Source organism: Billgrantia antri, assembly GCF_019430905.1.
Classification (GTDB): domain Bacteria; phylum Pseudomonadota; class Gammaproteobacteria; order Pseudomonadales; family Halomonadaceae; genus Halomonas; species Halomonas antri.
Genome location: NZ_JAHYCA010000005.1, coordinates 114,356 through 229,698 on the forward strand (window position 1 = coordinate 114,356; position 115,343 = coordinate 229,698).

96 protein-coding genes and 7 tRNA genes (2 of these 103 running past the window's edge) are annotated in these 115,343 nt (G+C 65.3%); 48 read left to right on the plus strand and 55 right to left on the minus strand.

From position 1 onward, the window contains the following. Positions 1–1,155, plus strand: the final stretch of a protein-coding gene (locus KPL81_RS14150) for an efflux RND transporter permease subunit (RefSeq protein WP_219792748.1). 1,956 nt of this gene lie to the left of the window's left edge; 1,155 of the gene's 3,111 nt are visible here — the last part of the coding sequence; its start codon lies beyond the left edge, outside the window; the stop codon is at positions 1,153–1,155. 48 nt (positions 1,156–1,203) lie between these two features. Here KPL81_RS14150 and KPL81_RS14155 read toward each other — a convergent pair whose 3' ends face one another. From KPL81_RS14155 to KPL81_RS14165, 3 genes are all read right to left on the minus strand, one after another. Beyond that, positions 1,204–3,000 carry a thiamine pyrophosphate-requiring protein gene (locus KPL81_RS14155; protein ID WP_219792749.1) on the minus strand — a complete coding sequence of 599 codons (1,797 nt, stop codon included), beginning with the start codon at positions 2,998–3,000 and terminating at the stop codon, positions 1,204–1,206. 249 nt (positions 3,001–3,249) lie between these two features. Then, positions 3,250–3,675 (minus strand): DUF3617 domain-containing protein, encoded by a 426-nt coding sequence (locus tag KPL81_RS14160; RefSeq protein WP_209477550.1) that lies wholly within the window; start codon positions 3,673–3,675, stop codon positions 3,250–3,252. A 117-nt stretch (positions 3,676–3,792) separates the two neighbouring features. After that, positions 3,793–5,700, minus strand: a complete 1,908-nt coding sequence (locus KPL81_RS14165; protein WP_240549292.1) for a putative bifunctional diguanylate cyclase/phosphodiesterase — start codon at positions 5,698–5,700, stop codon at positions 3,793–3,795. An 804-nt stretch (positions 5,701–6,504) separates the two neighbouring features. Here KPL81_RS14165 and KPL81_RS14170 point away from each other — a divergent pair. From KPL81_RS14170 to KPL81_RS14205, 8 genes are read left to right on the plus strand one after another with little or no spacing between them, the layout of a single operon-like run. Then, positions 6,505–7,218, plus strand: coding sequence for a GntR family transcriptional regulator (locus KPL81_RS14170; RefSeq protein ID WP_209477549.1), 714 nt, complete (start codon positions 6,505–6,507; stop codon positions 7,216–7,218). Between the two features lie 32 nt (positions 7,219–7,250). Further along, positions 7,251–8,474, plus strand: a complete 1,224-nt coding sequence (locus KPL81_RS14175) for a CaiB/BaiF CoA transferase family protein (protein ID WP_209477548.1) — start codon at positions 7,251–7,253, stop codon at positions 8,472–8,474. A 10-nt stretch (positions 8,475–8,484) separates the two neighbouring features. Beyond that, positions 8,485–9,774, plus strand: a complete 1,290-nt coding sequence (locus KPL81_RS14180) for a TRAP transporter large permease (protein ID WP_219792750.1) — start codon at positions 8,485–8,487, stop codon at positions 9,772–9,774. A 58-nt stretch (positions 9,775–9,832) separates the two neighbouring features. Continuing rightward, positions 9,833–10,879 carry a TRAP transporter substrate-binding protein gene (locus KPL81_RS14185; RefSeq protein WP_219792751.1) on the plus strand — a complete coding sequence of 349 codons (1,047 nt, stop codon included), beginning with the start codon at positions 9,833–9,835 and terminating at the stop codon, positions 10,877–10,879. Between the two features lie 11 nt (positions 10,880–10,890). Continuing rightward, positions 10,891–11,409: a TRAP transporter small permease subunit gene (locus KPL81_RS14190; protein ID WP_209477542.1), complete on the plus strand. Its 519-nt coding sequence runs from the start codon at positions 10,891–10,893 to the stop codon at positions 11,407–11,409. Beyond that, positions 11,402–13,363, plus strand: a complete 1,962-nt coding sequence (locus KPL81_RS14195) for an aconitate hydratase (RefSeq protein ID WP_219792752.1) — start codon at positions 11,402–11,404, stop codon at positions 13,361–13,363. Before KPL81_RS14190 ends, KPL81_RS14195 begins: the two co-directional genes overlap by 8 nt. Beyond that, positions 13,360–14,292: a hydroxymethylglutaryl-CoA lyase gene (locus tag KPL81_RS14200; protein WP_209477538.1), complete on the plus strand. Its 933-nt coding sequence runs from the start codon at positions 13,360–13,362 to the stop codon at positions 14,290–14,292. The genes KPL81_RS14195 and KPL81_RS14200 overlap by 4 nt, the downstream gene beginning before the upstream one ends. 4 nt (positions 14,293–14,296) lie before the next feature. Beyond that, a complete protein-coding gene (locus tag KPL81_RS14205; RefSeq protein WP_209477536.1) occupies positions 14,297–15,493 on the plus strand; it encodes an MFS transporter in 1,197 nt (398 codons plus the stop codon). Positions 15,494–15,520: 27 nt separating this feature from the next. Here the strand turns inward: KPL81_RS14205 and KPL81_RS14210 are convergent, their stop codons facing one another. Next, positions 15,521–16,606 carry a hypothetical protein gene (locus KPL81_RS14210; RefSeq protein WP_219792753.1) on the minus strand — a complete coding sequence of 362 codons (1,086 nt, stop codon included), beginning with the start codon at positions 16,604–16,606 and terminating at the stop codon, positions 15,521–15,523. Positions 16,607–16,716: 110 nt separating this feature from the next. Between KPL81_RS14210 and KPL81_RS14215 the strand changes: the two genes are divergently transcribed. Beyond that, positions 16,717–18,189 (plus strand): ferredoxin reductase family protein, encoded by a 1,473-nt coding sequence (locus tag KPL81_RS14215; RefSeq protein WP_219792754.1) that lies wholly within the window; start codon positions 16,717–16,719, stop codon positions 18,187–18,189. Between the two features lie 96 nt (positions 18,190–18,285). On the opposite strand, the gene KPL81_RS14220 is transcribed toward KPL81_RS14215, so the two are convergent. The 12 genes from KPL81_RS14220 to KPL81_RS14275 all read right to left on the minus strand — a co-directional run bounded on the left by KPL81_RS14220 (position 18,286) and on the right by KPL81_RS14275 (position 23,065). Continuing rightward, positions 18,286–18,373, minus strand: a tRNA-Ser gene (locus KPL81_RS14220). Between the two features lie 105 nt (positions 18,374–18,478). Beyond that, a complete protein-coding gene (locus tag KPL81_RS14225; protein WP_219792755.1) occupies positions 18,479–18,982 on the minus strand; it encodes a YiiD C-terminal domain-containing protein in 504 nt (167 codons plus the stop codon). A gap of 3 nt (positions 18,983–18,985) precedes the next feature. Further along, the gene (locus KPL81_RS14230; protein ID WP_219792756.1) at positions 18,986–19,546 is read right to left on the minus strand and encodes a nitroreductase family protein; all 561 of its coding nucleotides are present in this window, start codon (positions 19,544–19,546) and stop codon (positions 18,986–18,988) included. A gap of 71 nt (positions 19,547–19,617) precedes the next feature. Beyond that, entirely contained in the window at positions 19,618–20,451 is an 834-nt protein-coding gene (gene queF, locus KPL81_RS14235; protein WP_219792757.1) for an NADPH-dependent 7-cyano-7-deazaguanine reductase QueF, read from the minus strand. Beyond that, positions 20,448–21,221, minus strand: coding sequence for an ABC transporter permease (locus tag KPL81_RS14240; RefSeq protein ID WP_219792758.1), 774 nt, complete (start codon positions 21,219–21,221; stop codon positions 20,448–20,450). The genes queF and KPL81_RS14240 overlap by 4 nt, the downstream gene beginning before the upstream one ends. Beyond that, positions 21,218–22,180 (minus strand): ABC transporter ATP-binding protein, encoded by a 963-nt coding sequence (locus tag KPL81_RS14245; protein ID WP_219792759.1) that lies wholly within the window; start codon positions 22,178–22,180, stop codon positions 21,218–21,220. The genes KPL81_RS14240 and KPL81_RS14245 overlap by 4 nt, the downstream gene beginning before the upstream one ends. A 245-nt stretch (positions 22,181–22,425) precedes the next feature. Continuing rightward, positions 22,426–22,500, minus strand: a tRNA-Gly gene (locus tag KPL81_RS14250). A gap of 45 nt (positions 22,501–22,545) precedes the next feature. Further along, positions 22,546–22,621: transfer RNA gene (locus KPL81_RS14255), tRNA-Glu, on the minus strand. 20 nt (positions 22,622–22,641) lie between these two features. Continuing rightward, positions 22,642–22,716, minus strand: a tRNA-Gly gene (locus KPL81_RS14260). Between the two features lie 58 nt (positions 22,717–22,774). Beyond that, positions 22,775–22,850: transfer RNA gene (locus KPL81_RS14265), tRNA-Glu, on the minus strand. A 17-nt stretch (positions 22,851–22,867) separates the two neighbouring features. Continuing rightward, a tRNA-Gly gene (locus tag KPL81_RS14270) sits at positions 22,868–22,942 on the minus strand. 47 nt (positions 22,943–22,989) lie between these two features. Beyond that, positions 22,990–23,065: transfer RNA gene (locus KPL81_RS14275), tRNA-Glu, on the minus strand. Between the two features lie 151 nt (positions 23,066–23,216). On the opposite strand from KPL81_RS14275, the gene msrB reads away from it, so the two are divergent. From msrB to htpX, 4 genes are all read left to right on the plus strand, one after another. Next, complete coding sequence (gene msrB / locus KPL81_RS14280; protein ID WP_219792760.1) at positions 23,217–23,618, plus strand: peptide-methionine (R)-S-oxide reductase MsrB; 402 nt, start codon at positions 23,217–23,219, stop codon at positions 23,616–23,618. Positions 23,619–23,687: 69 nt separating this feature from the next. Next, positions 23,688–24,668, plus strand: coding sequence for a ribosome biogenesis GTPase YlqF (gene ylqF, locus KPL81_RS14285; protein WP_219792761.1), 981 nt, complete (start codon positions 23,688–23,690; stop codon positions 24,666–24,668). 65 nt (positions 24,669–24,733) lie between these two features. Further along, a complete protein-coding gene (locus tag KPL81_RS14290) occupies positions 24,734–25,966 on the plus strand; it encodes a pyridoxal phosphate-dependent aminotransferase (protein WP_209477523.1) in 1,233 nt (410 codons plus the stop codon). A gap of 118 nt (positions 25,967–26,084) precedes the next feature. Then, positions 26,085–26,987, plus strand: a complete 903-nt coding sequence (gene htpX / locus KPL81_RS14295; RefSeq protein ID WP_219792762.1) for a protease HtpX — start codon at positions 26,085–26,087, stop codon at positions 26,985–26,987. Between the two features lie 73 nt (positions 26,988–27,060). Here the strand turns inward: htpX and pdxB are convergent, their stop codons facing one another. After that, on the minus strand, positions 27,061–28,215 hold the full coding sequence (pdxB, locus tag KPL81_RS14300) for a 4-phosphoerythronate dehydrogenase PdxB (protein WP_219792763.1): 1,155 nt from the start codon (positions 28,213–28,215) through the stop codon (positions 27,061–27,063). A 129-nt stretch (positions 28,216–28,344) separates the two neighbouring features. Here pdxB and KPL81_RS14305 point away from each other — a divergent pair, with 129 nt between their 5' ends. Then, positions 28,345–28,626 carry a hypothetical protein gene (locus KPL81_RS14305; RefSeq protein WP_219792764.1) on the plus strand — a complete coding sequence of 94 codons (282 nt, stop codon included), beginning with the start codon at positions 28,345–28,347 and terminating at the stop codon, positions 28,624–28,626. 20 nt (positions 28,627–28,646) lie between these two features. On the opposite strand, the gene KPL81_RS14310 is transcribed toward KPL81_RS14305, so the two are convergent. The 3 genes from KPL81_RS14310 to rlmKL all read right to left on the minus strand — a co-directional run bounded on the left by KPL81_RS14310 (position 28,647) and on the right by rlmKL (position 34,297). Next, a complete protein-coding gene (locus KPL81_RS14310; protein ID WP_219792765.1) occupies positions 28,647–31,640 on the minus strand; it encodes an EAL domain-containing protein in 2,994 nt (997 codons plus the stop codon). A gap of 108 nt (positions 31,641–31,748) precedes the next feature. Next, on the minus strand, positions 31,749–32,105 hold the full coding sequence (locus KPL81_RS14315) for a glutaredoxin family protein (RefSeq protein WP_219792766.1): 357 nt from the start codon (positions 32,103–32,105) through the stop codon (positions 31,749–31,751). Then, complete coding sequence (rlmKL, locus tag KPL81_RS14320; RefSeq protein ID WP_219792767.1) at positions 32,102–34,297, minus strand: bifunctional 23S rRNA (guanine(2069)-N(7))-methyltransferase RlmK/23S rRNA (guanine(2445)-N(2))-methyltransferase RlmL; 2,196 nt, start codon at positions 34,295–34,297, stop codon at positions 32,102–32,104. Before rlmKL ends, KPL81_RS14315 begins: the two co-directional genes overlap by 4 nt. A 279-nt stretch (positions 34,298–34,576) precedes the next feature. On the opposite strand from rlmKL, the gene rmf reads away from it, so the two are divergent. Further along, positions 34,577–34,783 carry a ribosome modulation factor gene (rmf, locus tag KPL81_RS14325; protein WP_111412507.1) on the plus strand — a complete coding sequence of 69 codons (207 nt, stop codon included), beginning with the start codon at positions 34,577–34,579 and terminating at the stop codon, positions 34,781–34,783. Between the two features lie 118 nt (positions 34,784–34,901). Here the strand turns inward: rmf and KPL81_RS14330 are convergent, their stop codons facing one another. The 5 genes from KPL81_RS14330 to KPL81_RS14350 all read right to left on the minus strand — a co-directional run bounded on the left by KPL81_RS14330 (position 34,902) and on the right by KPL81_RS14350 (position 43,715). After that, entirely contained in the window at positions 34,902–35,942 is a 1,041-nt protein-coding gene (locus KPL81_RS14330; protein WP_219792768.1) for a quinone-dependent dihydroorotate dehydrogenase, read from the minus strand. A 127-nt stretch (positions 35,943–36,069) separates the two neighbouring features. Next, positions 36,070–40,908 (minus strand): NAD-glutamate dehydrogenase, encoded by a 4,839-nt coding sequence (locus KPL81_RS14335; RefSeq protein WP_219792769.1) that lies wholly within the window; start codon positions 40,906–40,908, stop codon positions 36,070–36,072. A 206-nt stretch (positions 40,909–41,114) separates the two neighbouring features. After that, positions 41,115–42,224: a tRNA (uridine(54)-C5)-methyltransferase TrmA gene (gene trmA, locus KPL81_RS14340; protein ID WP_219792770.1), complete on the minus strand. Its 1,110-nt coding sequence runs from the start codon at positions 42,222–42,224 to the stop codon at positions 41,115–41,117. Between the two features lie 38 nt (positions 42,225–42,262). Further along, on the minus strand, positions 42,263–43,039 hold the full coding sequence (murI, locus tag KPL81_RS14345; RefSeq protein ID WP_219792771.1) for a glutamate racemase: 777 nt from the start codon (positions 43,037–43,039) through the stop codon (positions 42,263–42,265). Positions 43,040–43,169: 130 nt separating this feature from the next. After that, positions 43,170–43,715 carry a hemerythrin domain-containing protein gene (locus KPL81_RS14350; protein WP_209478565.1) on the minus strand — a complete coding sequence of 182 codons (546 nt, stop codon included), beginning with the start codon at positions 43,713–43,715 and terminating at the stop codon, positions 43,170–43,172. Positions 43,716–43,969: 254 nt separating this feature from the next. Here KPL81_RS14350 and KPL81_RS14355 point away from each other — a divergent pair, with 254 nt between their 5' ends. Beyond that, on the plus strand, positions 43,970–45,313 hold the full coding sequence (locus tag KPL81_RS14355; protein ID WP_219792772.1) for a replication-associated recombination protein A: 1,344 nt from the start codon (positions 43,970–43,972) through the stop codon (positions 45,311–45,313). Between the two features lie 51 nt (positions 45,314–45,364). Here KPL81_RS14355 and lolA read toward each other — a convergent pair whose 3' ends face one another. Both lolA and KPL81_RS14365 read right to left on the minus strand, forming a co-directional pair. Then, entirely contained in the window at positions 45,365–45,991 is a 627-nt protein-coding gene (gene lolA / locus KPL81_RS14360) for an outer membrane lipoprotein periplasmic chaperone LolA (RefSeq protein WP_422674134.1), read from the minus strand. Between the two features lie 124 nt (positions 45,992–46,115). Then, positions 46,116–49,196 (minus strand): DNA translocase FtsK, encoded by a 3,081-nt coding sequence (locus KPL81_RS14365; protein ID WP_338035629.1) that lies wholly within the window; start codon positions 49,194–49,196, stop codon positions 46,116–46,118. Positions 49,197–49,397: 201 nt separating this feature from the next. On the opposite strand from KPL81_RS14365, the gene aat reads away from it, so the two are divergent. The 3 genes from aat to infA all read left to right on the plus strand — a co-directional run bounded on the left by aat (position 49,398) and on the right by infA (position 51,272). After that, positions 49,398–50,141 carry a leucyl/phenylalanyl-tRNA--protein transferase gene (gene aat / locus KPL81_RS14370; RefSeq protein ID WP_219792773.1) on the plus strand — a complete coding sequence of 248 codons (744 nt, stop codon included), beginning with the start codon at positions 49,398–49,400 and terminating at the stop codon, positions 50,139–50,141. Between the two features lie 12 nt (positions 50,142–50,153). Then, positions 50,154–50,903: an arginyltransferase gene (locus KPL81_RS14375; RefSeq protein ID WP_219792774.1), complete on the plus strand. Its 750-nt coding sequence runs from the start codon at positions 50,154–50,156 to the stop codon at positions 50,901–50,903. A 150-nt stretch (positions 50,904–51,053) separates the two neighbouring features. Continuing rightward, entirely contained in the window at positions 51,054–51,272 is a 219-nt protein-coding gene (infA, locus tag KPL81_RS14380) for a translation initiation factor IF-1 (RefSeq protein WP_010627817.1), read from the plus strand. 100 nt (positions 51,273–51,372) lie between these two features. Here the strand turns inward: infA and clpA are convergent, their stop codons facing one another. The 3 genes from clpA to icd all read right to left on the minus strand — a co-directional run bounded on the left by clpA (position 51,373) and on the right by icd (position 55,570). Then, a complete protein-coding gene (gene clpA, locus KPL81_RS14385) occupies positions 51,373–53,649 on the minus strand; it encodes an ATP-dependent Clp protease ATP-binding subunit ClpA (RefSeq protein ID WP_219792775.1) in 2,277 nt (758 codons plus the stop codon). 140 nt (positions 53,650–53,789) lie between these two features. Further along, the gene (gene clpS / locus KPL81_RS14390; protein ID WP_209477491.1) at positions 53,790–54,173 is read right to left on the minus strand and encodes an ATP-dependent Clp protease adapter ClpS; all 384 of its coding nucleotides are present in this window, start codon (positions 54,171–54,173) and stop codon (positions 53,790–53,792) included. 140 nt (positions 54,174–54,313) lie between these two features. Then, complete coding sequence (gene icd / locus KPL81_RS14395) at positions 54,314–55,570, minus strand: NADP-dependent isocitrate dehydrogenase (protein WP_219792776.1); 1,257 nt, start codon at positions 55,568–55,570, stop codon at positions 54,314–54,316. A 119-nt stretch (positions 55,571–55,689) separates the two neighbouring features. Here icd and KPL81_RS14400 point away from each other — a divergent pair, with 119 nt between their 5' ends. Both KPL81_RS14400 and KPL81_RS14405 read left to right on the plus strand, forming a co-directional pair. Then, entirely contained in the window at positions 55,690–56,298 is a 609-nt protein-coding gene (locus KPL81_RS14400; RefSeq protein WP_219792777.1) for a pseudouridine synthase, read from the plus strand. Next, on the plus strand, positions 56,295–56,747 hold the full coding sequence (locus tag KPL81_RS14405) for an NUDIX domain-containing protein (protein ID WP_209477486.1): 453 nt from the start codon (positions 56,295–56,297) through the stop codon (positions 56,745–56,747). Before KPL81_RS14400 ends, KPL81_RS14405 begins: the two co-directional genes overlap by 4 nt. On the opposite strand, the gene KPL81_RS14410 is transcribed toward KPL81_RS14405, so the two are convergent. The 3 genes from KPL81_RS14410 to KPL81_RS14420 form a co-directional block, all read right to left on the minus strand. Beyond that, on the minus strand, positions 56,744–59,746 hold the full coding sequence (locus KPL81_RS14410; protein WP_219792778.1) for an efflux RND transporter permease subunit: 3,003 nt from the start codon (positions 59,744–59,746) through the stop codon (positions 56,744–56,746). The two genes, KPL81_RS14405 and KPL81_RS14410, sit on opposite strands and share 4 nt — an antisense overlap. Then, on the minus strand, positions 59,743–60,822 hold the full coding sequence (locus KPL81_RS14415) for an efflux RND transporter periplasmic adaptor subunit (protein WP_219792779.1): 1,080 nt from the start codon (positions 60,820–60,822) through the stop codon (positions 59,743–59,745). The genes KPL81_RS14410 and KPL81_RS14415 overlap by 4 nt, the downstream gene beginning before the upstream one ends. 67 nt (positions 60,823–60,889) lie before the next feature. After that, positions 60,890–61,495: a TetR/AcrR family transcriptional regulator gene (locus KPL81_RS14420; RefSeq protein WP_219792780.1), complete on the minus strand. Its 606-nt coding sequence runs from the start codon at positions 61,493–61,495 to the stop codon at positions 60,890–60,892. A 150-nt stretch (positions 61,496–61,645) separates the two neighbouring features. Between KPL81_RS14420 and mnmA the strand changes: the two genes are divergently transcribed. The 8 genes from mnmA to KPL81_RS14460 all read left to right on the plus strand — a co-directional run bounded on the left by mnmA (position 61,646) and on the right by KPL81_RS14460 (position 69,782). Next, positions 61,646–62,758 carry a tRNA 2-thiouridine(34) synthase MnmA gene (gene mnmA / locus KPL81_RS14425; protein ID WP_219792781.1) on the plus strand — a complete coding sequence of 371 codons (1,113 nt, stop codon included), beginning with the start codon at positions 61,646–61,648 and terminating at the stop codon, positions 62,756–62,758. Next, positions 62,755–63,393 (plus strand): high frequency lysogenization protein HflD, encoded by a 639-nt coding sequence (hflD, locus tag KPL81_RS14430; protein ID WP_219792782.1) that lies wholly within the window; start codon positions 62,755–62,757, stop codon positions 63,391–63,393. The genes mnmA and hflD overlap by 4 nt, the downstream gene beginning before the upstream one ends. Positions 63,394–63,454: 61 nt before the next feature. Continuing rightward, on the plus strand, positions 63,455–64,819 hold the full coding sequence (purB, locus tag KPL81_RS14435) for an adenylosuccinate lyase (protein ID WP_219792928.1): 1,365 nt from the start codon (positions 63,455–63,457) through the stop codon (positions 64,817–64,819). 28 nt (positions 64,820–64,847) lie between these two features. Beyond that, positions 64,848–65,411 carry a cob(I)yrinic acid a,c-diamide adenosyltransferase gene (locus KPL81_RS14440; protein ID WP_219792783.1) on the plus strand — a complete coding sequence of 188 codons (564 nt, stop codon included), beginning with the start codon at positions 64,848–64,850 and terminating at the stop codon, positions 65,409–65,411. A gap of 100 nt (positions 65,412–65,511) precedes the next feature. After that, complete coding sequence (locus KPL81_RS14445; RefSeq protein ID WP_219792784.1) at positions 65,512–66,687, plus strand: cupin domain-containing protein; 1,176 nt, start codon at positions 65,512–65,514, stop codon at positions 66,685–66,687. Positions 66,688–66,689: 2 nt separating this feature from the next. Continuing rightward, positions 66,690–67,124: a GNAT family N-acetyltransferase gene (locus KPL81_RS14450; RefSeq protein WP_219792785.1), complete on the plus strand. Its 435-nt coding sequence runs from the start codon at positions 66,690–66,692 to the stop codon at positions 67,122–67,124. 324 nt (positions 67,125–67,448) lie between these two features. Next, positions 67,449–69,044 (plus strand): isocitrate lyase, encoded by a 1,596-nt coding sequence (locus KPL81_RS14455; RefSeq protein ID WP_219792786.1) that lies wholly within the window; start codon positions 67,449–67,451, stop codon positions 69,042–69,044. Positions 69,045–69,314: 270 nt separating this feature from the next. Then, entirely contained in the window at positions 69,315–69,782 is a 468-nt protein-coding gene (locus KPL81_RS14460; protein ID WP_219792787.1) for an outer membrane lipoprotein, read from the plus strand. 113 nt (positions 69,783–69,895) lie between these two features. Here the strand turns inward: KPL81_RS14460 and KPL81_RS14465 are convergent, their stop codons facing one another. Continuing rightward, on the minus strand, positions 69,896–70,180 hold the full coding sequence (locus KPL81_RS14465) for a hypothetical protein (RefSeq protein WP_219792788.1): 285 nt from the start codon (positions 70,178–70,180) through the stop codon (positions 69,896–69,898). Positions 70,181–70,393: 213 nt separating this feature from the next. Between KPL81_RS14465 and KPL81_RS14470 the strand changes: the two genes are divergently transcribed. Continuing rightward, positions 70,394–70,876 (plus strand): FKBP-type peptidyl-prolyl cis-trans isomerase, encoded by a 483-nt coding sequence (locus KPL81_RS14470; protein ID WP_209477464.1) that lies wholly within the window; start codon positions 70,394–70,396, stop codon positions 70,874–70,876. A gap of 67 nt (positions 70,877–70,943) precedes the next feature. Here the strand turns inward: KPL81_RS14470 and KPL81_RS14475 are convergent, their stop codons facing one another. Continuing rightward, positions 70,944–71,594 carry a CDP-alcohol phosphatidyltransferase family protein gene (locus tag KPL81_RS14475; RefSeq protein WP_219792789.1) on the minus strand — a complete coding sequence of 217 codons (651 nt, stop codon included), beginning with the start codon at positions 71,592–71,594 and terminating at the stop codon, positions 70,944–70,946. Next, a complete protein-coding gene (locus KPL81_RS14480) occupies positions 71,587–73,806 on the minus strand; it encodes an FAD-dependent oxidoreductase (protein WP_219792790.1) in 2,220 nt (739 codons plus the stop codon). The genes KPL81_RS14475 and KPL81_RS14480 overlap by 8 nt, the downstream gene beginning before the upstream one ends. A 108-nt stretch (positions 73,807–73,914) precedes the next feature. Between KPL81_RS14480 and msrA the strand changes: the two genes are divergently transcribed. Next, on the plus strand, positions 73,915–74,529 hold the full coding sequence (gene msrA / locus KPL81_RS14485) for a peptide-methionine (S)-S-oxide reductase MsrA (protein WP_219792791.1): 615 nt from the start codon (positions 73,915–73,917) through the stop codon (positions 74,527–74,529). Here the strand turns inward: msrA and KPL81_RS14490 are convergent. After that, positions 74,515–75,717, minus strand: coding sequence for an MFS transporter (locus tag KPL81_RS14490; protein WP_219792929.1), 1,203 nt, complete (start codon positions 75,715–75,717; stop codon positions 74,515–74,517). The genes msrA and KPL81_RS14490 overlap by 15 nt on opposite strands. Before the next feature lie 109 nt (positions 75,718–75,826). Between KPL81_RS14490 and KPL81_RS14495 the strand changes: the two genes are divergently transcribed. Continuing rightward, complete coding sequence (locus KPL81_RS14495) at positions 75,827–76,714, plus strand: LysR family transcriptional regulator (protein ID WP_219792792.1); 888 nt, start codon at positions 75,827–75,829, stop codon at positions 76,712–76,714. Between the two features lie 32 nt (positions 76,715–76,746). Here KPL81_RS14495 and KPL81_RS14500 read toward each other — a convergent pair whose 3' ends face one another. Both KPL81_RS14500 and KPL81_RS14505 read right to left on the minus strand, forming a co-directional pair. Beyond that, complete coding sequence (locus tag KPL81_RS14500; RefSeq protein ID WP_219792793.1) at positions 76,747–77,370, minus strand: C40 family peptidase; 624 nt, start codon at positions 77,368–77,370, stop codon at positions 76,747–76,749. Between the two features lie 232 nt (positions 77,371–77,602). Then, positions 77,603–80,068, minus strand: coding sequence for a DUF1266 domain-containing protein (locus KPL81_RS14505; RefSeq protein WP_219792794.1), 2,466 nt, complete (start codon positions 80,066–80,068; stop codon positions 77,603–77,605). 202 nt (positions 80,069–80,270) lie between these two features. Here KPL81_RS14505 and KPL81_RS14510 point away from each other — a divergent pair, with 202 nt between their 5' ends. Then, entirely contained in the window at positions 80,271–81,716 is a 1,446-nt protein-coding gene (locus KPL81_RS14510) for an NAD-dependent succinate-semialdehyde dehydrogenase (RefSeq protein WP_209477450.1), read from the plus strand. 34 nt (positions 81,717–81,750) lie between these two features. Then, on the plus strand, positions 81,751–83,043 hold the full coding sequence (gene gabT / locus KPL81_RS14515) for a 4-aminobutyrate--2-oxoglutarate transaminase (protein ID WP_209477448.1): 1,293 nt from the start codon (positions 81,751–81,753) through the stop codon (positions 83,041–83,043). 169 nt (positions 83,044–83,212) lie between these two features. Here gabT and katE read toward each other — a convergent pair whose 3' ends face one another. Then, the gene (katE, locus tag KPL81_RS14520; RefSeq protein WP_338035630.1) at positions 83,213–85,693 is read right to left on the minus strand and encodes a catalase HPII; all 2,481 of its coding nucleotides are present in this window, start codon (positions 85,691–85,693) and stop codon (positions 83,213–83,215) included. Between katE and KPL81_RS14525 the strand changes: the two genes are divergently transcribed. After that, positions 85,614–86,294: a hypothetical protein gene (locus tag KPL81_RS14525; protein WP_240549293.1), complete on the plus strand. Its 681-nt coding sequence runs from the start codon at positions 85,614–85,616 to the stop codon at positions 86,292–86,294. The two genes, katE and KPL81_RS14525, sit on opposite strands and share 80 nt — an antisense overlap. A gap of 90 nt (positions 86,295–86,384) precedes the next feature. Here the strand turns inward: KPL81_RS14525 and KPL81_RS14530 are convergent, their stop codons facing one another. Together KPL81_RS14530 and KPL81_RS14535 are read right to left on the minus strand one after the other, a co-directional pair. Beyond that, complete coding sequence (locus KPL81_RS14530) at positions 86,385–86,627, minus strand: GlsB/YeaQ/YmgE family stress response membrane protein (RefSeq protein WP_209477444.1); 243 nt, start codon at positions 86,625–86,627, stop codon at positions 86,385–86,387. Between the two features lie 87 nt (positions 86,628–86,714). Beyond that, positions 86,715–87,269 (minus strand): DUF924 family protein, encoded by a 555-nt coding sequence (locus KPL81_RS14535; protein WP_209477442.1) that lies wholly within the window; start codon positions 87,267–87,269, stop codon positions 86,715–86,717. An 81-nt stretch (positions 87,270–87,350) separates the two neighbouring features. Here KPL81_RS14535 and KPL81_RS14540 point away from each other — a divergent pair, with 81 nt between their 5' ends. The 7 genes from KPL81_RS14540 to KPL81_RS14570 all read left to right on the plus strand — a co-directional run bounded on the left by KPL81_RS14540 (position 87,351) and on the right by KPL81_RS14570 (position 93,561). Then, positions 87,351–87,542 carry a hypothetical protein gene (locus KPL81_RS14540; RefSeq protein WP_209477440.1) on the plus strand — a complete coding sequence of 64 codons (192 nt, stop codon included), beginning with the start codon at positions 87,351–87,353 and terminating at the stop codon, positions 87,540–87,542. A gap of 95 nt (positions 87,543–87,637) precedes the next feature. Then, positions 87,638–88,636: a GlxA family transcriptional regulator gene (locus KPL81_RS14545; RefSeq protein ID WP_209477438.1), complete on the plus strand. Its 999-nt coding sequence runs from the start codon at positions 87,638–87,640 to the stop codon at positions 88,634–88,636. A 28-nt stretch (positions 88,637–88,664) separates the two neighbouring features. After that, entirely contained in the window at positions 88,665–89,843 is a 1,179-nt protein-coding gene (locus KPL81_RS14550; protein ID WP_219792796.1) for an MFS transporter, read from the plus strand. 26 nt (positions 89,844–89,869) lie between these two features. Then, a complete protein-coding gene (locus KPL81_RS14555; RefSeq protein ID WP_209477435.1) occupies positions 89,870–91,261 on the plus strand; it encodes a YcjX family GTP-binding protein in 1,392 nt (463 codons plus the stop codon). After that, entirely contained in the window at positions 91,258–92,304 is a 1,047-nt protein-coding gene (locus KPL81_RS14560) for a YcjF family protein (RefSeq protein ID WP_219792797.1), read from the plus strand. The genes KPL81_RS14555 and KPL81_RS14560 overlap by 4 nt, the downstream gene beginning before the upstream one ends. 103 nt (positions 92,305–92,407) lie before the next feature. Then, positions 92,408–92,848, plus strand: coding sequence for a universal stress protein (locus KPL81_RS14565; RefSeq protein ID WP_209477430.1), 441 nt, complete (start codon positions 92,408–92,410; stop codon positions 92,846–92,848). 254 nt (positions 92,849–93,102) lie between these two features. Then, a complete protein-coding gene (locus KPL81_RS14570; RefSeq protein WP_209477428.1) occupies positions 93,103–93,561 on the plus strand; it encodes a universal stress protein in 459 nt (152 codons plus the stop codon). A gap of 56 nt (positions 93,562–93,617) precedes the next feature. Here the strand turns inward: KPL81_RS14570 and KPL81_RS14575 are convergent, their stop codons facing one another. From KPL81_RS14575 to KPL81_RS14630, 12 genes are all read right to left on the minus strand, one after another. Next, a complete protein-coding gene (locus KPL81_RS14575; RefSeq protein WP_209477426.1) occupies positions 93,618–94,739 on the minus strand; it encodes an ABC transporter ATP-binding protein in 1,122 nt (373 codons plus the stop codon). Positions 94,740–94,777: 38 nt separating this feature from the next. After that, positions 94,778–95,656, minus strand: a complete 879-nt coding sequence (locus KPL81_RS14580; RefSeq protein WP_219792798.1) for a carbohydrate ABC transporter permease — start codon at positions 95,654–95,656, stop codon at positions 94,778–94,780. Further along, entirely contained in the window at positions 95,649–96,581 is a 933-nt protein-coding gene (locus KPL81_RS14585) for a carbohydrate ABC transporter permease (RefSeq protein ID WP_219792799.1), read from the minus strand. The genes KPL81_RS14580 and KPL81_RS14585 overlap by 8 nt, the downstream gene beginning before the upstream one ends. An 80-nt stretch (positions 96,582–96,661) precedes the next feature. After that, positions 96,662–97,933: an ABC transporter substrate-binding protein gene (locus KPL81_RS14590; protein ID WP_209477421.1), complete on the minus strand. Its 1,272-nt coding sequence runs from the start codon at positions 97,931–97,933 to the stop codon at positions 96,662–96,664. Between the two features lie 111 nt (positions 97,934–98,044). Then, positions 98,045–99,532 (minus strand): ATP-binding protein, encoded by a 1,488-nt coding sequence (locus KPL81_RS14595; RefSeq protein ID WP_219792800.1) that lies wholly within the window; start codon positions 99,530–99,532, stop codon positions 98,045–98,047. Next, positions 99,529–100,251, minus strand: a complete 723-nt coding sequence (locus KPL81_RS14600) for a response regulator (RefSeq protein ID WP_219792801.1) — start codon at positions 100,249–100,251, stop codon at positions 99,529–99,531. The genes KPL81_RS14595 and KPL81_RS14600 overlap by 4 nt, the downstream gene beginning before the upstream one ends. Before the next feature lie 139 nt (positions 100,252–100,390). After that, positions 100,391–101,188 carry a Cof-type HAD-IIB family hydrolase gene (locus tag KPL81_RS14605; RefSeq protein WP_219792802.1) on the minus strand — a complete coding sequence of 266 codons (798 nt, stop codon included), beginning with the start codon at positions 101,186–101,188 and terminating at the stop codon, positions 100,391–100,393. A 183-nt stretch (positions 101,189–101,371) separates the two neighbouring features. Then, complete coding sequence (gene nagE, locus KPL81_RS14610) at positions 101,372–103,099, minus strand: N-acetylglucosamine-specific PTS transporter subunit IIBC (protein WP_219792803.1); 1,728 nt, start codon at positions 103,097–103,099, stop codon at positions 101,372–101,374. Beyond that, positions 103,096–105,651, minus strand: coding sequence for a phosphoenolpyruvate--protein phosphotransferase (gene ptsP / locus KPL81_RS14615; protein ID WP_219792804.1), 2,556 nt, complete (start codon positions 105,649–105,651; stop codon positions 103,096–103,098). Before ptsP ends, nagE begins: the two co-directional genes overlap by 4 nt. A 57-nt stretch (positions 105,652–105,708) precedes the next feature. Next, positions 105,709–106,728 carry an SIS domain-containing protein gene (locus KPL81_RS14620; protein WP_219792805.1) on the minus strand — a complete coding sequence of 340 codons (1,020 nt, stop codon included), beginning with the start codon at positions 106,726–106,728 and terminating at the stop codon, positions 105,709–105,711. Beyond that, positions 106,728–107,831 (minus strand): N-acetylglucosamine-6-phosphate deacetylase, encoded by a 1,104-nt coding sequence (gene nagA / locus KPL81_RS14625; RefSeq protein ID WP_209477409.1) that lies wholly within the window; start codon positions 107,829–107,831, stop codon positions 106,728–106,730. Before nagA ends, KPL81_RS14620 begins: the two co-directional genes overlap by 1 nt. A gap of 11 nt (positions 107,832–107,842) precedes the next feature. Next, on the minus strand, positions 107,843–108,577 hold the full coding sequence (locus KPL81_RS14630; RefSeq protein ID WP_209477407.1) for a GntR family transcriptional regulator: 735 nt from the start codon (positions 108,575–108,577) through the stop codon (positions 107,843–107,845). Between the two features lie 228 nt (positions 108,578–108,805). Here KPL81_RS14630 and KPL81_RS14635 point away from each other — a divergent pair, with 228 nt between their 5' ends. From KPL81_RS14635 to siaD, 5 genes are all read left to right on the plus strand, one after another. Next, complete coding sequence (locus KPL81_RS14635) at positions 108,806–110,746, plus strand: exoribonuclease II (RefSeq protein ID WP_219792930.1); 1,941 nt, start codon at positions 108,806–108,808, stop codon at positions 110,744–110,746. Positions 110,747–110,911: 165 nt separating this feature from the next. Beyond that, complete coding sequence (gene siaA / locus KPL81_RS14640; protein WP_219792806.1) at positions 110,912–112,963, plus strand: biofilm regulation protein phosphatase SiaA; 2,052 nt, start codon at positions 110,912–110,914, stop codon at positions 112,961–112,963. Positions 112,964–112,981: 18 nt separating this feature from the next. Beyond that, positions 112,982–113,515 (plus strand): biofilm regulation protein kinase SiaB, encoded by a 534-nt coding sequence (gene siaB, locus KPL81_RS14645; protein WP_219792807.1) that lies wholly within the window; start codon positions 112,982–112,984, stop codon positions 113,513–113,515. 8 nt (positions 113,516–113,523) lie between these two features. Further along, a complete protein-coding gene (siaC, locus tag KPL81_RS14650) occupies positions 113,524–113,922 on the plus strand; it encodes a biofilm regulation phosphoprotein SiaC (RefSeq protein WP_276314090.1) in 399 nt (132 codons plus the stop codon). After that, positions 113,919–114,701: a biofilm regulation diguanylate cyclase SiaD gene (gene siaD, locus KPL81_RS14655; RefSeq protein ID WP_219792808.1), complete on the plus strand. Its 783-nt coding sequence runs from the start codon at positions 113,919–113,921 to the stop codon at positions 114,699–114,701. The genes siaC and siaD overlap by 4 nt, the downstream gene beginning before the upstream one ends. Here the strand turns inward: siaD and KPL81_RS14660 are convergent. Continuing rightward, positions 114,685–115,343 carry the 3' portion of an urea carboxylase-associated family protein gene (locus tag KPL81_RS14660; RefSeq protein ID WP_219792809.1) on the minus strand. It continues 265 nt past the right edge of the window, so the window shows 659 of its 924 coding nt (coding positions 266–924); the start codon falls outside the window, past its right edge — the gene reads right to left on this strand; its stop codon occupies positions 114,685–114,687. The genes siaD and KPL81_RS14660 overlap by 17 nt on opposite strands.

Below are 115,343 nucleotides of genomic sequence, written 5' to 3' on the forward strand. Positions count from 1 at the left end.
ATGCGCCAAGGCTTCGGCCAGCGCGTCGAGAAGCCGGTACAGTTCGTGCTCGGCGGGGGCACTTATGAGCAACTCGCCGAGTGGCGCGACCTGATGCTCGAGCACATTCGCGAGCACAACCCGCTTCTTTCCGGCCTGGATAGCGACTATCGCGAAACCCAGCCGCAGCTGCGCGTGGATATCGATTACGAACGCGCGGCGGCTCTCGGGGTCACGGTGAGCGAGATCGGGCGTACCCTGGAGGTTATGCTGGGCGGGCGCAACGTGACCCGTTACGTTGACAACGGCGAAGAGTACGACGTCATCGTCGAGGGCGACCGGACCAGGCAGAACAGCCCGCGGGCGCTGGACAACATTCAGGTGCGATCGGCACGTTCGGGCGAGCTGATTCCGCTGGCGAGCCTGGTGACGCTGACCGACTTCGCCGGCGCCAGCACACTCAACCGTTTCAACCGAATCCGTGCCATCACCATCGAGGCCAACCTGGTGGAAGGCTATCCGCTGGGTGAAGCCCTCGATTACCTCGAGCGGACGGCCGCCGAGATCCTGTCCCCCGAGGCGCAGACCAACGTCGCCGGCCCCTCGCGGGACTACCGCGAAGCCAGTGGTGCCACCACCTTCCTGCTGGTACTCGGCGCGCTGGTGGTATTCCTGGTGCTGGCTGCCCAGTTCGAGAGCTTCGTCCACCCCTTCGTGATCATGCTCACCGTGCCGCTGGCGATGAGTGGCGCCCTGCTCGGCCTGTGGCTCACCGGTCAGTCGCTCAACATCTACAGCCAAGTGGGCCTGGTGATGCTGATCGGGCTGGCGGCCAAGAATGGCATCCTGATCGTGGAATTTGCCAATCAGTTGCGCGACCAGGGCCTGGCATTCCGCGATGCGCTGATCGAGGCCTCGATTACTCGCCTGCGTCCGATTCTGATGACCGCGGTGACCACCATGGCCGGCGCCATTCCGCTGATCGTTTCCTCGGGTGCCGGATCCGAGGCGCGCATGGTGATCGGCACGGTCATCATCGCTGGCGTGGCGGCCGCCACCTTTTTCACTCTGTTCGTGGTGCCGGTGGCCTACGACTTGCTGGCCCGCCATACCGGGTCGCCCGGAGAGGTTCGCCGGCGCCTGGAGGAGGAGATGGCACGCGCCCCAAACACCTGACCCGAGGTCGCTGACGCGGGGTCCACGAGTTGCGCCGGCAACGCTCACTCAATGCCGGCGCACCTTGGGCACGAACTGCCGCGCAAACTGCTTGAAGGAGGCCTTGACGGTCCCCAATGCATCCGGATCGCCGTGCAGCAGCGCCGACATGTAGGCCTGCGCCTGCTCGCGCTTGATGTGGGGAGGAATTGGGGGAATGTCGGGATCGGTGACGACCTCCAGCACCACCGGACGATCAGCCGTCAAGGCGCGATCCCAGGCACCGGCCAGCGCGTCGGGCTCGGTAACCTTGATTCCCTTGAGACCGATCAGCTCGGCATAATCCGCATAAGGAAAGTCGGGTAGGTTCTGGGAGGCCTCGTACTTCGGATCGCCTTCCATCACGCGCATTTCCCAGGTCACCTGGTTGAGATCCTGGTTGTTCAACACCATCACGATCAGGCGCGGATCGCTCCAGCGCTGCCAGTACCTGGCAATGGTCACCAGTTCGGCGTTGCCGTTCATCTGCATGGCGCCGTCGCCGACCATGGCGATGGCAACCCGCTCGGGATAGGCGAACTTGGCGGCGATGGCGTAGGGCACGCCGTTGCCCATGGTAGCCAAACCACCGGAGAGTGAGGCCATCATGCCGCGGCGTAGCTTGAGATCACGCGCATACCAGTTGGCGGCAGAGCCGGAATCGCTGGTCAGGATGCAGTTGTCGGGGAGCTTCGGTGAAAGCTCCCAGAATACGCGCTGCGGGTTGACCGGATCGGCGTCGGCCATGGCGCGCTCCTCGAGCACATCCCACCACTGCGCAACGCTGCTCTCGATGTGCTCGCGCCAGGCGCGATCGTGCTTCTCCTCCAGTAGCGGCAGCAGCGCCTGCAGCGTGCCCACGCTGTCGCCGACCAGATTCACCTCCATGGGATAGCGAATGCTGAGCATGCGCGGGTCGATGTCGATCTGTACGCCCCGTGCCTGGCCCTCTTCAGGCAGGAATTCGGAGTAGGGAAAACCCGAGCCGATCATCAGCAGCGCGTCGCAGTTGGCCATCAACTCCCAGCTCGCATTGGTACCCAGCAGCCCGATCGAACCGGTGACGAAGGGCAAGTCGTCCGGCAGCGCGGCGCGTCCAAGCAGCGCCTTGGCGACACCTGCACCCAGCTTTTCCGCGACCTGGATCACCTCGTCGGTGGCACCCAGCGCTCCGGCACCGACCAGGATGGCGACTCGCTCACCTTCATTGAGCACGGCTGCCGCCCGGCGCAGCTCCGCTTCATGGGGAACGACGCGCGGGCGAACATAGCCAACGCCGGAGTGAATCGTGCCATGGGCATGCGGCGGTGTTTCCACTGCCGGCTGCGACTGCAGGTCGTTGGGTACGACGATGGCGGTCACGGTGCGTTCCGAGAGAGCGATACGCATCGCCCGATCAATGAGATGGCGTACCTGGGCGGGGCTGGTCGCCATGTAGACGAATTCGTGGGCCACGTCCTTGAACAGCGAGACGAGATCTACCTCCTGATGATACTCGCCGCCCAGGGCGGCCCTCGCCTGCTGGCCGACAATCGCAACGACGGGCTGATGATCCTTCTTGGCGTCGTAGAGCCCGTTGAGTAGATGGATGGCCCCCGGCCCGGAGGTCGCGGTACAGACCCCGACCTCGCCGGTGAACTTGGCATGGGCGCAGGCCATGAACGCTGCCATCTCCTCATGACGCGCCTGGATGAACTCGAAGCGATCTTGCGCCCGATTGAGAGCCCCCATTATGCCGTTGCTGCCATCTCCCGGATAACCGTAGATACGCTTGACGCCCCATTCGCCCAGACGCCTGATGATGAAGTCGCCGACCTGTTCACTCATGCCTGTCCTCCAATAACCGCGACAGCGCTTGGATTCGACATTCCGAGCACATGCCTTCCATGGAAATCACTAGAGCTATAGACAGGTGAATCGGGATGGTCAACGTGACTTGAGTGAACGGCGTCTTGCATTCATGCGCCTCGGCTGGGGCGGAAGCAGTGCAGTAAGGCAGGGGATATCTTTCACGACGGCCTTAACGACAAGGGCCACCCCATGGGTGGCCCTGCTGCCATCGGCTTGGCAACGCCTTCAGCAATCGCCGAGACGCTCGCCCTCGATGGTAGTCTGTAGTTGCATCTGACCCACCGGCGATTCGGTATCGATGTTCACGCTCCCTTCGACACGCTCGCCCAGGAAATCCATGCGTCCATCGATATTGGCCTCGCCCCCCTCGGCACGGCAGATCATCTTGTAGTCGACTCCATCCGCCGAAACGTTGTGTTCGAGCAGCTCACAGCCCTCTTCCACCTCGAGGAACTGGAAGTCGGCGTCGTCAATATCGCCCTGGGCAATGCACTCCTGGTGGCTGTCGGTCTGGTCGGGAATCGGCACGTCGCCCTTGACGGAGGTCGTACTGGTGAACTGCCATTGGCCAGGCACGATATTGGGTGACTCGGCCATCGCCGTAAGCGGCAAGACCAGCGCGGCGGCGGCAAGCAAGGGTCGAAAGAACATGAACATCTCCGTTGTGTAGGTAGGCGTGGCAGCGAAGCTAGCTTCTCCTGCGACTCGGCACGCCCAGCTTACCCCAGCCGAGGTCCGAAGAGGAAAGAACCGTAAGCGCCGCCCACCTCAGGAGGAAAGGCAAGCCTGGTCGGACAGCGTCAGTTCATCCAGAGCCAGCGGACGACCAAACAGATACCCCTGGAAGGCCTCGCAGCCATGTTCCAGCAGCCAGCGGTGCTGTGCCTCCGTCTCGACTCCTTCGGCCGTGACCTCGAGACCAAGACTGTTCGCCAGCGTAATGGTGGTCGTCACAATGGCGGCATCGACCGGATCGTCGAGTACGCCATCGATGAACGACTTGTCGATCTTTAGCTCGTCCAGGGGAAGCCGCTTCAGGTAGTTCAGCGATGAGTAGCCGGTGCCAAAATCATCGAGAGAAAAGCGTATGCCGAGCTTGCTGAGGCGCAGCATGATGTTGCGCACCCGCTCCGGCTCCTCCATCAGCAGGCTCTCGGTGACTTCCAGTACCAGCCGCGCGGGATCGGCTCCCGTTCTCTCGAGGGTATGCTGAACGCGGGCAACGAAGTCGGGCTGGTGGAACTGCACCGAGCTGACGTTGACCGAAATCGTTAACGTCTCCTTGCCGCTCTCCTGCGCCCACACGGCCAGCTGGCAGCAGGCGGTTTCCAACACCCAGTAGCCGATCGGCAGAATCAGCCGGTTTTTCTCGGCCAGCGGAATGAACATCCCGGGTGGTACCAGGCCACGTTGTGGATGCTCCCAGCGAAGCAACGCCTCGACGCCGGTCACCTTGGCGGCGTCATCCACCTGAACCTGGTAGTGCAGGCGCAGCTCGTCGCGAGCCAGTGCCTGGTGCAGGTCGGCCTCCAGATGGACCCGCTCCATTACATCAGCCTGCATGTCGGCATTGAAGAAGCGCAGAGTGTTGCCACCCGCCATCTTGGCCTGCTGCAATGCCATGTCGGCCTGACGCATGGCGCTGTCGACGTTGGCCTGGCCGTTGGCGAACAGGGTGATGCCGATGCTCGCCGAGATCGGCAGCGTCAGCACCTGTTCGTCCTCGGCCTGGGCGCTCGAGATCTGGCCCAGCAACTTCTCGGCCACGCGTTCGGCAGCGTGAGCCGCCTGTTCCACGTCGAGGCCCAGGTCGTGTATCAACAGCACGAACTCATCGGCCCCAAGTCGTGCCAAGGTATCGCTCTCTCGCACGACCTCTTCCAGCTTCTGCGCCACCAGGCGCAGAAAACGATCGCCTCGCTGCAGCCCCTGGGTCTCGTTGATGACCTTGAAGTCATCCAAGTCGATGAAGAGCAGGGCCGCATAACGCTCGCTGCGACGGGTACCCTTGACCACCATCTCCAGGCGGTCGAGCAGCAGGCGCCGGTTGGGCAGCCCGGTCAGCGAGTCGTAGAACGTCAGCCGGTGCTTGCTCTCCTGTATGTCGCGGTATTCGGTCACATCGGTGGAGATGCCGCACAGTGCACGAATAGAGCCGTCGGCCCGACGCAGCGGCAGCTTGATCGAGAGGAAGGTGAAGACGGATTCGTCCCGGCCCTGGACGTACCCCTCTTCCACCACGACTTTCTCGCCCTGCTCCAGAACTCGTTGGTCGTTGAAACGCAGTTCCGCTGCGGTGACAGAATCGAAGAGGTCGCTGTCGGTCTTGCCCAGGACCGACTCCGCCGGCAGGCCCACGATCTCGCTGCCCTTGCGATTGACGTACTGATAGCGAAAATCGCTCGACTTGACGTAGATACAGGCATCGACACTATCGAGAATGGTCGTCAGTTCTTCGTGGCTGGCCTGCAGCCGTTCGATTTCGTTGCGCAACCGGCGACGATATAGCAAGCCCGTCAGCGCCATGAGCGGCACCATGCCCAGCGCAACCATGCCCCAATCGACAGCCGGCATGGCCCCTGTGTCAGCGGAGGCGAACGCCATCGGCGGCAGGCCGGCCCATACCCCGGCGAGCACGAGTCGACGAGCCTTGACCAGCCAGTCTGAATTGGACATCCCGTCACCTGTTGGAAGGATACGCTTATTTATAGCAGAGATTACTAAAGTAGCCCGATGCCCGTTGCCGATACGACTACCTCTACGGCTCATTGCTCTGCTCAAGCGGCGGCGCCCCCTTCGTTCCCATGGCAGCCGACTCTCCATCTTCTCCTGTATGACGATTAAGGAAAAGAAAAGATTTAGCCATAAAATGAAGGCTTTTCTTGTCTTAGAGAATCGCCAAGCCGACCTTTCAGGCCAAAAGGCCAACGACTCGATAGGCAGTGCGCACCACTCAGAAAGGAGAAGCTTCTGGGGAAGAAAAGAAGGCGGCCAAACGAGGAGCCCGGCCTTGCGGCCGGGCCGTACCCTCGCTTCCTTGCTTTCGTACTCGGTCGTCCTGACCGAACCTCCTTGTAGAGTGCGTCGTCCTGACCCGGCATCCCTGCGGAGCATCCTTGCCCTTGATAACAAGCATGGCAGCCGGCCGGCAAAGTACCGTTAACCTGAGATATGGCGGCGTGTAGGAAATTGCCGACAAATCATGTAAGCGAAACGCTTACGCCGAGAGCATGAGCTTGCCTCATACGCAGGTTACCGCTTCCACTGATCCACTCCGTATCGAATCAGAAAACAGACCGAGCCAGCGTCATTTCAGCGGTGCGCCGCGGCGCCTCGTGCTGGCCTTGACCAGCGCGAATCGCCACGTCTCTGCGATAGCACCTCACGGGTAAATTGCATGCAATCTTAGACCAATGTCGAGATGCCACCGCTCAAATACACAACCTATAGTCAATATTGCATGCAATTCACGAGGCAACGATGTCGCTACCCGCTATTGTCAAAGCACCCGCTACGGTACGAACCGCCACGTCCGAAGTGCATAACGTGATCAAGCAGCGGATTCTTGACGGTCACTACCAGGCCAGGGAATACGTGCGCGAGGCGAGTATTGCCCGCGAGCTCGGCGTGAGCCGCACCCCCGTGCGCGAGGCACTGCGCGAACTGGTGTCCGAGGGCTGGCTGGAAGCCATCCCGCACCACGGTGCACGAGTCGTGGCCTGGACGGAGAAGGACGCTCAGGAAGTCTTCGAGCTTCGCCTGGTGCTCGAACCAATGGCAGTGAGACTGGCCAGCGAGCGGATGGACCGAACCCATCTGGCTCATCTCGAAACCCTGGCCAGCCGTATGGAAGCCCTCGTCGAGCGGATCGAACTCGAACCGGAAGTGCGCAACGAAATCGCACTGCTCAATCATGAGTTTCACCGCGAGCTGATCGCGGCAAGCGATAACCAGCGACTGGCAGCCGTGCTGGACAGCGTGGTGCGGACCTCGGTGATCCGGCGCAACTTCGGCAACTACGACCTGGCCAACCTGCGCCGCAGCATGCGCCACCATCGCGAGATCCTCGAAGCCATCACCGCCAACAGCCCCACATGGGCCGAGAATGTGATGCGCTCTCATCTACTGGCCGCTCAGGCCCTGCATGTCCGCTTTCCCGACTTGCCTGACGAGCCGCCGGTAGCTTCCGGCTGACCAGAATCCCAAAAAGAGGCAGTACAACAATAATGACGACATACGACAGCTCAACCCCTTCCCCGCTCCCCCTCAATGACATCAAGGTGCTCGAGCTCGGCCAGTTGATTGCCGGTCCCTACTGTGGCCAGGTGCTCGCCGACTTCGGCGCTCAGGTGATCAAGGTCGAGCCACCCGGCAAGGGCGATGCCATGCGCCAGTGGGGCGAGGAAGACCCTCACAGCGGCGAGCCGCTGTGGTGGAACGTGATCGGCCGCAACAAGCAGTCCGTGACCCTCGACCTGCGCCAACCACGCGGCCAGGCGTTGCTACGCGAGCTGGCCGCACAGGCCGACGTGGTGGTAGAGAACTTTCGTCCTGGCACCATGGAGCGCTGGGGGTTGGGCTACGCCGAGCTTTCCCGCCACCACCCAGGCCTGGTGATGGTGCGCGTTACCGGCTTCGGCCAGGACGGCCCCTATGCCTCGCGCGCCGGCTTCGCCTCGGTGTGCGAGGCCATGGGTGGGCTGCGCTACTTGAGCGGCTACCCGGATCGCCCTCCGGTGCGCGTGGGCATCTCGCTGGGCGATACACTGGCCGGGCTGCATGCCGCCCTGGGCGCCATGATGGCGCTGCATCAGCGCGACCGTACCGGTCGCGGCCAGGTGGTTGACAGCTCGATCTTCGAATCGGTGCTGGCGATGATGGAGAGCCTGATCCCAGAATATGCCCGCGCCGGCAAGGTGCGCGAACGCAGCGGCAGTTTCCTGCCCAAGATCGCCCCGTCCAATGCCTACCCGGCGCGAGACGGACGCGATGTGATTATCGGCGCCAACCAGGACACCGTGTTCCGGCGCCTGTGCGAGGCGATGGGGCAACCGCGCCTGGCCGATCATCCCGATTACGCCACCCATCGCGCGCGCGGCGACAACCAACAGGCCATCGACGACCTGGTCGCCGCCTGGACGCGACAGCACGATGCTCAGCAAGTGGTCGACATCCTGGCCGATGCCGGAGTGCCGGCAGGGCTCGTCTACCGCGCACCCGACATGCTCGACGACCCCCACTTCCAGGCCCGTGAGGCGATCGTTCAGGTCGCCGATCGCAGTGGCCGCCCCCTTCCCATGCAGAACGTCTTCCCTCGCCTATCCGAAACGCCGGGGCGAGTCAGGCATGTGGGGCCGGTGCTGGGCGAGCATACCGAGGCCGTGCTCTCCGACTGGATCGGCCTCACTGCCGAAGCCATCGAGGCCCTGCGCGCCGATGGCGTGATCTGAGGAGGTCGCCATGGATCCCGTCATCGTTCTGATTGTTCTTGTCGCGCTGATCGCCATCGGTTTTCCGATCTTCCTCGCCCTCGGGCTATCCGGCCTGATCGGACTCTACATGGCCCGCGGCTCGCTGGCGTTCTTCTTCGCCCCGTCGTCGCTGTTCGGCCAGCTCAACGCCTTCGAACTGATCGCCCTGCCGCTGTTCATCCTGATGGGCAACTTTCTGGGAGCGACACCGGTCGGTTCGAGCCTGTTCACCGCCGCTGTACGCTGGCTCAACTGGCTGCGTGGCAGCCTGGCGATCTCCTCGGTGGGCGCCTCGGCGATGTTCGGCGCCGTCTCCGGGGTAAGCCTCGCCGGTGTCGCCGCGGTGGGATCCATCGCCGTGCCACAGATGCTCCAGCGCGGCTATAGCCGCTCGCTGGCGGCCGGTGCCGTAGTCAGCGCCGGGGCGCTGGCCATGCTGATACCCCCGAGCGTGCCCTTCATCATCTATGGTGCGGTATCCAGTGTCTCGGTGGCCGACCTTTTCATCGGCGGCATCGTGCCCGGCATCGTGCTGGCGCTGGCCCTGTCGCTATTCATCTATATTCGCGTGCGCCTGAACCCGGCCGAAGCGCCGGCCAGCGACGAGCGCTTCACCTGGAAGCAGCGCTGGGAGAGCCTTGCCAATATCTGGCATGCCGCCCTGCTGGTGATCGCCGTGCTGGGTTCCATCTACTCGGGCCTGGCCACCCCCAGCGAGGCCGCCGGCATCGGTGCGGCCGGCGCCTTCCTGATCGCCACCCTGGTATTTCGCAGCCTCAGTTGGGCCAAGTTCCTCGAGATCCTCGGCACCACCGCCCGCATCAGCGGCGCCATTCTGCTGATCATCGGCTGTGCCAAGATTTTCGGCGACTACCTCAACATGGTGCGAGTACCGCAGCTACTCACCGAGGCGCTCACCGCCACCGGCCTGCCCGCCTGGGCGATTCTGCTGGCGGTCATGCTGCTGCTGATCCTGCTGGGCATGATCGTCGATGCCGTCTCATTGATCGTGGTGACCACGCCCGTGCTGTTGCCGCTGGTCATCGCGCTGGGCTACGACCCGCTGTGGTTCGGCATCGTCATGGTGCTCAACCTGGAGATCGCCGTTGTCACCCCGCCGGTAGGACTCAATCTCTACGCCCTGCGCGGGGTCTGTCCCGAACTCTCGGTGGAAGAGATCATCAAGAGCGCCCTGCCATTCGTCGCCGTGCAGTTCCTCGTGCTGATGCTGTTCGTATTCATGCCCAGCATCAGCCTGTGGTTGCCGGGGCTGATGTAGCCCCGGCGTAGCAACGTCAGTGAAATGAACCGCTACAACAACAAGCAGGAGATTCACCATGACCTTGTCCCGTCGCCAAGTCCTGAAGTACGGCACCTTCGCCACCGCCGGCGCAACCCTGTTCGGCACCCAGAGCCTGTTCGCTCCCCACAGCCGAGCCGCCACCACTCTCACCGGGGTCACCTATCTGCCAGATTCCTACAAGGCATTGACCTACGGCTCCAATCGCTTCGTGGAGATGCTCCAGGAAAACGGCGGCGACGTGCTGTCGGTGGAGTTCTACGATTCCGGCCAGTTGCTCAAGGTGGACGAACAGCTTCCCGCGCTGCGCGCGCGCAGCATCGACTTCATGTTCCACACCTTCTCCTACATCACCCGCTCGATCCCCATTCTCGGCGTGACCGGCCTTCCCGGCGTGGTGGGCGAGCTCTACCGTCACCCGGAACGCCTGCGTCAGGGCAGCCCGCTCATGGAGCTGATCAACGAGGTGTTGGCCGAAGAGAACCTCTACATGCTCACCTCCGGTGGCGGCATTCTCGAGCCCGAGTACCTGTGGAGTACAGAGGCAAGCCCGATCCGCAGGCTCGATGAGGTACGCGGCAAGAAGGTTCGCATCGTCGGCTTCGAGGCCACGCAGGCCTTCGAACCCTACAACGTGGGTGCGACCCGCATCCCCTCCTCGGAAACCTACATGGCACTGCAGCGCGGCACCGTGGATGCGGGCATCTTCAACATCTCGACCGTCATCGGACGCAGCCTCCAGGAGCAGCTCAAGTACTGCTACAAGCTACCGATCACCGGCTTCTCGGTGGCGCCGTTCATGCTGCGTGACACCTGGGACAATCTCGATGACGACGTCCGCGGTGTGCTGCAGCAGGCCGCCGACTGGTACGACGAGAACTTCATCGAACACTGCAACAACGACATCTATCCCAACGAGTACTGGCCGCAGGTGGAAGAGGCAGGCGTCGAGATCATCGAGCCCACGGAGGAAGATATCGAGACCTTCAATGCCGGCGTCCAGGATGTCTGGGACCACTGGAAGGGTGAGGTCGGCGAAGAAGTCGGCAGCCGTGCCATTGCACTGGCCCTGGGCGAGGCATGAGGAGAGCGCCCATGACCGCTTCTGCCACGCGCAGCTGGGACGGCCTGATGGCCGTCCTGCGCTGGACCTCGATGGCGGTGCTGGTGTTCATGATGGTGTCGATCTGCTACGACGCCATCATGCGCTACGCCTTCGCGGCCCCGACCAGCTGGAGCCTGGAGATCAACTCCTTCCTGCTGGTCTACCTGGCCGTGATCGGTGCTGCCGAAGCCCAGCGCCACGACGCGCATATACGCATTACTTTCTTCAAGGACAAGCTGCCGCCACGCAGCCGCGCCGCGATCGACATCGCCACGGGTCTGCTCGGCATGGTGTTCTGCGCCATCATGGTGTGGCGCGGGGGCATCATGGCCCACCAGGCCTTCGAATATGGCGAGCGCGTCTCGAGTTCGCTGGGCACGCCAATGGTCTTTCCCTACGCTCTGCTACCCATCGGCTTTGCCATGCTCGGCCTGCAGTTCCTGATGGATGCCGTGCGCGCCCTGCCCCGACTGCGCCACGATCTCGACCAGGAGGTGCCGCATGGCTGACACCCTGAGTCACAAGCTGATCCGGAGCCACCTGGTGGGTGGCGAGATGGAACCAGGTCAGGAGATTGCCCTGCGCATGGATCAGGCGCTGCTGCAGGACATTCTCGGCACCCTGGTCATGCTCGAGCTCGACGCCATGGGCCTGGAACGAGTTCACACCACGCCCAGCGTGCAATACATCGACCATACCCTGCTGCAGCCGGACAACATCAACGCCGATGCCCACCTGTTCCTGAAGAGCGCCTGCGAACGCCTCGGCGTGTGGTACAGCGGGCCGGGCAACGGCATCAGTCACCCCGTACACATGGAGCGTTTCGGCGTGCCCGGCCAGAGCCTGGTGGGCTGCGACAGCCACACCACTGCCGCCGGCGCCCTGGGCATGCTAGCCATCGGTGCCGGTGGCATCGAGGTGGCCATGGCCATGGCCGGCGAGCCGCTTTACCTGCCGATGCCCGAGGTCATCGGCGTCCGCCTGGAGGGCGAGCTGCCCGAGTGGGTCAGTGCCAAAGATGTGATTCTCGAGCTGCTGCGCCGCCACGGCGTCGCCGGAGCCAGGAACTGCATTCTCGAGTACCACGGCCCCGGCCTGGCCGCCCTGGACGCCATGGATCGCCATGTGCTGGCCAACATGGGGACCGAAATGGGCGCCACTGCCAGCGTCTTTCCCAGCGATGCGGTGACTCGCGATTTCCTGCGTTCGCGCAGCCGCGAGGCCGACTGGCAGCCGCTGGCTGCCGACTCGGGCTGTCGCTATGAGCGCGACGAGCTTATCGACCTCGCGACGCTGGAGCCGCTGATCGCGCTGCCCTCCAGCCCCGACAAGGTGGTCCCTGTCGCCCAGGTCGCGGGAGAGCCGCTGCATCAGGCCTATATCGGCTCCTCCGGCAATCCCGGCTATCGCGATTTCGCGGTGGTGGCCGAGATCGTCAAGGGGCACCGCGTGTCCAGCGAGGTTTCGCTGGACATCAACCCCTCGACTCGACAGGTGCTGTCTGCGCTGATCTCCGAAGGCCACCTCACCGCCCTGGTCGAAGCCGGCGCGCGCCTGCACCAGCCGGGCTGCAACGGCTGTATCGGCATGGGTCAGGCCCCCGCGGCCGGGCGCAACAGCCTGCGCACCGTACCGCGTAACTTCCCCGGTCGCTCCGGCACCCGGGAGGACAGCGTCTTCCTGTGCAGCCCGGAAACCGCAGCGGCCTCTGCCCTGACGGGCACGATCACCGACCCGCGCACCCTTGCCATGCCCTACCCGCGCGTGCGCGAGCCGGCGCGCATGACGCTAAGCGACAACTGGTTCGTGCCGCCGCTGCCTCCCGAGCGCGCACGGCACGTGTCGCTGCTCGCCACCGACAACACGCCGCCGCTACCGGTGCTGAACCCGCCGCCCGAGCGCATCGAGGTTCCCATCCTGCTCAAGACCGGCGACAACGTCTCGACCGACGACATCATGCCCGCCGGCGCACGCGTGCTGCCGCTGTGGAGCAACGTCCATGCTTCGGCCGAGCACACCTTCGAGGCGCTGGCCCCGGATTACGTGGCCCGCGCCAGGGAGCGCGGCGATGCGGGGCACGCCATCATCGGCGGCAGCAACTACGGGCAGGGCTCGAGTCGCGAGAACGCCGCGCTGGTGCCACGACTGCTCGGCCTGCAGGTGGTGATTGCCAAAAGCATTGCGCGGATCCACTGGCAGAACTTGCCCTGCTTCGGGGTGTTGCCGCTGACCTTCGCCGACCCGACGGATTACGACCGGATCGAGCAGGGGCAGACTCTGGTCATCGACGACCTGCCTCGCCAATTGGCCGCCGGAGGGCGCCTCCAGGCCACGCTCGACGGCGCTTCGCTCGAGCTCGTGCATGAGCTGAGCCCGCGCCAGGTGGCCATTCTAACCGCCGGCGGTGTGATCAACTGGCTACGGCAACGCGGTACCTCGTCTACCAAGGAGAGCGTGTCATGACGGCACTCAAGCCACCGCCACACGTGGAAATCGTCGAGGTCGCCCCCCGTGACGGCTTCCAGTCGATTCGCGACCCGCTGCCCACCGTCGACAAGCGGCGCTGCATCGAGGCGCTGCTCGACGCCGGGGTGACGCGCCTGGAGATCGGCTCTTTCGTCAGCCCCAAGGCCATCCCGCAGATGGCGGACACTGGCACACTGGTGGCGGCCTTCGCCGACCGACCTGACGTGCGCCTCTCGGCGCTGGTGCCCAATCTCAAGGGCGCCGAACTGGCGCTAGCCTGCGGCATCCGCGAGGTGGTCTACGTGGTCTCGGTATCGGAGTCGCACAACCACAGCAATGTGCGGCGCAGCCCCGACGAGTCGCTGGAAGACCTGGGCCGGGTCATCGAGTGCCTGCGCCAGAGCGAAGGCACCCGCTTGCGCCTTGACCTGGGCACAAGCTTCGACTGCCCTTTCGAGGGCACCGTTACCTGGCAGCAGGTCGGTCGCGTGCTCGGCAGGGCGCTCGAATTGGTCGGCGATCTGCCGCTGGAGGTGGCCCTGTGCGACACCACCGGCCGCGCCAGCCCCTACCAGGTGGCCGACCACTTCTCCCGCCTGCGTGAGGGTCACGCTCATCCGGGGCTGGCTTGGGCCTTCCATGGCCACGATACCTACGGCATGGGCGTGGCCAATGCGTTGTTCGCCATCCACCATGGTGCCACGGCGGTGGACACCGCCTGTGCAGGCCTGGGCGGCTGCCCCTTCGCCCCCGGCGCCACCGGCAACACCGCCACCGAGGACCTGCTCTACGCCCTGAACGGTGGCGAGGTAGAGACCGGAATTTCACTGCCGAAGCTGCTCGAAGCCGCCGACCGGATCGCCGCGCTACCCGGCGGCCAGACCGCCAGCCACCTGCGTCAGGTTCCCCGCGAGAAGGTTTGCTGACGCCGTGCCGCTGATCGTCCTGCTGGCCACCACCCTGGTGCTGGCCTTCTCCTCGCTGGTGGCGCTTTTTCCTGCCGCCATCGCCCCGGAACTGGCAGCAGCGCTGGGAGTCTCCTCGGCCACGGTGGGCCTGCAGGTCAGCCTGATCTTCGCCGGCGCCATGCTGTCATCGATGATCGGCGGGCCGTTGACCCGACGCCTGGGCCCGTGCCGTACCAGTCAGCTCTCGCTGGGCCTGTTGGGCAGCGCGGCCGCTCTGCTGGCCATTCCGTCGCTGCCGCTCTTCGCGCTGGCCTCCCTGATTGCCGGACTGGGCTACGGCATGACCAACCCTTCCGCCTCGGTGCTGCTGGTGCGCTTCACCCCAGCCGAGCATCGCGGGCTGATCTTCTCGCTCAAGCAGGCCGGCGTGCCACTCGGCGGGGTGTTGGCCGGCGCCAGCGCCCCGGCACTTGCCCTGACGGCGGGCTGGCAGGCCGGCCTGCTCACGCTCACGGGGTTGGCAGCGGGGGGGATTCTCGCCCTCCAGCGCACACGGCAAGAGTGGGACGACCAGCGAGAACCGCGGACCCAACTGCTCGTCACCCCCTTTGCCGGTCTGCTGCTGGTATGGCGGCAGCGCGCGCTGCGCCATGTCGCCCTGCTCAGCCTGTGCTTCTCGGCCATCCAGCTGTCGGTCTCGGCCTTTACCGTGGCCCTGTTGGTCGAGGATCTCGCCTTCGGCCTGGTGCAAGCCGGCCTGGTGATGTCTGCGGTGCAGATCAGCGGTGTGGCGGGGCGCATCGGCTGGGGCTGGGTCGGCGATCGCCTGGGCGACCGCCTGAACACACTCGCCATCATTGCCTGCACGACCGCCGCAGGCGCCTTGCTCGTGGCGGTGATGACGCCGGCCTGGCCACAGTGGCTGGTGGCCGCGCTACTGTGTCTGCTGAGTCTCTCTTCATTGGGCTGGAACGGTGTCTTCATGGCCGAGATCACCCACCTGGCCCCACCCGAGCGCATCGCCGACGCGGCCGGTGGCTGCCTGGTGTTCACCTACAGCGGTGTCCTGCTGGGGCTGCCACTGGTCACCCTGCTGCACGGCCTGGTTGGACGCTACACCCCGCTGTTCGCCCTGCTGGGAGGAATCTCGCTGCTCGGACTGTGGCTGATTCGCCAGGCTCGCCGGGCGCTGATCTTGCGTACCGCGGATGCTGCCTAGCGCCATGTCGAGAGGCAACCAGGTCAGTCACTGCCGCCGTTGCGCCGGCACTTCCACCTCGATGCGCTCCGCCAGGCTGGCGAGACTGTCGTGAAGCAGTTGCAGTACATAGCCGGAATTGTGCACGTAGGCACCGGGATCCTTCTTTGAGAACTGGAAGTTGTAGGCCGCCTTCAGCAGCCGCGGCGTCCAGCTCTGGTAGCGGTTGGGGAAAACGGCTTCGTCGGCGCTGATGTCACCGTCGCCGTCGGTGTCGAGGAAGAAGTAGGGGAAGGTTGCCGCAGCGTAGCCGATCGGTTCTCCCGAAACCTCCGCGGCGTAGCGAAAGATCGCCTCGCCGAGGCGGGTGCGGAGGGTCTCGATCTCACCGTGAATGCCTTCGGCGGTGTCGCCATCGCCGTCGAAGTCGCCGTGGCGGGTGCGGATCGCGGTGATCTCATCGACACCGCGGTGACAGGTCAGGCACGGCTCGGTCGCGACCTCGGTCGTGTGTGGATCGTGGCACGAGGTGCAGGTGCTCGCGCTGGGCACATGATGGAAGCGGCCGACATAATCGCGCCCGGCATACTGGAATCCACCGCGGACGTGCGCGCCGTGCATCGTCGCCGCCGCGACGGCGTAATGAACGTTGATGAAACCGAGCTCGGAAACGACCGCGTCCTCGTCGAGACCCTCGATCCGTTCGGCAACCGTGTCAGTGGACGCACGGCCCTGATGGCAGACCGAGCAGACCGCCGACTCGCCCAACGCCGCGACGCTGACGCCCGACGGAAACGCCACCTCATCGAGCTCATGCGCGGCGGAGGTATGACAGGAGGCACAGCCGATCGGCACATTGATCGCTGCGGGGGCATCGACGACGCCTGCCGTACTGCCGTCGGCACCCAGGTAGTCGATGAAACCCGCTTCGGAGTGACAGGTCGCACAAGTCGTCGGCACTTCACCCTCGGCGTTCCAGTGCGTAAATGCAGGCGAACGATAGTCGCCGTGCGGCGCCGCGAGCCACGCCTCAACGATTGAGGAGATGGCTGCATCCTCCTTCTGTGCCAAGGCAGTAGATGCCAGGGCAAGCGTCGCAACGACCGCGATGCGATGGATAGCTGGTCTGAACACAGGCCACCTCCTGCTGCCCCGCGACCTGTTGCCACGGGCGCCCGATGCCCGTGTAGTGCGGGTTTGGTCTATCTTCGATCATAGACGAGGGGCTTACATTCGGAAACACGATGACAAACCCCATAAACAGCGCCTTCCATGAAGCCGGCCGTCATGCGATTCGCCTGCCTGGGCCCGCGTTTGCCGCCTTCTACCTCGGCATCGTCTTGCTGCCGCTCGCGGTGGCGCTGTTCAGCCGCGCCGCGCCGGCCGATCCATGGGAGCGCACGGCTGCGGCTCTCGGCATGATTGCCGTCGTCGCTATGGCGGTGCAGTTCGTGACCTCGGGTCGCTTCAATCGCGTCTCGTGCCATCTCGGCATCGACAGGATCATGGCGTTCCATAAGATCGCAGCGTGGTGGGTACTGGTCGCCGTGGTACTGCATCCGCTGTTCTATGTACTGCCCACCTGGCTCGAGGCGCCTGCGCTAGGGTACGAGCGGCTCGAGGCCTACCTGACCTCGCCGCACTACCGCAGTGGCGTCGTGGCCTGGGCCGCCTTCGCCCTGCTGCTCGTCACCTCGCTGCTGCGCGAGCGGCTGCCATGGCGCTACGAGCTCTGGCGGGCCACTCATCTGCCGCTCGGCGTCCTGGCGGTGGCAGGCAGCCTGCACCACGCACTCACGGCGGGTCGGTTCACGGTTGCATCGCCGCTGCCGCCCCTCTGGTTCGCAACGGGCGCCGCTGTCGCGGTGGTCGTCGGTGTGCTCTATGGCTGGCGTTGGCTCAAGCTGCACCGGCGGCCATGGCGACTCACCGGCGTCTCGCGCGTCGCCGACCGGATGTGGGAGTTGCATGTCGAGCCCGCCCCTGGGACGCCACCCCTGGACTATCGTGCCGGCCAGTTCGTCTGGCTGACCGTCGGGCGGCAACGGTTTCCTCTCTTCGACCACCCCTTCTCGCTTTCCGACAGCCCACACGATCCCGGCGCCAGGCTGATCATCAAGGAGGTGGGCGACTTCACCAGCAGAGTGGGCGAACTCGAGCCCGGCACGCCGCTCGGACTCGACGGGCCCTACGGCGAGTTCGTGCTGGAGGGCAGCGATGCCGAGGCCGTGATACTGATCGCGGGCGGCGTCGGCATCGCACCGATCATGGGCCTGCTACGCGACATGCTAGCGCGGGGCGAGCGGCGTCCCGTGCGGCTCGCCTACGCCGTGGGTGCCCCGGCTAACTTCGCCTGCCTCGACGAGATCAAGGCGGTCCGCATGCACCTCGACCTTTGCGTGCTCCTGCTTTCTGAAGCCCCCGCCCCGGGCTACCGCGGCGAGGTCGGCCGGCTCGATCGGCAACGGCTGTCCACGCTTCTCGAAGGGTTCGACCCGACACGCTCTGTCGTGCTCATGTGCGGACCCGGCGGAATGGTCACGGCGGTCTCGGACGCGCTTCTCGACGTGGGCATGCCGATGGACCGCATTATCTACGAGCGCTTCGACTATGCCGCCGGTTCGTCGCGCCAGGATCGGCGACGCGCCCGCCGCCTTGCCGCTATCGGCGTCGGTCTGGCGCTGGGGGTGGCAATGTTCGCGCTGGCCAGCATTTGAGCGGTGCAAATGCTGGCCAGGCGATTATGCTCTGACAGCTTCCGCACAGCAGGCACAAAAAAACCGGCTCATTGAGCCGGTTTTTTGGGAATCTCGTGGCGGAGGGGGAGGGATTCGAACCCTCGAAGCCTTTCGACTTACACACTTTCCAGGCGTGCTCCTTCGACCACTCGGACACCCCTCCACATTATGGTCCTCACGCCTTTTGGCTGCGCCTTGTGCGTCAGAACGGCGCAAAGTCTAACGGCTTAAGTACGCGTTTGCAAGCCGGTTTTCGGCTTTCGGGCCGTCAGCTAGCAGGCAGCACGGCGTAGTCGCCGTGGGCTTCGAGGCACAGAGTGTCGCCGCACCAAAGCTGCTGAACGAGAGCGATACGACCGCGCCCACGGCTCGCCAGGCGTTCCGCCAGCGTCTCGGGCCCCTGCCCGCTTTCAGGCTCGCAGGTCAGGCGGTAGTCACCGGTCACCGGCGCCAGGAAACGCTGGTGGGCCTCGGCCACCACGACGTCGCGGGCGTGGCCGCGCTGGCGCAACCACAACGTGGTCCAGCACCAGCCCAGCAGGGTGGTCTGGGCGGTGAGCGCGCCGCCGAAGCCGGTGCCCTTGTCGTTGAGGTTGGGCACGAGCGCTAGCTCCCACACCAGGCGCTCCCCTTCCCGGCGCATCTCGCGGATGCCGAGGTGTTCGACCATGGGAATGGCGTCACCGAGCCAGGCGAGGAATAGCTGCGGATCGTCTCGCTCACCGAATTCGGGCAGCGGCAAACGCGGATGGGGAACGCCGATTTTTCGCATGGGTCAGGTCCAGCGTTCGACGAAGTCGCTGATACGGTGCTCGGCGATGGGCTTGTGGCGACCGCCCAGCTGACCCAGGTAGACGAAGGCGATCAGCTCGTCTTCCTCTTCCAGGCCGAGCCCCTTGCGCACGGTGGGATCGAACGCATACTTGCCACTGCGCCACATGGCACCGAGACCTTGAGCGTGAGCGGCCAGCAGAATGCCGTGCGCGGCGCAGCCAGCGGAGATCACCTGCTCGATCTTCGGTACTTTTTCAACGTCGGGCGTGACCTTGGCTATCACAGCGATGATCATCGGCGCGCGCAGCGGCTTCTTGCGTGCGGCGTCAAGGGCGGCGTCCTCGATGCTGGGATCCTCGCGGTATTCCGCTTCGGCGAAGAGTTCACCCAGCCGCTCGAGGCCCTCACCGGAAAACTCGATGAAGCGCCAGGGCCGCAGCTCCTTGTGGTCCGGCGCGCGCAGCGCGGCGCGATAAATCGCCTCCATCTGCTCGGGGCTCGGCGCCGGGCCGGTCAACTTGCCCATTGAGCTGCGCTGGTGCAACAGGGTGAGTGCGTCCATACGATTCCCTTGTCAGCCGAAGTAGTATTGACCGAACTTTACCAGTTGGGATTTTGACTGTCGTGCCGAGCTTATTGCCGCGCCAGTCGCAGGGGCTCCGGCGGGCGCTCTCCCGGCGTGGCGCGCCAGGGGCTGATATCGAGCCCGCCGCGGCGCACGTAGCGCGCCAGCACCAGCAGCCGCTCAGGCTTCGCGCGGGCCATCAGGTCCGTGAAGATGTGCTCGACGCAGTGTTCATGGAAATCCTGATGCTGGCGATAGCCGATCAGGTAGCGCAGCAGGCCCTCGCGGTAGAGCTTGGGACCACGGTAGCGAATCAGCACGCTGCCCCAGTCAGGCTGGCCGGTGACCGGGCAGTTCGACTTGAGCAGGTGCGAGTAGAGCGTCTCCTCGACGATCTCCTCGCCTACCCGCAGGTGCTCGGCGCTGGGCGTGTAGTCCTCGACCTCGATATCGAGCTGGTCCAAACATTCGCCTGGCAGCCGACATGCCGCCAGCACCGCGTCATCGACGTCGTACAGCTCGACGGCCACCGAGGCGCCGGCCGCTTTCGCCAGATCGCGCTCGAGGGTCTCGATCACCTGCTCGCGGCTGTCGAAGCGGGTCTGGTTGAAGCCGTTGAGATAGAGCTTCCAAGACTTCGACTCGATCAGGTTGGGCGACTCGGCCGGCAGACGGAAGCGCGCCACGGCGACCAGAGGCTTGCCGCGACCATTGAGCCAGCTCACCTCGAAAGCATGCCACTCGTCCTCCCCAACGAAGGGCAAGCTGCCCTCCTCGATGCCCAGCGGCACGCGATTGGCGGCGCGGGGAATGGGATAGAGCAGCCCGGCATCGTAGTGCTCGGGGTAGGCGGACTCGCGCCCCAGCGGGGCGTGCTCGAGCGTATCGGGGCGATGTGTCATGAACGTATTCCCTTGCCGCGCTCGAGCATCCACAGGGCGACGGTGAAGAGCACGATGATGAAGGCAACGATGGCGGCCAACGCCCAGCCCACCGGGATATCGGAGACACCGAGGAAACCGTGGCGAAAGACGTTGACCATGTACAGGATCGGGTTGAGCAGCGAGGCATTCTGCCAGAAGGTCGGCAGCAACGAAATCGAGTAGAACACCCCGCCCAGGTAGGTCAGCGGCGTGAGCACGAAGGTCGGCACGATGGAGACGTCGTCGAACTTGTTGGCCAGCAGCGCGTTGATGAAGCCACCGATGGAGAACAGCGCCGCGGTGAGCACTACCACGCCGATGGTCAGTAGCGGGTGCGCCACGCTGATGCGGGTGAAGAACAGCGATACCAGCGTCACGATCAGGCCCACACCGAGACCGCGCGCCATGCCGCCCAGCACGAAGCCGGAGAGGATCACCCAATTGGGCATCGGCGACACCATCATCTCCTCCACGCTGCGCTGAAACTTGTTGGAGAAGAAGCTCGACGCCACGTTGGAGTAGCTGTTGGTGATAACCGCCATCATGATCAGCCCGGGGACGATGAAGTCCATGTAGCTGAAACCGTCCATCTGGCCGATGCGCGAACCGATCAGGCTGCCGAAGATGATGAAGTACATCGCCATGGTGATCGATGGCGGCAGCAGGGTCTGCGGCCAGATCCGCGTAAAGCGCTTGATCTCCTTGACGACCAGCGTCCAGAGGGCGATGGCGACCTGAGTGGCGCTCATTTGCCTACCTCCGCCTGCTCGACCTTGGGACGTTCGTTGTTGCCCTGCTCCACCATGGACACGAACATCTCCTCCAGGCGGTTGGCGCGGTTGCGCATGGAGACGACCTCGATGCCCTGCTCACCCAACGCAGTGAACACGTCGTTGAGGCGCTGCCCGCGGTGCACCACCACGGCAAGCTGAGCTTCTTCGACCTTGTGCACCTCGAAGCCCTCGACGTGCGGGGCCTGATCCACGGGGTGCGCCAGGTCGAGCAGGAAGGTCTCGGTATCCAGCTCGGCGAGCAGGCCACGTACGCTGGTGTTCCGCACGATCTCGCCGTGGTTGATGATCGCCACGTTGCGACAGAGGCTCTCGGCCTCCTCGAGATAGTGGGTGGTGAGGATGATGGTGGTGCCCTCCTCGCGGTTGATACGGCGCATGTACTCCCACATGCTGCGGCGCAGTTCGATGTCGACGCCGGCGGTGGGTTCGTCGAGGATCAGCAGCCTGGGCCGGTGCATCAGTGCCCGGGCGATCATCAGTCGCCGCTTCATGCCGCCGGAAAGCATGCGCGCACTGCCGTTGCGCTTGTCCCACAGGCCGAGATCCTTGAGCAACTGCTCGGCACGCGGCAGCGCCTCACGGCGCGGCATGCCGTAGTAGCCCGCCTGGGCCAGCACGATGTCCAGCACCTTCTCGAACTGATTGAAGTTAAACTCCTGGGGCACTACGCCCAGGTGGTATTTGGCGCGGGCGAAGTCGCGGTCGATATCGATGCCGAAGATCGAGACCTGGCCGGCGGTCTTCTGCACCAACGAGCAGACTACCCCCAGGGTGGTGGACTTGCCGGCCCCGTTGGGGCCCAGCAAAGCGAAGAAATCGCCCTGCTCGACGTCGAGATCGATGCCCTTCAGGGCGTGAAAGCCGTTGCCGTAGACCTTGGTCAGGCCACGGATCGACAGCGCCGGTTCGGCCATGAGCCTTCCTTGCGTTGGGATGAGAAGACGAGCTCAAGAAATTAGGGCGCGAAGGGATTTTTCAAGTCGCGGCCGGTAAAAACGCAGCGTACCCCGCCCATGGGCAAGGTCATCGAAGTTTAATAGAGGGGGCCGAGCCTTGGCATTAATTGGCTGGGCAAGATTGGAGCGGGAAAGGAGATTCGACGGTCCGGCGCTCCGGCTCCCGGCCCGAGCCTTGGCATTCTGATGGGTGTAGAAAAAATTGGAGCGGGAAAGGAGATTCGAACTCCCGACCCTCGCCTTGGCAAGGCGATGCTCTACCACTGAGCTATTCCCGCTTGATCGATCTCGGCCATGCCTGCTCGACAAGTATAACCGAAAGGTGGCGTCCCATAGGGGGTTCGAACCCCTGTTCCCGCCGTGAAAGGGCGGTGTCCTAGGCCACTAGACGAATGGGACGCAGCAGCCAGACAGTGCGCTGGAGCGGGAAAGGAGATTCGAACTCCCGACCCTCGCCTTGGCAAGGCGATGCTCTACCACTGAGCTATTCCCGCATGCACGCCAGTCTAAGCTAACAACAGCGCAACCGCTATCGCGGATGCAACCGGAAGATGGCGTCCCATAGGGGGTTCGAACCCCTGTTCCCGCCGTGAAAGGGCGGTGTCCTGGACCACTAGACGAATGGGACGCACTTGGTGCTGAATCTGGAGCGGGAAAGGAGATTCGAACTCCCGACCCTCGCCTTGGCAAGGCGATGCTCTACCACTGAGCTATTCCCGCACATCAGTCACTCACTCCGGCACCTGCTGAACCAGTGAGGAAACGAGTGGCGTCCCATAGGGGGTTCGAACCCCTGTTCCCGCCGTGAAAGGGCGGTGTCCTGGACCACTAGACGAATGGGACGCAGCCGTCTCGCTCTCTGCCTCAACGAGGTGGCGCGAATCTTACTCAAGCCCCCCGAAGCTGTCAACTGTCGGCCTGGGTTGGCCGAAGCCAGGGAAAACAGCCAAGCTATGGGTGTCTGATGAGAGGACGCCCCAGCAGGAGAGAGGCCATGCGCAAGAAGATCGAGAAGAGCGATGCCGAGTGGCAAGCCCAACTGACGCCGGAGCAGTACCGGGTAACGCGTCAGCAGGGTACCGAACCGCCCTTCAGCGGCGACTATCAGGTCAGCGACGAGCACGGCATCTATCACTGCGTGTGCTGCAATGCCCCGCTATTCGAGAACGAGCACAAGTTCGAGGCTCACTGTGGCTGGCCGAGCTTCGATCGTCCGCTCGGCCAGGCGTGCGTCGAGGAACGCTTCGACGATTCGCACGGCATGCGCCGCACCGAGGTCGTATGCGCCCACTGCGATGCCCACCTGGGCCACGTCTTTCCCGATGGCCCAGCGGAAACTACCGGGCTGCGCTACTGCATCAACTCGGTAGCCATCTCGTTCCACCCCGGCGAATAGCGCAGCCTACCCTGCCGAGGCCGCCCTTCTGCTATGATGGGCGGCCTCGTCAGTTTGCAGGAGTGGCACATGCTCGGCTGGTATCCGGGACACATGAACAAGGCGCGCCGCCAGATCCAGGAGGCGCTGCCCGAGATCGACGTAGCGATCGAGGTGCTCGACGCCCGTCTGCCCTACTCCAGCGCCAATCCCATGCTCGCCGGCCTGACCCGCCACAAGCCGGTGCTCAAGATCCTGTCGCGGGCCGACCTGGCCGACCCGGAACGCACTCGTGAATGGGTGGCATACTTCGACTCGCTGCCCGATACGCGAGCTCTGGCCGTCACCACCACCAACTCCCGCGAACTCAAGCGCATCCCCAAGCTGTGCCACGAGCTGGCCGGTCAGGTGCGCGCCGACCGCGACGTACGGGTGATGGTCATGGGCATTCCCAACGTCGGCAAGTCGACCCTGATCAACGGTCTGGCCGGCAAGGCCATCGCCAAGACCGGCAACGAACCGGCGGTGACCAAGCGCCAGCAAAAGGTGCGCATCGCCGGACGGGTCGCACTGATCGACACCCCGGGGGTGCTGTGGCCGAAGATCGAGGATCAGGCCAGCGCCTACCGCCTGGCAGCCACCGGCGCCATCCGCGACACCGCCATCGACTACGCCGACGTCGCCGTCGTCACTGCTGGCGAACTCGCACGGCGTTATCCCGAGGCGCTCAAGGCCCGCTACAAGCTGAGCGAACTGCCGCCCTACGCCCCCAATCCACAGGCAGAGCAGGTCGAGGCCGACGGCCCCCGGCGCATCGACCTGCTGGCCGTGGCCGGCTTCGACGGGCATGCGATCCTCACCGAGATCGCCAGCCGCCGCGGCGGCCTGCGCCCGGGCGGCGAGGTCGACCTGCACCGCGGCGCCGAGGTGCTGCTGCACGAGCTGCGCGACGGCAAGCTGGGCCGCCTGACGCTGGAAACCCCGGCCGACATCCCCGCGCCCACGGAGGAGGAAGAGCCCGCCGCCGAAGCGACGAACAACGATGGCAGCGGCGCGCATAACTCCGCATAATCACTGAGTTCCGGCAGTCTGGCTGACCGGAACCACCGGACACCACTGGAATCTCGGACACCTCAATGGACACCCCCACCCTGTTCAGGAAATCGCACAAACTCGATAATGTCTGCTACGACATCCGCGGTCCCGTGCTCGAGCACGCCAAGCGGCTGGAAGACGAAGGCCAGCGCATCCTCAAGCTGAACATCGGCAATCCTGCCCCGTTCGGCTTCGAGGCCCCTGAGGAGATCCTTCAGGACGTGATGCGCAACCTGCCCACCGCCCAGGGCTACTGCGATTCCAAGGGTCTCTACTCCGCGCGCAAGGCGATCATGCAGGAGTGCCAGCGCAAGGAGATTCCCGGTGTCGGCATCGAGGACATCTTCATCGGCAACGGCGTTTCCGAGCTGATCGTGATGGCCCTGCAGGCGCTGCTCAACGATGGCGACGAGGTGTTGATTCCGGCGCCCGACTACCCGCTGTGGACCGCCGCCGCCAACCTCGCCGGCGGCCACGCCGTGCACTACCGCTGCGACGAGCAGGCCGACTGGGCGCCGGACATCGCCGACGTGCGCGCCAAGGTGACCGGTCACACACGGGCCATCGTGATCATCAATCCCAACAACCCCACCGGCGCGGTCTATCCACCCGAGGTGGTGCGCGAGCTCCTCGCCATCGCCCGCGAGCACGACCTGGTGGTGTTCTCCGACGAGATCTACGACAAGATACTCTACGACGATGCCAAACACGTCTCTACCGGCGCGCTGGCCGACGAAGACCAGCTAGTGGTGACCATGAACGGTCTTTCCAAGAGCTACCGCTGCGCCGGCTTCCGCTCCGGCTGGATGACCCTTTCGGGCAGCGTGGCCATGCAGCGCGCCAGGGACTATATCCAGGGCCTCAACATGCTCGCCTCGATGCGCCTGTGCGCCAACGTGCCGGCCCAGCACGCCATCCAGACGGCGCTGGGCGGCTACCAGTCGATCAACGACCTGATCCTGCCCGGCGGCCGCCTGCTCGCCCAGCGCGACATCACCTACGACAAACTCAACGCCATTCCCGGGGTGAGCTGCACCAAGGCCAAGGGGGCGCTCTACGCCTTCCCACGGCTCGATCCCAAGGTCTACCCCATTCACGACGACCAGAAGCTGGTGCTCGATCTGCTGCTGCAGGAGAAGATCCTGCTGGTGCAAGGTACCGCCTTCAACTGGCCGGAACCCGACCACGTGCGTATCGTCACCCTGCCCTGGGCCGACCAGCTCGGCGATGCGCTGGATCGCTTCGCCCGGTTCCTGTCGCGCTATCGCCAGTAGCGTCGGCAGGCGTCGATTTTCGGCCCAGCCTTGAAACCTGCGTCAACGGGCCGTATCTAATTCAGCAGATTTCGTCTGGGCCGCAGTGGCGGCCCCTTGCCACCGGAGATTCCTGACGATGATGAGAATACTGCTCTTCCTGGGCACCAACCTGGCGGTGATTGTCGTTGCCAGCATCACGCTGCGCCTGCTCGGGGTGGAGGGCTACCTGACCGAGCAGGGCATGAACTTCAATGCCCTGCTGATCTTCTGCTTCATCTTCGGCATGGCCGGTTCGCTGGTATCGCTGTTCATTTCAAAGTGGATGGCGAAGCGCACTACCGGCACGGTGGTCATCACGCAGCCGAGCAACGCCACCGAGCAGTGGCTGCTCGACACCGTCGCCGAGCTCTCCCAGCAGGCCGGCATCAAGACGCCGGAGGTCGGCATCTTCCCGGCCCAGCAATCCAATGCCTTCGCCACCGGCTGGAACAAGGACGACGCCCTGGTGGCGGTTTCCGCCGGCCTGCTCAACCGCATGCGCCCCGAGGAAGTGCGCGCGGTACTGGCGCACGAGATCGGTCACGTGGCCAACGGCGACATGGTCACCCTTGCACTTATCCAGGGCGTGTTGAATACCTTCGTGATGTTCTTTGCACGGGTCGTGGCCCACTTGGTGGACAATTTCCTGCGCTCGCGCAGCGACGGTGAGGGCGGGCTCGGCTTCATGGGCTACTTCGCCGTAGTAATGGTCGCCGAGATCGTGTTCGGCCTGATCGCCTCGGCCATCGTCGCCTGGTTCTCGCGCTTCCGCGAATACCGTGCCGATGCGGCGGGCGCGCAACTTGCCGGCAGCGGCGCCATGATCAACGCCCTGGCCCGGCTCAAGGCCGAGAGCCAGATGCCCAACCAAATGCCCGACACCCTGACCGCCTTCGGGATCAACGCCGGCCAGACGCGCAAGTTGATGGAGCGCGTGTTTGCCAGCCACCCGCCGCTGGACGATCGGATTCGGGCGCTGAAGGAATCCGCTTACCGTTGAGGCAGCGTGCCACGGGAAGCCGTAGGGCCCGTCGCTTGACGGGCCCTTTTCGTTGCGTTCGCTGTCGTAGCCCTCAGCAAACCTTCAGGCCCGCAGCTTGCAACCATGGGGCCAGACTGGCCACCTCTGCCCCCAGCTCAACCGTGAGCGTCGAGAGCTCGCGGCGCAGCGGGTAGCGGGCACGACAGGCGTCAAAGCCCCGAGCCATGCCGAGCCGACGGCTCTCTCGCCATAGGCTGTCATGGTCGCGACGTACGTCGTACACCGCCCTCAGGCACAGCCTCAGCGCCTCATCGACGTCTAGCCCGCCCTGAAGCCTGAGCCGGGATAGCGGCGGCTGAGGCAGCAGGTCATCGAGACCGATTCGCCTCGGCAAGCCCAGATGCTGGCACAGCGCTGCATGGATCTGATGGGTCCCGCGCAGCTTGCCATCGAGGCTGTGGCCGGCGATATGCGGCGTCGCGATCTGGGCCAGATCGCGCAGCGCCGGGTCGATAGCCGGCTCCCCTTCCCACACGTCCAGCACCGCATCGATGTCGGCCGGTCCCGCCAGGCGCTGACGCAGCGCCAAGCCATCGATACAGTCGCCGCGTCCGGCATTGAGCAGCAGCGTGCCGGGAGACAGCTCGGCGATGCGTCGTGCATCGAGCAGATGATGAGTGGCATGTGGGCCCTCGCGCACCAGCGGGGTGTGCAGGCAGAGCACATCGCACACGTCGATAAGCGTCTCCAGTGCCTCGAACCCTTCGCACCCTTCCGCTTCCGCCCTGGGCGGATCGCAGGCCAGGCACTCGATGCCCATGGCGGTGAGCCGCGCCAGCAGTCTCCCGCCCACGTTGCCCACCCCGACGATCCCCACGCGACGCTCGTTGAGCCGCCAGCCCTGGCGCTCGGCCAGGGTCAGCAGGCTGCCCAGCACGTAGTCGACCACTGCCTCGGCATTGCAGCCCGGAGCACTGGCGAAGGCGATGCCGTGGCGTGCCAGCGCGGACTGGTCGACATGGTCGGTGCCGATGGTGCAGGTCCCGACAAAGCGCAGCCTTGCTCCCTGCGCCTTGGCGGCGTCGAGAGTTGCCTCATCGAGGCGTGTGATCGAGCGGATCACCAGCGCGTCGACATCGCGCAAGGCGGCCGCGTCGATCTCGCGCCCCGGCATTCTCACCAGCTCGCCCAGCCGCCCGAAGCAGACCTCGGCACCTGGTACGTTGGCATCGACGAGAATCCTCACCCTCTCCCTCCTTGAATCATCGTGACAAAGGCGTCCGACGTGACTTGTGCCATCGGCGTGAAGGCTTACAATACCGCACGAACCCTTCGCGCTGCCTCCCGGCAGCGCCCCGATGCGTGTGGAGCCTTCGTGATCGTCCGCTGGGAAAGTGAACACGACTACGTGCTGGTGCACATTCACCAGGACATGTTCGGCGACTGGATCTTCAGTCGCGCCTGGGGCCAGATCGGCACTCAGTTCGGCGGGCTGAAACACCGACTGGCCGATGATCATGACCAGGCCCTGATGTGGCTCGGCGACGAGGCCACCATTCAGTCGTCCCGCGGGCTGCGCAAGGTGCTCGAGGTCGACGCCGAGAGCGCCGAGGGACAGGCCGCGGTGCACCAGCTCTCGCTGCTGGACGCGCTGTAGACACGTCTTGGGGCCGGAGGCTAGAGGTCGTCGCGCACGGTCTCGCTGGCGTCGATCCAATACTGCAGTAGCCCCAGCAGCTCCTCGCTCACTCCTTCCATTTGCCGTGCGTGCTGCTTTGCCTCCTCGTCGTCCTCATGCTCCTTCAACGCAAGCGCCTCCTCGGCCAGCCGGTCGTAGAGCGCACAAAGCGCGGCGATGCGCGCCTTGTGCTCCCTTCCTTCCAGTGGCGAGTCATCGAGGGCGCCCAGCCACTGTTCGAGCCGGCTTCTGCGTGAGCTTGGTGTCGGCGGCTCGTCACGCTCCCCCTTGAGGTAGCGCAGCAGGCCGGCCGCGCAGGCACGATGATCGGCCATGGCATAGATCGCTCGCAGCTCTTCCGGCCGGGCGCGCTGGCGATGACGCCAGGCAGGATCGGGGCGCCACGACTCGAGCCAGCCCGGTATCGCCTGCGCCGGCATGGGGCGGGCGATGGCATAACCCTGCCCCAGCTGATAGCCCATCGCCAGCAGCATGCGTCCGTGCAGCAGGGTCTCCACGCCCTCGGCAATGATGTTCCGGCGAAAGGCGACGGCGAGTCCAAGCACGCCCTCGAGAATCGTCAGGTCTTCGGGATCATCGAGCATGTCGCGTACGAAACTGCGGTCGATCTTGAGGGTGCTGGCGGGAAAATGTCGCAGATACGTCAGCGAGGAGTAACCAGTGCCGAAGTCATCTAGCGCGAACTCGACGCCAAAGTCACGGCACGCCTTCATCACGCTCGTCACATGGGCGACGTCTTCCAGCGCATTCGTCTCGAGCACCTCCAGCTCGAGATCGCCCGGCGCTACGCTTGGGTGACGTTCGACTTCGGCACGCAGGCGCTCGAGGAAGTCGGCCTGCTGGAGATGAATGGCATCGATATTGACGCTGACCGGCAAGCGCACGCCGGCGCTGGCCCAGATCTCGAACTGATCCAGCGCCTGGGCCAGCACCCATTCCCCCAGTTCGACGGCCAGCGGATGCTGCTGGACGGCGGGCAGGAAAGCAGCGGGAGCCAGGAGGCCACGGTCGGGGTGCTGCCAACGAATCAGCGCCTCGACGCCGATGACCTCACCGGTCGACATGTTGACCTTGGGCTGGTAGTACAGCACGAACTCGTCGTTGATCAGGGCCTCGCGGATGCGCTCGAGGCTCTCATGGTGCCCACGCACAGCACGATCGTGCTCGGCGTCGAAGATGTGGAAGCGGTTCTTCCCCGCCTGCTTGGCCTGATACATGGCCTGGTCCGCCTGACGGATGAGCTGCTCGGGCTCGATCTCGTCATCGGGGGAGTAGTGAACCACCCCGATGCTGCCCGAGACATGGAGCGAGGTGCCCTCGATGTCGATTGGTTCGGCAATGCGGCGCAGCAATCGTGCAATGAGGCTGGTCACTTTCGCCACGTCGTTCTGCTCCGGCAAGACGATGATGAACTCATCGCCCCCCAGGCGGGCCACCGTATCGGCTTCACGAAGGGCCGCAGTCAGACGCTCGGCGATCGTGATCAGCACCCGGTCGCCAACCTCGTGGCCCAGGCGATCGTTGATCTCCTTGAAGCCATCCAGGTCGAGGTAAGCCAATGATACTTTGAAGCCGCTGCGCCGGGCCGCGAGCATCGCCTGGCGTAGCCTGTCGGCCAGCAGGATGCGGTTCGGCAGTTCGGTCAGGCCATCGAAGAAAGCCATGCTCTGTAGCTGATGCTCGTACTCCTTCTGCCGACTGATGTCAGTGAATACCGCGACGAAATGCGACACCTGGCCGTGGCGGTCGCAGACTTTCGAAATGGTGAGCAGCTCCGGGTAGGTCTCGCCGCTCTTGCGCCGGTTCCACAGTTCGCCCTCCCAGGCCCCTTGCTCCAGCAACTCATTCCACAGTGCCTGATAGAACCCCTCCTCCTGCAGGCCCGACTGCAGGAGACGCGGGTTCTTGCCGAGAACTTCGTCGCGAGAATAACCGGTAATGCGCGTAAAGGCTTCGTTGACCTCGAGAATGTCGCCCTTGGCATCGGTAATGATGATGCCTTCCCGCGCATGGCTGAACACACTGGCAACGAGCCTGAGCTCCGCGGTCTTGCGCCGGACCACCTGACGCAGCCTGACGTTCCAGGCCACGATCAGGGCGACTACCAGCGCCAGCCCCGCCCCGTAGGGCAAAAAGGCACGCCAATCAACGCGGGAGTCGGGCAGCTCGGCGCCAACCCACTTCTCGCTCAAGCGGTCGAGCGTTCCACTGGTACGGGCATGCTCGATGCCCTTGTCGAGAATCGACCGCAGCAGCGCGTTGCCTTCGCTCACCGCCATGGCATTGCGCCCCACGTACAGCGGCTCTCCGACCCGCTTCATCTCAGCGTTCTGGCCGCTACTGTAGAGGTAATAGAGAACGATCTGCTCGTCACCCACCATGGCGTCGGCCTCGCCCTCCATCACCGCCCGCGCGGCACCGGCAAAGTCGTTGGTCTGAACCAGCTCGACATCGATGTCCAGCGACGCCAGATACCCTTCGGCATAATCGCCGCGCTGGGTGGCGACACGCTTGCCGTCGAGATCCTCGATTCGGGCAATGTCCGGGCGCTCGACCGCGACGAAGATGGCCGCAGGCACCTCGAATACCGTCTGGGTGAAATCGAACCGCTGGTCGCGAGCCTCGCTATAGAAGAAGCTGCTCAGAACATCGGCTTCGCCACTCAGCACTCGCTCCTGGGCCTGCTGGAAAGCGGTGTCGGTCAGCTGTGCATGGAAGCCCGCCTCAGTGGCAATCCATTGGGCCAGCTCGACCATGATGCCGTGCCGCTCGCCGCTGGCATCGAGGAATTCGAACGGAGGATAGCGACTCTGGCTGACGAAGACGATCGGCTCATTGCGTTCCAGATAACGACGCTCTTCCTCGGTCAGCGCTATCCCACCCGTCTCGGCCGGCACCGTGCCCGCAAGCGCCGGCAGCAACGCACAGCCCAGGGCGGCATAAAGCCACCGCCTTCGTTGCGGCACACTCATCTCCACCCCCTGTGCGATCGAATCCATGCCCCATGAGTGTTGTCAAAGCGGCAACACTTCACCACTGTGACGGCACACCTTGGTATACGTTGGGTCAACGTCTTCGGCTCAGCCGAGGTAGCGTCGCCCCCTGGGGCGCTGCTTCGTCGGCACCTGTTCTTCTTGTACCCTCGCCTCAGGCCCGAGTTCGCTCGCCTGCAGCCGCCGCCAGGCGGAACCGTCGAGCCTGCGACGTTCGGCCAGCCAGGCTGCCAGCCGTGACGGCTCGAAGCCTCTGTCGAGTTCATCGCCTGCGGCATCCACCAGCACCGGGATACGCACACCATAGCGCGCCATCAGCGCCTCGTCCTCGCTGATCTCGACCCTCACCAGGCGATATTCACCTCGATGCAGGTTCTCCAGCAAGGCCTCGAGCTGCTCGCATAGGTGGCAGCCCAAGGTGGTATAAAGCGTAAGCTGGTTCATGCCCCCTCCCGGTGACGAATCAGGAAGACATGATGAATGTCTGGACGCCGCGTGAAGTCGGGGTCGAAGGTGCGGGCCGAGATGTCCTCCACCGCGAAGCGTTCGGGCAGTCTGTCGTCGAGCTGGAAGCGACGCTGGTTATTGGAGAACACCAGCGTGCCGCCCGACGCCAGCCGCGCCATGGCCAGCTCGATCAGCCGCACGTGGTCGCGCTGAACGTCCAGGGTGCCTTCCATCTTCTTGGAGTTGGAGAACGTCGGCGGGTCGAGGAAGATCAGATCGAACTCGGCCCGGGCGGTCTCGAGCCAGCGTAGGCAGTCGTCGCGCACCACGCGGTGATGCGCGGGATCGAGGCCATTGAGGGCAAAGTTGTCGCGCGCCCATTCCAGGTAGGTATTGGAAAGATCGACGCTGACGCTGTCGGCGGCACCGCCTGACTCCTCGGTACCGAGCGCAGCCTGCACGGTGGCCGCAGCGGTATAGCAGAACAGGTTGAGAAAGCGCTTCCCCGCGGCCATCTCGCCCAGCATGCGGCGTACCGGACGGTGGTCGAGGAACAGGCCGGTGTCGATGTAGTCGCGCAGGTTGACCCACAGCCGAGCGCGCCCTTCGCAAACCTGGAAACGCTCACCGCTGGCGGCGTGCTTGCGGTACTGCGCCTTGCCGCTCTGCCGCTCCCGGCGCTTGATCACGACCTGGCCGGGATCAACGTCGAGCACCTCGGGGATCACCTGCAGCGCGTCGAAAAGGCGTCTCTGCGCCTGGGCGGCGTTCACCGAACGTGGCGGCGCGTACTCCTGCACGTGAACACGGCCATGGTAGACGTCCACCGCCAGGGCATATTCGGGCATATCGGCATCGTAGAGTCGATAGCAGGTCTCGCCGCTCTGCTTGAGCCACTTCCTCAGCCGCTTGCGGTTCTTTTCCAGCCGGTTGGCGAACATCTGGCCACCCTGGCTGCGCGCTGCCGCGCCGGCGGGTGCTGCCGCCTCCTCGGCCCCCTCGGCGGGAATGTCCATCAACAGCAGCTTGGCCTCGAGCGGGCCGTTCTTCAGCGAGTACTGCTTGTCGGCACGCAGCCCGATCCGGTGACCCAGGTCCGGGTTGGCGGTGAATACGGCCAGACGCCAGCCGGGGAAGGCGCGCTGAACGCCCTGCCCCAGCTCGCGATACAGCGTGACCAGCTCGGGCAGCTCGCCCAGGCGCTCACCGTAGGGCGGGTTGGTGATGACCAGACCACGCACGTCCACGTCCATCTCCGCAGGACGCTGCAACTGGCCGAGCGAGGCGCCCGAGAATGCGATCAGCGCGGGGATTCCGGCCCGCATGGCGTTGGCTTTTGCCGCCGCCAATGCCGGCGGACTCTCGTCGAAACCGTAGAACCGGTTGCGGCAGCGCTTGCGCCCGATACTGGCACGCGCCTCGGCCTCGCGCCTGAGTTCCGCCCACAGCGCCTCGTCGTGCTGCGCCCAGCCATGGAAGCCGAAGCGTACCCGGCCGAGGTTGGGGGCCATGTCGGCGGCCATCAGCGCCGCCTCGATCAGCAGCGTTCCCGCGCCACACAGGGGATCGACGAGCACCTCGCCATCGCGCAGGCGCTGCGGCCAGCCGGCACGGATCAGCAGTGCCGCGGCCAGGTTCTCCTTGAGCGGGGCGTGCCCCACGTCGCGGCGATAGCCACGCCGATGCAGGCTGTCGCCGGAGAGATCCACGCCCAGCGTCAGCCGCCCCCGATGCAAATGAGCATAGAGACGCAGATCGGGGCGCTGCAGGTCGACGCCAGGGCGCGGCTTTCCCTGTGCCTGCAGCGCATCCACCACGCCGTCCTTGACGGTCTGGGCGCCGAAGCGGGTGTGGCGAATGTGCTCGCTGCGACCGTGAAAATCCACTGCCAGGGTGGCACCGGAGCGCAGGTGCCGGGACCAGTCGACGCCGGCTACCGCGCGATGCATCGCCTCGGGCCGTTCGATACCCTCCTCCCGCAGCAGGCTGAGTACGATGCGGTTGGCCAGTCGCGACCACAGGCAGGCACGATAGGCACCCTCGAGATCGGCACGAAAATGGACCCCGGCCACCGTGGTCTTGTTCGGCTCGGCTCCCAGCGTGCGCAGCTCATCGGCGAGCAGCTCCTCCAGCCCCTTGGGACAGGTGGCCAGGAAGGACCATATTTGACGTTGCGATGACTCACTCATGAAGCATTCCCGCCCCCCTCGGCCGGGCATATTCCTTTCGTTACAAAATTATCTCGATCTTATGACGAAACATAGGTCGACAATGCCCCCCATGATGGGCTAAGAGTAGTCATGGTAGCTACTGGAAAGACGCATGCGTTCACTTGGCGAGTCTGGTTTGGGCTCGCATGGCCTCGCTCTGCCGTCGTTAAAGGACTGGCTTACGGCTAAGCGAACGGTAGGACGCCGGGGCGTGCATGTCGCACGTCCCAAATTGGTACCTTGACAAGAGGTCATCCGATGAAAAGACAGAAACGTGATCGCTTCCAACGCGCCTATCTCCATGGCTACAAGGCCGGCATCTCCGGGCGCTCCCGCGACGACTGTCCCAGTCAGGATGTCAATATACGCGAATATTGGATGAGTGGTTGGCGTGAAGGCCGAGGAGACCAGTGGGCCGGCATGACCGGCGTCTCCGGGATTCACAAGAACCCGATGGTAATGTAACGACCTTCCCAACCAACCGATCATCCCCTTGTCACCGCCAGAGTGACGAGGAAGAAGCTAAGCCCGCGCCGTGCGCGGGCTTTCTTGTATACCGAGTCTGCGGCTTTCGCATGTCGCCCTACCGAATTTCCCCCTCTCCATGCGCCCCGGCTGCCTTGAGCGCCCGTGCGCATTCCGCGACCAGGGCCGGCCCACGATAGATGAAGCCCGAATAGAGCTGGACCAGATCGGCGCCGGCCTCGAGCTTCGCCACTGCCGCCTCGCCGCTGTCGATGCCGCCCACGCCGACGATCGGCAGCTCGGGCAGGTGGCGGCGCAGCTCGCGGATCACACGGTTGGAGGGTTCGAACACCGGCCGCCCCGAAAGTCCCCCTTGTTCGTCGGCATGGGCAAGCCCGGTCACCGCTTCCCGCGACACCGTGGTGTTGGTCGCAATCACCGCATCGATGCCGCTCGCGGCGATGCTCTCCGCGACCAGCCCCACCTCCTCCGTGCTCATGTCCGGGGCGATCTTGACCGCCAGCGGCACCCGCCGGCCAGCGGCCTGATCCAGACGGCTGCCCGCTTCGCGCAGGGTGCCCAGCAAGGTATCGAGGTGCTCGCCGAACTGCAGGTTGCGCAAGCCCGGCGTGTTGGGCGAGGAGATGTTCACGGTCACATAGTCGGCATGCGCGTGGACCTTCTCCAGGCAGGTCAGGTAATCGTCCACGGCCCGCTCCACCGGTGTGGTGAGGTTCTTGCCGATGTTGATGCCAACCACCCCGTCGAAGCGCGACGCCTTCACTCGCTCGACGAGATGATCCACTCCGGCATTGTTGAAACCCATGCGGTTGATGATCGCGCCTCGCTCCGGCAGGCGAAACAGACGCGGCCTGGGATTGCCCTCCTGCGCCTTGGGTGTGACGGTACCGACTTCGACGAAACCGAAGCCGAGTGCCCCCAGCGCATCGAGATGATCGGCATTCTTGTCCAACCCCGCCGCCAGTCCCACCCGATTGGGGAAGCGCAGCCCCATCAGTTCCACCGGATCGTCGACACGCGCCTCACCCAGCAGCCCCGCGAGCTTGAAGCGATGGGCCAGGTCCAGAGCCGAGAGCGCATGGCCGTGGGCGGTTTCGGCATCGAGGCGAAACAGAATCGATCGGGCAAGCGCGTACATGGGGGCTCCTGAGGCTGGCAATGGGCGAAGCGGGCGGATTATAGCAGTGCCGCAAGCCCAAGACGACGCACCCCGCCCTATCGGCGGGGTGCGTCGGGCATCACCGGTTGAGGTGATTTCGGCCCATTCAGCCTTCGCCGTTGCTTTCGGCCAGGTCCACCAGTTCGCGCACGGCCACGGCGAACAGCGGGAAGCTCGCCTGGCTGCCGCTGCGGACTTCGGCGATCAGACGGCACCAGCGATCATGCAGCGAAGCATGCATGGCCAGCCAGTTGTCGACGCGCTCGTCGGGCTCGCGGCCGTCCTCGGTCTTGAGCACGCTGGTGGTAAGCGCCAGTTGCTGGCGATCGATGTCGTCGCGGAATGTCTCGCGGGCCTGGGCCTGCCAGCTGTCGCGGACGTCGAGGTTGCTGACCTGCTGGATCATCCAGGGCAGCTCGAGGCGGTCACCGATCTCGAAGAAGACCTCGGCAACACGTTGCGGCTTCTCGTCGGTCTGACGCGCCGCCTGAATGATGCCCAGTGCGCCGTAGAGGCTGCCCGACGCCGCCACCGTAGCCGCCAGATCCTCGGGCACGCCGGCCTCGAGGAGTTCGCCACGCTTCCGTTCCCAGCGGCTGCGCTCCTCGCCGCGCAGCAGCTCGCCGATGCTCTCCTGCAGCTGGGCGACCCGCGGCGCAAAATACTCGATGGCATCGCGAGTGGAAAGCCCCAGCCGCTGGCGCAGGAACCAGCGAGTGGTACGCCGGATAAGCCGCATCAGGTCGAGCATCATGGCGTACTGCACCTGACTCGACACCCGGTTGTCTAGCGCTTCGATGCGCTCCCACAGGTCGGAGAGCTGGAAGCTGTCGCGGGCGATGATGTAGGCGCGCGCGATGTCGGCGGCGCTGGCCCCGGTGGAGTCGATCAGGCGACGCACGAAGACGATGCCCATGTGATCGACCAGATCGTTGGCCACCTGGGTGGTGACGATCTCGCGCTTGAGGCGGTGAGCGTACATTTCGTCATGGAAGCGCTCGACCAGCACGCGAGGGAAGATCCGTTCCACGTACTGCTGGATATAGGGATCGTCGGGCACGTCGGAGGCCAGTACATCACCCTTGAGTACGCTCTTGGCATAGGAGATCAGCACCGAGAGTTCCGGGTGGGTCATGCCCTGGTCGGCATTGACCCGCTCCTGCATCTCGTCGTCGGAGGGCAGGAATTCGAGCTCGCGGTCGAGCTGGCCGGCAGCCTCCAGCTCGCCGATGAAACGCCGGTAGGGGCCGATGCCATAGCGTGACAGGATTTGCGACAGGTCCAGTGCTTGGGTCTGGCGGTAATTGTCGAGAATGACCAGTTCGGCGACCTCTTCGGTCATGTCGGCCAGCAGTTGGTTGCGCTGCTTCTCCGTCATGTCACCGCGCTTGACCACTTCATCGATCAGGATCTTGATGTTGACCTCATGGTCGGAGCAATTGACCCCGCCGGCATTGTCGATGAAATCGGTATTGACGAGCACACCCCTGGCGGCCGCCTCCATGCGACCTCGCTGGGTCAGGCCCAGGTTGCCGCCTTCGCCGACCACCCGGCAGTTGAGTTCATTGCCGTTGATGCGCAGCGCATCGTTGGCCTTGTCGCCGACCATGGCATCGGTTTCCTGACTGCCCTTGACGTAGGTACCGATACCGCCGTTCCACAGCAGGTCGAAGTGCGACTTGAGCATGGCGCGGATCAGGTCGTTGGGCGACAGGCGCTCCTCCTCGATACCGAACACTTCCTTCATCTGCGGCGAGATTGGGATCGACTTGGCACTGCGCTTGAATACTCCTCCGCCCTCGGAGATCAGCGACGCATCGAAGTCCTCCCAACTGGAGCGCGGCAGCTGGAACAGCCGCTGCCGCTCGACGAAGGTAGCGGCGGCGTCGGGGTGCGGGTCGACGAAGATGTGCAGGTGGTTGAAGGCGCCCAACAGGCGAATCTTGTCGGAGAGCAGCATGCCGTTGCCGAACACGTCGCCAGCCATGTCGCCAATGCCCAGGACGCTGAACTCTTCCTGCTGGGTGTTCAGGCCGAGGTTGCGGAAGTGGCGCTTCACCGACTCCCAGGCCCCGCGCGCGGTGATACCCATCTTCTTGTGATCGTAGCCGTTGGCACCGCCGGAGGCGAAGGCGTCACCCAGCCAGTGACCGTACTCGGTGGAGATCTCGTTGGCGATGTCGGAGAAGGTCGCTGTGCCCTTGTCGGCCGCCACCACCAGGTAGGCATCGTCGTCGTCATGACGCACCACGTCCCTGGGTGGAACCACTTCGCCGCCGACGAGGTTGTCGGTCACATCGAGCAGCGCCCGGATGAAGGTCTTGTAGCAGGCGATGCCCTCCTGCTGGATGGCATCGCGATCGCCACCTTCGGGCAGGCGCTTGCAGACGAAGCCACCCTTGGCGCCCACCGGCACGATGACCGCGTTCTTGACCTGTTGCGCCTTAACCAGCCCCAGCACCTCGGTGCGGAAGTCTTCCTGGCGGTCCGACCAGCGCAGCCCCCCACGGGCGACCTTGCCGCCACGCAAATGAACCCCCTCGACTCGCGGCGAGCAGACGAAGATCTCGAAGGCCGGACGCGGCTTGGGCATGCCGGTGACCCGCTTGGGGTCGAGCTTGTAGGCGATATAGTCCTTGAACTTGCCGTCGGCGGTGCGCTGATAGTAATTGGTACGCAGCGTGGCGCGGATCAGCTCCATGAAGCGGCGCAGCAGCTGGTCGTCGCTGAGGCTGGCGACACCGTCGAGGTGTCGATTGATGCGTTCGATACAGGCCTGCACCTCGCCTTCGCCAGGACGCTGCTCGGGATCGAAACGCAGCTTGAACAGGGTCACCAGTTCGTGGGTGATCTCCGGATAGCTGGTCAGCGTGGCGGCGATGTAATCCTGCGACATGCCGAAGCGGATCTGCTTCAGGTAGCGGGCGTAGCCGCGCAGCATGGCCACTTCGCGCCAATCCAGGTTGGCGGCAATCACCAGCCGGTTGAAGGCGTCGTTCTCCGCCTCACCGGCCCAGATGCGCTTGAACGCCTCGATGAAAGGCTCGCGCATCTTCTGCAGGCTGACCTCGGTGGCGGTATGGTGCTCGAGGTCGAAGTCGTGCAGCCAGTAGCGCATCTCGGGGGTAACGAATTCATAGGGACGTTCGCCGATCACGCGCAGCCCCAGGTTCTCCATCACCGGCAACACGTCGGAGAGCGGGATCGGGCGGTCACGCTGGAACAGCTTGAGGTTGACACCGCTGCCCTCCTCCTCCACCAGGCGGTAAAGGGTGAGCGCCAGCGGCTCGCCGGCATCGAGGTCGGCCAGGTGCTGCAGATCGAATACCGCGGTGCGCGAACCGAAGTCGTCGCGATAACTGGCCGGGAAGGCATCGCGGAAACGGTCCATCAGGCGGTTTGCCTGCTCCTCGCCGAACCCCTCCACCAGCGCTTCGTGCAGCTCGTCGCGCCAGCTGCGGGCCAGTTGGGCGACCTTGGCTTCCAGGCGCTTGAGGTTGACCTCGCGGGGCGTATCGCCGCGGAAGCGCAGAATGAACTGGATACGGGCGAGGATCGACTCGGAGAGGTAGGTATTGAAGTCACCGAAGGTCGCGTCGAGTTCCTCGCACAGCAGGTTCTGGATCCGCACGCGCAAGTCGGTGGAGAAGACATCGCGCGGCACGAACACCAGGCACGAGTGGAAGCGCCCGGAGCGGTCAGTGCGAATGAACAGCCTCACCCGCCGACGCTCGCGGATGTCGAGAATTCCCAGCGCCGTGCGCGCCAGCTCCTGGGTATCGATCTGGAACAGGTCATCGCGCGGATAGACCTCGAGGATCTGCAGCAGCTGCTTGCCGTTGTGCCCCTTGGGGTTGAAGCCGGCGATCTCCATCACCGCCTTTAGCTTGTGTCGCAGCAGCGGGATGTTGCGCGGCGACTCGTTGTAGAGGCTGGAGGTAAACAGGCCGAGGAAGCGGTGCTCGCCGATGACCCGCCCTTGCTCGTCATAGCGGTCGACCGAGATGTAGTCCGGGTAGGTGGGGCGATGGACCCGGGCATGGTGCGAACTCTTGGCGAAGGAGAGCAGTTGGGGCACCAGCACGAAGCGGTTGCCCTCGATGCCGAGCTCGGTACGAATGCGCTCCTGGTAGCGCGGCAGGTCGAGGCGGAACACGCCGAGTTCACTGCCCTCGGCCTTGACCAGCCTGTCGCCGTCGGCATCGGACTCGATGGTATAGGCGTCATAGCCCAGGAAGGTGAAGTTGTCGCGCACCAGCCACTCGAGGAAGGCGATCGCCTCTTCATGGTCAATCGGCTCGATCTGCTCGGGACGACCGGCCTTGAGTTCGGCGACGGCCTGACTGGCGCGCTCGCTCATCGCCTCGTAGTCACCCACGGCGATGCGCACGTCGCGCAATACCTCTTGCAGCGACTGCTCGATGTCGGCCAGTACCTCGGGATTGGAGTGCCGGTCGATCTCGATGGCGATCAACGACTCACGTTTGGCAGGGGCGTTGGCGTCACGCGGTGAGCCGACCTGCAGCAGATCGTGCCCGCGATTGCGCTCCACCGCCAGCACCGCGTTGTGAATGGCATGCACGGTCAGGCCGCGCCGGTTCAGCTCGATACGCACCGAGTCGACCAGAAACGGCATGTCCTCGTGCAGCACTGCAACGAAGGTGTGCGAGGATTGCCAGCCGTGCTCCTCGAAGTCGGGATTGAAGACGCGTACCTTGGGCGAGGCGTGATCGAAATGCTGTATGAAGTGCCAGACCGACAAGGTGGCGCCATAAAGGTCGTCCAGGCGGCGGTCAGCCAGATCCTCCAGCGGCACCGTGGCATAGAAGTGGCGGGCGAACGCCTCCACCTCTTCGGCCCGCCCCTTCTCGAGTCGGCTATCCAGGCGTTCGCGCAGCTGCTTGAGAATTTCCTGCCGGCCAACTTCGATCGTCTCGTATTGCATCCCTCACCTCGGCTGCCTGGGGCCGTGTCGCGGCCCTGGGAAAGAATCGGCGTGACTCGCGGCCACGTGACGGGAAGCTTACTGCAGCCCTGCGCCACACCCTATCGACTTGCCAGCCTTCTCATGGAGCATGTCGCTTGTGCATCGAGACGGTACGTTTCGCTACTTGACAACGCCTGTTGCTTTCTATCCGAACGAGTCGGCCTTCAGGCGGAAATTTTCTCCAGCAACACCCCGCATTCACAGTGATGAGTCCAGGGGAACTGATCGAACAGCGCGAAACGGGACATTCGATGAGTGCGGCTCAGCGCTTCCAGGTTGCGCTCCAATGTCTCGGGGTTGCATGAAATATAGACGATTCGCGAATATTCGCTCAGTTGGCGGCAGCTCGCCTCATCGAGGCCTGCGCGGGGCGGATCCACCAGCACGGTGGAGAAGTCGTAGCCTTCCAGCGCCATCTCGCTGACTCGCCGCCCGCCCTTTTCTCCCTTGAGCGCCGCACTGAACTCTTCTGCCGACATGCGCCCCACCATCACGTTGTCGATGCCATTGGCGCCCAGATTCTGCTGAGCACTCGCCACCGAGGTGCGCGAGATCTCGGTGGCCAGCACACGGCGGAAGTTCTCGGCCAGCGCCACGGTGAAATTGCCATTGCCGCAGTAGAGCTCAACCAGGTCGCTCGCCTGGCTGCCGCGGGTCACGTCTCGCGCCCAGGCCAGCATGGCGCGACAGATCTCGGCATTGGGCTGGGTGAAGCTGTTTTCCACCTGCTGGTAATGGAAGGTACGCCCTTCCACCTCAAGGCGCTCCCAGACGTGATCGCGCTCGAGCACCAGCCGCTGCTTGCGTGAGCGTCCGATGATCTTGATGTCGAGCCGCCGCTGGAGACGCCGCGCCTCCTCTTCCCAGGTCGAATCCAAGGGCCGGTGATAGACCAGGGTCACCAGGGCCTCTCCGGAGAGGGTGGTGAGGAACTCGACCTGGAACAGGCGTCGGCGCAGCACGTCGCTCTCCAGCAGCGCCTCGCGCAGGCGTGGCATCAGCTCGTTGATGCGCCGACTGGCGACGGGGTAATCGTCGAGGCGGATCACCCGCTTCTGCTTGGGATCGTCAGGCTGGACTTCGAACATCGCATAGAAAAGATCATCGCCTTCATGCCACAGGCGAAACTCGCAGCGCTGCCGATAGTGGCTCGGCGGCGAGGGAAAGACCTCCAGCTCGGGCGGGTCGAAGCGTTCGAACTGCTGAACGATGCGCTCGCGCTTGGCCGCGAGCTGCTGGTCGTAGCGGGCAGGGTCGACAACGGGAATGGACACGGCATCTCCAGTCGTGTGCAGGGCGTAGGGAAGAGGAATCAGCCGACGATCAACAGCTGCGGTTCGTCGAAACCGAAGCCGGCCAGCGCTCGGGACAGGCCGGCATCGGGCGACGTGGCCAGGCTCCGGTCACGCCCCGCCCTGGTTGCCGGATCGCGCGCTACCTGTACCGTGCGGCGAGCAATGGCATCGCTGGAATCGACCAGACGAACCGGCCGCGGAAACGCAGCGGCAAGCCGTTCGCCAAGCAGCGGGAAGTGCGTACAACCCAGCACGACGGTATCGAGATCGGACTCCTGCCACAGCGGCGCCGTAACAGCCTCGATGATGCTTGGGTCCGGCTCGTCGCCGGCCAGCAGACGCTCGGTCTCGTGCACCAGGGGATCGGCGGCCACGCGAGTGACCCGACAGTCGGCAGCGAAGGTCTCGATCAGTCGGTCGGTATAAGGACGCGCCACGGTGGCGCTGGTCGCCAGCAGGCCGATGTGCCGGCTGACGCTCATGGCCGCGGCAGGCTTGATCGCCGGCACCGTACCCACGACCGGCACCGTCAGGTGCGCGCGCAGGGCATCCAGCGCCAGGGTACTGGCAGTGTTGCAAGCCACCACCAGCGCACAACAGCCGCTGGCCGCGACTGCGGCCTCGCAGACCGCAAGAATGCGCGTCACCAGCCAGTCATCGGGGCGCGTGCCGTAAGGCAGCATGGCATTGTCGCAGGCATACACCAACGCGGCATTGGGCAGGCGATGCCTCAGCGGGGGGACGACCGACAGACCGCCGACGCCGGAGTCGAAGATCAGTATCGGGCCGGACATGGCGAAACGGAACTCATGGATGTCGCTCGGCTGCTACCAGAATGGGTCGATTAACAGAGTGGACCTATTCTAGCAGCATGCCGAGCGAGCAGAAGCCTCCGTTGACCGATTCGCCGCGTGTCGACCGTCGTCAGGCAGCCGGCTCCTCGGCTTCGCACAGCTCGGCATAGAGTTCCGGGTAGGCTTCCTGAAGCCGCTCCAGCTTGGCCGCCGCATCCTCGGGCAGCGCCTGGGCCAACAGCTCCAGATCATGATCGCCGAAGTGATCGCGGATCAGGGGGAAGAGAAGCTCACGCTCATCGCGTAGATAGGCGCGATGCGCATCCAGGTAAGCCTTGAGGTCCTCGGCGAAGCGGTCCATCGGGATCACGGCATCCATCAGGATCATGTCGATGTCGTTGGATAGACGCATCAGGCGCGGCTTGAGTGCCTGGTAATCGCTCGATAGTCGATCAATGAGCTCGCTGCACTCGGGCACGACCACCCGCAACCTCTCCGAACAGATACGCTCCAAGGGAATGGTGAACCCTTCCATGTAGTCGAGGATGTAGTCGACAACCTCGCGGACCAGTTGGAAATTGGGGCGTTCACCAGCCACCAAGGCCTTCTGCTTGAGCTGAAGAACGTGCAACATGCGCGCCATATTGGCATGATCCTGACGCAACTGGGTCAGCATGGGCATGTCGAGGCCTCCTCTAACAGCGATGAGCGGATATAGATCTTGGATTCCTGGGACGGAAGCAGGTTCAGTCTTGTCGCTTCCGGGCTACGGCCTCGTCGCAATCAAGACACGGCACGGAATGGCAGGATGCAGTCTCAACCCTAGACCCTTTGGCTGGATCCCGCACATCGCCCAAGGTCGTATTGCAACCCACAGAGATAGTGCTAGCCGGCTGACCGGCATCACACGGCAGCAGGAGGAAAAACATCATGGACCTTTTCGGCCAGGCGCCCGACGATTCCGCCCCGCTGGCCTATCGCATGCGCCCGCGGCGCTTCGACGACTACGTTGGCCAGCAAGCCCTCGTCGGGCCGGGCAGGCCGCTGCGGCGCATGGCCGAGACCGGCAGCATACGCTCGATGATCCTGTGGGGACCGCCCGGCACCGGCAAGACCACGCTGGCCGAGATCCTCGCCGAACATTCCGGAGCGCACCTGGAGCGGCTTTCAGCCGTAATGGCCGGGGTCAAGGAGATCCGCGCCGCTGTGGAGCGAGCCGGTGTCATGCAGGGCCAGGGCCGCCCCACTCTGCTGTTCCTCGACGAAATCCACCGGCTCAACAAGAGCCAGCAGGACGCCCTGCTGCCCCATGTCGAATCGGGCCTTTTGACGCTGATCGGCGCCACGACCGAAAATCCTTCCTTCGAAGTCAATTCCGCGCTGCTCTCGCGCGCCCGGGTGCACGTGCTCACCTCACTCGACGAGAGCGAACTCATCGAGGTGATGCGACGCGCCCTGCGTGACGAGGAGCGCGGGCTGGGCAGGCGACGCATCGCGGTCGACGACGAGGTGCTGGGCATCCTGGCCCGCGCCGCCGCCGGCGACGCCCGGCGCGCCCTGGGCATGCTGGAAACCGCCTGCGACTTCTGCGTTTACGAAGGAGACGGTGAACGGCTGCCGCGCGAGGCGTTGGATACCGCACTCGGCCATCAGACCAGCGCCTTCGACAAGCAGGGCGACCATTTCTATGACCTGCTCTCGGCGATCCACAAGTCGGTACGCTCGTCGCGCCAGGACGCAGCGCTGCTCTACATCGCCCGTTTCATCCAGGGCGGCGGCGATCCGCTCGACGTCATCCGCCGACTGGCGGCGATCGCTTCCGAGGATGTGGGCAACGCCGACCCGCGTGCCCTGCCGCTGGTCATGGCAGCCTGGGACGCCTACCTGCGCCTGGGCGACTACGAAGGCCAGCGCGCCATCGCCCACGCCGCCATCCATCTCGCCATCGCGCCCAAGAGCAATGCCATCGACCAGGCGTGGAAGCGTGCCAAGGCGTACGTTGCCGCCCAGCCACGCCTGGAGGTGCCTACCTACCTGCGCAACGCTCCCACCAAGCTGATGGAGTCTCTCGGCCATGGCCATGGCTATCGCTATGCTCATAACGAGGCGGAGGGCTACCCCGCGGGCAGCGCGCACGACTGCTGGCCTGACGACCTGCCGCGCGAGGCCTTCTACCAACCCAGCGAACACGGTCAGGAGAAGCGCTACGCCCAGTTGATGGCCTGGCGCGCCGAACTGGATGCCCGTGCCGACGAGAGCGGGGAAGAGGGGTAGAAACGCCAGCGCCGCCTGCTGGGCGGCGCTGTCGATGGGCTCGGTACTGCTTCAGTGGCTGTCGCGGATCACGTCGGCTCCGTCGGGAATCTCGAACGCGAACCGGCTGTCGTCGATGCCCTGGTTGGTACGCACCTCGCTGAACTCGATGACGGTTTCCTGGCCGGTGCTGTCGATCATCTGCAGTGCGGCGAGACGTTCCTCGTTGAAGGTCATGTGCAGCTCCTCGAATAGCGTATCGGCCGCCTTCGGCACCAGGCGGAAAGTCTCGCTACCGCCCTGCTGCTGACGCGACACCTCGTAGCTCTCGGTCAGCTCGCCGGCGCTGCCGGAAAGCAGCAACGCCGGAGTATGGGTGACCCGCTCGTCGAGCGCCTGCACGGTAACCTGCTCCAGGTCGGGGTCGTAGAGATAGACCTCGCTGCCATCCGAGACCACTTCCTGCTGGTAGGGTGCGTCGACTTCCCAGCGAAACTTACCGGGGCGCGACAGCCACATGTGGCCGTTGGCCTGCTGCAGGCGCTCGCCGCTGCCGTCCAATATCAGCTGCTCGAAACGCGCCTCGACGGTCTCCAGCGGCTCGAGCATGCGGGTAAGGCGCTCGGCGCCTTCGCTGGCCATCGCGGCGGCCGGCATGAGAACGGTCAGGGCCAGTGCAGCTACGGTCTTCTTCATCATCGATTGTCTCTCCCTGGGCGGTCCAAGTGGATCCTGTCTCTCGGACCCGCGGCGCGCCGGCGGGTTGCATGCCCGCCGGCGCTTTCATGATTGATGCATGGTTGTCGCCTGTCGACGACGCGGGTCAGTTGCCCACCGGCGGCGGCGCCAGCACTTCGCGACCGCCGTTGGAGCCCATCGAGGAGACCACGCCGGCCGCCTCCATGGCCTCGACCAGACGCGCCGCACGGTTGTAGCCGATCTTGAAGCGGCGCTGTACCGCCGAAATGGAGGCCCGGCGACTCTCGGTCACGAACTGGACCGCCTCGTCGTAGAGCGCATCCTGCTCGGCATCGCCACTGCCCTCGCTGCCATCGGCCTCGAGCCCGGTCAAGGCCTCGGCCGACACACCTCCGGCGAGGATCTCGTCGATGTATTCCGGTTCACCGCGGCGCTTCCAGTCCTCGACGACCCGGTGCACCTCGTCGTCATCGACGAAGGCGCCATGCACGCGAGTCGGCAATCCGGAGCCGGCCGGCAGGTAGAGCATGTCACCATGGCCCAGCAGGTTCTCGGCGCCACCCTGATCGAGGATGGTGCGCGAATCGACCTTGGACGACACCTGGAAGGCCATGCGGGTGGGGATGTTGGCCTTGATCAGGCCGGTCACCACGTCCACCGAGGGCCGCTGGGTGGCAAGAATCAGGTGGATGCCGGCCGCTCGCGCCTTTTGCGCCAGACGCGCGATCAGTTCCTCGACCTTCTTGCCGACGATCATGAACATGTCGGCGAACTCGTCGATCACCACCACGATATAGGGCAGCTTCTCGAGCACCGGCGGCGACTCGTGCATCTCCCACGGCTGAGGCTCCCACAGCGGGTCGGCCACCTGGGCACCGGCGCGCTCCGCCTCGTCGAGCTTGCCGTTGAAGCCGGCGATGTTGCGCACGCCCATGGCAGCCATCAGCTTGTAGCGCCGCTCCATCTCGGCCACGCACCAGCGCAGCGCGTTGGCGGCCTCCTTCATGTCGGTGACCACCGGCGCCAGCAGGTGTGGAATGCCGTCGTAGACCGAGAGTTCCAGCATCTTGGGGTCGACCATGATCAGTCGCAGCTCTTCGGGAGTGGCCTTGAGCAGCATCGAGATCAGCATGGCGTTGACCCCCACCGACTTGCCCGAGCCGGTGGTACCGGCCACCAGCAGGTGGGGCATCTTGCCCAGGTTGGCCACTACCGGGCCGCCGCCGATGTCCTGTCCCAGTGCCAGAGTCAGCGCCGAGGCCTCCTGCTGGTAGCGGTCGGAGTCGATCACCTCGCGCAGGCGAATCATCGCCCGGTGCGGATTGGGGATCTCGATGCCCACCGTCGGCCGGCCGGGAATCACCTCCACCACGCGCACGCTCTTGACCATCAGCGAGCGCGCCAGATCCTTGGCCAGATTGCTGATCTTCGACACCTTCACGCCGGCCGCGGGCTTGATCTCGAAGCGCGTGATCACCGGCCCCGGCCAGGTGTGCACCACCTCGGCCCTGACCCCGTATTCGCGCAGGCGGGTCTCGAGCAGCTCGGCCATGTCGGCCAGCTGTTGCTCAGTGTAGTTCTGCTGATGCGGCTCGGCCGGCGTCAGCAGGCGCAGGCTGGGCAACTCACCGTCCGGCTCCGGCATGTCGTCGAGGACGGGGCGCTGGCTCTGCAGGTGCTCCACCGTCCACAGCGTCGGCCCGTCCGGCTCTTCGGCAGCCTCGCGCGCCTGTTCTGCCGTCGCCACGCGGCCTTCATGTGCATCGCCCTGTGGCTGAGGTGCCGCATCACGCCAAGCTCGCAGCCCTTCGGCCTGATCGGCGTAGCGGCTCGTCGCCTCGTCCTGCGCTTCCTCCTCGTCCGCATGCCACTCCGTCGTCGAGGCGGACTCGACGTCCGTATCGTCGTCCCGTGCCTCGTCCTCTAGGCCGATGTCGTTCCAGCTCAGGCGCGGCTCGTGCACATCGGCCGGTTCTTCCGGCTGCAGTTCACCCAACTCCGGCTCGCGCCGGGCCGGCTCTTGACGCTCGCCCAGTCGGGTCTTGCCGGCCTCCCGGGTCGGCACGGACGTATCGGCTTCCGTTGGTCGAACGCGGTCGGCACTGTCGCCAGAGGAAGCGACTTCATCCCCCTCCGTTGCGCGCAGCGGCATGGCAGCGGTTGGGGCAGGCTCATCGTCGCGGCTCGCCTTGAGCACCGTGGTAGCCAGCGACGCCTCGGCGGCGCGTGTACCACCGAGGCTCGGTTCCGGAGGCGCCATCGAGGCTGCGGCCGGTCGCGCTGCCGGTGTCGCCTCGCCCTGCCTTGCGCTGTAGGCGGCCTCCGGGCGCTTGGCCGAAGGTGTACGCTCGGGCACGTCCCAGGGAATGTCGGTATCGCCGTCGTCACCGAACGAGGGCGCCAGGCCCGGCTCGCGCTGTCCTGTCTGCTCCGCGGCCGTCATCGGATCGCGGCGGCGCCAGAAGCGCCAGCGGCGGCGGGGTGAATCGGATGGTGCGTCCTGCTCGGCCACTTCCTCCGCCAGGCTGTCATCCTCGTCCCAGTGCGGTTCATGCCGGTCTCGGGACAGGCAGAAAGGCGTGGCCGCCCAGCGCCAAAGGCGCAGGGAGCGGTGGCCGAGCTCATCCATTACCGTCAGCCAGGAGACCCCGCTGAAGAGCGGAAAACCGCAAAGCATCGCCACCACGGCCAGCAGGCCGGTACCGCCCGAATCGACCAGCGGCACCAGGGCCCCCACCAATCCTTCGCCGAGAATGCCCCCCGAGGCATAGGGCAACAAGCTCTCGGGACTATAGAAGTGCAGCGCACCCAGGGTGGTCGTTCCCAGCAGCAGCAGCACCAGGCCACCCAGACGCACCGCCACGGCGGTCGCATCCCATTCGAGCCTGACCTTGCGAGTACGAATCAGCCACCAGCCGGCGAAACCCAGCATACCGGGCCACCACAGCGCACTGGCACCGAACAGGGAATAGAGCACGTCTGCCAGCCAGGCGCCGAAAGGGCCCATCCAGTTGGCGACGGCGGTCTCCGGTCCTCGGCGGGACCAGCCTGGATCCGTCGGCTGGTAGCTGAACAGCGCCAGCAGCAGGAACACGCAGGCTGCCAGCAACAGGATGGTTGCCCCTTCCCGGGCCACGCCATGCAGATGAAGCGCCAGGCGCGTGGTCGGCTGCTGGGAGTCCTCCTCCGCTGCGCGCCGAGGCACGCCCTTTTCCTTTACACTCAACTCGCCAACCCCCTCGCACCGTAGCGGAACGGTGCCTTTCCAACTGACACGAAGCAAAATGAATCAGCCGCCATCATACCGGGACTACAGCCCCCGGCACAGTGGCCGCGACGGTTGCTTGAGCCAAATCGGCTCAAGCGGCAGACTAGTGAAACCAACGCTTACGAGGAGCGCCACTGCATGCTGTCCTGGCTTCCCCAGCGCCCTGTGCACTTTCCTCCCGTCTCGCGTGCTCTGCGCGACCCGGAGGGCCTGTTGGCAGCGGGTGGGGAACTGACTCCCGAATGGCTGCTGGCCGCCTACCGACGCGGCATCTTTCCCTGGTACAGCGACGATCAGCCCATTCTGTGGTGGTGCCCCAACCCTCGCATGGTGCTGTTTCTCGACGAGTTGCGCGTGTCTCGCAGCCTGGCCAAGCGACTGCGCAACGCCGACTTCATGGTGACCTACAACCGGGAGTTCAGCCGCGTCGTCGAGGCCTGTGCGGCTCCGCGCCGGGGGCAGCCCGGCACCTGGATCACCGCAGAAATGCATGCCGCCTACGTCGCGCTGTACAGGCTCGGCCATGCACGTTCGGTGGAAGTTTGGCATCAGGATGAGCTGGTCGGCGGGCTCTATGGCGTGGCCATGGGGCCGGTATTTTTTGGCGAATCGATGTTTTCACGCGCAAACGATGCCTCAAAGGTCGCCCTGGTGCATCTGGTGCGTACCATGCGTGCCGGCGGCGGTCGACTGATCGACTGCCAGATGCATACTCAGCACCTCGCCAGACTGGGTGCGCGGGACATCGCCCGCACCGAGTTCATCAACTATCTTGAATCATGCCTGGCGACGCCTGAGGCCACGGAAAGCCAGCATCCGCTGCCCTGCTGGGCGCTGCCCGATGACCCGGCCTGCGTCGAGACCTTGACCGCTCTCACTTAGGAGGCGAATCACGTGAGCAGCAATACGCCTCGCCACCCGATTAGGGACCTTCGCTTCTTCCTGACGGTGCCCCACGCTTGCAGCTACCTCGAGGGCCGCGAAGCCACGACCCTGTTTCTCGACCCTCAGGAATCCCACGGCCTGGGTATCTACGATTCACTCGCCCTGCTGGGCTTTCGACGCAGCGGGCACCACCTGTACCGACCGCACTGCGAAGGCTGCAACGCCTGCGTTTCGGTGCGCATCCCGGTCGAGGACTTCCAGCCCAGCCGCAGCCAACGCAAAGTGGCGAGGCGCAATGCGGACCTACACCTGATCGAGCGGCCGGCACTGTTCGACCCCGAACACTATGCTCTCTACGAGCGTTACATCGAGACGCGCCACTGGGACGGCGACATGTATCCGCCGACCCGCGAACAGTATCGAACTTTCCTGACCCTGGACGAGCCCTACGCGCGGCTGCTCGAGTTTCGCCTGGGCGATCGCCTGCTTGCCATCTCCGCCTTCGACCGCCTGGAGCACGGCCTCTCCGCCATCTATACCTTCTTCGATCCAAGCGTCGAATGGGAACGCCGCTCGCTGGGGACCTTCGCCGTCCTTAGCCTGGTCAACGCGGCCTATCGCGAGGGGCTACCCCACGTCTACCTGGGCTACTGGATCCGCGATTGCCGCAAGATGGCTTACAAGGAGGCCTACCGCCCCTTGGAAGTGTTGGAGGGCCGACACTGGCGGCGCTTGTTGACCACGACGGCATCAACGTGATTCGGCCCGCTTTGCCTTGACGCCCGGCTTGCGGCACAATATCGCGCTATCCTTGGCACGGGGGCGATACCCAGAGCCTCCGATGCCGTGCTGCACACAAGCCGATGCACAGACACGGCACACCAACGTCATTAGCGAGGAACTGCCTATATGGCACGTGAAGACCATATCGAAATGGAAGGCGTCGTCGTCGACACCCTTCCGAACACTACCTTTCGCGTCGAGCTGGAGAACGGCCACGTCGTGACTGCCCATATCTCGGGCAAGATGCGCAAGAACTACATCCGCATTCTCACCGGCGACAAGGTCAAGGTCGAACTGACCCCCTACGACCTTACCAAGGGCCGCATCGTCTATCGCTCGCGCTGATTGTACGGCAGGGTACGCGACGACGACGCCCGCTCCGATACGACAACGCCCCGTCTGAAGACAGGGCGCTGTACGAGGATCGAAGCAGGATCCGGGAACGTCAGGGAGCGTCGGCCATTTCCGACTCCGTGGATAGATGCAACTCGCCATCCTCCACCGTGACGTGCACCACCCCGCCGTGTTCGGATAACTCGCCGAACAGGATCAGCTCCGCCAGGGGCTTCTTGAGCTTGTCCTGGATCAACCTCGCCATGGGCCTTGCGCCCATGCTGGGGTCGTAGCCCTTCTCGGCCAGCAGATCCCGTGCGGCCATGTCCACATCCAGCTGGACCCGCTTCTCGTCGAGCTGCGCCTGCAGCTCCACCAGGAACTTGTCGACCACGCTGCGCACCACCGAGGTGGGCAGGGAGTGGAACTGGATGATGCCGTCCAGGCGGTTGCGGAATTCCGGCGAGAAGGTCTTGCGGATCACTTCCATGGCATCGGTCGAATGGTCCTGGTTCTGGAAGCCGATGGAGCGGCGTGCCTGCTGCTCGGCCCCGGCGTTGGAGGTCATTACCAGGATGACGTGGCGGAAATCCGCCTCGCGGCCGTTGTTGTCGGTCAAGCGGCCGTGATCCATCACCTGCAGCAGCAGGTTGAAGACCTCCGGATGCGCCTTCTCGATCTCGTCGAGCAACAGCACGCAGTGCGGCTGCTTGGTGATCGCCTCGGTCAGCAACCCGCCCTGATCGTAGCCGACGTAGCCCGGAGGCGCGCCGATCAGCCGCGACACGGTGTGGCGCTCCATGTACTCCGACATGTCGAAGCGCACCAGCTCGATCCCCATGATTCGTGCCAGCTGGCGCGCCACCTCGGTCTTGCCCACCCCGGTGGGGCCGGCGAAGAGGAAGCTGCCCACCGGCTTGTCGGGGGATTTGAGGCCGGCCCGCGACAGCTTGATGGCGGCGGAGAGGCTGTCGATGGCCTCGTCCTGGCCGAACACCAGCATCTTGAGGTCGCGGTCGAGGTTTTCGAGCAGCTTGCGGTCGGAGCTGGAGACGCTCTTCGGCGGAATCCGCGCGATGGACGCCACTACCGCTTCGACCTGATCGACGTCGATGGTGTCGACCCGCACTTCGGGCGGCAGCAGCCGCTGGTGAGCGCCGGCCTCGTCGATCACGTCGATGGCCTTGTCGGGCAGGTGGCGGTCGTTGATGTAGCGATCCGCCAGCCGCGCCGCACTCTCCAGGGCCGCGTCGGTGTACTTGAGGCGATGATGCTCCTCGAAGCGCGAGCGCAGCCCCTTGAGGATACGAATGGTGTCATCCACCGAGGGCGCCATGACGTCGACCTTCTGGAAGCGGCGCGCCAGCGCCCGGTCCTTCTCGAAGATGCCGCGAAACTCCTGGAAGGTGGTGGAGCCGATGCAGCGCAGCTCGCCCGAGGAGAGCAGCGGCTTGAGCAGGTTGGAGGCATCCATCACGCCGCCCGAGGCCGCCCCGGCACCGATCACCGTATGAATCTCGTCGATGAAGAGAATGGCGTTGGGCTGCTTCTTGAGCTCCGCCAGCAGGCTCTTCAGACGCTTCTCGAAGTCACCGCGGTACTTGGTGCCGGCCAGCAGCGCACCCATGTCGAGGGAGTAGACCACGGCGTCACCGATCACCTCGGGGACATCCTCCTCGACGATACGCTTGGCCAGCCCCTCGGCAATGGCGGTCTTGCCCACGCCGGCCTCTCCCACCAGCAGCGGGTTGTTCTTGCGCCGCCGGGCGAGGATCTGAATCACGCGCTCGAGCTCGTGCTCACGGCCGATCAGCGGATCGATCTTGCCCATCCGCGCCTGTTCGTTGAGGTTGGTGGCATAGCCCGTCAGCGGATTGGCACTGGTCTCGCCGCCGCCCTCCTCGGCCTCCTCGGCGTCGCTGGGCGACGACGAGGGATTCTGGCCGTGACCGGCCACCTTGGAAATGCCATGGGCGATGTAGTTCACCGCATCGACCCGGGCCACGTTCTGCTGCTTCAGGAAGTAGACCGCCTGGCTCTCCTGCTCGGAGAAGATCGCGACCAGCACGTTGGCTCCGGTTACCTCGCTCTTGCCGGAGGACTGCACGTGAAATACGGCACGCTGCAGCACGCGCTGGAAGCCCAGCGTCGGCTGAGTCTCGCGATCGCTCTGGTCCTCGGGGATCAGAGGTGTGGTGGAATTGATGAAATCCTGCAGGTCGGACCGCAACTTGTCGAGGTTGGCCCCACAGGCTCTCAGCACGTCTGCCGCTGATGCGTTGTCGAGCAGTGCCAGCAGCAGGTGCTCCACGGTCATGAACTCGTGCCGCTTGGAGCGGGCCACGGTAAACGCCGTGTTCAGGGTCAGTTCAAGTTCTTTGCTCAGCATGGCAGTCCCCTTCTCGCCGCTTAGGGCTTGCATCGGATCTTTCGTGGTCCGGCACCTTCAACATCGGGCACAAACGCTGCCGTTGCAAGTCTCTTCACTCAACGACTGCCATTCCTACCCCGTCTCGAGCAGACCGGGAGTCAGTCCGCCGCCTCGATATCGCTGAGCAGCGGGTGCTGACATTCTCTTGCATATTGATTGACCTGATGGCTTTTGGTTTCCGCGATGTCGCGGGTAAAGATGCCACAGGTGGCCTTGCCCTGGGTGTGCACGGTGAGCATCACCTGTACGGCGGTCTCGCTATCCATGTGGAAGAAGCTCTGCAGGACTTCCACCACGAACTCCATGGGGGTGTAGTCGTCGTTGTGCAGAATCACCTTGTACAGCGGCGGGCGGGCCACCTCGGGATCGGCCGGCTGAACCGCCAGGTCGCCGTCGTCCTCCTGCTCGGGACGCACAGGCCGCGTCATGCCAGCCACGACACCGATCGGTTCCCACACGTCCGGGTCTTCTGTCTTGAACATAAAAGCCACACACCATCTCGGCAAGCCGGCCAACTCGAGTCTCAGGTTAGACGACGACGGGCCGACAGGGTTCAGGTTGATACGCAAAAGGCCCCCGCTCGCCAAGCGAGCGGGGGCCCCGATGGGATCCGGCAGGCCGATTACATGTTGTCGGCGACGGCCTGTCCGAACTCGGAGCACTTGAGTAGCTTGGCATCGTCCATCAGGCGATGGAAGTCGTAGGTGACCTCGCCCTTGGAAATGGCCTTCTCCATACCCTTGAGCACCAGATCGGCGGCCTCGACCCAGCCCATGTGACGCAGCATCATCTCGGCGGAGAGGATCAGCGAGCCGGGGTTGACCTTGTCCTGGCCGGCATACTTCGGCGCGGTGCCGTGAGTCGCCTCGAACATGGCCACGGCGTCGGCCAGGTTGGCGCCCGGCGCGATGCCGATGCCGCCCACTTCGGCCGCCAGGGCATCGGAGAGGTAGTCACCGTTGAGGTTCAGGGTGGCGATGACGTCGTACTCGGCCGGACGCAGCAGGATCTGCTGCAGCATGGCATCGGCGATGACGTCCTTGACCACGATGGTCTTGCCACTCTTGGGGTTCTTGAACTGCATCCACGGGCCGCCGTCGAGCAGCTCGGCACCGAACTCCTCCTTGGCCAGCTCGTAGCCCCAATCCTTGAAGGAGCCTTCGGTGAACTTCATGATGTTGCCCTTGTGCACCAGGGTCACCGACTCGCGGTCGTTGTCCACGGCATACTGCAGGGCCTGGCGCACCAGACGCTTGGTGCCTTCCACGGAGACCGGCTTGACGCCAATACCGCAGTTCTCGGGGAAACGGATGTTGGTCACACCCATCTCCTCGCGCAGGAACTTGATCACCTTGTCGGCCTCGGCGGTACCCGCCTTCCACTCGATGCCGGCATAAATGTCTTCGGAGTTCTCGCGGAAGATGACCATGTCGACGTCGGCGGGCTTCTTCACCGGGCTCGGCACACCCTCGAACCAGCGCACCGGGCGCAGGCAGGTGTACAGGTCGAGCTTCTGGCGCAGCGCGACGTTCAGGGAACGAATGCCGCCGCCCACGGGCGTGGTCAGCGGGCCCTTGATGGAGACCACGTAGTCCTTGACGGCTTCGAGGGTTTCTTCCGGCAGCCAGGTGTCGGGGTCGTAGACCTGAGTGGCCTTCTCGCCTGCATAGACCTCCATCCAGTGGATCTTGCGCTCGCCGTTGTAGGCCTTCTGCACGGCGGCATCGATGGCGATCTTCATGGCCGGCGTCACGTCGACGCCGATACCGTCACCCTCGATGAACGGGATGATCGGATTGCTCGGCACGTTCAGGGTGTTGTCGGCGTTGACGGTAATCTTCTCGCCGCCTTCAGGGACGACAATTTTCTGGAACCCCATTGAGAACTCCCCTGTCTGGTCTGTTCAGTGGAGCGCGGAGTATAGCATTCCCCCTGACTCTCGGAGTAGGCTTGCCTCCATAATTTGTCGACAATCTATGGTAGCAAGACCTTCGTCGAATGAGCTCCATCTATCTCCTGCACAAGCCCTACCGCATGCTGTCACAGTTCACCGACCGGCGTGACGCGGGTGGGAAGCCGCGCGCCACGCTGGCAGACGTCCTCGACGTGCCGGGCATCTACGCCGCCGGACGGCTGGACTATGATTCAGAAGGACTGCTGCTGCTGACCGACGATGGCGCGCTGATCCAACGCATTAGCGATCCACGGCACAAGCAGCCCAAGACCTATCGTGTGCAGGTGGAGGGCACGCCAGACGAAGCGGCACTGGCCGCTCTGCGTCATGGCATCGAGCTCAAGGACGGTCCAACCCGACCGGCCAAGGTCCGGCGCCTGGCGGCAAGCGGCCTGCCGGAACGCACGCCACCGGTGGACCCTAAGCGCCATCCGGCGACGACCTGGCTGGAACTCACCATCAGTGAGGGGCGCAATCGCCAGGTGCGGCGCATGACGGCCCATGTCGGTCATCCGACCCTGCGCCTGGTCCGCGTGGCCATCGGCCCCTGGCGACTGGATGGGCTGGCCCCGGGTGAATGGCGCAAGGAAACCCTGCATGCCCCGCGCAATACGCCAAGGCGCTCACCGCGCCGCCAAGGAGGTCATCGATGAGCCGCTGGCACCCGCACGTTACCGTGGCCACCGTCGTTGAGCGCGCCGGCCGCTTCCTGATGGTGGAGGAAGCCCCGAGAGGCAGCCAGACCACCTTGTTCAACCAGCCCGCCGGGCATCTCGAGCCCGGCGAGCGAATCCAGGAGGCGGCGCTGCGCGAGCTGCGCGAGGAGACCGCCTGGCAAGTCGGCATCACCGACTATCTGGGGCTTTACGTCTACCGGACGCCGAATGGCGAGACCTTCCATAGCCACGCCTTCTTCGGCATGGCCCTGGCGCATCTGGGCAACCCGCTCGACCCCGCCATTCTCGCCGTTCACTGGCTGACCCTGGAAGAGGTCGAGGCGCTGGAGCGCGAAGGACGTTTACGCAGCCCGCTGGTGCTGCGGCGAATCCGCGATGCGCTGGCCGGATATTCGTATCCCATGGAGGTCATCCACGAGCGTTAACTTCTTATTAGTAGGCGGTACAGCGCCGGAATCACCAGCAGCGTCAACAGAGTCGACGCGACCAGCCCGGAGATGATCGCCCAGGCCATCGGCGGCCACAGCGTCGACTGCGTCAACGTCAGCGGCACCAGACCAGCCACGGTGGTGGCCGTGGTCAACAGTACCGGACGCGTACGCCGCGCCACCGCTGCCACCACAGCCTCCTTCACGTCGTAACCCTGCTTGCGATTGGCGTTCATCAAGTCGATTAGCACGATGGCGTTGTTGACCACGATACCGACCAGCGCCACCACTCCGAGCATGGCGGTGAAGCCGAATGGCTGGCCGGTCAGCCAGAGTCCCGGCACCACGCCGATGACCGACAGCGGGACGGTGGTCAGGACGATCGCTAACTGACGGAAGGAGTTGAACTGGGCCAGCAGAAAGATCACCAGCAGCAGGCCGCCGACCGGCAGCGTCTGGAACAGTGCGGTGTTGGCATCGCCGGCCGACTCGGCCGCACCGCCCACGGCATAGCTGACGCCGGCGGGCAGGTCGAGCTCCTCCAGGCGCGGCAGGACCTCGCCAAGCACCCCTTCGTAGGTCCAGCCGTCGGCCACCTCGGCCAGCACCACCGTCATGCGGCGCAGATCCCGGTGCTGAATTATCGCCGGGCGCCAGTCCAGCGCCAGGGTGGCTACCTCACCGAGCGGCACCGGGCGGCCATCGTCGGCGGCCAACCGTAACCCCTCCAGCCCATCGGTGGAGAAGCGCTCGCCCTCGGGCGAGCGCACCAACAGCGGCGCGGGATCGCGCCCGGCACGCCAGACACTGACCTCGATCCCCCGGCTGGCACCGGCCAGAGCCGCGGCCACGTCGCGCCTCGTCAGGCCGTACTCGGCAGCGCGAGCGTCGTCGGTCTCGACTCGCAGCGTGGCCAGCCCCTCGCCCAGGCGATGACGTGCATCGCGCGCTCCCGCGGCCTCGCGCACCACGCTCAAGATACGGCCGGCGGCGTCGGCGAGCGCGGCGCGATTCTCGCCATAGACGCGGATCTCCACCGGGGCTTCAAGCGGCGGCCCCTGGCCCAGGCGCCGAGCCACCACCTCGGCTTCCGGCATCCACTCCGGCGCCACACTTCTCACCCAGTCCATCAGTCCGGCCAGATCGTCGGCACCCTCGGTCTCCACCACCAGCCGTGCCAGATGCGGCTGGCGCGGCTGCTCGACAAGGTTGTAATAGAAACGCGGGCCGCTGAAGCCGACGAAGCGATGCACCGCCCTCACCGTCGGTCGCTCGGCCAGCGCGATGGCCAACACCTCGGCCTGATGCGCGGTGGTGTCGAGATGAGTCCCCTCGGGGAAATTGAGGTCGACGACCAGTTGGTTGCGATCGGTATCGGGAAAGAAGTCCTGATCGAGCAGCGGCATCATCGCCAGCGCCCCCACCAGCAGCATGCCGGCACCCACCAGTATCCAAACTGGCCAACGTACGGCAGCCCCGCCGACTCTCTCGCCCCACGCCTGCAACCGCTCGCGCCGCGCGACTTGCCGCGGCTTGAGGATACCCGCGGCGAAGACCGGGGTGACGAACACGGCATACGCATAGCTCACCGCCAGGGTCAGCATCACCAAGATCGGGATGGCACGGGTGAAGTCGGCGGTATTGCCGCTGGAAAGCAGCAGCGGGACGAAGGCCGCCAGGGTGGTCCCCGTGGCCGCCAGCAGCGGTGTGGCCAACTCGCGTACCGAGCGGGTCACGGCCTGGGCTGCCGAGCGGCCCTGGTCGCGGTGCCACTGGATGTTTTCCACCATGACGATGGCATTATCCACCAGCATGCCCAGTGCGATCACCATGCCGGCGACGGCGATCTGGTGCAGCACGCCGCCGCCCATGGCATAGAGAGCCAGCGAGGAGAAGGTCACTAGCGGCACGACCACCATCACGGCCAACCCCAGCCGCAGCCCCATGGCCAGGAACAGCAGCACGCCGAGAATCCCGATACCCATCAACAGCGAGACGCCGAGTTCCGCCAATCGCCGTTCGACCCAGCGCGGCTGGTAGAACGTCTCCTCGATCGCAAGCGGCGCATAGGCCGGGCGCAGCTCCTCCACCAGCGCGCGCAGTCGCGCGCCGAAGCGCGCTGCGTTGACCCGATCGCTGGAAAGCACCAACCCCAGCGCCACCGCCGGCCGGCCATCGTGCCATAACCGCTCGGTAGCGGGCTCCCGGGGAGCGAGGTGAATATCGGCCAGCTGACCCAGCGGCACCTGATCGCCCCAAAGGGTGCGTATCGGCGTGGCGGCAAGCTCTTCCAGCGAGCCAAACTCGGTGCGCGGGTCGAGCACCAACGAGCGCCCACCGATCGACAGGCTACCGCCGGGGGTGGTCAGGTTACGCGCCGCGAGCTGAGTGCCCAGGGCACGGGCGTCGAGCCCGGTCAACTCGGCCAGCGTGTCATCCCAACCGATCGTCACCTGCTGGCCCGGATCAGCCAGCACGTCGATGCGAGCAATCTCCTTAAGCCGGAACAGGTCGCGGCGCAGCCGCCTGGCCGCCTCGCGCAGCTCGAGAAGGTCGTCGGAACCGGTCACAGACAGGACGATACCATGGGCATCCGAGTCCCGATCACTGATCTCTGCCTCGCCCACTCCATCGGGGAACTCTCGGCTCGCCCGGTCGACGGCGATGCGAACCCGCTCCCAGGCGGCATCGGTATCGTAGACGTGCTCGTGCATCTCGAGCGTAACGTGAGCAACGCCAAGTCGCGCAGTGCCGATGATGTCGTTGACCTCCTCGATCTGGGCCAGCTCCTCCTCCAGCGGGTTGAGCACAAGACGCTCGACCTGCTCCGGCTCGGCGCCGGGATAGGGCACCAGCACCTGGCCGAAGCGATAAGGAAAGAACGGATCCTCCTGGCGGTCCATCGCCACCCAGGCCGCCAGCCCCAGCAGCGCCAGCAGGAGCGTCACGGTCAGGATCAACCGCTTGTAGCGCAGCGAGGCGAGCAGCCAACTCATGGCAACACCCTCACTCGATCCCCCTGCTCCAGACGACCCTGCCCTGCCGTCACCACTCGCTCACCCGAGGCGAGTGACGACGCCGTGACCGAAACCCAACCATCGACCAGACGGCCCGTCGTCACGGCCACCTGTCGAACCGTGTCGTCATCGCTCAGCATCAGAACATGCGGCGCATGCCCTCCGGGATCGACCACCGCCGCCAACGGCACCTGGAGGACTGGCGGAGCGGCGAGCGCAAGCTGCACGCGCAAGGGCGCCCCCAGCGCCGGGGCAGACTCGGAGTCGATAGCGACGATCACCGGTGCCATGGCCTCACCCGCACGCCCCACGTGCGCCACCCGGCCCGCCAAGCGCTGTGCCGTCGACAGCGACGTCAGTGTTGCCTCCTGCCCCACCTCGAGCCGGGCGGCAAGATGTCCCGGCATGCGAATCTCGACTTCACGTCCGCCGAGCCCGGCCAGCTTCAGCACGGGCTGCCCCGCCGCCACGAAATCACCGGGCTCGACCTCGAGGTCGGTCACCTCGGCCGCGAAAGGAGCCCGCAGAGTCAGTTCATCGAGCTGCGCCCGTGCCTCGTCCCGCTGCGCCACGGCCTGCTCGCGTGCCTGGGCGGTAGCCTCACGCTCCGCGCGCAGGCGGTCCAGTTCCTCCTCGGCGCTGAGATTGCGTTCACGCAGGGCCCGCGCACGCTCCACGTCACGCCCCAGCCGACTCAGGCGGGCATCGAGCTCACGCACCCTGGCTTCGGCGGCCGCCAGCGCTGGCGCCAGGGCCGGGTTGTGCAGGGTGGCCAGGGGTTCGCCCCGCTCGACCCGTTGCCCCCGCACCACGAGCCGCTCCTGCAACACACCACCATGCAAAAAGGCGGGTTCGGCGCGCTCGCTGGCCCGCACCGTACCGGGAAAGCGGTAGCTCACCGCGTCCTGGGACAAGCGCACCGCTTCCACGCGTACGCCAAGTAGCGGCACCTCATCCCGGACGACCTGAGCGGGAGTCGCATCACAGCCCGTCTGCAGCGCCGCGATCAACGCCATCAAGGCCACCAGGCGCCCTCCTCCCCTCTGCACTGTCATTGTCATTCTCCTCTACGGGACGACCGCATGAACTGGCCGGCCGGTCAGTTCATGCCGAAAAAAATACTCACTCCCGGGGCGTTACCCCTTCCATGAAGATCTTGAGGAAATCCTCCAGAAATGCCGCATCGCTGCCCATGCCCGGCCAGTGCTGGTGATGGCACTTGGCCTCGAACCACTGGGTGCAGGTCATCACGAACATGGCGATCACATGGGTGGGATTGATGTCCTTGCGCAGCAGCCCGCGACTTTGGGCCTGGCGCACCCACTCGGCCCCCGCGCCGACGAGCTGGTTGTCTAGCTCGCCGCAGTGGCTATCCCCTTCCAGGTGGGTCCAGGCAAACAGCCGCACCACGCCGGGGTTGTCACGCAGGAAATGGAAGTAGGCTTCCACCGAACGGCGCAGCAGTGCGGCGTCCGGCTCGCCGGCCTCCTCCAGCATCGCCATCTGGGCCGTGAAGTAGCGCTCGAAGGCGCGGTTCTTGACCGCCTCCCAAAGCTGCTCCTTGCTGCCGAAATGGTGATGGATCAGGCTTTTGGTGACCTCGGCCGAGCGCGCCAGCTCGCTGAGCTTGACGGCGGAAAAACCCTGCGCGACGAACAGGGTTTCGGCCGCATCGAGAATGCGCGTACGGGTCAGCTCGGGGTCGCGGGTCTGGGCTCTTGGTGTCATGCGCCGACGATAGCGCTAACTGGCCGGCCGGTCAATTAGCTAAGGATGCGCCAACACGCAAAAGCGTCATCCGCACGCCAAGATGAAGACACTTCAATATGTAGTGTATAATTCCCGCCCATTTGCGACCCACTCAACCCGAGAGCGCCCATGACCGCCACCTCAGGCAAGGTGATCGTCGGCATGTCCGGCGGCGTCGATTCCTCCGTTTCCGCCCTGCTGCTGCTCGAACAGGGCTATCAGGTCGAAGGCCTGTTCATGAAGAATTGGGACGAGGACGACGGCACCGAGTACTGCACCGCCAAGGCCGACCTGGCGGACGCCCAGGCCGTGTGCGAGAAGCTCGGCATCAAGTTGCACAGTGCCAATTTCGCCGCCGAGTACTGGGACAACGTGTTCGAGCACTTCCTGGCGGAGTATCAGGCCGGGCGCACGCCGAACCCGGACATCCTGTGCAACCGCGAGATCAAGTTCAAGGTGTTCCTCGAGTACGCCGAGATGCTCGGCGCCGAGAAGATCGCCACCGGCCACTATGTTCGTGGCGGCGTGCGCCACGGTCGGCCGCGGCTGCTCAAGGGCATCGACGCCAACAAGGACCAGAGCTACTTCCTGCATGCCGTGCCGGAGGACGCCATCGCCCGTACGCTGTTTCCGGTGGGCGAGCTGGAGAAGCCCGAGGTGCGCGCCATCGCCGAGCGTCATGACCTGGCCACCGCGCGCAAGAAGGACTCCACCGGCATCTGCTTCATCGGCGAGCGACGCTTCCGCGATTTCCTGCAGCAGTACCTGCCGGCCCAGCCGGGCATCATCGAGACCCCTGAAGGCGAGATCATCGGTGAACATATGGGGCTGATGTACTACACCCTGGGGCAGCGCCAGGGGCTCGGCATCGGCGGGCTGGCCAACCACCCCGAGGCGCCCTGGTACGTGGCGGGCAAGGACCTCGAGCGCAACGCGCTGATCGCGGTGCAGGGCAAGCACCATCCGCTGCTCTATACCGATTCGCTGGCTACCGAGGCGATGGACTGGGTCGCCGGCGAGCCGCCCGCCGCCGAGGGTCGGTTTACCGCCAAGGCACGCTACCGCCAGAGCGACGTCCCCTGCACCGTCCGCACGCGAGAGGATGGCGGCGTCGAGGTGCGCTTCGACGATTCCCAACGTGCCGTCACGCCCGGTCAGTCGCTGGTGCTCTATGACGGCGAGATCTGCCTCGGCGGCGGGGTGATCCGCGACACCTGGAACGCCACGGAGGCCGCCGCATGACGACCACCCCGATCCATCGCGCCCCCGATTCCGCCACGGCACGCCAGACGTTGGCGTTGGCCGGCGTGTTCCAGGCCGCCAGTCTGGTCGATGAGCTGGCCCGTACCGGACAGGTCGACACCCGTCCCTGGGAGACCCTGGTCCGCGCCACCCTGGATACCAATCCCGAGAGCTTCGAGGCGATCTACGGCGGCCACCCCAATAACCTGCGCCGTGGCCTCGAGGTGCTCGAGGCCGTGGTGGGTCGCCAGCAGGCCAACCCGGTGGTGCTGCGCTACGGCTTCTCGCTGCTGCTGTTGATGAACAAGCTGCGCAACGACGACGGCATGATGACCGCCCTCGGCCAGCACCTGAACCGCATCCAGGGACAGGCCGAGCACTTCGGCGCTACCCACGAGAACGTCATTGCCAGCCTCGGCGAGGCCTACCAGGAGACGCTCTCGACCCTGAAGACCCGCATCGTGGTGCAGGGCGATCCTTCGATGCTGCAGAGCCGCATGATGCCCGAGCGGGTGCGCGCCATCCTGCTCGCCGGCATCCGCTTTGCCCTGCTCTGGCATCAGCAGGGCGGACGACGCTGGAAGCTGGTGTTCCAGCGCGGCGCCTTGAAGAAGGCCCTGGACCAGTTGGGCTGAGCCCCGCTTCCCTACACATCTTTCCTACACGCACCGGACAACGACCATGCAAGCCGCTTCCCTGCCCCTCACCGCTCTTACCGCCCTCTCCCCCGTCGATGGCCGCTATGCCGGCAAGGCCGAGGCCCTGCGCGAGCATTTCAGCGAGTTCGGCCTGATTCGCGCCCGCGTCACGGTCGAGATCCGCTGGCTGCAACGCCTCGCCGAGCAGGGTGGTATCGTCGAAGTGCCGCCGCTCTCCGCCGAGGCCACCGCCTTCCTCGAGGCCATGCTCCGCGACTTCTCGCTGGCCGACGCCGAGCGCATCAAGGAGATCGAGCGAACCACCAACCACGACGTCAAGGCGGTGGAGTACTTCATCAAGGAGAAGATCGCCGAGCAGCCCGAACTGCATGCCGTAACCGAGTTCGTGCACTTCGCCTGCACCAGCGAGGACATCAACAACCTCTCTCACGGGGTGATGCTGACCGATGGCTTGAAGGCCCTGTTGCCGGTCATGCACCGTGTCGCCGATGAGGTGGCCCGGCTGGCCCACGAACACGCCGGCCTGCCGATGCTTTCGCGCACCCACGGCCAGACGGCGAGCCCCACCACCCTGGGCAAGGAGATGGCCAACGTCGCCTACCGCCTGCGCCGCCAGCTGGCCCAGATCGAGAGCGTCGAGATCCTGGGCAAGATCAACGGCGCAGTGGGTAATTACAACGCCCACCTGGCCACCTACCCCGACGTCGACTGGGAGGCCAACGCGCGCACCTTCGTCGAGGGCCTGGGGCTTACCTTCAACCCCTACACCACCCAGATCGAACCTCACGACTACATCGCCGAACTGTTCGACGCCATTTGCCGCTTCAACACCGTGTTGATCGACTTCGACCGCGACGTGTGGGGCTATATCTCGCTCGGCTACTTCAAGCAGAAGACCGTCGAGGGCGAGATCGGCTCCTCGACCATGCCGCACAAGGTCAACCCCATCGACTTCGAGAACTCCGAGGGCAACCTGGGCCTGGCCAACGCCGTTCTCGGCCATCTGGCCCAGAAGCTGCCGATCTCTCGCTGGCAGCGCGACCTCACCGACTCCACCGTGCTGCGCAACCTCGGCGTGGGCCTGGCCTACGGCCTGATCGCCTATGAGGCTGCGCTCAAGGGCATCGGCAAGCTCGAGGCCAACCCGGCACGCCTGGCCGAGGATCTCGATGCGAGCTGGGAGGTGCTCGCCGAGCCGATCCAGACGGTGATGCGCCGCTACGGCATCGAGAAACCCTACGAGAAGCTCAAGGAGCTGACCCGCGGCAAGCGCATCGACCAGGCCGGCTTTGCCGCCTTCATCGACACGCTGGAGCTGCCGGCCGAGGTGAAGGACGAACTCAAGGCGCTGACGCCGGCCACTTACATCGGTAATGCCGAGGCTCAGGCCCGCCGGCTCTGAGCCGTCCGGAGACGCACCAGGAGGCGCCATGGTCAAGCTGACCAAGATCTACACCCGCACCGGCGACAAGGGTGACACCGGCCTGGGCGACAGCACCCGCGTGCCCAAGCACGACCCACGCGTGGAAGCCTTCGGCAGCGTGGACGAGAGCAACGCCGTCATCGGCATGGCCCTGTTGCACGCCGAGGGCGAACAGCGCGATCTCCTGACCCGGGTGCAGAACGACCTGTTCGACGTTGGCGCCGACCTGTGCACCCCGGAGCAGGAGGCACCCGAATACCCGCCGCTGAGGGTCACGGCGGCCCAGGTCGACTATCTCGAGGCGCAAATCGATGCCTACAATGCCGAGCTCGCCACCCTGCGCTCATTCATCCTGCCCGGAGGCACGGCGCTGGCCGCCCACCTGCACTTGGCACGCACCGTGGCACGACGCGCCGAGCGCCAAGTGACGGCGCTGATGGCGGAACAACCGGTCAACCCCGAGGTACTACGCTATCTCAATCGCCTCTCGGACCTGCTGTTCGTCATCGCGCGCCGGGCCAACGACAATGGCCAGCGCGACGTGCTGTGGGTACCCGGCGCCAACCGCTAAGCCTCTCGCTTCGCGATACGCTACCATTACCCCTTTCACCCGCAGGGACGCCATCGGCGCCCTGCGGCTCTTCGCGCCTTCTGCCGAATAGCGAGACATCATGCCAAGCGACGCTCCTCTCAGCCTGCTCGGCGGCCTGACGCCTGCCGAGTTCCTGCGTGACTACTGGCAGCGCCAGCCCCTGTTGATACGTGGCGCCCTTGCCGACTTCGAGAGCCCGCTCGACCCCGACGAGCTGGCCGGGCTCGCCTGCGAAGAGGGCGTCGAAGCCCGCCTGATCGAAGAGGCAGGCCCCGACGGCCCCTGGCAGGTCAGCCACGGCCCCTTCGACGAGGCCGTGTTCGGTGAGCTGCCCGAGCGAGACTGGACCCTGCTGGTGCAGGCCGTGGACCATTACGTCCCCGAGGTGGCCGAACTGCTCGAACTCTTCGACTTCCTGCCAAGCTGGCGCCTCGATGACGTCATGATCAGCTACGCCCCACCCGGCGGCAGTGTCGGCCCCCACGTCGACCAGTACGACGTCTTCCTGCTGCAGGGGCTGGGCCGGCGCCGCTGGCAGCTCGGCGGCAAGGTACCCGACGATGCCCCCATCATCGCCGGCATCGACCTGCGCATCCTCGAGCGCTTCGAGATCGAGCCTGGCGACGACTGGGTGCTGGAGCCGGGCGACATGCTCTACCTACCGCCGGGCTGGGCGCATCACGGCGTCAGCCAGAGCGACGACTGCATGACCTATTCGGTAGGCTTTCGCGCCCCCTCGGCGGACGAGGCGATTACCTCCTTTGCCGACTACCTCGGTGAGCAGCTGCCCCCCTCGCTGCGCTACGGCGATGCCGGCATGACGCCTCCCAGCGACCCAGCCGAGCTCGACGACGCCGCTCTTGAACGCATGCGCCACCTGATCCTCTCGACCCTCGACGACCCGGCACAGCTTGCCCAGTGGTTCGGCCGCGTGATGACCCAGCCCAAGTACGCCGACCAACTGGTCCCCAGCGAGACATCGACGGACGTCGAGGAACTTGTCACGCTACTACAGGACGGAGAAGCGCTCGTGCGCTGTCCCGGGTCGCGCTTCGCCTGGCGCGCGCTGGACGACGAGACCGCCACGCTGTTTGCCGACGGTGACGGCGTGATCTGTGCGCTGCCGTTGGCTCGCACCCTCGCCAGGGCGTCGACACTGGACGGCGACCTGCTCGAGTACCCCGGCGCCGCCGAGCTGCTGGCCGCGCTGCTCGATGCGGGCAGTCTGACCTGGCTAGAGGAAACAGAGGAGTGACGATGTCCGGCATCATCGAGATTCGTGAAGGCAGTTGGGCCGAGCTCGGCGCCCAGGCTGGCGAGATCCGTCGTGTGGTCTTCATCGAGGAACAGCAGGTGCCGCAGGAGGAAGAGTGGGACGGGCGCGACGATGCCTGCCGTCATTTCCTGGCCCTGGGCGACGGCACCCCGCTGGGCACCGCCCGGCTTCTGCCCGATGGTCATATCGGGCGTGTCGCCGTGCTCGACGCAGCGCGTGGACTGGGCATTGGCGCCGCCTTGATGCGGGCCGCCATCGATGCAGCAGGCCGCCGCGGCCATCGACAGGTCGAACTCGCCGCCCAGACCCACGCCCTCGCCTTCTACGAGAACCTGGGGTTCACCGCCTTCGGCGAAACCTTCCTGGAGGCAGGAATCCCGCACCGCAACATGCGCCTGCTGCTGGCTGATCACTAGAGCCACCCCACTCCCTCAAACGAAAAACGACTACAACACAGGGAGGCCTACGGCCTCCTTGTAGTCAAACTACAACCCTTCCTCCCCCTAAGTGACCATTGTTCATCCCGCGTCATCTGGGCCATAGTGCTTCCCAAGGCGAGAGACAAAACGATTGTTCGATGTTTTTCTGTAGTCGAAGTCATACATTCGTTTCAAATCGCCAAGGTTCGACCAAGGCAGCAGAGACAAGCCGCTTTCGTTAGCCGAACCTGAACTCATTTCGCAGGCGCAGCAAAATGCTCACCCCTGCCAGCCCGAACCTGACCCGAGGGAGAAAGCTCCATGTCCTACAAAGATGACATCAAGGCACTGGCTCAACTGCGTGAAGCCCAGCAGGGCAAGTGGGCGAGCATCAGCCCCGAGAATGCCGCCCGCATGCGTGCCCAGAACCGTTTCAAGACCGGCCTGGACATCGCACGCTACACGGCCAAGATCATGCGCGAGGACATGGCCGCCTATGATGCGGACAGCGCCCAGTACACCCAGTCGCTGGGCTGCTGGCACGGCTTCATCGGCCAGCAGAAGCTGATTTCGATCAAGAAGCACTTCGGCACCACCAAGCGCCGCTATCTCTACCTCTCCGGCTGGATGGTCGCCGCCCTGCGCTCCGAGTTCGGCCCGCTGCCCGACCAGTCCATGCACGAGAAGACCAGCGTGCCGGGCCTGATCGAGGAACTCTACACCTTCCTGCGCCAGGCGGACGCCTGGGAGCTCAATCACCTGTTCCGCGACCTGGAAGCGGCCCAGAAGGCCGGCGACCAGGCCAAGGCCGACGAACTGATCGCCAAGATCGACAACCACGAGACCCACGTGGTGCCGATCATCGCCGACATCGATGCCGGCTTCGGCAACGCCGAGGCAACCTATCTGCTGGCCAAGAAGATGATCGAAGCGGGTGCCTGCTGCATCCAGCTCGAGAACCAGGTCTCCGACGAGAAGCAGTGCGGCCACCAGGACGGCAAGGTCACCGTGCCCCACGAGGACTTCCTGGCCAAGATCAATGCCGTGCGCTACGCCTTCCTCGAGCTGGGCGTGGAAGATGGCGTGATCGTCGCCCGCACCGACTCGCTGGGCGCCGGCCTGACCCAGAAGATCGCCGTGACCAAGGAACCGGGCGACCTGGGCGACCAGTACAACAGCTTCCTCGACGGCGACGAAATCACCTCCGCCTCTGACATCGACAACGGCGATGTCGTGATCAAGCAGAATGGCAAGCTGGTCAAGGTCAAGCGACTGGCCTCCGGCCTTTACCAGTTCAAGCCGGGCACCGGCGAGGATCGCGTGGTGCTCGACTGCATCACCAGCCTGCAGAACGGTGCCGACCTGTTGTGGATCGAGACCGAGAAGCCCCATGTCGGTCAGATCGCCAGCATGGTCAACCGCATCCGTAAAGTCGTGCCGGACGCCAAGCTGGTCTACAACAACTCGCCCTCGTTCAACTGGACCCTGAACTTCCGTCAGCAGGTATTCGACGCCTGGGAGAAGGAAGGCAAGGACGTCTCCGCCTATGATCGCAGCAAGCTGATGAGCGAGGAGTACGACAACACCCCGCTTGGCAAGCTGGCCGACGAGTGGACGCAGAACTTCCAGCGCGACGCTTCGCGCGAAGCGGGTATCTTCCACCACCTGATCACGCTGCCGACCTACCACACTGCCGCCCTGTCCACCGACAACCTGGCCAAGGGCTACTTCGGCGACGAAGGCATGCTGGCCTACGTGGCGGGCGTGCAGCGCCGCGAGATCCGCGAAGGCATCGCCACCGTCAAGCACCAGGACATGGCCGGCTCCAACATCGGCGACGACCACAAGGAGTTCTTCCACGGCGAAGCGGCGCTCAAGGCCGGCGGCAAGGACAACACCATGAACCAGTTCGGCTGAGCATGGCAAAGCAGTAAACGACTGGAACCCTTGGGAGGCCTAGCGCCTCCCTTTTTTGTTCGCTCCCCTCGCCCTCCATCCTGCAGCTTCTTCTCGACCATTTTCACATTCTTTACCCGCTTTGCAGGCAAGCGAAGCGGACCCATGGACCGACTCACTGGTCAAACGAGAAATGAGTGGTTAAGCTGATTCGCAAACAGCGTTTCTCTAAACTCGGCAATGACGGAAGCCACCAAGACCCAGGACTCGTCTTGCCTTCAGGAGGTGTACATGAAGCGACTTCTTCCGGTACTGGCCCTCGGCATGCTGACCCTGGCCGGCTGTGCCAATACCTCGACCATGGGCGGTGACGTCTACCGCGGCAATCAGGCCCAGACAGCCCAGACCGTGACCTTCGGCACCATCACCGCGCTGCGGCAGGTGCAGATCCAGGCCGATAGCCGCATGGGCGGAATTATCGGAACCGGCGGCGGCGCCGTGATCGGTGGGCTGCTGGGGAACCAGGTGGGTGGCGGTTCCGGTCGCCAGCTGGCCACGGCTGCTGGCGTCATCGGTGGTGCCGTGGCGGGTAGCGCCGTAGAGGAATCCGCCAACCGCGTACGCGCCTGGGAAATGGAGATCCGCCGCGACGACGGCCAGAACGTCGTCATCGTGCAGAAGGCCGACCGACCCTACCAGGTCGGGCAACGGGTGCGCATGATCGGCAGCGGCGCCAACGTCAGCGTGGCACCCTACTAGCGGAACGGCGAAGGCCGATATCATGCAAAAGGGCTCGCAGTGCAAGCTGCGAGCCCTTTTCGTTGCCGTACCACCTGGTCGGGCGGCACCACCTCACACTGGCACGTGAGGCCTCAGTGGAAGTTGGCCTTGCCCATGGCCCAGCCCGCAAGCTTCTTGACGATCAGTGCCAGAATGGCAATGACGATCGCCGTCAGCAGCATGTCGATGGGACGCACCAGCGTCGTGGCGCCCAGCACGGCAAGGGCAATGGACCACACCCAGCGGTTATCGTCATCGCTCTTGATGACCCGCGGCATGACCTTGTTCAGACCGGCACTGACGGAGGTTTTCCACAGCTTGATGCTGAAGAACAGAATGAGGGCGAAGGCAATCAGCCAGATCACGATTTCGGTCATGGATTCGCTCCAGGCAAGAGGTTGGGCTCAGATGCACAGAAAAATGGGGATCACGCTAGGGTAGCCGTGGGGCCAGGAGGGCGCAACCACGCCAAAAGGCGTGAATGAATCTCAGGCCAATCTTCGACAAGCTGAAAATACCGCATTCCCCCTGACAGCCCAGGGATGGCGCGTTACCATGGTGCCTACATGCACTCACCGAAAGGTTCATCAATGCAGATTGCGCAGAATTCCGTTGTCGCGTTCCACTACACCCTGACCAACGATGCAGGTGAGGTGCTGGATAGTTCGGAGGGCCGCCAGCCGCTGACGTATCTTCACGGCGCCGGTAACATCATCCCGGGACTAGAGAAGCAGCTCGAAGGCCGTGAAGCCGGCGACAAGCTCAATGTGACCGTCTCTCCCGAAGAGGGCTACGGCGAGGTACAGCCTCAGCTGGTGCAGGAAGTACCGCGTGATGCCTTCCAGGGCGTCGAATCCGTGGAACCCGGCATGCAGTTTCAGGCCCAGACCCAGGGCGGCCCGCTGATGGTCACCGTGACCAGCGTCGAGGGCGACACAGTGACGGTCGACGGCAACCATCCGCTGGCCGGCCAGAAGCTCAACTTCGACGTCGAGATTTCCGACGTGCGCGAAGCCAGCCAGGAAGAGATCGAGCATGGTCACGTGCATGGCGAAGGCGGCCACCAGCACTGAACGCGGCACTGATCTTGAGCCAGAAAGGGGCAGCCAAGGGGCTGCCCCTTTTGTGTCGGCAGCCTGCTCAGCGTGGTCCGGTTGGTCTGCCGTCCCGCACCGCCTGCAGACCTCGCAAGGTACGATAGCCTCCCCATATCCTCGTGATGGTAGTGACCAGGCATGCCACGGCAAACAGCGTGGCCAGTAGGACGAAATGGTGCGGCAGCAGACAGAACAGCACGAAAGCCAGAATGGTTTCGGTGCCCTCGGTCAAGCCGTGCAGATAGTAGAAGGCCTTCTGCTGGAACCGCGGCCGTTCGAGCCCGTGCCGGGCCGCCATGATGGCAAAGGCCAGGAACGACGTGCCGGTGCCGATGAAGGCGAACAGCAGAAAGGCCGCCGCCAGCGCGTTGGTGCTGGGATCGGCCAAGGCAAAGCCGAGCACCACGGCGGCATAGAAGACGAAGTCGAGACCGATGTCGAGAAAGCCGCCGGCATCGCTGGAGCGGCCCGTAAGCCGGGCCAGAGCGCCATCCACACCGTCGCCCAGGCGGTTGAGCAGGATCGCCGCCAGGGCGGCCAGATACCACTCCAGCGCCAGCAGCGGCAGGCTGAGCATGCCGATGACGAAGGACGTCGCGGTCACCTGGTCGGGCTCTATACCCCATGCCTGGAGACGCCGCGCCACGGCGGCGAGAGGGGCCTGCGTCAGCGGCATGGTCCAGCGGTCAAGCATCCTTCCTCCTCATCTCCTCCGTCGCAGCCGCTGCCGACCCTCCCCCTCGACGCCAGGCAAAGTAACGCTCGAGCCAGCTGAGCAGGCGCTCGGGCTTGTGGGCATTCTTCCAGATGCCCGCGGTGGCCTTGGCCGCCTCCGACCAGGAGGGATAGGGATGTACCGTCCCCAGCAGCTTGTTGAGGCCGATGCCGTGGGTCATCGCCAGGGTGAACTCGGCCAGCAGTTCGCCGGCCCCCTGCCCGACTACGCTCGCTCCCAGGATGCGATCCCGGTCTGGTACCGTCAGCACCTTGACGAAGCCCTCGGTCTGCCCCTCGGCAATGGCCCGGTCAAGCTCGGCAAGCTCGTAGCGCGTCACCTCGAAGTCGATGCCGCGGGCGCGCGCTTCGCGCTCGCTGAGCCCGACGCGCGCCACCTCCGGCTCGGTGTAGGTCACGGCAGGCAGCGCCCGGTAGCTGACGCGAAAGCGCTTGAACTCGCCGAACAGAGCGTTCACCGTGGCATGCCAGGCCTGATGTGCGCTGGCGTGAGTCAACTGGAAGGGACCGGCCACGTCGCCGCAGGCCCAGACGTTGGGCAGTACGCTCTGCAGGCTCTCGTCCACCGCCAGGGTGCCGTCCTCCCGCGTCTCGACGCCCAGCGCTTCGAGCCCCATGCCGGCCACATTGGCCTGGCGCCCCACCGCCACCAGCAGGCGATCGAAGGGCAGGCGGTGCACTTCGACCTCCCCCGAGGCCTGGTGACTCTCCACCTCCAGCACATGACCGCCCTCAGCATCCACTTCCTCGATCACACGCACGGCGCGCGTGTCGAGCCATAGCGATACCCCTTCCTTCTCCATGCAGTGGCGCAGCAGCTCGGCGGCATCGCTATCCTCGCGGGGCAGCAGTTGGGGCCCCATCTCGACCAGACTCACGTGGCTACCCAGGCGGGCAAAGCTCTGCCCCAGCTCGCAGCCGATGGGACCGCCGCCCAGCACCACTAGCCGTTCGGGAAGCATCTCGAGTTGCCACAGGTTGTCCGAAGTCAGTACATCGATGCGCTCGAGCCCGGGCAGTGGCGGCACCTTCGGCCTGGCCCCGCTGGCGATGATGACATGCCGTGCAGTCAGCACTCGCTCGCCTGCGCCGCTCGTTACACGAACCCGCCATGGGTCCTGGAGGCGGGCTTCGCCGGCAAACACCTCCACCCCGAGCCCTTCGTAGCGCTCGCGGCTGTCGTGCGGTTCCACTTCGCGAATGGCGCGCTGCACGTGAGCCATCACCGCGCCGAAATCGATTCGCGGCTCGCCGGTATCGATACCGTAACGGTTGGCCCGGCGAATTTCTTCGGCCACCCGTGAGGCGCGTATCAACGCCTTCGACGGCACGCAGCCAGTATTGAGGCAGTCGCCGCCCAGCCTGTCTCGTTCCACCAGCGCCACTCGCGCTTTCACTGCCGCCGCGATGTAGCTTGCCACCAGCCCCGCCGAGCCGCCGCCGATCACCAAGATGTCGTAATCAAAGCGCGTCGGACGGCGGAAGCGCCGCGCCAGCCGGCGACGCTTGGCGATGGCCACCAGGCCGCGAGCCAGCCAGGGAAACAGACCGATCATAACGAACGAGCCAATCAGCCCCGGCGAAAGGACGTCGGACAGCGACTGCAGGTTGCCGAGTTCGCGACCGGCGTTCACGTATACCGCCGTTCCCGGCAGCATGCCCAATTGGCTGACCCAGTAGAAGGTCCAGAGGCGCATGCGGGTCAGGCCCATCACAAGGTTGATGACGAAGAAAGGAAACAGCGGAATCAGGCGCAAGGTGAAGAGATAGAAGGCACCCTCGCGACGAATACCGGCATTGATACGCTCGAGCTGCCCCGCAAAGCGCTTCTCCAGCGGCGCGCGGGCAAGGGTACGTGCGATCAGGGCGGCCAGGGTCGCTCCCAGCGTGCTCGCAAAGGAGATGATCAGCAGTCCCCAGCCGAGCCCGAACAGGGCGCCGCCCAACACCGTCATCACTGCGGCACCGGGCAGCGACAGCGCTGCCATGAGCACGTAGAGCAGGAAGAATCCCCCTACCACCGTGACCGGTTCATCAGCCAGCCAGGCCTGGAAGCGAGCCTGCTCGGCCTGCAGGTTGGCCAGCGTCAGTGCCTCGTCGGCACCGCTGAGAAAATAGACGGCCACGATGGCAGCCAGTACGAGCAAGAGAAGTAGACGACGATGCGCCACGGGCGACTCCCGGATTGGAGATACACTAAACAGAGGTTATACGGAACCTGTGTCGCCTGATAGCTTCCAACCTTACACTCTGCAACGCATTGCAACGAGGTGGCCGTCATGATCGGAATACGCAACGTTTTGCCGTGGATACCGTTTCTCCTGGTGGTGCCTGGCAAGGGCCTCGCGGACGAAGCAACTGCCAGTGCGGTATTCGGCGGTGGCTGCTTCTGGTGCGTGGAAGAGGCCTTCGACAAGGTCGAGGGCGTGATCTCGACCACGTCCGGTTTCAGCGGTGGTCACCTCGAGAACCCCAGTTATCGCCAGGTGGTCGACGGCGACACGGGACACGCCGAAGTGGTCCGGGTGGAGTACGACCCCGCTGAGGTCGACTACGCCGAACTGCTGCACGTTTTCTGGCGCAACGTCGATCCCTTCGCCGTCGATCGCCAGTTCTGCGACAGGGGCGAGAGCTACCGCAGCGTGATCTATACCGCCAGCGAGGAGGAGCGTGAGCTGGCCGAGGCCACGCGCGCCGAACTCGCCGAGCGCTTCGACAAGGAAATCGTCACCGAGATCAGCGACTTCGAGGCCTTCTACCCTGCCGAGGAGTCCCATCAGGACTACTACCGCAAGAATCCCGTGCGCTACAATTTCTACAAGTCGGCCTGCGGTCGAGAGGAGCGCCTGGAGGAGATCTGGGGCGACGAGGCAGGCGGCCTAGCGAGCCACTGATGCCTGCGCCGGGCAGCATTCGCTGCGCCATAGCCACAGGGCGATGCCGAGCGTGACACCGAGCATCAACCAGGAGCCGATGGCCACGCCGAGCCAGCCGCCGCGCTGCCAGAACGGCTCGAGCCAGAGGCTCCCCAGGCTCGCCCCCAGGTAGTAGAAGACCAGATAGAGTGCCGAGGCGCTGCCTCGCGCCCGCTGTGCCTGGCGCCCGACCCAGCTCGAGGCCATGGAGTGAGCCAGGAAGAAGCCTACCGCATTGACGGTCAGTCCAACGATTATCCAGCCCAGCGAGTCCGCCAGGGTGATCAGCGTTCCCAACATCAGAATCAAGACGCCCAGCGCCATGCAGACCGGCTGGCTGAGGTGACGCGTCAGTCGGCCCGAAAGCGACGAGCTCAGGGTACCGCCCAGGTAAGTGAGAAAGATCAGGCCCAGCCAGCGGGCACCCAGCCCATAAGGCGCCTCGGCCAGGCGGAAGGTGATATAGCTGTACTGATTGATGAAGATGAGGAAGTTGAGGCCACCGAGCAGGTAGGCGGCGAGCAACAGCGGCTGGCGCAGATGCCCGCTCAGGTCCGCCAGGGCACCACGTAGTTCGAAACGGCGTGGCGTGAACTGATGCGGCGCAGGCAACAGCTTCCAGAACAGTGCCACGCCGACCAGGGTCACCAGGCCCACTGTCAGAAAGCCGGCGCCCGCGCCGCCGACCTCTCCCACACCGCCACCGATCAGCCGGCCACCTATGCCACCCAGGGTATTGGCGCCGATGTAAAGGCCCACCGCCGCCATCAGCGCCGGTCGTTCGAATTCGTCGCCCATCCAGGCGATCGCCACCGCCGGCAGCCCGCCGAGTACGAAGCCCTGTACCAGGCGCACCGCCAGCAGCACCTCGAAAGTGGGAGCGAAGGCCAGCACCAGCGAGCACAACCCGGCCAGCAGCAGCGTCACGCGCATGATCCCGCCGCGACCGATGGCATCGGACAGCGGACCGAAGACCAGCAGCGCCCCGGCCAGCGCAAGTGTCGCCAAGGACATGACCAGACTGACACCCAGGGTCGATACGCCGTACAGCTGACGCAGCTCCGGCAGCAGCGGCTGCGGCGCGTAGAGATTGACGAAGACCAGGATGGAGCCGAGGCAGAGCGCCAGGGTGGCGCGCCACCAGGCGCGGGAATGAGCGACGATCATGCCGAACACCTGTACAGAAACATTGACCGCCATGATCGATCCTGACGTATGATAAGCCAAACAGAATTAAACGATTACAACCATCTGCTCAGCTTATCGAGAAACGCCCTTGGCAATCCCCTTCGACCTGCGTGCCCTGCGCGTCTTCGTCATGGTGGCCGACCGAGCCGGCTTCAGCGCCGCTGCACGTGAGCTTCACGTGGCCCAGTCCGCGGTCAGCCAGACCATCGCCAACCTCGAGCGCCAGCTGGAGCTGACGCTGTTTCATCGTCATGAGCGACGCATCGCCCTGACACCCGAGGGCGAGGCCCTCTATGCCCATGCCCGGGAGCTACTGGAGCGGGCCGAGGCCGCCCACCTGGCCATGCGCGAACTTCACGGGCTGGTCAAGGGCGAGGTTCGCATCGGCATCCCCTCGATGCTCGGCTCGTATTACTTCCCGCCGCTGCTGATGGGCTTCAAGGCGCAACATCCCGGCATCCGCCTGACCGTAGTGGAAGCCGGCGCGCGCCGGCTGCAGCGTATGATCGCCGACGGCGAGCTGGATCTCGGCGTCGTCATCGACGATGTGCAGAGCCGTCATCTGGAGCGTCGGCGTCTGATACGCGAAGAGATGGTGGTATGCGTGCCACGGGCTCATGCGTTTGCGGGACGTCGTTGCGTGACGGCAGAAGAATTCTTCCAGGAGCCGCTGGTGCTGTTCCAGGATGGCTACTTTCATCGCGAGTTCGTCGACGCGCTCTCGCGCCAGACCGGCCTTGCCGCCAATATCGCCTTCCAGTCGAACCTGATCCCGCTGACCAAGGCGATAGTGCGCCAGGGCTTCGGCATCACCACTTTCCTACGGCGGGTGGTGGACGAGCCCGGGCTAGCGGCGGTTTCCTTCGCCAACCCGGCCTGGCTGGAGCTGTCACTGGCCTGGGCGCGGGACGCCTACCTGTCGCGAGCAGAGAGCGCCTTCGTGGAGTACGTCATCGCCCACCGCGAAGTCTTATGACCGTGAAACGCCAGCGCTCGACTCTTCTCTTCTCAGCCTTCGCCCGGCTCGATGACGCGCTGTGCCAGGGTGGTCGGCTCCAGGGTCCGGCGCGCCTGCCAGTAGTAGCGCTGCCAATAGCTATTGTCGAGTTCGGACAGCATCACGCCCTGGGAAGTGGAAGCATGGAGGAAGTAGCCGTCGCCGACGTAGATGCCGACATGGTCGTAGCGTCCCGGCGGACGGAAGAACACAAGGTCGCCGACCTGGAGGTCATCTCGCGAAACCTGGGTGCCTTCTCGTACCTGACCACTGGTGGAGCGGGGCAACTGCAGGCGAAAGGTTTCGTTGAACACGTTCTGTACCAAGGCGGAGCAGTCTATGCCGTTACGTCCGGTGCCGCCGATTCGATAAGGCGTGCCGGCCCAACGTTCGTGCTGTGCCAGCAGGGCCTGACGAATCAGCTCGGGCGGTGGGTGGTGCAGGCTGCTGACCTGGAGGATGGGATTGTCCACCGGCGACATCAGCGGGTTGGCGGAAGACGACATGCCTGGCAGCTGGCGTGTAAAATAATCGTCCGGTGCTTCAAGCGACGTCCCCGACGTTCCAGCACACCCCGAAAGCAACGCCAGCGACACACCGAGCACCGCGATACGACTCGATCCCGTGGCAACCATGCTTGCGAAGTCCTCATTCCCTGAGCCGCACGCGTCCACGGGCCGGGCAAATTGCCCTACCTGACGAACCCGGGAGGATCGCTGTGGTAGTGGTGCTTGGCGCCCCGCGCCCGTACCACTGCCAGAGCGGCCTTGTAGCGGCTCACGATATCATGGGTGAAAGCTCCGCCACATACGGAGCCGTTTCATAAACCAGCTGACTATAAACCACATTTCCTGACCAGAGCGAGCCCTAATGTAGCGTCTTGACGTCGCCCGGCAGCGTGTCGATGTGCATCGGCGCCCAGTGTCGCGGTCTGGCGCCGGGAAAATCCAGACTGGCCCAGGGGCCGGCCAGCGGCGGCGCCCCTGAGAGCCAGGCGACCAGGGCCTGGCGAAAGCCGCTCAGGAAGCCTTCGCGCTCAGGCGTTTCGCCCATGAAGAAGGAGAACCCGGCGTAAAGACCGCGGGCGTAGGCCTCCCAGCTACCGTAATGGGCCGCCGCCAGCGCGTGAGCACGTTCCAGCAAACGACCGAAAGCCGCCCCGTCCAACCAGCCTAGCTGGCGTCCGGCAATAGCCAGATCCACCGCCTGGGCCACGTCCCAGGCGGTCATGTCCAGCTCATTGCAGCCGTCGGTATTGTCACGCACCCGCTGCAGGCGCAGCAGGTGGGTGCGATCCTCTTCGCTGCAATCGCCTGTCTCCAGCATGGCGATTTCCGAGGCCAGCCGCTGGGCATTCAAGGTATAGGGTGCGTAATTGATCTGATACTCCTGCCGATCGCCCGCTTCGAACAGGAAATCGAGAAACTCGGTGAGCTCGTCCCGGCCATGCAGGCCGTAGTGCCCGTCGATCCACTCGCGAAGCGACACTGCCTCCCGTTCGCTCTCCACGTGCGGTTCGCTCCACACGGCATTGTTCAGTGGTCCCGCCAGTGCCATGGCGGTGAAACGCGACAGCGTCGGACGCGGGCCTGGCTCACGCCACTGGGTCGAATGCCAGTCAAGCCAATGAAACGGACTCCCCGGATCGTCCAGATGCCAGCGGATTTCATTGGTCAGCGGCGGATGCTCGCCTTCCGGTAGCAGGCGCTCCCACTGCACCCAGGCCTCGAGCAGGCGTCGGGTGTCGGGATAGAAGCGGCACAGCGTGTCGCGCAGCGCCTCGGCCAGTGCATCCAGCGCCTCGCTGTCGAACGCTTCGCTATCCATGGCCATCTGCAAATAGAAAGCGTATTTTTCGGCCATGTGAATGGTGGCTGCATGGCGGCTGCCCTGCTTAAGCGCAGCGAGGCTGTCCAGGTCTTCGGCCTCGGGCCGTCCGAACAGGGTGGTCGCCGCGGGCAGAGCGCCATGGGCGGCATCGGCGGCCAACTGATTGAGATGGTGTGCCTGGGCCGGTAGCCAGTAGCGGGTGAGTGCCTCCACCCCTTCGTCGGGGTGCAATCCCAGGGTCGCTTCGAGATAGTGCATGGCCTCGGCCCGCCGCTCGACGGCGACCGGCAAGGCCGGTCCCTGACGCATGCCGAACTCGGGCTCGCGCACCGAGGCCAGCGCCAGGACCCAATGCCGGGGCGAACGTCGCCAGGCCAGGATCGAACGTCGCGCCCCCTCCCGCACCTCCTCCTCGAGAAGCTGTTGCAGCGGTGTCCGCCAGGGGCTCACCGGCGAGTTGAGCAGCAGCCCCCAGTCTCGCTGCATGTCCGCTAGTCGATCGTGGCCCTCGAACAGGCTGCAGCCACGCTGATAAGCCCGCGCCAGCGCCGACCAATCACTGTAGCGGCGCAGCACCAGATCGGCGCCATGATTGGCAAAATCCCTGGCTTCTGTCACGTCGAGCCAGCCCGCACAGGCGCCCGCCCAGGCCAGATCGACCAGTCGCAGCCAGTCCCAGGCAGCCCATTCCAGAGGCTCACCGCGTTCGATGAAGGCCAGCAGCACCCTACCGTAGTCGCGCTCGGCGCTGGGGAGACCTCCGAGCCACGCCTGGCGTTCCTCGCCGGCTGCCGCCAGCAGGCGAGTGGCATCGAGATCCCAGCCTTGCCGATGACCATAGCCCGACAGCCAAAGCAGACTCTGGATCAACCCAGTGCGGTCGTCGATCTGCCAGTACTGCCACAGCCATGCCTTGGCATCGGGCCAGTCCACCGCGCCGGACGGCTCTTCCAGTACCGGAGCGAAAGCCGCCCGCAGGCGCCAGCCATGCGCATGAGGCGCGTCAGGCCAGAGCGAGAGAGACTTATCCTGGCACTGCTGGGCAACCCACCCGACCAGGGTATCCCAGGTGACTCCCTCGCCGTCACGCTCGAGCACGGCCAATGCCTCGCACGCCTCACAGAAGCCATCGTTGCCTCGCACCCAGCCCTCTGCGCTCTTGGCATGGCGCAACGCCTCGAGCCAGCTCTCCAGATCGGAGTACTGGCGCGTGATCTCGTCGGTCAGCCGCACCAGCCAACTGCGCAGCCGCCGCTCACCGAGCCAACCGGCCGACCCTGCCAGGGCAAGCAGCTCAAGAGCCGCCAGCAAGCGCGCCGGATCGGCACTGCCAGTACCTAGGGCCTCGACCAGACGCCAGCCCAACTCTCCGCGATCGTTGACGCCCAGCGCCTGCAACCTGTCGCCGGCTGCCTTGGCCTCGATCGTGTTGGGTTCGGGCTGAAAGTCCCAGTCGCACAGGACCAGCTGCTGAGCCCACCAGGCGTAAAGGGGATCGACCAAGTCTCACCTCGACGTTCAACCAGCAGAATAAAGATGCAGCGCTGCCGCATCGGGGAAATCGGCGCCTAGTGTAGCGGAAAGCGCGGCGCACGCCGATGGCTACGGGCGGTAAAAAAGGGTGGAGCCCGTGTTGAGGGCCTTGGCGGAATGTTTTAAATAATGCACACTCACCAGACAAGATAATCAACACCCCGGAGCAACCATGTCTCTCTCTGCCGAGATCTTCATCGACAAGGCCTACATTGACGGCCGGTGGCGTGACGCCGAGCGCCGCTTCAGCGTCTCCAACCCCGCCACCGGCGAGACGCTGGCCAGCGTCCCTGACCTCACCGCCGACGACGCCCGTGATGCCGTAGCGGCAGCCGAAGCGGCCTGGCCGGCATGGCGCCGCCAGACGGCCAAGCAGCGCGCCGCCCTGCTGCGTGCCTGGTTCGACGCCATCATGGCGCATCAGGAGTCGCTGGCCCGGCTGATGACTCTCGAGCAGGGCAAGCCGCTGGCCGAGTCTCGCGGCGAGGTCGCTTACGGTGCGTCGTTCGTCGAGTTCTACGCCGAAGAGGCCAAGCGCATGGCTGGTGAGACCCTGCCCAGCCATGGCGCCGACAAGCGCATCCTGGTCTTTCGCGAGCCGATCGGCGTGGTGGCGGCCATCACCCCGTGGAACTTTCCGCTGGCGATGATCACCCGCAAGTGCGCCCCGGCCCTGGCGGCAGGCTGTCCAGTGGTGATCAAGCCCGCCGAGGCCACGCCGCTGACCGCCCTGGCCCTGGCCAGGCTGGCCGAGGAGGTGGGCTTCCCCGCCGGCGTGCTCAACGTGGTGACGGCAAGCCGCCCCGCCGAGATCGGTGAGGTGCTGACCACCGATCCCAGGGTACGCAAGGTCTCCTTCACCGGCTCCACACGGGTAGGCAAGAAGTTGCTCGCCCAATGTGCCGGTACGGTGAAGAAGGCTTCCATGGAACTCGGCGGCAACGCGCCCTTCATCGTCTTCGACGATGCCGATTTGGACGCCGCGGTCGAGGGTGCTGTGGCCTCGAAATACCGCAATTCGGGCCAGACCTGCGTATGCACCAACCGTCTGCTGGTCCAGTCCGGCGTATACGACGCCTTCATCGAAAAGCTCGCCGCCCGGGTTGCCCAGCTCAAGGTGGGCAACGGCCTCGACGACGGGGTGGTACAGGGACCGCTGATCAACCCGGCTGCGGTGGACAAGGTTCAGTCCCACATCGCCGATGCACTGGAAAAGGGCGGCCGGCTGGTGTGCGGTGGCGAACCGCATGCGCTGGGCGGCACTTTCTTCCAGCCCACGGTCATCGCCGACGTGACCGAGGCGATGCATGTCGCCCGCGAGGAGACCTTCGGCCCGCTGGCGCCGGTATTTCGCTTCGACAGCGACGAACAGGCCATCGCCATGGCCAATGCCACTGAATTCGGCCTGGCGGCCTATTTCTACGCCCGAGACTATCGCCGCATCTGGCATGTGATGGAGGGCCTGGAGTATGGCATGGTGGCCGTCAACGAAGGCATTCTTTCCACCGAACTGGCGCCCTTTGGCGGCGTCAAGGAGTCGGGCCTGGGCCGCGAGGGTTCACATCACGGCCTGGATGAATTCACTGAACTAAAATACGTCTGTGTCGGCGGCCTTTGATCGCCCGCAACGTCCACATGTGAAGGGAGGCTAGATGAATAACGCACAGCTCAACGAACTCAAGCAGCGCTACGTGGCCAACGGCGCCGCGAGCCCCGCCACCCAGTTCGCCGATCGCGCCGAGAACGCGCTGATCTGGGACGCCGACGGCAACCGTATCATCGACTTCGCCGGCGGCATCGGCGTACTCAACATCGGCCACCGTCATCCCAGGGTGGTCGAGGCGGTCAAGGCTCAGCTCGACAAGGTGATGCACACCTGCCAGACCGTGATGCCCTACGAGGGCTACGTGAAGGTGGCCGAGCGCCTGAGTCAGGTCACGCCGGTGCGCGGCCACGCCAAGGTGATGCTGGCCAACTCCGGCGCCGAGGCGCTGGAGAACGCGGTGAAAATTGCCCGCGCCGCCACCGGCAAGAACAACGTGATCTGCTTCGACGGCGGCTATCACGGTCGTACCTTCATGACCATGGCCATGAACGGCAAGGTCGCGCCCTATGCCAGCGACTTCGGCAGCATGCCCGGCAACGTGTTCCGTGCCCCCTACCCGGTGCCTTACCATGGCGTCAGCGAAGACGAGGCGATCCGCGGCCTGAAGATGGCGATCAAGACCGACGCCAACCCCCGCGACACCGCCGCCATCGTGCTCGAGCCGGTCCTCGGCGAGGGTGGCTTCTACCCCGCCCCGGCCAGCTTCCTCAAGGCGATCCGCGAGATCTGCGACGAGCACGGCATGCTGATGATCGTCGACGAGGTGCAATCGGGCTTCGGCCGTACCGGCAAGCTGTTCGCCATCGAGCACAGCGGCGTCGAGCCGGACATCATCACCATGGCCAAGAGCATGGCCGACGGCATGCCGATCTCGGCCGTGGTGGGTACCGACCGGGTGATGGACGCCTCCGGCCCCAATTCGCTGGGGGGCACCTACACCGGCAATCCGCTCTCCTGTGCTGCGACCCTGGCGGTGCTCGACGTGTTCGAGGAAGAGAACATCCTCGAGAAGAGCATGGCGCTGGGCGACAAGCTGGCCAAGCGCTTCAGCCAGTGGCAGAGCGATTTCGACTGCGTCGACAACGCCCGCAACATGGGTGCCATGGCCGCCATCGATCTGGTATCGGACAAGGCCCAGCACACGCCCGACGCCGACCTGGCCGGCGCGCTGTGCAAGAAGGCCCGCGAGAAGGGGCTGATCCTGCTCTCCTGCGGCCTCTACGGCAACACCATCCGCTTCCTGATGCCGGTGACCATCGAGGACGAGATCCTCGAGGAAGGCCTGGACATCGTCGAAGCCGCGCTCAAGGAACTGGTCGGCAGTAAGGCCACCGCCTGACTTAGCCCACTGAAAAGCGCCTGCCACTACTGGCAGGCGCTTCATTCGTAGGATAGCCGTAATGAGCGAAGGCGAGGGCTAGGCCCACTCCCTGCGGGCCAACGCATCTCCCACATCCATGTGGGTCACAAGCGAAATCTAACGCCATATCGCCGAGCGTAGTAGGCTATCAGGCCGGCATGTCGTTGGCCTTGGGGTCCCGCGACCACACCCGATGCTGCCCCATGGCCTCACGCAATGGGGTGAAGACGTCATCGACCTTGGCGCCGGTCAGCACGCCCTCCTCGCCGGTGGGCACGTCTGCCGCATCCAGCAACAGCTTACCCTCGCCCACGGCGGCAATCGCCTTGAGATGCTTGTAGGCCTCCTGCACGTAGTAACGTCCCTGCCCCGACCGGGTCAGCGTATCGACACTACCACTGCCGCCGGGCACGACAACCGCATCCACCGCGACCGAGGGCATGCCGTTTAGCATGGCATCGGGTGTCACACTCGCCCCTCCTGCTGCCTTCACCGGCGCCATGCTCGGCGCGATCACCATGCCCTGGGCGCCTTCCGCCTGAAGCTTCTTCTTGAGCGCCTCGACCTGATCGCCATCGACGCCATCGGCCACCAGGATCGCCACCTTGCGATACTGGACGTTCCCCGGCAGCCGAGCCATGAGGCTCAAGGCAGGCGATTCCAGCTGTGAACTCTTGCCCAGCTCCTCTGGCGGCGCCGGCTTGGTGCTCGGCGCCTCGATACCATGGTTCTCGCCGACCCGGCGCGCCAGCTCGAGATCGATATTGGGCAGGATCTCCTTGATCATCCGTTCGCGGATCCAGGGACGCTGCACCTTGGAGAGTTCGAAGGTGTAGGCGGCAATGATGTGCTCCTTCTCCACCTCGGTCTGGCTGTTCCAGAACAGCGTGGCCTGGGAGTAGTGATCGCCGAACGAGGGGCTGCGAGAACGGATCTTGTGCGCGTCGATGCGTTCCTGGTAGGACTCGAAGCCGCCGTTCTCCGACGCCGCCGGGGTCTCGCTGGGCCAGCCACCGTCGATGGAATTGGGCTCATACGACGCTTGCCCCTTGTTGATGGTCTGGCGGTGCATCGAGTCGCGCTGATTGTTGTGGAACGGGCAAACCGGCTGGTTGATCGGGATCTCGTGGAAGTTAGGCCCGCCCAGGCGCAGCATTTGAGTGTCGAGGTAGGAGAACAGCCGCCCCTGGAGCAGCGGATCGTTGCTGAAATCGATCCCCGGCACCACGTGGGCCGGGTTGAAGGCGACCTGCTCGGTCTCGGCGAAATAGTTGTCCGGATTGCGGTTGAGCACCATCTTGCCGATCGGCGTGACCGGCACCTGTTCTTCGGGAATGATCTTGGTCGGATCGAGCAGGTCGAAGTCGAACTTGTGCTCGTCCTCCTCCTCGACCACCTGGATACCGAATTCGTACTCGAGGTAGTCGCCGTTCTCGATGTCCTCCCACATCATGCGCCGGTTGAAGTCGGGGTCGCGCCCCCATAGCTTCTGCGCCTCGTCCCAGATCAGCGAGCAGGTGCCGGCCAGCGGCTTCCAGTGAAACTTGACGAAGCGCGCCTTGCCCTGCCTGTCGATCAGGCGGAAGGTGTGCACGCCGAAACCTTCCATGTTGCGGTAGTGGCGCGGGAAGGCGCGATCGGACATGGTCCACAGCACCATATGGGTCGATTCAGGCATCAGCGAGACGAAGTCCCAGAAAGTGTCGTGGGCCGACTGCCCCTGGGGGATCTCGTTGTGCGGCTCGGGCTTCACCGCATGCACGAAGTCGGGGAACTTGATCGCATCCTGGATGAAGAATACCGGCATGTCATTGCCCACCAGGTCCCAATTTCCCTCGTCGGTATAGAACTTGGTGGCGAAGCCGCGCACGTCGCGCACCGTGTCGTTGGAGCCACGCGAGCCCTGTACGGTGGAAAAACGCACGAAGACCGGTGTCTTCTTGTCGGGGTCCTGGAACAGGCTCGCCTTGGAGTACTGGGCAGCATTCTCGTAAGGCTGAAAGTAGCCGTGCGCCGCAGCGCCACGGGCATGCACGATGCGCTCGGGTATGCGTTCGTTGTCGAAGTGGTTGAGTTTCTCGCGGAAGATGAAGTCCTCGAGCAGCGTCGGCCCTCGCTCACCCGCTTTCAGCGAGTTGTGGTTGTCGGCGATTCGCGTGCCGTGGTTGGTGCGCAGATCGTGTCCGGTGGCATCGCTGCGGTACTTCTCGAGGTTGTCCGATTTGCTGTTCTCGTGGGTCTTGAAGTGGGTATCGTTGGGCTTGCCGCCGTTGGGCGTGGTATGGGGATTGTTCGCCATGCTCTTGCTCCTTTCGCCAATGTGGTTCCCTCCTCCCTCGCGTACGTGGCGTTCCGCCTTGGCCCGTCGGTCGGGAATTTTGCGCTCCGCCTGAAAGGTAGTCCCGCCTCCGAGCGCCGCCAATCGCGGCAGACTATGGCAACAAAAGAAAACATTAATCGGGTTATCTCCGGCCCGGTGCCGGTCGATACTGGTTAGCCGAACGCGGCGGTGCATCGCCACGAACCCTGGCAAACCGAGGAGCGAGTCGATGAAAGGGATGACGACCACTGGCTTGATCGCCCTGTGTCTGGTGGGCACGACCCAAGCGTATGCGCAGGACAGCCGCATCACGCTGGGTGCGGTTGCCGGGACTGCCGGCGCGGGCGCCGACCTGGCCTGGCGCTTCAGTGAACGTCTGGGCGTCTCCGCCCGTTACACCGGCGGGCTGGATTGGAATACCGATTACCGCACCGATGACGTCGACTACGAGGGTGACGTGAACTTGGCGGCAAGCAAGCTGACGCTGGACTACTACCCCTTCGCCAGTGGGTTCTTTCTCAGCGCCGGCCTCATGCTGCCGGATATCGATGCCGATGTGGTGGGACGCCCACGCGGCACGACCTACCAGTTCAACGGACAGGAATATTCCGCCGATGCGCTTGGTACCTTGCACGGTACGGTGACTCTCGCCGATGGCGTGCAGCCCTACGCTGGCCTGGGCTGGCGTCAGTCGCATCGCAGCGGCATCGGCGTGTTCGCGGAGGTCGGCGTGATCCCCACCGACCCGGACGTGTCGCTGAGAACCTCGGAAGGATTCGAGAATGCGGACAATCCGCTATCGGCCCAACTGCGCCGCGAGATTCGCCAGGAGGAGCAGCGGCTCGAAGGCGACGCCGAAGAGTGGCCGGTCTACCCGGTAGCCGTCGTTGGCGTGAGCTATACGTTCTAGAGGTCCTGCGAGAGCGGCCTCGCCCTCCACGATGCAAACGACTCGGCCCGGGCTAATGCCCGGGCCGAATCCATTCGTCCGTAAGCGCAGCTAGGATTTTCGCACCTTGGCGATGACCCATAGCAGCACTACCGCTCCCACCGTGGCCGTGACCAGCGAGCCGATGAAACCGCCGGCCTCGAGGCCCAGCAGGCTGAACAGGAACCCGCCGACCAGGGCGCCGACGATCCCCACGCCAATGTTTCCCAGTATGCCGAACCCGCCGCCGCGCATGATGTTGCCGGCGATCCAGCCGGCCAGGCCTCCAATGATCAGCCATGCGATGATGCCCATTAGCACTCCTCCTCTCCTTAGTGGTGCTTCCTGTCGTGCTTGGCATCTTCGATGATGCCTCAGGTTACTCATGGGGAAAAGCGTAGCTCAGAACGACGAACCCGGCTCCGTCAGGAATGCCAGCTCCTCCGCGCTCGACTCGCGCCCCAGAATGGCATTGCGGTGCGGATAGCGACCGAAGCGCAGCAGGATGTCGCGATGCAAATATTCGAAGCGCAGGTTGTCCTCGAGCCCGGGCTGGTCGAACAGGCGCAGTGCCTCGTCATGAACCTTGAGTGACTCGCTGTGCATGTAGGGCATGTAGAGAAAGCTGCGCCACGTCACGTCGAGATCGCCGTCCAGCCCCTGGGACACGGCCTCCTGGGCCAATACGAGCGCCATGGCATCCTGGGCGAAGGCCCGGGGATCGTCACGATAGAGATTGCGCGAGAACTGGTCGAGCACCAGGATCTCGGCCAGGCGTCCCCGGGGCGTAGCGCGCCACCGCCACAGTTCCCCCGCCGCTGCCGCATCGTGCAGCGCGGCAAAGCGTCGACGAATCGCCTCGTCGAGTTCGGCATCCTTGCGAAACCACTGGACGGGTGCCAACTCCTCGAACCAGAAGGCGATGACTGCATCGCAGCCCGGCAGCGTCTCGTTCATGTCGTGTCCTCGTCGTTTGCACTCCTGTTAGCATGCACTTGCGTTTCGTTTTTTTCATCCACCCTTGGTCCGGGAGATGCCATGACCCCCTTGCTCGGCATGTTCACTTTTGTCTTCAACCTGGTCGGGCTGGTCATTTGCCTGGCTGGGCTGACCCTGGCCCAGCGTCGGGGTAAACGCCAGCAAGCGCGCTGGCCGGGCCACGTCCTGGCCGGATTCGGTTTCCTCATCGCCACCACGCCGATCTGGTCGCAGTGGCTGCTGGCCGAGTGAAACGAGAGGCAATGTCCTGATCGGTGGGATATTGGTCATTGTGGACATCGCTCGTTCGCAGGAAACTGACACGACACCTCACGACAGGGCTCGTCATGCCACGCACCGTCGTCATCCTCGCCTATCCGGACTGCCAGCTGCTGGATGTCAGTGGGCCCTGGCAGGTCTTCGCCTCGGCCAACGATCTGAGCGGCGCCCCTCTGTATCGTCTGCATCTTGCCGCCGATGCGCCGGGCAGGGTGATGACCAATGGCGGTTTGCCGCTGCTGGCCGACACCGGGTGGCGCGACATCTCGACGCTCGGTCCGGTGGATACGCTGCTCATCGCCGGCGGCCGCGGCGTCATGGCTCAGCAGCAGCGTTCCGAGCTGCTCGACGCCCTGCGCCACCAGGCCCGGCAGGTCCGCCGGCTGGGCTCGATCTGCACCGGGGCATTCCTGCTCGCCGAAGCCGGCCTGCTGAACGAGCGCCAGGCCACGACTCACTGGCGGCACTGCGACCGGCTGGCCCGCGATTACCCCAAGGTTCGCGTCGTGCCGGATGCGCTCTACGTCGAGTCGGGCGGGTGCTTCACCAGCGCCGGGGTCACCGCCGGCATCGATCTGGCCCTGTCGCTACTCGAAGCAGACCATGGCGGCGCCCTGGCGGGGCAGGTCGCTCGTGAGCTGGTACTGTTCCTGCGGCGCACCGGGGGGCAGTCCCAGTTCAGCGAGATGCTGCGCAGCCAGAACCGCGCCCAGGGTGCGCTGCGAAAACTGCTCGACCGGATCCACGCCGACCCCGCCGCACCCCACCGCCTGGAGACACTGGCGGAAGCGGTCGGGGTCTCGCCGCGTCACCTGTCGCGGCTGTTTCGCCAGCAGCTGGCCACCACACCCGGCGCCTACCTGACCCGCCTGCGCCTGGAGCAGGCCCGCCAGGCATTGCTGGTCAGCGAGCGCCCGCCGCCGCTGGAGCGGCTGGCACGGCAGTGGCAACTGGGCGGCGCCGAGCAGCTGCGGCGGCTGTTCCAGCGTCATTACGGCGTTTCTCCCACTCTGTATCACCAGCGTTTTGGCCCGGGAAGCCAGGTGTCGACACACTCTACCTCATGACGATGGCTCAACTGCCCAGGAGACTGCCATGCCTTTCAATGTGATGCTGCTGTCGCTGTGCCAGGCGCTGCTGGTGAGCGGAAACATCCTGCTGATCGCAGTCTCGCCGCTGATCGGCGCACGCCTTGCGCCCGATCCGGCCTGGTCGACTGCGCCGGTCGCCACCCAGTGGCTGGGGCTGATGTGCGCCACCATTCCCGCTTCGCTGATCATGGCGCGGCTAGGGCGCAAGCGCGGCTTCCTGCTGGGCAACCTGCTGGGGCTCGCCGGCGTGGTCGTGGCCGCCCAGGCCCTGGTCAGCGAGGCCTTCTCGCTGTTCATGCTGGGCACCTGGCTGATCGGTATCGGTATCGGCTTCGGCCAGCTGTATCGCTTCGCCGCGGTGGAGGCGGCGCCGCTGGCCCTACGTGACCGCGCCATTGGTCTGGTCATGGGCGGCGGCGTGCTGGCCGCCTTCTTCGGCCCGTGGCTGGCCCGCATCAGCCGCGAAGCGGCCGTAACTCCTTTTCTCGGCAGCTTCCTCGGCCTGGGGGCGCTCTACCTGGTAGCCCTACTGGTGCTGCTGGCCACCCGGCTGCCACCACCCGAGAAGACCCATGGCGACGGCCAGCCGCGACACCTCGGCGAAATCGTGCGCCAGCCGGTATTCGTCGTGGCGGTGCTCTCGGCGCTGATCGGCTACGGCGTGATGAACCTGGCGATGACCGCCACGCCATTGGCCATGTCCGGCGCCGGCCACCACTTCAACCATGTCGCTACCACCATCCAGTGGCACGTGCTAGCGATGTTCCTGCCCTCGTTCGCCACCGGGCACCTGACCGCTCGCTTCGGCGCGCCGCGCATGATCGCCGCAGGCTGCGTGCTGCTGGCGGCAAGCGGTCTGGCCGCCCAGGTCGAGGCCGGCGTGGCGGGCTTTCATTTTGCCCTGATCCTGCTCGGGCTGGGCTGGAACTTCACCTTCCTGCCCGCCACCGGGCTGCTCACCGAGGCCTACCGTCCGGTGGAGAAGGCGCGCACCCAGGCCGCCAACGAGTTCCTGGTCTTTTCTACCGTGGCCGTCACCGCCCTGCTGGCCGGGCCACTGGTCAACCTGCTCGGCTGGACGTTGCTCAACGCCCTGCTGGTGCCGCTGTCGCTGGTGCCCATCGCGCTGCTGGCCTGGCAGCGCCTTGCCAGACGCCGCCAAGACCCTCACATTAGCGGCTGACACTGCCGTGAAGGGATTCCTCGCCAATGCGCCAGCCGCTCACCCGGGAGCTGACCAACCTGATCGAACGCGGCCGCGACCGCCAGCTTCGCCTGGCGGTCACCGGGCTCTCGCGTTCGGGCAAGACCGCCTTTCTCACCTCGCTGGTCAACCAGCTGCGCCATGCCGGCCTCGAGGCCCGGCTCGACCTGATGCCGGCGGCCCGTGACGGACGCCTGCTGGGCGCCCGCCGGGTCAGTCAGCCCGACCTGGGCGTACCGCGCTTTCCCTACGACCAGGCGATGGCGGCGCTCGATAGCGTGCCGCCGCGCTGGCCGGAGCCAACCCGCGGCATCAGCGAGCTGCGTCTGTCGATCCGCTACCGCCCGGCCAGGCGCGCCTGGCTGCGCAGCGAGACCGCCGAGCTGAGCCTCGACCTGTTCGACTACCCCGGCGAATGGCTGCTCGACCTGCCACTGCTGGGCCACGACTACCTGGGCTGGAGTCGCGCCACGCTGGCCGGCGCCGGCGAACAGCGCCGCGCCCTGCTGGCCGAATGGGAAGGCATCGCCGCCGGGCTCGACCCGGCTGCCGAGGCCAACGAGGCCGAGCTTGCCGACATCGCTGCGCTCTATGCGCGCAGCCTGCAGGCCGCCCGCGAGGCGGGTTTCGCCAACCTTCAGCCGGGACGCTTCCTGCTACCCGGCGATCTCGAAGGCGCCCCGGTGCTGCAGTTCTTCCCGCTACCGGCGCTGGCCGATGCCGACGAAAAGGAGCTGGCCAGGCTGCCCCCGGAAAGTGTCTACGCCACCCTGGCGGCACGCTTCCACCACTATCAACAGCATATCGTGCGGCCGTTCTACCGCGACCACTTCCGCCGCTTCGACCGCCAGATCGTGCTGGTCGACGTGCTCGGCGCGCTGAATGCCGGCCCGGAACGCTTCGAGGACCTCTCCCAGGCGCTCACCACGCTGATGCAGAGCTTCGATTACGGCAAGCGCAGCCTGCTCTCACGGCTGTTCGCGCCGCGCATCGACAAGCTGGCGATCGCCGCCACCAAGGCCGATCACGTCACCCCCGAGCAGCACGCCAAGCTGACCGCCCTGCTCGAAGCCCTGCTGGCCGAACCGCTGCAGGACCTGCGCTATGCCAACGTGCCGGTGAAGGCGCTGTCGCTGGCGGCGATCCGCGCCACCGAGGCGCTCGAAGTCGCGCAAAAGGGGGAACACACACCGGCCCTGCGCGGCACGACCCTGGAAGGCGAAGAGGTTCTGGTGTTTCCCGGCGAAGTGCCCGCCCGGCTACCGGAGGCCGATTTCTGGGCTCGCCAGGGGTTCGACTTTCGCGCCTTCCGCCCCGCCCCGCGGGAGGACGGCGCGCTACCTCACATCCGGCTCGATGCTGCCCTGGACTGGCTGATCGGAGACAAATTGCAATGAACGACCGCCGCCACGATCCGCAGGGCGACGACCCGCGCCCGGCTCGCCGCTTCACCCTCGACGCGCCCGAATCGACGCCGCAGGAGGCGCCGCGCCCACGCCTGGATTTCGACAGCCAGTTGCCCACGCGCCCCGTGGAAGCGCCTACGCCAAGCCGCGCCGAGCGCGACTTGGAAGCAAGCCTCGGCAAGCCGCGCAAGCGCCGCTGGTGGCTGTTCGGCCTGCTCGGCGGCGGCATCGCCCTGGGCACGGCCGAAATGGTCGTACGTCTGCCCGAGGCACTGCTCGGCGGCGATTGGCTCAGCGGCGGCTGGCACCTGCTGGGGATAGCCGCCATTGCCCTGGGCGCCGGCGCGCTCCTGCGCGAAGCGTGGCGGCTGCGCCGCCTCAAACGCCACGACGCCCTGCGCAGCCGGCTGGCCGAGTTGCCTCAAGCCGATGCCAAGCAGGCACTCGGGCTGGCGCGGGTGCTCAAGCACCAGCTCGGCCTCGACGACGACCATCCTCACTGGCAGGCCTTCCTCGCCGCCCGCGAGCCGTATCACGGCGGCGCGGAAGTGCAGCAGCTGCTGGCGCATCACCTGCTGGCCCCGCGCGACCGCCAGGCACGGCGGCTGATCTCGCGTATGGCCGGCGAGACGGCGGTGATGGTAGCGGTAAGCCCGCTGACGCTGGTCGATATGTTCCTGGTGGCGTGGCGCAGCCTAGCGATGATCGACCGCATCTGCCGTCTCTACGGGCTCGAGCTGGGCTATGCGAGTCGGCTGCGCCTGGTGCGCAACGTGCTCTACCACATGGCCTTTGCCGGGGCCACCGAGATGGCCGGCGACGCCGGCATGGAGCTGCTGTCGCTGAACCTGGCCGGACGTCTTTCGACACGTGCCAGCCAGGGGATGGGGGTGGGCCTGCTCACTGCCCGCCTGGGCCTGCGCACCCTGCGGCTGACCCGGCCACTGGTCTTCGCCGAGGGGGAGGCACCACGCATGGCCGACCTGCGCAGCGAGCTCTGGCAGCAGCTGATACGGCTGGAGGAAACCAAGTAACGGAAAGGAGATCGGACAAAAGCTTGACCTTGGTCATGACGTTTCGGGCGCAACCGGCTACGCTCGCTGATAACTCAGTTAAACAGCGAACCAAGGACCTGTGATGTACAAATCGATTCTGGTGCCCGTCGATGGCTCCGAAGGTGCGAAGAAGGCGCTAGATGTCGCCTGTCAACTGGCCAACCAGGCCGACGCCACCCTGCACATTCTGCATATTCCCGAGGAGCTCGCCCACGAGACGACGCTGGTGTGGGGTATCGGCGCCATCGCCATCGAGGCATCGCGCCAGGAGCGAGAAGAGATCGGCAAGCAGGTCGTCGACAAGGCCGCCGAGGCCGCACGCGCCAACGGCATCCAGCATGTCGAGACGGTGGTCGGCCAGGGCGACCCGGCCCGCACTATCATCAGCGAAGCTCGTCGTCGCGGCGTCGAGGCGATCGTCATGGGCAGCCGTGGCCTGAGCGACCTGCGCGGACTGGTGGTGGGCAGCGTCTCCCACAAGGTCAGTCACGTGGCCGAGTGCACGGTGATCACCGTACGCTGATCTTCCCCCAGCCGGACGCCGCTCGGCGCGCTCGGCCTGCCACCCAGCGACTGAACCCGAGCATTGTGGTTCACCAAGGGCGAGGCACCGCAAAGAGCCGATCTGCGCCGCGAACTCTGGCAACGACTTCGAAAGTCGGAAGAGACCAAGTGAATGACGGCAATCGACCAGGCGTTTGACGCCGGTCATGACGTCACGCGTGCAAGGGGCTAGGCTCGGGGTATCCACCCCCTACCCCGGATAAGGAAAGTGTCATGTACCAATCCATCCTGGTTCCCGTCGACGGTTCCGAAGGCGCCAAGAAGGCTCTGGATGTCGCCTGTCAACTGGCCGGCAAGGCCGATGTCACCTTGCATATCCTGCACATCCCTGAGGAGCTCACACACGAGGCGACGCTGGTTTGGGGCATCGGCGCCATCGCCATCGAGGCGTCGCGCCAGGAGCGACAGGAGCCACGGGCTCGCCAGGATATCGGCAAGCAGATCGTCGACAGGGCAGAGAAAGCGGCCCGTGCCAAGGGCGTGACCCGCATCGAGACGATCATCGGCCGCGGCGACCCGGCTCGCGCCATCGTCAGCGAAGCCAAGCGCCGCGGCGTCGAGGCCATCGTCATGGGCAGCCGCGGCCTGAGCGACCTGCGCGGGCTGGTGGTGGGCAGCGTCTCGCACAAGGTCAGTCACATTGCCGAAAGCACCGTCATCACCGTCCGCTGAGTGACCTGCCGTTGGCCGCCAGCCCCTGGACAGGGCAGACGGCCATTCGCATCGGGTCAAGCCAGACGCTGCTCCGTTTCGCGATCGAACAGCACCGCACGAGCCATGTCGATGCGCAGCGCCAGACGCTCGCCTGCCGCGACCCGACACTTGGGCCCGACCCGGGCCGTCGCTTCGCCCTCGCCAAGCTTGAGCTGCAGCAGAATATCGGCCCCGGTCGGCTCGACCACGGTGATGCGCGGCGATAGCAACACGCCTTCGGCATCGTCGCCGAGTCGCACGTCGTCCTCGGCGAAGTGCTCGGGGCGCAGCCCCAGGATCACCTCTCGTCCCACCTGACCGGCCATGGCCGGCGTCTCCCGCTCCTGCGGCCAGGGCAGTTCCAGGTTCTCCTCTCCCGGCGTTGCCACGCGCAAAAGGTACCCCCCTGGTTCGCCATCCAGGGTGGCACCGATGAAGTTCATCGACGGTGAACCCATGAAACCGGCCACGAACAGGTCCACCGGGTTGTTGTAGACCTCGTCGGGAGAGCCGAGCTGGAGGATGCGGCCATCGCGCATCACCGCGATGCAGTCGGCCAGGGTCATGGCCTCGATCTGGTCGTGGGTGACGTAGACGATGGTGGTACCCAGGCGCTGGTGCAGCTTCTTGATCTCGGTGCGCATGTCCACGCGCAGCTTGGCGTCGAGGTTGGAGAGCGGCTCGTCGAACAGGTAGACCTTGGGCTCGCGGGCCAGCGCCCGCCCCATGGCGACGCGCTGGCGCTGGCCGCCGGAGAGCTGCGAAGGCTTGCGCTCGAGCAGGTGCGAGATCTGCAGCAGGTCGGCCACCCGCTCCACCGCCGCCTCGCGCTCGGCCTTGGGCACCTTGCGCATCTCCAGGCCGAAGCTGATGTTCTGACGTACCGTCATGCTCGGATAGAGCGCGTAGGACTGGAACACCATGGCGATGTCGCGCTCCGCCGGGGTCTGCCAGGTGACGTCCTCGCCGGCGATGCGGATCTCGCCGGAGGTGACCGGCTCGAGGCCGGCGATGGCGTTCATCAGCGTCGACTTGCCGCAACCCGAGGGGCCCACCAGAATCAGGAACTCACCGGAGTCGATCGCCAGGCTCACGTCCTTGAGCACCCGCTCGCTGCCGAAATTCTTGCATACGTTGTTGATTTCAAGCGCTGCCATATCCAAAACCTCTTGATTGTTCTGTTGCTCAGAGGGCCTTAGCCTTTGACCGAGCCTGCCGTGAGCCCACGCACGAAATACTTGCCGGCCAGTACGTAGACGATCAGCGTGGGCAGCGCGGCGATCATCGCTGCCGCCATGTCGACGTTGTACTCGCGCGCCCCGGTGGACGTATTGACCAGGTTGTTGAGTGCCACCGTCACCGGCTGGGTGTCGTGGGCCGAGAACGCCACGCCGAACAGGAAGTCGTTCCAGATCTGGGTGAATTGCCAGATCACCGAGACCACGATGATCGGCGCCGACACCGGTAGCAGAATGCGCCAGAAGATGCGGAAGAAACCGGCACCGTCGAGCTTCGCCGCCGATACCAGCTCGGTCGGCACCGCCACGTAGAAGTTGCGGAAGAACAGCGTAGTGAAGGCGATACCGAAGACCACGTGGACCAGAATCAGGCCCGCGCGTGAGCTCGACAGCCCCAGCCAGCCGAGCGTTTGCGCCATGGGCAGCAGCACCACCTGGAACGGAATGAAGCAGCCGAACAGCATCAGCGCGAAGAGCAGCTCCGAACCCTTGAAACGCCACTTGGTCAGGGCATAGCCGTTGAGCGCCCCGATGATGGTGGAGATCAGCACGGCCGGCACCACGATGGCGATGGAGTTGAAGAAGTAGACGCCCACGCCTTCGCAACGCATGCCGGTGCAGGCTTCGCCCCAGGCCTTGGTCCAGGGTCCCAGGGTCGGTTCCTGCGGCAACGAAAGCAGCGTGCCGGGAGTGATCTCGGCCAGCGGCTTGAGCGAGGTGACCAGCATCACTGCCAGCGGCAGCAGGTAGAACAGTGCCGCCAGCAGCAGCACGGCATAGAGCAGGGCCCGGCCCAGTCGCGCTCCGAAGGTGCGACGTCGAATCACGTTATCCATGGCGGCGGTTCCTCAGCTCGGAGTAGAGATAGGGAATCAGGATCGCCAGCACACCGCCCAGCATCAGCATGGCGCTGGCCGACCCCAGCCCGATCTGCGCCCGGGTGAAGGCATGGGCGTACATGAAGGTGGCCGGCAGGTCGGAGGCATAGCCGGGGCCGCCGTTGGTGAGCGCCACCACCAGATCGAAGCTCTTGATGGCGATGTGCGAGAGAATCATCACGGCGCTGAACACCACCGGGCGCAGGCAGGGCACCACCACCCGCCAGTAGATACGCGGCAGGCTGGCACCGTCGAGCTGGGCGGCCTTGAGAATGCTGTCGTCGATGCCGCGCAGCCCGGCGAGGAACAGCGCCATGACGAAGCCCGAGGCCTGCCACACCGCGGCAATCACCAGCGTATAGACGGCCATGTCCGGATCGACCAGCCAGTCGAAGCGGAAGTTCTCGAAGCCCCAGCCACGCACCATGGCCTGGATGCCGAGGCCGGGGTTGAGCAACCATTTCCACACCACGCCGGTGACGATGAATGACAGTGCCATGGGATAGAGGTAGATCGTGCGCAGCGCGCCCTCCTGGCGAATGCGCTGGTCGAGCAGGATGGCGAGCACCAGCCCCAGCGCCAGACAGATGGCCACGAACATGCCGCCGAATACCACCAGGTTGGTCGAAGCTACCCACCAGCGGTCGTTAGCCATCAAGCGGGCATACTGGGCGAAGCCGACGAAGTCGTAGCTGGGCAGCATGCGTGAGCTGGTCAGCGACAAGATGAAGGTCCACAGCATGAAGCCATAGACGAAGAACAGCGAGATGGCGGCCGACGGTGCCAGCACCAGCTTGGGCAGCCAGGCCTGAAGCAGGCCTGCATGGCTGCGCCGGGCACCGGGACCAGCGGCCGGACGCACCGCGGGAGTTGACAGGGACATAGCGGGAAACCTCGGGCGTGAACGACGTGCTACTGGAACGGACCTGCCGCGGCAGGCCCGTCCCGCTTTGCTGCTGCGGATTACAACGCAGCCTGGGCGGCATTCACCATGCGCCGGGCAGCCTCTTCGGCAGCCATGTCACGCGAGTTGAAGTAGTTGGTCACCACATCGAAGATGGCGCCTTGGACGTCGGCGCGCACGGCCATGCCGTGAGCCATGCTGGGCACCAGGCCGCCCTCCTCGGCGGTACGCTGGAAATCTTGCATGGACTGCTGCGCACACTGGTCGAACTCACTCATGTCGAGGTCGGGGCGGGCGGGAATCGAACCCTTGGCCAGGTTGAAGGCCTCCTGGAAGGTCGGCTCCAGCACCAGGCGTGCCAGGGCCTGCTGAGCCTCACGCTCCCCGTCCTCGACACGGAACATGGCCAGGCTGTCGATGTTGAAGGTGAAGGCATCCTGGGTGCCCGGCGCCGCGGCGCACAGGTAGTCCTCGCCGGCGGTAAGCCCGGCGGCGGTGAACTCGCCCTTGGCCCAGTCGCCCATCAGCTGCATGCCGGCATCGCCGTTGATCACCATGGACGTGGCAATGTTCCAGTCGCGGCCCGGCATGTCGTCGTCCATCAACTCGCGCAGACGCTTGAAGGTCTCCAGCGCCTCGATCATCTGTTCGCTGCCCAGGGCCTGCTCGTCGAGCTCGACCATGGTTTGCTGGTAGAACTCGGTACCGCCGGTAGCCAGCAGCACGGTTTCGAACACGGTGGCGTCCTGCCAGGCCTGGCCGCCGTGGGCCAGCGGCACGTAGCCGGCCTCGCGAATCGCCTCGCCGGCCGTGAACAGTTCATCGAGGGTGGTGGGCATCTCGACCCCGGCCGCCTCGAGCACCTCGGGGTTGGCCCACAGCCAGTTGACCCGGTGCACGTTGACCGGCACCGCGACGTAGCTGCCATCGTGACGCATCACCTCGGCAACGGTCGGGGGCAGCAGTTCGTCCCAGCCCTCGGCATCTGCCACCTCGTCGAGTTCACCGAGCAGGCCGAGCTCGCCCCACTCCTGGATCTCCGGTCCCTTGATCTGGGCCGCCGACGGCGGATTGCCGGACATTGCACGGGACTTGAGCACGGTCATGGCAGTTTCGCCACCGCCCCCGGCCACGGCGAAATCCTGCCAACCGTAGCCTTCCGCCTCCATCAGCTCCTTGAGTACGTTGGCCGCGCGGGCCTCACCGCCCGAGGTCCACCAGTGCAGCACCTCCACCTCGGCGGCATGCGCGCTCGCGAAGGTCAACGAAGTTGCCGCGGCGGTAGCCACGACGAGGGCCGTTTTCTGGAACGAGGTTTTGAACGTATACATCGGCATGCTCCTGCTGTTGTTATTGACGCCGGCTTCGACCGGAGTGTCATAACGCTAACCGAGAGCCGCCCGCGGTAGGGTTACCTAGTCCTACAAAGTATTGAGCAAATATTACAAGGCCGTAACATTGCTCGGGCGCGGCAGGAGAAGCGTGACCTCGAGCCCGCCCTCCGGGTGATTGGCCAGTGCGATCTCCCCTCCCATGGCCCGTGCGATATGCCGCGAGATGCCGAGCCCCAGCCCACTGCCGCCGGTATTGCGGCTGCGCGAGGGCTCGAGGCGTACGAAGGGCGAGAAGACACGCTCCATCTGCGCATCGGGTATTCCCGGCCCGTGATCGCGAATCACGATCGCCACCCGCTGCGGCGAATCGTCCAGCGTCACCTCGGCGCGCCGGCCGTAGAACACGGCGTTCTCCATCAGATTCGCCAGGCAGCGCTTGAACGCCAACGGTTTTACCGGCAGTACCTCGGCACGCCCCGAGATGCTCACCCGTCCCCCCTGGAGTGCCAGCTCACCGGCAAGCTCCTCCAGCATGGCTCGCGGATCGACCGGCTCCACCGCTTCGTGCAGGTCGAACCCTTTCACCGAGGCCAAGGCCCCCTTGACCAGAAGGTCAAGTTCGTCGAGCGAGGCGCAGAAGCGCTCGCGCTGCAGCGGATCCTCGAGCATCTCGGCGCGCAGCCGTAATCGCGTAATGGGAGTCTTGAGATCGTGTGAAATGGCCGAGAACAGCCGCTCGCGCTCCTCGACCTGGTCGCGAATTCGCTCCTGCATGCGGTTGAACGCCGAAGCGGTGGCAACGACCTCGCGTGGGCCGGTCTCGCGCAGCGGCGGCGCGTCGAGGTCATCGCCCAATTGAAGCGCCGCCCGCGACAGCCGCGCCAGCGGTCGCGTCACGCTGCGAATGCCGAGCAGCGACAGGCCGATCACCGTCAGCAGCACCATCAGGCTCGCCAGCAGCCGCTCGCCGGAGAGCCAGCGATACTCGTTGAACAGGTCGGGCACCGGTAACAACGTGGCCACGTAGAGCCAGGTCTCGGGGCCGAGCTCCATCTGCACCACCAGTATCGGCGGCGACAGCGGCTCCATCAGCAGGCTGTGCTGACCCCAGCGCGGCGGCAGGTCGTGCAGCAGTACCTCGTTGTTGTACACGCGCAGGGTCTCGGGACGGGAGAATTCCACCAGCACGTCGTCGATGTTCAGCTCGCGGGTCAGGATCTCGCGGAAATTGTCCACCACCAGCGTCTTCTCCCGCCCCGAGCCGATGTCTTCCACCGGAATGCGACGCTCGTTGACACTGACGAAGAAGCGCGTGCCGCCCATGTTGCGCAGCTGGTCGAGCACGATATGGCGGTATTCATAGGGAAGCGAACGAAAGAAGCGCATGGTCGAGGCCACGCTGTAGGCCACGTTGCGCGACAGCTCGTCGAGCTGTTCGAGCTGGCTGGAGCGCACCTGGGAGGTCCATACGGTATAGCTGGCCAACTGGGCGGAGAGCACGCCGACGATCATGATCAGCACGAAGCGACCGCGCAGCGTGCGCGGCAGCAGGGGCACCAGGCGTCGGCGCCAGCGCTTGAAATGCCGCTCGCTCACGTCAGCGCTTCGACCCGGGCGGTGAAGACGTAACCGGCCCCGCGCACGGTGCGGATCAGCTGATGGTAGTGGGTATCCTCGCCCAGGCGCTGGCGCAGCCGGCACACATGCACGTCGATAGAGCGGTCCAGCGGCGGTGCCGGCCGGCCACGGGTCAGCTCGTACAGCGCCTCGCGCGACAGCACCTGCTCAGGGTGCTCGAGGAAGACCTGCAGGAGCTGGAAGTCGGCACCGGAGAGCGGCGTGCGCGTCTCCCCTTCATCGATCAGCTCGCGGGTCATGCGGTCGAGACGCCAGGGCCCGAAGGCCACCAGGCGCGCCCGGGCCGGATCGCCGGCGACCCCGCCCCGGGCCCGGCGCAGCACCGCCTTGATACGCGCCAGCAGCTCGCGCGGATTGAACGGCTTGCCCAGGTAGTCGTCGGCGCCCAGCTCCAGCCCCAGGATACGATCGGTCTCGTCGGCGCTGGCGGTGAGCATGATGATCGGCACGTCGCTGGCGCGGCGAATGTCGCGACAGATGGTGAAGCCGTCGTCGCCGGGCAGCATGATGTCGACGATGAGCAGGTCGGGGGCTTCGCCTGCTACCAGGCGATGCAGCGCCTCGGCATCCTCGGCGGCCAGGGCACGATAGCCATGGCGTCCGAGGTAATCGACCAGCAATTCGCGGATCTCGGGGTCGTCGTCGACGACGATCAGGGTGGCAGGCGTAGTCGTCATCGTCTTCCGATGGCAGAGGCGCTGCCTGGGCAACGCCGTGAATCGTTGTCGTTATGGGCTCGATGATGGGCAAGCCGGATCGGCGCGGCAAGGGCCCCTATACCATCGTCGCAGCATCGACCCGACCCAGAGGGCCGACTCAGAGAGAAAAGCGCTGCTGTAGATGCCTGGCCACGGCCGTCTCGGCATGGTGGCCGATTCGCCGTGCCACGGGCACCCGCTGGGCCAGTTCGGGGTGCGCATTGGCCATCACGTGGGCCTCGCCAGCCAGGCTCAACATCTCGGTGTCGTTGAGGTTGTCGCCGAAGGCCAGACAGCGCTCGCTGTCGATCCCGAGCGCAACGAGGAGCGCTTCCAGCGCCGTGCCCTTGTTGACGCCTCCGGCCATGATTTCGAGTGAATTGACCGTGGAGTAGGTGACGTGCAGGCGTTCACCGTGGTTCGCGCGCACCTCGGCCTCGAGCCCTGCCAGCCGCTCGGGATCGCCGATGTAGAGCACCTTGCCGACCCCCTCCCCGTCGAGGCTCGCCGGCTCGACCACACGATAGCCGAATCCGGTATGAGCGTGGTAGGCCAGCAACCGCGGCGCAGGGGCATCGATCAGCCACTCGTGTTCAAGGTAGAGATTGAGGCGCACGCTGTCGTGGCGCTCGAGCGCGATCAGCTCACGCGCCAGCTCGGCCTGGAGATGACGCGAGGCCAGCAGCTCGCCGTCGGGGCCGTGCAGGTAGGCGCCGTTGGTGCTGATCACATGAATCGGCACGCCCAGCCGCTCGCGGAAGGCCAGCATGTCGCGGAAGTGGCGCCCGGAGGCGAAGGCCAGATGATGCCCCTGCTCGGCCAGCCGGCGCAGGGTCTCGATGGTCTCGGGGTGCAGGTCGTGATTGGCATCCAGCAGGGTGCCGTCGAGGTCGGAGACGATCAGGTGAGGGGTCATGGCGTTCCATTGCATCGAGTCACGCATATGAGGCTAACGCAGGCCATGCCGTTTGCCCAGAGTCGCTCACGACTCGCCTGGCTTCATCATGCTTGAACGAGACCGGGCCGGACGGTCGTGGCGTCCGGCCTTCGTGCCGATGCCAGGCAATGCCTGCCGCTGCCCAAAGAGAGCCAGGCAACATCAGGCAAGCCTTGGGCGATTTCCCAGCGCGCTGGCCACGGCAGCGGCCCTGGGACCGAGCACCAGATGCCAGACATTGCCTCCCAGGGCCTGGGTGCCCTGGCACCCGAGTCGCTCGAGCAATGCCTCATCGAGATGCTTGCCGTCGGCGAGTTCGACGCGCAGGCGAGTCCGCGCCAGGGCCCCGAACCCACGCAGGTTGGCCTCACCGCCCAGGGCGGCCAACCAGCGGGCGGCCTCTTCGCGCGACAGCGGTGCAGCCGCTGCTTCGGCAGGCTTCGAGGCCCCCCCTTCATTGGCCTTGTGTGCGACCGCAACCCCGCCCTCCTTGGCCGTCGCCGCGCGAATCTCGTCGGCAACGCCATCGGCGATGGGCCCCAGGATGACCTGTAGGCCTCCGCCGCGAAGCCGCATTACCCCACGCGCGCCCAGACGCTTGAGCGCTTCCTCGTCGATGGCGTCCGGGTCCTCCAGCACCAGGCGCAGGCGAGTGGTACAGGCACCGATGCTGCTCAGGTTGCCCGCCCCGCCGAGGGCGGTGACGAAGGCGGGGCCGCGCTCGCTGGACGCGGAGGAGTCGCCGGCGGCGGGCGCTGTCGTCTCGGGCTCGCGGCCCGGCGTGGTCAGGTGGAAGCGAGCAATGGCCCAGCGAAATGCGCCGTAGTAGATGGCGAAGTAGGCCAACCCCACCGGCAACAGCATCCAGCCGTTGTTGGACAGGCCATAGGAGAGAGCGAAATCGAAGGCGCCCGCCGAGAAGGTGAAGCCCAACTTGACGTCGAGCCAGTGCATCAGGGCCATCGAGATGCCGGTGAGCAGCGCATGCATGAGATAGAGCAGCGGCGCCAGGAACATGAAGGTGAATTCGATGGGCTCCGTCACCCCGGTCAGGAACGCAGTAAGCGCCAGCGACAGCAACAGACCGCCCACCTGGGCACGCCGCCCCTTGGGCGCGGCATGGTACATGGCCAGGGCAGCCGCCGGCAGACCGAACATCATCACCGGGAAGAAACCGGCCATGAAGCTTCCTGCCGTCGGGTCGCCGGCAAAGAAACGGTTGAGGTCGCCGCTGGCCAGCGTGCCGGAGGCCGACTCGAAGCTGCCGAAGACGAACCACACCAGGCTGTTGAGCACATGATGCAGGCCGGTCACGATCAGCAGACGGTTGAGCGCTCCATAGACGAACAAGCCCAGCTCGCCGGCATCGATCAACCATTTTCCGAGCGCATCGATACCCTGCTGTACCGGAGGCCAGATAAAACCGAAGACGACCCCCAGCACGACCGCCGCCAGCCCCGTGGCGATGGGCACGAAACGTCGACCGCCGAAGAACGCCAAGTAGTCGGGCAAGCGTATCGCCTTGTAGCGGTTGTACAGCAGCCCCGCCACGCTGCCGATGATGATGCCGGACAGCACCCCCATGTCGATGTCCGGGTTGAGCGAGGTCAGCACCGCATCGAGCACCAGATAGCCGACCACGCCGGCCAGCCCAGCGGCACCGTTGCTGTCGTCGGCGAAGCCGATCGCCAGGCCGATGGCGAAGATCAGCGCCAGGTTGGCGAAGATGGCTTCGCCGGCGCTGGCGACGAAGGCGATGTCCAGCAGGTCCGGCTGGCCCATGCGCAGCAGCAAACCGGCGATCGGCAGCACGGCGATGGGCAACATGAGGGAGCGTCCGAGCTTCTGCAGCCCGGCCATGGTCCAGGCACCCATGTCGGTCGTCTTCATGACGGTAACCTCTCGGTGATCGTTGTTGTGGTGTCTTGCTGCGCTGTCTGCCAGCTCGTCAGGCGGGCGCGCACGGCCGCGGCATCCGTCAGGCCCAGCAGGGCCGGCAGCTCCGCCGCCAGGCGGCCGGCATCGAGTCGCCGAACGGCCGCCTTGACGGCAGGCACTCGGGCAGGCTCGACGGAAAGCTCGTCGACACCCAGGGCAACCAGTACCAGCGACGCCAGAGGATCGCCGGCGGCAGCGCCACAGACGCCGACTGGACAGCGCCCGGCAGCGCCTTCAACGGTGGCCTGGACCAGTTTGAGCACCGCGGGGTGCAGCACGTCTGCCCGCGCCGCCAGGTCCGGATCCTCGCGATCCATGGCCAGGGTGTACTGGGTCAGGTCGTTGGTGCCGATGGAGAGGAAGTCCGCTTCCTCGGCCAGGCTGGCTGCGCACAGGGCGGCACTCGGTACCTCCACCATCACGCCCAGCTGGGGCCGGACGGTCAGGCCGAGTTCCTGCGCCACACTATCGAGGTGCCGGCGCACGGCCACCAGCTCGGACACCTCGCTCACCATCGGCAGCATGATGCGCAGCGATCCGAGCGGCTCGACCCGCAGCAACGCCCTGAGCTGGGTTTCCAACAGCTGTGGCAAGCGTTGCCAGAGGCGCACGCCGCGCACCCCCAGCGCCGGGTTGGCGACCGCGGGCAGCGGCAGGTACGGCAGCTGCTTGTCGGCGCCGATGTCGAGGGTGCGGACGATGACCGGCTTGCCGCCCAGGGCGCGCATGCTGGCCTGGTACTCGTGGGCTTGGTCGTCCTCGCCGGGAGCCGCGGAGCGCTCGAGAAAGAGGAATTCGCTGCGCAGCAGACCGATGCCATCGGCACCGGCTTGCGCCGCCATCTCGGCCTCGTCCGGCGAGCCCACGTTGGCACACACCTCGACCCGACGCGCGTCAAGCGTGACCGCCGGCAGGTGGGCGGCCCGCCGCTCCTCCTCCACCTGATGCCGCCGGGCTGCGAGAGAGGCCTCCACCTCGGCCAGGCGAGCCGCAGACGGCGACATCTCGAGGCGTCCTCGCTCGCCATCGAGCACCGCGCGCTCGCTGCGGGCTCGATCCAGCGCGGCGCCCATCGATACCAGGCAGGGAATCCCCCGGGCCCGGGCGAGAATCGCCACATGCGCCGTGGTGCCACTACGCGCCAGGCAGAGACCGGCGGGGCGACGCCCGGCCAGCGCCACCAGCTGCGACGGCGTCAGCTCGTCGGCCACGACGATGGCCCCCTCCGGCACTGCCGCCTCATCTTGCTGTCCAGGCTCGGCAAGCAGCGCCATGACGCGCTGCTGCAAGTCGCGCAGGTCGGCAATGCGGCCCGAGAGCAGTGCATTGCCACTCCCGGCGAGCCGCTCGGCCTCGTCATCGAGCGCCTCGCGCCAGGCCTGGCCGGCGCTGCGTCCGGCGCGTATCGCGGCGAGCGCAGCCTCGGTCAGGGCAGGATCCTCGAGCCAGGCCCGATGGGCGCCGAAGATCTCCGCCTCGCCGTGCTGACCTTGCCGAGCGGCCTGAGCCTCGGCCTGTGCCAGGGCCTCCCCCGCCCGGCTCAGAGCCTGTTGCAACCGCGGCCACTCCGTCGCCTCGCCCTCTCCTTCTCGCGGTACCCTGGGCAGCGGCGGGCAATAGGCGACCAACGGTCCCACCGCCAGCCCGGGGCCGGCCACCAGGCCCGCCAGCTCCCCTTCACCCAAAGGCCCGTCGTCAGCCACGGCCTGGCTCGGCACGGTATGGTCGTCGGCCTCGAGGGTGGTCAGTAGCGCCTCGACCGCCTCCAGGGCGGCTTCGGCCCGCTCGCCGCGGGCCGTCACGTTCAACGCATCTCCCTCGACGAGCCCCAGGTTGAGTAGTGCACTGATGCTGTCGGCCTCGGCTGTGCCGCCGCCGTGCTCCACCGTCATGCTGACATCGTGGCGTCGGGCAATATCTCGCAGCCTTGCCGCCGGTCGCGCATGCAGGCCGGCACGCAGGGCCAGGGTGAGGCGCCGGGTTGCCGTGGGGCCTGTCGCGTCACGCGGCGCCGTTACCGCAACGGTGCTCACCTCTTGCGTCAGCTCGAGCAAGGGCTCACCGCGCACGACACGGGCACCGCCAGCGTGGCTGGGCTTTGCCAGTCGCCAACCGTCGGCGGCCGTCACGATCAGCGGCGTGATCAAGGAGCTGGCCCGCCGCGCAACGCGGTCGGCGTCGAAGCGGCACAGCGGGGCGCCGGTTGACACCCGGTCGCCTACGGCAACCAGCAGCTCGATGCCCTCGCCACCCAGCTCGACGGTGTCGAGGCCCAGGTGGAGCAGCAGCTCCACGCCCGCTTGCGTCTTGAGGGTCACCGCGTGGCGGGTCCGGGCGCACTGGACCACCTCGCCGTCACAGGGGGCGTAGAGACACTCATCGAGAGGATCGAGGGCGATGCCATCGCCCAGGACACCGTCGGCGAACACCGGGTCCGGTATTTCGCCGAGGGGGACCACGACGCCATCGACGGGCGCGTGCAGGATCAAGGGAGAGGCGCTCATGAAGTTCTCCACTCATTGTTATTGGGGCAGCCAGCGCGTTTACGCCCGCTGTCGTCGTCACAGGGTGCAGGTCACCTTGTTGAGATGTCGGGGACGGTCGGGGTCGCTGCCCCGCGCCACGGCCAGGTCGGCTGCCATCACGTAGAAGCTCTGGATCACCGAGAGCGGCTGCAGCGCGTCGTGGCCGGCGTCGACCAGGGTCAGCCTTCGTCTGGCCACGCGCTCGTCCGCCGCCAGCAGCACCCGTGCGCCAATGCTCTCGAGCCACTCGGCCAGCTCCAGCAGCCCCGCCTGTTCGGGGCCCGGCGGTGCGAAGACCAGCACCGGGTAGCCCGGACCGATCAACGCCATGGGCCCATGGCGCACCTCGGCTCCGCTGAAGGCCTCGGCCTGGATGGCACAGGTTTCCTTGAACTTGAGCGCCGCCTCCTGGGCCACGGCCAGGCCGGCCCCACGACCGATCACCAGCAAACGATCGCTGCCCGTCAGCGCCTCCACTGCCGTCGCCCAGTCCTGCTCCACGGCACGGCTCAGGCGCGCCGGCAAGTCATCCAGGGCGGCCAGCAGCTCACGGTCCCGGTTCCAATGGCCCAGCAGTTGGGCCGCGGCGGTCAGCGTCGCCAGGTAACTCTTGGTCGCGGCCACGCTACGTTCGTCACCGGCATAGAGCGGCACTTCGCTGTCGCTGACCGCCCCCAGCGGAGACTCAGGCGTGTTGACCATCGCCAGCGTATACGCCCCGGCCTCGCCGAGGGCGCGCTGGGTAGCGACCAGATCGGGACTTTGCCCCGACTGCGAGACGGCCAGCGCCAGCTGTCGTTCGAGCCGCCATGGCGCCCGGGCCAAGGTGGTGAGCGACAGCGGCAGCGAGGCCACGGGGATCCCCCGGCTCTTCATGCACAGGTAGGCGAAATAGCTGGCCGCGTGGTCGGAGCTGCCCCGCGCCACCGTGACTGCCGCAGCCGGCGGTTTCCGGCGCAGTCGTTCGCCGAGCTCGGCCAGGGCGTCGGCATTGCGCGGCAGCTGACCGCGGATGCGCTCGGGCGCATTGCGGGCTTCGTCGAGCATCAGGGACATCAGCGTTCTCCTTCGATGATGCGGCCCTCGACCACCACCGCCTGCAGGTTGAGATCAACATCCAGCAACACCAGGTCGGCGACGGCACCTTCCGTCAGCCGACCGTGATCTGCCAGGCCGAGGAAGTCGGCGGGGAAGCGCGACAGCCGGTCGGAGGCATCGGCCAGCGACAGGCCGAGCTGGACCAGGTTGCGCAGCGCCTGATCCATGGTCAGGGTGCTGCCGGCCAGGGTGCCGTCGGCCAGGCGTACGCCACCCAGGCACTTGGTCACGGTCTGCTCGCCGAGGCGGTAATCGCCGTCCGGCATGCCGGCTGCAGCCGTGGAATCAGTGACCGCATAGAGATGGGGAATACAGCGCAAGGCGGCGCGAATGGCACCGGGGTGCACGTGCTGCAGGTCGGGAATCAGTTCGGCATAGTCGGCATGAGCCAGAGCCGCCCCTACCATTCCCGGCTTGCGATGGTGCAAACCGGTCATGGCGTTGAACAGATGAGTGAAGCCGCAGGCACCATGGCCAAGGGCGGCGACACCCTCCTCGTAGCTGCCCAGGGTGTGGCCCAACTGCACGCGGACGCCGCGGGCCGTCAGGTGCCGGATCAGCTCGCCATGGCCGCACAGCTCCGGCGCCAGGGTCACCAGCCGGATCGGTGCCAGCTCGCACAGTGCATCCACCTCGGCAATCTCCCCGGGGCGTGCATGCGGAGGCTGGGCGCCGAGCTTGCCGGGATTGATGTAGGGGCCTTCCAGGTGCACGCCGAGGACACGCGAGGCGTCGGCGAGAGGCGCCTTGATATAGGCATCGATATCCGCCAGCGCACGGCGAATCTCGGCTTCCGGCGCGGTCATGGTCGTGGCCAGCAAGCTAGTGGTACCGAAGCGCACGTGGGTACGCGCCAGGGTGGCCAGCGCCTCGCCCCCCTCCATGGTGTCGGCGCCGCCGCCGCCGTGAACGTGCAGATCGATGAAGCCCGGCAGGATGCGCGGCTGCGCGTTCTTCAGCGGGTCGACCGGCTCGCCCGAGAGGCGGCTGATGCGCCCCGCCTGCCACTCGATTTCGCCCAGGCGCCAGCCCTCGGGGGTCAGGATATTGCCATGAAGCATGCCGGCGCCTCCTAGCGGGTCAGCTCGACCATGAAGTCGTAGTAATCGGTACGGCAATAGGTGACGGTGAGCTCCGCCGCCGTGCCGTCACCCAGATATCCCAGGCGGGTGATCTTCAGCAGCGCCTGACCACTGGGCACCTCGGCCAGCTCGGCCAGCTCGTCATCGGCATTGATCGCCGTGACATGTTGCAGGGCCCGGACTATCGGCTTGCCGGCCGCCTCCATGACGGCGTAGAGCGAGGTCTCCACCGCCAGCGGGTCGGGCAGCACCGCTGCGGGCAGGCAGCTCTCCTCCACTGCCATCACCACCTCGTCTGCCAGGCGCAGGCGCCGGAGCCGTGCCACGCGCGAGTCGGCGCCCAGCCCCAGCCGCATGCTCTCTTCGGCACTGGGCGTTGCCAGGCTGCGCGACAGCCAGTGGGAACTGGGCGTGAAGCCACGCTGGGTGAGCATCTCGGTAAAGCTCACCAGCCGCGTGAGGGACTGATTGAGGCGTGGCGTGATGAAGGTGCCCGAGCCGCGGCTACGCCGGATGAGGCCCAGCTCGGCCAGTCGATCCAGTGCCTTGCGTGCCGTGATGCGCGATACGACAAGCGCTTCGGCCAGACTGCGCTCCGAGGGAAGCGCCTCCCCGGCCTGCCAGGCTCCGGCTTCGATGGCCTGCTCCAACTGGCGGGCAAGCTGCTGGTAGAGCGGCGTGGCCCCGGCGGGGTCGAGCCGTAACTGCTGAAATCGCGTGTCCATGGGGAACCTCGTGGCCTTACCAATATCAGTCCACTATAGACCCACTTAAATACCAATCAAATACCAATTGCTCGCAACTTTCGTCTAACCCTGACGCGCATGACGGCGATTGTTCTGCCCTGTTCGATCCGTTAACCCCCTGATTCTTCGATACCATGATGGCAACGTTTGGCGCTGGCCCAAGGAATCCGTATAGTGGCCCTCCCACCCCGCCACACGTTCGTGATCATGCTGCAGAACAACCCGCTGCTCGCCCAGCTCAAGCAACAGATTCGTGAGACCACGCCCCGTGCCGAAGGCGTGATCAAAGCCACCGAGAAGGGCTTCGGTTTCCTCGAGACCGACGACGGTCAGTCCTACTTTGTGCCCCCCCCGGCCATGAAGCAGGTGCTGCACGGCGACCGCGTCCAGGCCGTGATCCACGAGAATGGCGACAAGACTTCCGTCGAACCGGATACCCTCGTTGAGGCGGGCCTCAGCCGCTTCATCGCCCGGGTGCAGAAGCGCGAGGGGCGTCTGGCGGTGGTGCCCGATCATCCCTCGATCAAGACCGCACTCAAGGCGCGCATCAAGAACAGCCTCGACGAGGCGAGCATCGGCGATGGCGACTGGGTCGTGGCGCGGCTGGTGCGCCATCCGCTCAAGCCCGAGGACCGCGCCTTCTTTACCCAGGTCGACGAACTGGTGGCCAAGGCCGACGACCCTGCCGTGCCGTGGCGGGTGACCCTGGCGCGCCACGCTCTGGAGCAGGAGTGTCCTGACGCCGGCGACGACTGGCCGTTGCGTGACGAGGGCCTCGAGCGCGAGGATCTTACCGCCGAGCCCTTCTTCACCATTGACAGCGAGAAGACCCGCGACATGGACGATGCCCTGCGCGTCGAGCCACGCGAGGGCGGCGGCTGGCGACTGACGGTCGCCATCGCCGATCCCACCGCCTACGTCGAGGAGGGGCATGCCGCCGACCTGGAGGCGCGCACCCGCGCCTTCACCGTCTACCTGCCGGGCCAGAACGTCACCATGCTGCCCGAACAACTGGCCGACGACCTCTGTTCGCTACGCGAGGGCGAGGAACGCCCGGTGCTGGCCTGTACGCTGGAAGTGGAAGCCGATGGCAGCCTGGGCGACTACCGCTTCTTCGCCGCCACCCTGCGCTCCCGGGCCAAACTGGTCTACGACCGGGTCTCGGACTGGCTGGAAGGTCAGGGCGACTGGTCACCGGCCGAGGGGGTCGGCGAACAGCTGCGTGCGCTGCGCGACATGACCGAAGCGCGCGCCGCCTGGCGCACCGAGCATGCGTTGGTATTCAAGGACCGCCCTGACTACGTGTTCGACCTCGACCCGGCGGGTAACGTGCTGGATATCCGCATCGAGGAGCGGCGTATCGCCAACCGCATGATCGAGGAGTCGATGATCGCGGCCAACGCTTGTTGCGCGCACTACCTGGCCGAACACGTCGGCCACGGCATCTTCAACGTGCATCGCGCCTTCGATCCCGAAAAGGCCCAGGCTGCGCATGAATTCCTCACCGCGCAGGAAATCGAGGTCGAACTCGAGGCGCTTTCGGAACTGCCGCGCTACAAGGAACTCAAGCGCGCCTTGGAGAGCCGCGACGACGCCTGGCTCGATGCCCGGCTGCGCCGCTTCCAGGGCTTCACCAGCATGTCTGCCCGCCCCGGCCCACATTTCGGCCTAGGCCTGGCTGCTTATGCCACCTGGACCTCACCGATCCGCAAGTACGGCGACATGGTCAATCATCGCCTGATCAAGCGCGTGCTCAAGGGCGAGCAGGCCCCGGCCGAGGCAACTCAGGCACTCACCGAGCAGCTCACCGAGCGTCGGCGGCTCAACCGCATGGCCGAGCGCGACGTCAAGGATTGGCTCTACGTGCGCTACCTGACCCCGGCCGCCAAGGAACAACAGGCCTTCGAGGCCGAGATCTTCGGCATCAGCCGCGGCGGCATGCGCGTTCGCCTCACCGCCAACGGTGCCACGGCCTTCGTGCCGGCGCCCATGCTGCATAGCGATCGCGACAAGGTGGTCATCGACGACAAGGAAGGACGCATTCAGATCGAGGGTGAAGAGCGCTACAGGCTCGGCGACCTCATCCGCGTCGAGCTGGTCGAGGCCCGCGAGGAGACCCGCTCACTGGTGGCACGTCCGGCCCAGTGACGCGTGCGAACCGAGTCCCCTCGAGGCCCCGCAGGCTCCCCTGCCGGGGCCTCATCGCAGGGGGGCGTGGAAGTGCGGGGTGTCGTATCAACGGAGGCTTTGAGGCAAGGTAACCAATAGGAACAACTAAAGGTGGCTGAAGTCACCCTGAGGGAAGCCAACGCGATGGCAATACACCTTGGGCTGCGCGGCAAATCGGTCGCCACCTTGTTGCTGGCGTGTCTGCTGGCGCTGATACCCGCCCTGCTCATTGGCTGGGTAGCCGTCGATGAGGTGCGCCGCCACTTCGCCACGGCCTATGCCGAACAGTACACCTTGCTGCAGATGCACCGCATCTCCGCACCGGTCGCCCGCGAGCTGGCCCTGTCACGCCGCCTCGCCAACTCGGTAGTGACCCGTGAGTGGCTACGCCAACCGGACGATCCCGAACGTCAGGCTCGCTTCTTCGCCGAGGCCGAAGGCTTTCGTCAACAGTTCGGTAGCAACGCCTACTTCCTCATCGACCACGCCACGGGCGACTACTACTTTGCCGACCGGCACGATGCCGAACCGAGCCCCGACTATCGCCTCTCGCCCGATGGCGCCCGGAACGCCTGGTATTTCGACGCCATGGCGAGCACGTCTACCTACGCCATTGCCATCCGAGCCGACCCTGTCCTCGAACGCAGCATGCTCTGGGTCCAGGTCAAGGTGCGTGATGAAGGAGCTCTGCTCGGCCTGGCCGGCGGCGCCCTCGACCTCGATGAATTTCTGAGGCACTTCCTACGCGCCCGCGCCCCCGGCGTGACGCCGATGATCGTCGATCCGCGGGGCATGATCCGTGTCCACCCCGACCGGAGTAACGTGCGCAGCGGCACGGACGTTACCCCCTTCGACACCGACAGCGACCAGCATATCCTCTCCTTGTTCGACGACGCCGAGCAGCGCGACGATTTCAGGCGCGCAATGCAGCAGGCAGCGCGTCGACCCGGCAGCATTCGCACTCTGCACGCCGAAATCGACGGCGAAGCCAGGCTGCTCTCGGTGGGTTACATTCCCGAACTGCAATGGCTGCTGGTGACGTCACTGGACATGCTGACCGCGCCCATCGTCCAGGGGCGCTGGTTCTGGCCGCTGGTCGGGGCGCTGATACTGATTCTGGCCACCCTGGTGGCAGCCTTCGGCTATGCCTCCAATCGCCTGGTCCTCAAACCGCTGCAACGGCTGACCCAGTCGGCCCGCGCCATCGCCGACGGCGATTATGCCTCGCGGCTCCCCAACGAACGCCGCGACGAAATCGGCACGCTCTCACGGGCCTTCTCGCACATGGCGCAACAGGTGGAAGATCATACTCGCAACCTCGAAACCCAGGTGCGTGAGCGCACTCACGAACTGGAAACGGCACATGCGGCAATGGCGGCTGCCCACAAACAGCTCGGCGACTCGATCCAGTACGCCAGTATCATTCAGCGCGCCATCCTGCCGGATGAGCAACTCAACGAAGGGCTGGCCCCGTGTCACGCCGTACTCTGGAAGCCACGCGATACCGTGGGAGGCGACTTCTACCTCTTCCGTGCCACGCCCGAGGGATATCTGATCGGCATCGTCGACTGTGCCGGCCACGGGGTGCCGGGGGCGCTGATGACCATGCTGTCGCGTGCCATCATCGACAACGCCATCAACCACCACGGCGCCGCCGACCCCGCCGCCTTGCTCAACGAGATCGATCGCCAGTCGCGTGAATTGCTGCCAGAAGCGCAGTTGCCCTCTTCGATCGCCACCAACATGGATATCGGTCTGGCCTGGGTCGACCCGGCAGGTCGCCGCCTGACCTACGCCGGCGCCAAGCTCGACCTGTACGGCAGCGACGGTCGCCAGCTGGAGCGTCTCAAGGGCGGTAAGCGCGCCCTCGGACACCGCCGCCCGTTACAATACAGCAATCATCACGTACCGCTACGGCCCGGATGGCGGTACTATCTGTGTAGCGACGGTTTTCTCGACCAGGCGGGGGGAGAACACGGCTTTGGCTTCGGCAACAGCCGTTTCGAGGAGCTGGTGCGCTCCCAGGCAACGGCGCCACTCGACGCCCAGATCGTCGCTTTCGAACGGGCACTGAACGACTACCGCGGCTACCGCCCTCAACGCGACGACATAACCCTGCTGATATTCAGCTCGGCGCTGGATGCTTCCGAGCATGTGCATTTACACCAACCGGGCCCCGGTCGGGAGTCCACATAGCAGAGCCAAGGATTTGCCATGGATCTATTGAGTATGAGGGAGCGCTACGAGCATGAGCGCATCATGCTGTGCTTCAACGGCCCCATCTCCCATAGCCTGATCGAAGAGATCGGCAAGGCGCTGCGCAACTACCTTGATACCCAGCAGGCCGCCCCTTCGGCTGCCATGGACGTCTTCGCCGTCTATATCGAGATGACCCAGAACATTCGCCACTATGCCCGCCGCCAAGGTTACGATGACACGCTGGCGGCAGCTACGGTCGCCGTGGCACGCAGCGTACAGGGGCACTATCAGGTCAGCGCAGGCAATCTGGTCGAGCAGGCCGACGGCGAGCGCCTGGTTGCCGCCATCGAAGCACTGGCCCCGCTGGACAAGCTGGCGCTCAAGCAGGCCTACAAGCAGCAGTTGCGCCGTCCCCGGGAAGCCAGCGTTCACGCCGGGGCCGGCCTCGGCCTGCTCGACATGGCCCGCAAGTCCAGCCGCCCGCTGCAAGCAGTATTGCAGCCGCTGCCGAATCAGCGCAGTTTCTTCAGCCTGACAGCCACGATCTGACCTTTGCCATGACGACCATGATTTCCGATATCGACATTGCCGGCAACGAGTCCACGCCGACCATACGCAGCGACTGGCAGGCCGGCCTTCTGGCCATGCAGGGCGATTCCTACCCGGAGAATTCCTACGAACTCTTCGACAACGTCATCCGCTGGGTACGCCACTTTCTGGACAGCGAGCAGCGCCCACTTCACCTCGAGCTGGCACTGGTTTACCTGAACACCAGCTCGGTCAAGGCGATGATGGATATCTTCGACCTGCTGGAAGACGCCTTCGAAGCGGGCCGCCAAGTCTCGGTGACCTGGCACTACGATGCACGCAACGAGCGTATCGCCGAACTTGCCGATGAGTTTCGCGAGGATTGCAGCTACCCTTTCGCCATCACTCCTGCGAAACACGAGTCATGAAGGATAGTCACGACGATACCCTGCTGGCGGAGGTGGCTGCCCTGCTCGAGTCTTCCGAGCATGACGGACACCCGCTCCATGACGCCCTGCAGCGCCTCTACCGCCATCACTGCGAGCAGCGCGGGCAGATGCAGCGTCTGATCGAGATCTCCGATCGTTATCAGCTGCTGGCCATGGAAGCCCGCCAGGTGACCCAGCAGCGCTACGAGCGAACGCTTCGTCGACAGCAAAAGCTTTCCCGCATTTCCGATGGCTACCAGGCCCTAATTCAGGAGCGCAATCAAGCCTTGCACCAGGCTTCGACACACGACCCCCTGACCGAGCTCCCCAATCGACGCCTGATCGGCGAGCGCCTGGAGTCATTGGTCGAAGCGCGGCGCCGCTTCACCCTTGCCTTGCTGGATATCGACCATTTCAAGGCGATCAACGACCGCCACGGCCATGACGTGGGCGACCGCGTCTTGGTGGCACTGACCCAGGTATTGAGCGAGAGCTTGCGAGAATACGACCTTTGTGCGCGTTGGGGCGGGGAGGAGTTTCTGCTCCTGCTGGTCGACACCGACCGCAGCGAAGCCCATACCATCGTGGAACGATTGCGCCTACGCCTCGCCGAGGTCTGCATACGCAGCGAAGACCAGACGATCTCGGTGACGGTCAGCGCCGGGTTGAGTCAGCATCAACCCGGCGATCCCCATGAGGTCACCGTGAAGCGTGCCGATCAGGCGCTGCTCGAGGCCAAGCGGGCGGGCCGCGATCGGAGTCTCACCGATACCCCCTAGGCTTGCCCCGTGCGCCCACAGCTTCCTGCCGTGCCGCCTCACGCTTCTCGGCCGCCCAGTCGATGACGGGGCCCTTGAGTCCGTGCCCGCCGGCATAGGGTGATGGCTCGGGAGGTCGCCAGCCTTCGAGCAGCGCGTCATCCAGCCGGAACACTTCGACACCAATGGGGTGGCATGTCAGCAACGGGTCGCTGGCATTGGGTCCCCAGAGGTCCACCGACAGATCCCCTCCCGGACAGCACGACAGCGCGCAGAGCAGGTCGATCTCGGCAAATAGCTCGAGGTAGTCCCCCTCGCTTGCCGGGCACGCCTTCATGAAGTACTGGTCGTCGTCGTTGAGCCCCGTGCACTGAAATACGTTGAGCACGTCGTGCACGTCGAATTCGGTGAGGCCATGCGGCAATACCGCACGTACCAGATTGGAGTGGCAATGGTGATCGAAGTCTTCCCCGGTCAGCAGGCGATTGACGTAAGGGTCGCAGCGGGTACCCAGCAGGTCGTGTATGCGCCCGCCCTGCTCGTCCCTGCCGCTGCCGTCAACGCCATAGCTGGCCAGGGTATCGTCGATGATCGTCGCCATGGGCCGCAGGTAGGGCAGCGTCGACCACAGGCGGTCGAAGGTCGAAACATGGGCGCGCTGCA

What these genes read in the sequence shown, in the direction of transcription:
- KPL81_RS14155 (WP_219792749.1), bottom strand. Translation starts at nt 3,000, where the DNA reads ATGAGTGAACAGGTCGGCGACTTCATCATCAGGCGTCTGGGCGAATGG.
- KPL81_RS14160 (WP_209477550.1), bottom strand. Translation starts at nt 3,675, where the DNA reads ATGTTCTTTCGACCCTTGCTTGCCGCCGCCGCGCTGGTCTTGCCGCTT.
- KPL81_RS14165 (WP_240549292.1), bottom strand. Translation starts at nt 5,700, where the DNA reads ATGTCCAATTCAGACTGGCTGGTCAAGGCTCGTCGACTCGTGCTCGCC.
- KPL81_RS14170 (WP_209477549.1), top strand. Translation starts at nt 6,505, where the DNA reads ATGTCGCTACCCGCTATTGTCAAAGCACCCGCTACGGTACGAACCGCC.
- KPL81_RS14175 (WP_209477548.1), top strand. Translation starts at nt 7,251, where the DNA reads ATGACGACATACGACAGCTCAACCCCTTCCCCGCTCCCCCTCAATGAC.
- KPL81_RS14180 (WP_219792750.1), top strand. Translation starts at nt 8,485, where the DNA reads ATGGATCCCGTCATCGTTCTGATTGTTCTTGTCGCGCTGATCGCCATC.
- KPL81_RS14185 (WP_219792751.1), top strand. Translation starts at nt 9,833, where the DNA reads ATGACCTTGTCCCGTCGCCAAGTCCTGAAGTACGGCACCTTCGCCACC.
- KPL81_RS14190 (WP_209477542.1), top strand. Translation starts at nt 10,891, where the DNA reads ATGACCGCTTCTGCCACGCGCAGCTGGGACGGCCTGATGGCCGTCCTG.
- KPL81_RS14195 (WP_219792752.1), top strand. Translation starts at nt 11,402, where the DNA reads ATGGCTGACACCCTGAGTCACAAGCTGATCCGGAGCCACCTGGTGGGT.
- KPL81_RS14200 (WP_209477538.1), top strand. Translation starts at nt 13,360, where the DNA reads ATGACGGCACTCAAGCCACCGCCACACGTGGAAATCGTCGAGGTCGCC.
- KPL81_RS14215 (WP_219792754.1), top strand. Translation starts at nt 16,717, where the DNA reads ATGACAAACCCCATAAACAGCGCCTTCCATGAAGCCGGCCGTCATGCG.
- KPL81_RS14225 (WP_219792755.1), bottom strand. Translation starts at nt 18,982, where the DNA reads ATGCGAAAAATCGGCGTTCCCCATCCGCGTTTGCCGCTGCCCGAATTC.
- KPL81_RS14230 (WP_219792756.1), bottom strand. Translation starts at nt 19,546, where the DNA reads ATGGACGCACTCACCCTGTTGCACCAGCGCAGCTCAATGGGCAAGTTG.
- queF (WP_219792757.1), bottom strand. Translation starts at nt 20,451, where the DNA reads ATGACACATCGCCCCGATACGCTCGAGCACGCCCCGCTGGGGCGCGAG.
- KPL81_RS14240 (WP_219792758.1), bottom strand. Translation starts at nt 21,221, where the DNA reads ATGAGCGCCACTCAGGTCGCCATCGCCCTCTGGACGCTGGTCGTCAAG.
- KPL81_RS14245 (WP_219792759.1), bottom strand. Translation starts at nt 22,180, where the DNA reads ATGGCCGAACCGGCGCTGTCGATCCGTGGCCTGACCAAGGTCTACGGC.
- msrB (WP_219792760.1), top strand. Translation starts at nt 23,217, where the DNA reads ATGCGCAAGAAGATCGAGAAGAGCGATGCCGAGTGGCAAGCCCAACTG.
- ylqF (WP_219792761.1), top strand. Translation starts at nt 23,688, where the DNA reads ATGCTCGGCTGGTATCCGGGACACATGAACAAGGCGCGCCGCCAGATC.
- KPL81_RS14290 (WP_209477523.1), top strand. Translation starts at nt 24,734, where the DNA reads ATGGACACCCCCACCCTGTTCAGGAAATCGCACAAACTCGATAATGTC.
- htpX (WP_219792762.1), top strand. Translation starts at nt 26,085, where the DNA reads ATGATGAGAATACTGCTCTTCCTGGGCACCAACCTGGCGGTGATTGTC.
- KPL81_RS14310 (WP_219792765.1), bottom strand. Translation starts at nt 31,640, where the DNA reads ATGAGTGTGCCGCAACGAAGGCGGTGGCTTTATGCCGCCCTGGGCTGT.
- KPL81_RS14315 (WP_219792766.1), bottom strand. Translation starts at nt 32,105, where the DNA reads ATGAACCAGCTTACGCTTTATACCACCTTGGGCTGCCACCTATGCGAG.
- rlmKL (WP_219792767.1), bottom strand. Translation starts at nt 34,297, where the DNA reads ATGAGTGAGTCATCGCAACGTCAAATATGGTCCTTCCTGGCCACCTGT.
- rmf (WP_111412507.1), top strand. Translation starts at nt 34,577, where the DNA reads ATGAAAAGACAGAAACGTGATCGCTTCCAACGCGCCTATCTCCATGGC.
- KPL81_RS14330 (WP_219792768.1), bottom strand. Translation starts at nt 35,942, where the DNA reads ATGTACGCGCTTGCCCGATCGATTCTGTTTCGCCTCGATGCCGAAACC.
- KPL81_RS14335 (WP_219792769.1), bottom strand. Translation starts at nt 40,908, where the DNA reads ATGCAATACGAGACGATCGAAGTTGGCCGGCAGGAAATTCTCAAGCAG.
- murI (WP_219792771.1), bottom strand. Translation starts at nt 43,039, where the DNA reads ATGTCCGGCCCGATACTGATCTTCGACTCCGGCGTCGGCGGTCTGTCG.
- KPL81_RS14350 (WP_209478565.1), bottom strand. Translation starts at nt 43,715, where the DNA reads ATGCTGACCCAGTTGCGTCAGGATCATGCCAATATGGCGCGCATGTTG.
- KPL81_RS14355 (WP_219792772.1), top strand. Translation starts at nt 43,970, where the DNA reads ATGGACCTTTTCGGCCAGGCGCCCGACGATTCCGCCCCGCTGGCCTAT.
- lolA (WP_422674134.1), bottom strand. Translation starts at nt 45,991, where the DNA reads ATGATGAAGAAGACCGTAGCTGCACTGGCCCTGACCGTTCTCATGCCG.
- aat (WP_219792773.1), top strand. Translation starts at nt 49,398, where the DNA reads ATGCTGTCCTGGCTTCCCCAGCGCCCTGTGCACTTTCCTCCCGTCTCG.
- infA (WP_010627817.1), top strand. Translation starts at nt 51,054, where the DNA reads ATGGCACGTGAAGACCATATCGAAATGGAAGGCGTCGTCGTCGACACC.
- clpA (WP_219792775.1), bottom strand. Translation starts at nt 53,649, where the DNA reads ATGCTGAGCAAAGAACTTGAACTGACCCTGAACACGGCGTTTACCGTG.
- clpS (WP_209477491.1), bottom strand. Translation starts at nt 54,173, where the DNA reads ATGTTCAAGACAGAAGACCCGGACGTGTGGGAACCGATCGGTGTCGTG.
- icd (WP_219792776.1), bottom strand. Translation starts at nt 55,570, where the DNA reads ATGGGGTTCCAGAAAATTGTCGTCCCTGAAGGCGGCGAGAAGATTACC.
- KPL81_RS14400 (WP_219792777.1), top strand. Translation starts at nt 55,690, where the DNA reads ATGAGCTCCATCTATCTCCTGCACAAGCCCTACCGCATGCTGTCACAG.
- KPL81_RS14405 (WP_209477486.1), top strand. Translation starts at nt 56,295, where the DNA reads ATGAGCCGCTGGCACCCGCACGTTACCGTGGCCACCGTCGTTGAGCGC.
- KPL81_RS14410 (WP_219792778.1), bottom strand. Translation starts at nt 59,746, where the DNA reads ATGAGTTGGCTGCTCGCCTCGCTGCGCTACAAGCGGTTGATCCTGACC.
- KPL81_RS14415 (WP_219792779.1), bottom strand. Translation starts at nt 60,822, where the DNA reads ATGACAGTGCAGAGGGGAGGAGGGCGCCTGGTGGCCTTGATGGCGTTG.
- KPL81_RS14420 (WP_219792780.1), bottom strand. Translation starts at nt 61,495, where the DNA reads ATGACACCAAGAGCCCAGACCCGCGACCCCGAGCTGACCCGTACGCGC.
- mnmA (WP_219792781.1), top strand. Translation starts at nt 61,646, where the DNA reads ATGACCGCCACCTCAGGCAAGGTGATCGTCGGCATGTCCGGCGGCGTC.
- hflD (WP_219792782.1), top strand. Translation starts at nt 62,755, where the DNA reads ATGACGACCACCCCGATCCATCGCGCCCCCGATTCCGCCACGGCACGC.
- KPL81_RS14440 (WP_219792783.1), top strand. Translation starts at nt 64,848, where the DNA reads ATGGTCAAGCTGACCAAGATCTACACCCGCACCGGCGACAAGGGTGAC.
- KPL81_RS14445 (WP_219792784.1), top strand. Translation starts at nt 65,512, where the DNA reads ATGCCAAGCGACGCTCCTCTCAGCCTGCTCGGCGGCCTGACGCCTGCC.
- KPL81_RS14450 (WP_219792785.1), top strand. Translation starts at nt 66,690, where the DNA reads ATGTCCGGCATCATCGAGATTCGTGAAGGCAGTTGGGCCGAGCTCGGC.
- KPL81_RS14455 (WP_219792786.1), top strand. Translation starts at nt 67,449, where the DNA reads ATGTCCTACAAAGATGACATCAAGGCACTGGCTCAACTGCGTGAAGCC.
- KPL81_RS14460 (WP_219792787.1), top strand. Translation starts at nt 69,315, where the DNA reads ATGAAGCGACTTCTTCCGGTACTGGCCCTCGGCATGCTGACCCTGGCC.
- KPL81_RS14465 (WP_219792788.1), bottom strand. Translation starts at nt 70,180, where the DNA reads ATGACCGAAATCGTGATCTGGCTGATTGCCTTCGCCCTCATTCTGTTC.
- KPL81_RS14470 (WP_209477464.1), top strand. Translation starts at nt 70,394, where the DNA reads ATGCAGATTGCGCAGAATTCCGTTGTCGCGTTCCACTACACCCTGACC.
- KPL81_RS14475 (WP_219792789.1), bottom strand. Translation starts at nt 71,594, where the DNA reads ATGCTTGACCGCTGGACCATGCCGCTGACGCAGGCCCCTCTCGCCGCC.
- msrA (WP_219792791.1), top strand. Translation starts at nt 73,915, where the DNA reads ATGATCGGAATACGCAACGTTTTGCCGTGGATACCGTTTCTCCTGGTG.
- KPL81_RS14490 (WP_219792929.1), bottom strand. Translation starts at nt 75,717, where the DNA reads ATGATCGTCGCTCATTCCCGCGCCTGGTGGCGCGCCACCCTGGCGCTC.
- KPL81_RS14500 (WP_219792793.1), bottom strand. Translation starts at nt 77,370, where the DNA reads ATGGTTGCCACGGGATCGAGTCGTATCGCGGTGCTCGGTGTGTCGCTG.
- KPL81_RS14510 (WP_209477450.1), top strand. Translation starts at nt 80,271, where the DNA reads ATGTCTCTCTCTGCCGAGATCTTCATCGACAAGGCCTACATTGACGGC.
- gabT (WP_209477448.1), top strand. Translation starts at nt 81,751, where the DNA reads ATGAATAACGCACAGCTCAACGAACTCAAGCAGCGCTACGTGGCCAAC.
- KPL81_RS14525 (WP_240549293.1), top strand. Translation starts at nt 85,614, where the DNA reads ATGAAAGGGATGACGACCACTGGCTTGATCGCCCTGTGTCTGGTGGGC.
- katE (WP_338035630.1), bottom strand. Translation starts at nt 85,693, where the DNA reads ATGCGGCTGTCCTGCGCATACGCTTGGGTCGTGCCCACCAGACACAGG.
- KPL81_RS14530 (WP_209477444.1), bottom strand. Translation starts at nt 86,627, where the DNA reads ATGGGCATCATCGCATGGCTGATCATTGGAGGCCTGGCCGGCTGGATC.
- KPL81_RS14535 (WP_209477442.1), bottom strand. Translation starts at nt 87,269, where the DNA reads ATGAACGAGACGCTGCCGGGCTGCGATGCAGTCATCGCCTTCTGGTTC.
- KPL81_RS14540 (WP_209477440.1), top strand. Translation starts at nt 87,351, where the DNA reads ATGACCCCCTTGCTCGGCATGTTCACTTTTGTCTTCAACCTGGTCGGG.
- KPL81_RS14545 (WP_209477438.1), top strand. Translation starts at nt 87,638, where the DNA reads ATGCCACGCACCGTCGTCATCCTCGCCTATCCGGACTGCCAGCTGCTG.
- KPL81_RS14550 (WP_219792796.1), top strand. Translation starts at nt 88,665, where the DNA reads ATGCCTTTCAATGTGATGCTGCTGTCGCTGTGCCAGGCGCTGCTGGTG.
- KPL81_RS14555 (WP_209477435.1), top strand. Translation starts at nt 89,870, where the DNA reads ATGCGCCAGCCGCTCACCCGGGAGCTGACCAACCTGATCGAACGCGGC.
- KPL81_RS14560 (WP_219792797.1), top strand. Translation starts at nt 91,258, where the DNA reads ATGAACGACCGCCGCCACGATCCGCAGGGCGACGACCCGCGCCCGGCT.
- KPL81_RS14565 (WP_209477430.1), top strand. Translation starts at nt 92,408, where the DNA reads ATGTACAAATCGATTCTGGTGCCCGTCGATGGCTCCGAAGGTGCGAAG.
- KPL81_RS14570 (WP_209477428.1), top strand. Translation starts at nt 93,103, where the DNA reads ATGTACCAATCCATCCTGGTTCCCGTCGACGGTTCCGAAGGCGCCAAG.
- KPL81_RS14575 (WP_209477426.1), bottom strand. Translation starts at nt 94,739, where the DNA reads ATGGCAGCGCTTGAAATCAACAACGTATGCAAGAATTTCGGCAGCGAG.
- KPL81_RS14580 (WP_219792798.1), bottom strand. Translation starts at nt 95,656, where the DNA reads ATGGATAACGTGATTCGACGTCGCACCTTCGGAGCGCGACTGGGCCGG.
- KPL81_RS14585 (WP_219792799.1), bottom strand. Translation starts at nt 96,581, where the DNA reads ATGTCCCTGTCAACTCCCGCGGTGCGTCCGGCCGCTGGTCCCGGTGCC.
- KPL81_RS14590 (WP_209477421.1), bottom strand. Translation starts at nt 97,933, where the DNA reads ATGTATACGTTCAAAACCTCGTTCCAGAAAACGGCCCTCGTCGTGGCT.
- KPL81_RS14600 (WP_219792801.1), bottom strand. Translation starts at nt 100,251, where the DNA reads ATGACGACTACGCCTGCCACCCTGATCGTCGTCGACGACGACCCCGAG.
- KPL81_RS14605 (WP_219792802.1), bottom strand. Translation starts at nt 101,188, where the DNA reads ATGACCCCTCACCTGATCGTCTCCGACCTCGACGGCACCCTGCTGGAT.
- nagE (WP_219792803.1), bottom strand. Translation starts at nt 103,099, where the DNA reads ATGAAGACGACCGACATGGGTGCCTGGACCATGGCCGGGCTGCAGAAG.
- ptsP (WP_219792804.1), bottom strand. Translation starts at nt 105,651, where the DNA reads ATGAGCGCCTCTCCCTTGATCCTGCACGCGCCCGTCGATGGCGTCGTG.
- KPL81_RS14620 (WP_219792805.1), bottom strand. Translation starts at nt 106,728, where the DNA reads ATGTCCCTGATGCTCGACGAAGCCCGCAATGCGCCCGAGCGCATCCGC.
- nagA (WP_209477409.1), bottom strand. Translation starts at nt 107,831, where the DNA reads ATGCTTCATGGCAATATCCTGACCCCCGAGGGCTGGCGCCTGGGCGAA.
- KPL81_RS14630 (WP_209477407.1), bottom strand. Translation starts at nt 108,577, where the DNA reads ATGGACACGCGATTTCAGCAGTTACGGCTCGACCCCGCCGGGGCCACG.
- KPL81_RS14635 (WP_219792930.1), top strand. Translation starts at nt 108,806, where the DNA reads ATGCTGCAGAACAACCCGCTGCTCGCCCAGCTCAAGCAACAGATTCGT.
- siaA (WP_219792806.1), top strand. Translation starts at nt 110,912, where the DNA reads ATGGCAATACACCTTGGGCTGCGCGGCAAATCGGTCGCCACCTTGTTG.
- siaB (WP_219792807.1), top strand. Translation starts at nt 112,982, where the DNA reads ATGGATCTATTGAGTATGAGGGAGCGCTACGAGCATGAGCGCATCATG.
- siaC (WP_276314090.1), top strand. Translation starts at nt 113,524, where the DNA reads ATGACGACCATGATTTCCGATATCGACATTGCCGGCAACGAGTCCACG.
- siaD (WP_219792808.1), top strand. Translation starts at nt 113,919, where the DNA reads ATGAAGGATAGTCACGACGATACCCTGCTGGCGGAGGTGGCTGCCCTG.